The 92,097-nt window shown below is 70.9% G+C and carries 87 protein-coding genes and 2 pseudogenes (1 of these 89 running past the window's edge); 46 read left to right on the forward strand and 43 right to left on the reverse strand.

Translation table 11 applies throughout. From position 1 onward, the window contains the following. From JK364_RS33205 to JK364_RS33220, 4 genes are all read right to left on the reverse strand, one after another. Positions 1–928: the 5' portion of an ABC transporter ATP-binding protein gene (locus tag JK364_RS33205; protein ID WP_201855059.1), read on the reverse strand. Its footprint begins 167 nt before the window's first position; 928 of the gene's 1,095 nt are visible here — the first part of the coding sequence; it begins with the start codon at positions 926–928; the stop codon falls past the left edge of the window. Then, a complete protein-coding gene (locus tag JK364_RS33210) occupies positions 925–1,755 on the reverse strand; it encodes an ABC transporter permease (RefSeq protein ID WP_201855142.1) in 831 nt (276 codons plus the stop codon). The genes JK364_RS33205 and JK364_RS33210 overlap by 4 nt, the downstream gene beginning before the upstream one ends. Positions 1,756–1,864: 109 nt before the next feature. Beyond that, on the reverse strand, positions 1,865–2,815 hold the full coding sequence (locus JK364_RS33215) for an ABC transporter permease (protein ID WP_201855060.1): 951 nt from the start codon (positions 2,813–2,815) through the stop codon (positions 1,865–1,867). Continuing rightward, positions 2,815–4,482, reverse strand: a complete 1,668-nt coding sequence (locus JK364_RS33220) for an ABC transporter substrate-binding protein (RefSeq protein WP_201855061.1) — start codon at positions 4,480–4,482, stop codon at positions 2,815–2,817. Before JK364_RS33220 ends, JK364_RS33215 begins: the two co-directional genes overlap by 1 nt. 333 nt (positions 4,483–4,815) lie before the next feature. Between JK364_RS33220 and JK364_RS33225 the strand changes: the two genes are divergently transcribed. The 3 genes from JK364_RS33225 to JK364_RS33235 all read left to right on the forward strand — a co-directional run bounded on the left by JK364_RS33225 (position 4,816) and on the right by JK364_RS33235 (position 7,262). Beyond that, positions 4,816–5,598, forward strand: a complete 783-nt coding sequence (locus JK364_RS33225; RefSeq protein ID WP_230992858.1) for a FadR/GntR family transcriptional regulator — start codon at positions 4,816–4,818, stop codon at positions 5,596–5,598. 63 nt (positions 5,599–5,661) lie between these two features. After that, positions 5,662–6,081, forward strand: coding sequence for a YciI family protein (locus tag JK364_RS33230; RefSeq protein ID WP_201855062.1), 420 nt, complete (start codon positions 5,662–5,664; stop codon positions 6,079–6,081). 5 nt (positions 6,082–6,086) lie between these two features. Continuing rightward, positions 6,087–7,262: an RNA polymerase sigma factor gene (locus JK364_RS33235; RefSeq protein ID WP_201855143.1), complete on the forward strand. Its 1,176-nt coding sequence runs from the start codon at positions 6,087–6,089 to the stop codon at positions 7,260–7,262. A gap of 37 nt (positions 7,263–7,299) precedes the next feature. Here JK364_RS33235 and JK364_RS33240 read toward each other — a convergent pair whose 3' ends face one another. Continuing rightward, positions 7,300–7,890: a hypothetical protein gene (locus tag JK364_RS33240; RefSeq protein ID WP_201855063.1), complete on the reverse strand. Its 591-nt coding sequence runs from the start codon at positions 7,888–7,890 to the stop codon at positions 7,300–7,302. 640 nt (positions 7,891–8,530) lie between these two features. Between JK364_RS33240 and JK364_RS33245 the strand changes: the two genes are divergently transcribed. Next, the gene (locus JK364_RS33245; protein WP_307841450.1) at positions 8,531–9,304 is read left to right on the forward strand and encodes a calcium-binding protein; all 774 of its coding nucleotides are present in this window, start codon (positions 8,531–8,533) and stop codon (positions 9,302–9,304) included. A gap of 309 nt (positions 9,305–9,613) precedes the next feature. On the opposite strand, the gene JK364_RS33250 is transcribed toward JK364_RS33245, so the two are convergent. Continuing rightward, complete coding sequence (locus JK364_RS33250) at positions 9,614–10,753, reverse strand: substrate-binding domain-containing protein (RefSeq protein ID WP_201855065.1); 1,140 nt, start codon at positions 10,751–10,753, stop codon at positions 9,614–9,616. Positions 10,754–11,272: 519 nt separating this feature from the next. On the opposite strand from JK364_RS33250, the gene JK364_RS33255 reads away from it, so the two are divergent. From JK364_RS33255 to JK364_RS33270, 4 genes are read left to right on the forward strand one after another with little or no spacing between them, the layout of a single operon-like run. After that, entirely contained in the window at positions 11,273–13,951 is a 2,679-nt protein-coding gene (locus JK364_RS33255; protein ID WP_307841451.1) for an ATP-binding protein, read from the forward strand. Then, positions 13,932–14,402 (forward strand): roadblock/LC7 domain-containing protein, encoded by a 471-nt coding sequence (locus tag JK364_RS33260; protein WP_020868862.1) that lies wholly within the window; start codon positions 13,932–13,934, stop codon positions 14,400–14,402. The genes JK364_RS33255 and JK364_RS33260 overlap by 20 nt, the downstream gene beginning before the upstream one ends. A 34-nt stretch (positions 14,403–14,436) precedes the next feature. Then, the gene (locus JK364_RS33265; protein WP_201855066.1) at positions 14,437–14,934 is read left to right on the forward strand and encodes a DUF742 domain-containing protein; all 498 of its coding nucleotides are present in this window, start codon (positions 14,437–14,439) and stop codon (positions 14,932–14,934) included. Continuing rightward, positions 14,882–15,499, forward strand: a complete 618-nt coding sequence (locus JK364_RS33270) for a GTP-binding protein (protein WP_201855067.1) — start codon at positions 14,882–14,884, stop codon at positions 15,497–15,499. Before JK364_RS33265 ends, JK364_RS33270 begins: the two co-directional genes overlap by 53 nt. Before the next feature lie 37 nt (positions 15,500–15,536). Here JK364_RS33270 and JK364_RS33275 read toward each other — a convergent pair whose 3' ends face one another. Next, positions 15,537–16,121, reverse strand: coding sequence for a helix-turn-helix domain-containing protein (locus JK364_RS33275; RefSeq protein ID WP_201855068.1), 585 nt, complete (start codon positions 16,119–16,121; stop codon positions 15,537–15,539). Between the two features lie 47 nt (positions 16,122–16,168). On the opposite strand from JK364_RS33275, the gene JK364_RS33280 reads away from it, so the two are divergent. Next, positions 16,169–17,053, forward strand: coding sequence for a class I SAM-dependent methyltransferase (locus tag JK364_RS33280; protein WP_201855069.1), 885 nt, complete (start codon positions 16,169–16,171; stop codon positions 17,051–17,053). Positions 17,054–17,057: 4 nt separating this feature from the next. Here JK364_RS33280 and JK364_RS33285 read toward each other — a convergent pair whose 3' ends face one another. After that, positions 17,058–17,777, reverse strand: coding sequence for a TetR/AcrR family transcriptional regulator (locus tag JK364_RS33285; protein ID WP_201855070.1), 720 nt, complete (start codon positions 17,775–17,777; stop codon positions 17,058–17,060). A 154-nt stretch (positions 17,778–17,931) separates the two neighbouring features. Here JK364_RS33285 and JK364_RS33290 point away from each other — a divergent pair, with 154 nt between their 5' ends. Together JK364_RS33290 and JK364_RS33295 are read left to right on the forward strand one after the other, a co-directional pair. Continuing rightward, positions 17,932–18,381, forward strand: coding sequence for a nitroreductase family deazaflavin-dependent oxidoreductase (locus JK364_RS33290; RefSeq protein ID WP_201855071.1), 450 nt, complete (start codon positions 17,932–17,934; stop codon positions 18,379–18,381). Positions 18,382–18,455: 74 nt separating this feature from the next. Beyond that, entirely contained in the window at positions 18,456–19,703 is a 1,248-nt protein-coding gene (locus JK364_RS33295; protein ID WP_201855072.1) for a cytochrome P450, read from the forward strand. On the opposite strand, the gene JK364_RS58505 is transcribed toward JK364_RS33295, so the two are convergent. Then, the gene (locus JK364_RS58505; protein WP_443732267.1) at positions 19,666–19,992 is read right to left on the reverse strand and encodes a CBU_0592 family membrane protein; all 327 of its coding nucleotides are present in this window, start codon (positions 19,990–19,992) and stop codon (positions 19,666–19,668) included. The genes JK364_RS33295 and JK364_RS58505 overlap by 38 nt on opposite strands. 71 nt (positions 19,993–20,063) lie before the next feature. On the opposite strand from JK364_RS58505, the gene JK364_RS33300 reads away from it, so the two are divergent. Continuing rightward, positions 20,064–20,969, forward strand: coding sequence for a LysR family transcriptional regulator (locus JK364_RS33300; RefSeq protein ID WP_201855073.1), 906 nt, complete (start codon positions 20,064–20,066; stop codon positions 20,967–20,969). On the opposite strand, the gene JK364_RS33305 is transcribed toward JK364_RS33300, so the two are convergent. The 3 genes from JK364_RS33305 to JK364_RS33315 all read right to left on the reverse strand — a co-directional run bounded on the left by JK364_RS33305 (position 20,970) and on the right by JK364_RS33315 (position 23,560). After that, positions 20,970–21,269, reverse strand: coding sequence for a hypothetical protein (locus tag JK364_RS33305; protein WP_201855074.1), 300 nt, complete (start codon positions 21,267–21,269; stop codon positions 20,970–20,972). 178 nt (positions 21,270–21,447) lie between these two features. Then, positions 21,448–22,770: a membrane-associated oxidoreductase gene (locus tag JK364_RS33310; RefSeq protein WP_201855075.1), complete on the reverse strand. Its 1,323-nt coding sequence runs from the start codon at positions 22,768–22,770 to the stop codon at positions 21,448–21,450. Between the two features lie 196 nt (positions 22,771–22,966). Then, positions 22,967–23,560 carry a TetR/AcrR family transcriptional regulator gene (locus JK364_RS33315; protein WP_201855076.1) on the reverse strand — a complete coding sequence of 198 codons (594 nt, stop codon included), beginning with the start codon at positions 23,558–23,560 and terminating at the stop codon, positions 22,967–22,969. A 66-nt stretch (positions 23,561–23,626) separates the two neighbouring features. On the opposite strand from JK364_RS33315, the gene JK364_RS33320 reads away from it, so the two are divergent. After that, a complete protein-coding gene (locus JK364_RS33320) occupies positions 23,627–24,160 on the forward strand; it encodes a class I SAM-dependent methyltransferase (protein ID WP_372462027.1) in 534 nt (177 codons plus the stop codon). 11 nt (positions 24,161–24,171) lie between these two features. On the opposite strand, the gene JK364_RS33325 is transcribed toward JK364_RS33320, so the two are convergent. The 3 genes from JK364_RS33325 to JK364_RS33335 form a co-directional block, all read right to left on the reverse strand. Beyond that, on the reverse strand, positions 24,172–24,765 hold the full coding sequence (locus tag JK364_RS33325) for a DUF4291 domain-containing protein (protein WP_201855077.1): 594 nt from the start codon (positions 24,763–24,765) through the stop codon (positions 24,172–24,174). 87 nt (positions 24,766–24,852) lie between these two features. Continuing rightward, a complete protein-coding gene (locus tag JK364_RS33330) occupies positions 24,853–25,695 on the reverse strand; it encodes an SGNH/GDSL hydrolase family protein (RefSeq protein ID WP_201855078.1) in 843 nt (280 codons plus the stop codon). After that, the gene (locus JK364_RS33335) at positions 25,682–26,254 is read right to left on the reverse strand and encodes a PadR family transcriptional regulator (RefSeq protein WP_201855079.1); all 573 of its coding nucleotides are present in this window, start codon (positions 26,252–26,254) and stop codon (positions 25,682–25,684) included. Before JK364_RS33335 ends, JK364_RS33330 begins: the two co-directional genes overlap by 14 nt. Before the next feature lie 153 nt (positions 26,255–26,407). Here JK364_RS33335 and JK364_RS33340 point away from each other — a divergent pair, with 153 nt between their 5' ends. Beyond that, on the forward strand, positions 26,408–26,845 hold the full coding sequence (locus tag JK364_RS33340; RefSeq protein WP_201855080.1) for a nuclear transport factor 2 family protein: 438 nt from the start codon (positions 26,408–26,410) through the stop codon (positions 26,843–26,845). Positions 26,846–26,897: 52 nt separating this feature from the next. Here JK364_RS33340 and JK364_RS33345 read toward each other — a convergent pair whose 3' ends face one another. Further along, complete coding sequence (locus tag JK364_RS33345) at positions 26,898–27,236, reverse strand: nuclear transport factor 2 family protein (protein ID WP_201855081.1); 339 nt, start codon at positions 27,234–27,236, stop codon at positions 26,898–26,900. 18 nt (positions 27,237–27,254) lie between these two features. Beyond that, the gene (locus JK364_RS33350; RefSeq protein WP_201855082.1) at positions 27,255–28,028 is read right to left on the reverse strand and encodes a vWA domain-containing protein; all 774 of its coding nucleotides are present in this window, start codon (positions 28,026–28,028) and stop codon (positions 27,255–27,257) included. Positions 28,029–28,237: 209 nt separating this feature from the next. On the opposite strand from JK364_RS33350, the gene JK364_RS57135 reads away from it, so the two are divergent. Next, complete coding sequence (locus JK364_RS57135) at positions 28,238–28,366, forward strand: hypothetical protein (RefSeq protein WP_269146330.1); 129 nt, start codon at positions 28,238–28,240, stop codon at positions 28,364–28,366. 148 nt (positions 28,367–28,514) lie between these two features. Here JK364_RS57135 and JK364_RS33355 read toward each other — a convergent pair whose 3' ends face one another. From JK364_RS33355 to JK364_RS33365, 3 genes are all read right to left on the reverse strand, one after another. Then, on the reverse strand, positions 28,515–29,609 hold the full coding sequence (locus JK364_RS33355) for a cobalamin B12-binding domain-containing protein (RefSeq protein WP_201855083.1): 1,095 nt from the start codon (positions 29,607–29,609) through the stop codon (positions 28,515–28,517). Then, on the reverse strand, positions 29,606–31,054 hold the full coding sequence (locus JK364_RS33360; protein ID WP_230992860.1) for a PP2C family protein-serine/threonine phosphatase: 1,449 nt from the start codon (positions 31,052–31,054) through the stop codon (positions 29,606–29,608). The genes JK364_RS33355 and JK364_RS33360 overlap by 4 nt, the downstream gene beginning before the upstream one ends. 234 nt (positions 31,055–31,288) lie before the next feature. Beyond that, complete coding sequence (locus JK364_RS33365; protein ID WP_201855084.1) at positions 31,289–31,858, reverse strand: dihydrofolate reductase family protein; 570 nt, start codon at positions 31,856–31,858, stop codon at positions 31,289–31,291. A 98-nt stretch (positions 31,859–31,956) separates the two neighbouring features. On the opposite strand from JK364_RS33365, the gene JK364_RS33370 reads away from it, so the two are divergent. Continuing rightward, positions 31,957–32,370 carry a RidA family protein gene (locus JK364_RS33370; RefSeq protein ID WP_201855085.1) on the forward strand — a complete coding sequence of 138 codons (414 nt, stop codon included), beginning with the start codon at positions 31,957–31,959 and terminating at the stop codon, positions 32,368–32,370. A gap of 79 nt (positions 32,371–32,449) precedes the next feature. Here JK364_RS33370 and msrA read toward each other — a convergent pair whose 3' ends face one another. Continuing rightward, positions 32,450–33,109 (reverse strand): peptide-methionine (S)-S-oxide reductase MsrA, encoded by a 660-nt coding sequence (gene msrA / locus JK364_RS33375; RefSeq protein WP_201855086.1) that lies wholly within the window; start codon positions 33,107–33,109, stop codon positions 32,450–32,452. A 177-nt stretch (positions 33,110–33,286) separates the two neighbouring features. Next, complete coding sequence (locus tag JK364_RS33380) at positions 33,287–34,384, reverse strand: hypothetical protein (protein WP_201855087.1); 1,098 nt, start codon at positions 34,382–34,384, stop codon at positions 33,287–33,289. A gap of 142 nt (positions 34,385–34,526) precedes the next feature. Between JK364_RS33380 and JK364_RS33385 the strand changes: the two genes are divergently transcribed. After that, positions 34,527–35,690, forward strand: a complete 1,164-nt coding sequence (locus JK364_RS33385) for a cystathionine gamma-synthase (protein ID WP_201855088.1) — start codon at positions 34,527–34,529, stop codon at positions 35,688–35,690. A gap of 85 nt (positions 35,691–35,775) precedes the next feature. On the opposite strand, the gene JK364_RS33390 is transcribed toward JK364_RS33385, so the two are convergent. The 3 genes and pseudogenes from JK364_RS33390 to JK364_RS33400 all read right to left on the reverse strand — a co-directional run bounded on the left by JK364_RS33390 (position 35,776) and on the right by JK364_RS33400 (position 37,262). Further along, positions 35,776–36,030: a hypothetical protein gene (locus JK364_RS33390; protein WP_086886529.1), complete on the reverse strand. Its 255-nt coding sequence runs from the start codon at positions 36,028–36,030 to the stop codon at positions 35,776–35,778. A gap of 209 nt (positions 36,031–36,239) precedes the next feature. Next, positions 36,240–36,689, reverse strand: a pseudogene (locus JK364_RS55725) (sigma factor-like helix-turn-helix DNA-binding protein); the annotation flags it as partial. A 72-nt stretch (positions 36,690–36,761) separates the two neighbouring features. Continuing rightward, the gene (locus JK364_RS33400) at positions 36,762–37,262 is read right to left on the reverse strand and encodes a MarR family winged helix-turn-helix transcriptional regulator (RefSeq protein ID WP_201855089.1); all 501 of its coding nucleotides are present in this window, start codon (positions 37,260–37,262) and stop codon (positions 36,762–36,764) included. Positions 37,263–37,502: 240 nt separating this feature from the next. Here JK364_RS33400 and ilvA point away from each other — a divergent pair, with 240 nt between their 5' ends. The 3 genes from ilvA (at position 37,503) to JK364_RS33415 (ending at position 40,908) form a co-directional block, all read left to right on the forward strand. After that, entirely contained in the window at positions 37,503–38,900 is a 1,398-nt protein-coding gene (ilvA, locus tag JK364_RS33405; RefSeq protein WP_201855090.1) for a threonine ammonia-lyase, read from the forward strand. A gap of 248 nt (positions 38,901–39,148) precedes the next feature. After that, entirely contained in the window at positions 39,149–40,105 is a 957-nt protein-coding gene (locus JK364_RS33410; RefSeq protein ID WP_201855091.1) for an ATP-binding cassette domain-containing protein, read from the forward strand. Then, positions 40,102–40,908: an ABC transporter permease gene (locus JK364_RS33415; RefSeq protein ID WP_201855092.1), complete on the forward strand. Its 807-nt coding sequence runs from the start codon at positions 40,102–40,104 to the stop codon at positions 40,906–40,908. Before JK364_RS33410 ends, JK364_RS33415 begins: the two co-directional genes overlap by 4 nt. 139 nt (positions 40,909–41,047) lie before the next feature. Here JK364_RS33415 and greA read toward each other — a convergent pair whose 3' ends face one another. Continuing rightward, positions 41,048–41,545: a transcription elongation factor GreA gene (greA, locus tag JK364_RS33420; RefSeq protein ID WP_201855093.1), complete on the reverse strand. Its 498-nt coding sequence runs from the start codon at positions 41,543–41,545 to the stop codon at positions 41,048–41,050. Between the two features lie 188 nt (positions 41,546–41,733). Then, on the reverse strand, positions 41,734–42,138 hold the full coding sequence (locus tag JK364_RS33425) for a DUF4307 domain-containing protein (RefSeq protein ID WP_201855094.1): 405 nt from the start codon (positions 42,136–42,138) through the stop codon (positions 41,734–41,736). 97 nt (positions 42,139–42,235) lie between these two features. Between JK364_RS33425 and mca the strand changes: the two genes are divergently transcribed. Together mca and JK364_RS33435 are read left to right on the forward strand one after the other, a co-directional pair. Then, positions 42,236–43,108, forward strand: coding sequence for a mycothiol conjugate amidase Mca (gene mca / locus JK364_RS33430; protein ID WP_201855095.1), 873 nt, complete (start codon positions 42,236–42,238; stop codon positions 43,106–43,108). A 7-nt stretch (positions 43,109–43,115) separates the two neighbouring features. Further along, on the forward strand, positions 43,116–43,385 hold the full coding sequence (locus JK364_RS33435; RefSeq protein WP_201855146.1) for a hypothetical protein: 270 nt from the start codon (positions 43,116–43,118) through the stop codon (positions 43,383–43,385). Positions 43,386–43,470: 85 nt separating this feature from the next. Here JK364_RS33435 and JK364_RS57140 read toward each other — a convergent pair whose 3' ends face one another. From JK364_RS57140 to JK364_RS33450, 3 genes are all read right to left on the reverse strand, one after another. Continuing rightward, a complete protein-coding gene (locus JK364_RS57140) occupies positions 43,471–46,749 on the reverse strand; it encodes a tetratricopeptide repeat protein (RefSeq protein ID WP_201855096.1) in 3,279 nt (1,092 codons plus the stop codon). A gap of 213 nt (positions 46,750–46,962) precedes the next feature. Next, positions 46,963–48,036 (reverse strand): hypothetical protein, encoded by a 1,074-nt coding sequence (locus JK364_RS33445; protein WP_201855097.1) that lies wholly within the window; start codon positions 48,034–48,036, stop codon positions 46,963–46,965. A 339-nt stretch (positions 48,037–48,375) separates the two neighbouring features. Next, positions 48,376–49,338, reverse strand: coding sequence for a helix-turn-helix domain-containing protein (locus JK364_RS33450; RefSeq protein ID WP_201855098.1), 963 nt, complete (start codon positions 49,336–49,338; stop codon positions 48,376–48,378). 229 nt (positions 49,339–49,567) lie between these two features. Here JK364_RS33450 and JK364_RS33455 point away from each other — a divergent pair, with 229 nt between their 5' ends. Continuing rightward, positions 49,568–51,601 carry a thioredoxin domain-containing protein gene (locus JK364_RS33455; RefSeq protein ID WP_201855099.1) on the forward strand — a complete coding sequence of 678 codons (2,034 nt, stop codon included), beginning with the start codon at positions 49,568–49,570 and terminating at the stop codon, positions 51,599–51,601. Between the two features lie 188 nt (positions 51,602–51,789). On the opposite strand, the gene JK364_RS33460 is transcribed toward JK364_RS33455, so the two are convergent. From JK364_RS33460 to trhA, 3 genes are all read right to left on the reverse strand, one after another. Then, on the reverse strand, positions 51,790–52,419 hold the full coding sequence (locus JK364_RS33460; protein WP_372462028.1) for a TetR/AcrR family transcriptional regulator: 630 nt from the start codon (positions 52,417–52,419) through the stop codon (positions 51,790–51,792). Positions 52,420–52,424: 5 nt separating this feature from the next. Further along, complete coding sequence (locus JK364_RS33465) at positions 52,425–53,984, reverse strand: MFS transporter (protein ID WP_372462031.1); 1,560 nt, start codon at positions 53,982–53,984, stop codon at positions 52,425–52,427. A gap of 121 nt (positions 53,985–54,105) precedes the next feature. Further along, a complete protein-coding gene (trhA, locus tag JK364_RS33470; protein WP_201855102.1) occupies positions 54,106–54,816 on the reverse strand; it encodes a PAQR family membrane homeostasis protein TrhA in 711 nt (236 codons plus the stop codon). 245 nt (positions 54,817–55,061) lie between these two features. Between trhA and JK364_RS33475 the strand changes: the two genes are divergently transcribed. Beyond that, complete coding sequence (locus tag JK364_RS33475) at positions 55,062–56,897, forward strand: phosphoenolpyruvate carboxykinase (GTP) (protein WP_201855103.1); 1,836 nt, start codon at positions 55,062–55,064, stop codon at positions 56,895–56,897. Positions 56,898–57,037: 140 nt separating this feature from the next. Here JK364_RS33475 and JK364_RS33480 read toward each other — a convergent pair whose 3' ends face one another. Next, positions 57,038–57,448, reverse strand: coding sequence for an SCO4983 family protein (locus JK364_RS33480; RefSeq protein WP_201855104.1), 411 nt, complete (start codon positions 57,446–57,448; stop codon positions 57,038–57,040). 71 nt (positions 57,449–57,519) lie between these two features. Then, positions 57,520–58,731 (reverse strand): pyridoxal phosphate-dependent aminotransferase, encoded by a 1,212-nt coding sequence (locus JK364_RS33485; protein WP_201855147.1) that lies wholly within the window; start codon positions 58,729–58,731, stop codon positions 57,520–57,522. 288 nt (positions 58,732–59,019) lie between these two features. Here JK364_RS33485 and JK364_RS33490 point away from each other — a divergent pair, with 288 nt between their 5' ends. From JK364_RS33490 to JK364_RS33520, 6 genes are all read left to right on the forward strand, one after another. Continuing rightward, positions 59,020–60,648, forward strand: coding sequence for an ABC transporter substrate-binding protein (locus JK364_RS33490; protein WP_201855105.1), 1,629 nt, complete (start codon positions 59,020–59,022; stop codon positions 60,646–60,648). After that, a complete protein-coding gene (locus JK364_RS33495; protein ID WP_201855106.1) occupies positions 60,648–61,607 on the forward strand; it encodes an ABC transporter permease in 960 nt (319 codons plus the stop codon). Before JK364_RS33490 ends, JK364_RS33495 begins: the two co-directional genes overlap by 1 nt. After that, entirely contained in the window at positions 61,604–62,584 is a 981-nt protein-coding gene (locus JK364_RS33500) for an ABC transporter permease (RefSeq protein ID WP_201855107.1), read from the forward strand. The genes JK364_RS33495 and JK364_RS33500 overlap by 4 nt, the downstream gene beginning before the upstream one ends. Further along, positions 62,584–64,758, forward strand: a complete 2,175-nt coding sequence (locus JK364_RS55745) for a dipeptide ABC transporter ATP-binding protein (protein WP_230992862.1) — start codon at positions 62,584–62,586, stop codon at positions 64,756–64,758. The genes JK364_RS33500 and JK364_RS55745 overlap by 1 nt, the downstream gene beginning before the upstream one ends. Positions 64,759–65,163: 405 nt before the next feature. Continuing rightward, entirely contained in the window at positions 65,164–67,176 is a 2,013-nt protein-coding gene (locus JK364_RS33515) for a CocE/NonD family hydrolase (protein ID WP_201855108.1), read from the forward strand. Further along, positions 67,173–67,811: a TetR/AcrR family transcriptional regulator gene (locus JK364_RS33520; RefSeq protein WP_307841453.1), complete on the forward strand. Its 639-nt coding sequence runs from the start codon at positions 67,173–67,175 to the stop codon at positions 67,809–67,811. The genes JK364_RS33515 and JK364_RS33520 overlap by 4 nt, the downstream gene beginning before the upstream one ends. 28 nt (positions 67,812–67,839) lie before the next feature. Here the strand turns inward: JK364_RS33520 and JK364_RS33525 are convergent, their stop codons facing one another. Beyond that, on the reverse strand, positions 67,840–68,523 hold the full coding sequence (locus tag JK364_RS33525) for a TetR/AcrR family transcriptional regulator (RefSeq protein ID WP_201855110.1): 684 nt from the start codon (positions 68,521–68,523) through the stop codon (positions 67,840–67,842). An 84-nt stretch (positions 68,524–68,607) separates the two neighbouring features. Between JK364_RS33525 and JK364_RS33530 the strand changes: the two genes are divergently transcribed. Then, complete coding sequence (locus JK364_RS33530) at positions 68,608–69,483, forward strand: SDR family NAD(P)-dependent oxidoreductase (RefSeq protein WP_372462032.1); 876 nt, start codon at positions 68,608–68,610, stop codon at positions 69,481–69,483. Positions 69,484–69,632: 149 nt separating this feature from the next. Here JK364_RS33530 and JK364_RS33535 read toward each other — a convergent pair whose 3' ends face one another. Both JK364_RS33535 and JK364_RS33540 read right to left on the reverse strand, forming a co-directional pair. Beyond that, positions 69,633–71,240, reverse strand: a complete 1,608-nt coding sequence (locus JK364_RS33535) for an N-acyl-D-amino-acid deacylase family protein (RefSeq protein ID WP_201855112.1) — start codon at positions 71,238–71,240, stop codon at positions 69,633–69,635. A gap of 85 nt (positions 71,241–71,325) precedes the next feature. Then, complete coding sequence (locus JK364_RS33540; RefSeq protein ID WP_201855113.1) at positions 71,326–72,615, reverse strand: amino acid deaminase; 1,290 nt, start codon at positions 72,613–72,615, stop codon at positions 71,326–71,328. Between the two features lie 145 nt (positions 72,616–72,760). Between JK364_RS33540 and JK364_RS33545 the strand changes: the two genes are divergently transcribed. The 3 genes from JK364_RS33545 to JK364_RS33555 are packed head-to-tail and all read left to right on the forward strand — an operon-like array spanning position 72,761 to position 75,206. Continuing rightward, entirely contained in the window at positions 72,761–73,966 is a 1,206-nt protein-coding gene (locus JK364_RS33545; RefSeq protein ID WP_201855114.1) for a sugar kinase, read from the forward strand. After that, positions 73,963–74,796 (forward strand): IclR family transcriptional regulator, encoded by an 834-nt coding sequence (locus tag JK364_RS33550; protein WP_201855115.1) that lies wholly within the window; start codon positions 73,963–73,965, stop codon positions 74,794–74,796. The genes JK364_RS33545 and JK364_RS33550 overlap by 4 nt, the downstream gene beginning before the upstream one ends. Beyond that, complete coding sequence (locus JK364_RS33555) at positions 74,793–75,206, forward strand: RidA family protein (protein ID WP_037950698.1); 414 nt, start codon at positions 74,793–74,795, stop codon at positions 75,204–75,206. The genes JK364_RS33550 and JK364_RS33555 overlap by 4 nt, the downstream gene beginning before the upstream one ends. Before the next feature lie 82 nt (positions 75,207–75,288). Here JK364_RS33555 and JK364_RS33560 read toward each other — a convergent pair whose 3' ends face one another. Then, on the reverse strand, positions 75,289–76,965 hold the full coding sequence (locus tag JK364_RS33560; protein ID WP_201855116.1) for a hypothetical protein: 1,677 nt from the start codon (positions 76,963–76,965) through the stop codon (positions 75,289–75,291). 198 nt (positions 76,966–77,163) lie between these two features. Here JK364_RS33560 and JK364_RS33565 point away from each other — a divergent pair, with 198 nt between their 5' ends. From JK364_RS33565 to JK364_RS33580, 4 genes are all read left to right on the forward strand, one after another. Then, positions 77,164–78,636 carry a GntP family permease gene (locus tag JK364_RS33565; protein WP_201855117.1) on the forward strand — a complete coding sequence of 491 codons (1,473 nt, stop codon included), beginning with the start codon at positions 77,164–77,166 and terminating at the stop codon, positions 78,634–78,636. Between the two features lie 316 nt (positions 78,637–78,952). Then, entirely contained in the window at positions 78,953–79,894 is a 942-nt protein-coding gene (locus JK364_RS33570; RefSeq protein ID WP_201855118.1) for an ABC transporter ATP-binding protein, read from the forward strand. Further along, the gene (locus tag JK364_RS33575; protein ID WP_201855119.1) at positions 79,891–81,267 is read left to right on the forward strand and encodes an ABC transporter permease; all 1,377 of its coding nucleotides are present in this window, start codon (positions 79,891–79,893) and stop codon (positions 81,265–81,267) included. Before JK364_RS33570 ends, JK364_RS33575 begins: the two co-directional genes overlap by 4 nt. Before the next feature lie 6 nt (positions 81,268–81,273). Beyond that, on the forward strand, positions 81,274–84,024 hold the full coding sequence (locus JK364_RS33580) for a bifunctional YncE/alkaline phosphatase family protein (protein WP_201855120.1): 2,751 nt from the start codon (positions 81,274–81,276) through the stop codon (positions 84,022–84,024). A gap of 115 nt (positions 84,025–84,139) precedes the next feature. Here the strand turns inward: JK364_RS33580 and JK364_RS33585 are convergent. After that, positions 84,140–84,292: pseudogene (locus JK364_RS33585) on the reverse strand (ATP-binding protein); the annotation flags it as partial. An 815-nt stretch (positions 84,293–85,107) separates the two neighbouring features. On the opposite strand from JK364_RS33585, the gene JK364_RS33590 reads away from it, so the two are divergent. The 5 genes from JK364_RS33590 to JK364_RS33610 all read left to right on the forward strand — a co-directional run bounded on the left by JK364_RS33590 (position 85,108) and on the right by JK364_RS33610 (position 88,821). Beyond that, a complete protein-coding gene (locus tag JK364_RS33590) occupies positions 85,108–85,446 on the forward strand; it encodes a MerR family transcriptional regulator (RefSeq protein WP_100806344.1) in 339 nt (112 codons plus the stop codon). Between the two features lie 542 nt (positions 85,447–85,988). Further along, positions 85,989–86,192: a cold-shock protein gene (locus JK364_RS33595; RefSeq protein ID WP_020868774.1), complete on the forward strand. Its 204-nt coding sequence runs from the start codon at positions 85,989–85,991 to the stop codon at positions 86,190–86,192. 326 nt (positions 86,193–86,518) lie between these two features. Continuing rightward, complete coding sequence (locus tag JK364_RS33600; protein ID WP_201855121.1) at positions 86,519–88,015, forward strand: DEAD/DEAH box helicase; 1,497 nt, start codon at positions 86,519–86,521, stop codon at positions 88,013–88,015. Between the two features lie 46 nt (positions 88,016–88,061). Further along, positions 88,062–88,460, forward strand: coding sequence for a CBS domain-containing protein (locus JK364_RS33605; RefSeq protein WP_201855122.1), 399 nt, complete (start codon positions 88,062–88,064; stop codon positions 88,458–88,460). Positions 88,461–88,509: 49 nt separating this feature from the next. Next, positions 88,510–88,821: an SCO5918 family protein gene (locus JK364_RS33610; protein ID WP_201855123.1), complete on the forward strand. Its 312-nt coding sequence runs from the start codon at positions 88,510–88,512 to the stop codon at positions 88,819–88,821. Between the two features lie 112 nt (positions 88,822–88,933). Here the strand turns inward: JK364_RS33610 and JK364_RS33615 are convergent, their stop codons facing one another. The 3 genes from JK364_RS33615 to JK364_RS33625 form a co-directional block, all read right to left on the reverse strand. After that, a complete protein-coding gene (locus JK364_RS33615) occupies positions 88,934–89,206 on the reverse strand; it encodes a hypothetical protein (protein ID WP_230992901.1) in 273 nt (90 codons plus the stop codon). Positions 89,207–89,455: 249 nt separating this feature from the next. After that, entirely contained in the window at positions 89,456–89,683 is a 228-nt protein-coding gene (locus tag JK364_RS33620; protein ID WP_201855124.1) for a DUF397 domain-containing protein, read from the reverse strand. Continuing rightward, positions 89,670–90,494 (reverse strand): helix-turn-helix domain-containing protein, encoded by an 825-nt coding sequence (locus JK364_RS33625; RefSeq protein ID WP_201855125.1) that lies wholly within the window; start codon positions 90,492–90,494, stop codon positions 89,670–89,672. The genes JK364_RS33620 and JK364_RS33625 overlap by 14 nt, the downstream gene beginning before the upstream one ends. Positions 90,495–90,785: 291 nt before the next feature. Here JK364_RS33625 and JK364_RS33630 point away from each other — a divergent pair, with 291 nt between their 5' ends. From JK364_RS33630 to JK364_RS33640, 3 genes are all read left to right on the forward strand, one after another. Beyond that, positions 90,786–91,115, forward strand: coding sequence for a hypothetical protein (locus JK364_RS33630; protein WP_201855126.1), 330 nt, complete (start codon positions 90,786–90,788; stop codon positions 91,113–91,115). Continuing rightward, a complete protein-coding gene (locus tag JK364_RS33635; RefSeq protein ID WP_201855127.1) occupies positions 91,108–91,359 on the forward strand; it encodes a hypothetical protein in 252 nt (83 codons plus the stop codon). The genes JK364_RS33630 and JK364_RS33635 overlap by 8 nt, the downstream gene beginning before the upstream one ends. A 172-nt stretch (positions 91,360–91,531) precedes the next feature. Next, the gene (locus JK364_RS33640; RefSeq protein ID WP_201855128.1) at positions 91,532–91,894 is read left to right on the forward strand and encodes a cupin domain-containing protein; all 363 of its coding nucleotides are present in this window, start codon (positions 91,532–91,534) and stop codon (positions 91,892–91,894) included. The last annotated feature ends 203 nt before the right edge of the window (positions 91,895–92,097 follow it).

The raw sequence follows: 92,097 nt of genomic DNA on the forward strand, positions 1-92,097 counted from the left end.
GCTCCCCGCACCGCTCGTCGGCGTAGGAGCAGCGGGGCTGGAAGGTGCAGCGGTCGGGCTGTTCGGTGAGGCTCGGCACCAGTCCGGGGATCTCCTGGAGCCGCCGCCGCCCGCCCGCCGCCCGCCCCCGGCCGGGCACCGGCACCGCGCCGAGCAGCCCGCGGGTGTACGGGTGGCGGGGCGCGCCGAACAGCTCGTCCACCGGGGCCTGTTCGACGCCCCGGCCCGCGTACATCACCAGCACCCGGTCGGCGGTGTCGGCGACCACGCCCAGATCGTGGGTGATCAGCACGATGGCGGTGCCGAGCCGTTCCCGCAGGGACCGCAGCACCTCCAGGATGCCCGCCTGCACGGTGACGTCCAGCGCGGTGGTGGGCTCGTCGGCGATGAGTACGGCGGGGTCGCAGGCGATCGCGATGGCGATCATCACGCGCTGCCGCATTCCGCCGCTGAGCTGGTGCGGATAGTCGCGGGCCCGCTGGGCGGGGGCGGGGATGCCGACGAGGTCGAGCAGGTCCACGGCCCGCTCGCGCGCCTCACGGCGGCCGATCCCCTGATGGCGCCGGAGGACCTCGCCGACCTGGCGGCCGATGGTGAGGACGGGGTTCAGCGAGGTCATCGGCTCCTGGAAGATCATCGCGAGCTCCCGGCCGCGGACGTCCCGCAGTTCGCTCTCGTCCGCCCCCACCAACTCCCGTCCGCCCAGCCGGATGGAGCCGCCGACGCTCGCGGTGGGCGGCAGCAGCCCCAGCACGGCGGTGGAGGTCACGGACTTGCCGCAGCCGGACTCGCCGACCACGGCCAGTACTTCACCGGCGGCGATGTCGAACGACAGCCCGTCCACCGCGTGGACCACGCGGGTCGGGGTGCGGAAGACCACGGACAGGTCCCGCACGCTCAGGGCGGGGGGCGCGGTGGACGTGGTCATCGGCTGTCTCCCTGGGGGTCGAGGATGTCGCGCAGCCCGTCCCCGAGCAGATTGAACGCGAGCGTCGCGGCGATGATCGCCAGGCCCGGGAAGACCGCCATCCAGGGCGCGGCGGCGATGTACGCCTGGGCGCTGGAGAGCATCACCCCGAGCGAGGGGGACGGCGGCTGGACGCCGAGGCCGAGGAAGCTCAGCAGCGCCTCGCCGATGATCGCGGTGGGGATGCCCACGGTGGCCTGGACGGTCAGCGCGGACAGGGCGCCGGGGAGGATATGGCGGAAGAGCACGGTGCCGTCCCCGCCGCCGTTGGCCACCGCCGCCGCCACATAGTCGAGGTGTTTCAGCCGCAGCGTCTCCGCCCGGGTGATCCGGATGACGGCCGGGATCTGCGAGACGCCGACCGCGATCGTGGCGTTCAGCAGGGACGGCCCGAGGATGGTGGCCAGGCCCACCGCCAGCACCAGGAAGGGGAAGGCGAGCAGGGTGTCGGTGAGCCGGGAGACCACCGAGTCGGCGAACCGCCCGTAGTAGCCCGCGATCAGCCCGAGCGGCACTCCGGCCGCGAAGGCCAGCGCCACCGCGAGCAGCCCGATCTGCAGCGAGGCCCGCACCCCGTACACGACCCGGGAAAGCTGATCGCGGCCCAGGTCGTCGGTGCCCAGCCAGTGGGCCCAGCCCGGCTCCCGGAGGGCGGCGGTGAAGTCGGGGCGGGCCGGGTCGTACGGCGCGATGAGCGGTGCGAACACCGCGATCAGCACCAGGATCGCGGCGGCCACGGCCCCGGTGAGGGCCAGCTTGTTACGGGTCAGCAGCCGCAGCCGGGACAGCGGGGCGAGCGGTGCCCCCCGCTCCTCGGCGGCGGGAAGGGCGGTGGCGGCCGCGCTCACTGGGCACCTCCGAGGCCGATGCTCAACTCGGCATCTCCGAGCCGGATTCTCACTGGGCACCTCCGAGCCGGATACGGGGGTCGATCACCGAATAGGCCAGGTCCACCAGGAGGTTGACGAGGATGTAGGCGGTCGAGGTGAACAGCACCACGCCCTGCACCATCGCGTAGTCGCGGGAGAAGACCGCGTCGATGGTGAGCTTGCCGAAGCCCGGCAGCACGAAGATCTGCTCGGTGACCACCGCGCCCGAGATGAGGTGCCCGAGCTGGAGTCCGAGCACGGTCACCACGGTGACCAGGCTGTTGCGCAGGGCATGGCCCATGATCACCTGACGCCGGGAGAGCCCCTTGGCGCGCGCCGTGCGCACGTAGTCGGCGGAGAGCGAGCCCAGCATGGCCGCGCGCGTCTGCCGCATCACGACCGCCGCGAGACCGGAGCCGAGGACGATCACCGGGAGCACCATATGGCGCAGGTTCTCCATCGGGTCCACGCCGAACGGCACGAAACCGGAGGCGGCGAAGACCGGGACGGCGATGGCGAAGGCGAGGACGAGCACGATGCCGAGCCAGAAGGCGGGCACCGAAAGCCCCAGCAGCGCCACCGCGTTGACCAGCCACTCCTCGGGCCGGCCGCGCCGGACCGCCGCCACCACCCCGGCGCCCACGCCGACCACGACCGCGAGCAGCAGGGCCAGGGCGGACAGTTCGAGGGTGACGGGCAGGGCCTCCAGCACCGAGTCCAGGACCGGCAGCCCGGTGCGGGAGGAGACGCCGAGGTCGCCGGTGGCGGCGTGCCGCACATAGCGCAGGTACTGCACCACGATGTTGTCGTCGAGCCCGTAGCTCTCGCGGATCTGGGCGATCGCCTCGGGCGTGGGCTCCTCCCCGGCCAGCGCGGTGGCGGTGTCGCCGGGCAGCGCCCGTACGCCGGTGAAGACCACGACACTGACCAGGAAGAGCGTGATCAGCGATTCGCCGAGACGGCGGATCGGATACGACATCAGCTCCCTCCCCTCATATATCCGGCGTCCTTCACCCGGATCAGCCCGTCGCCGAAGACCTTCAGCCCGGCGACCTTCTTGGTCACGGAGACGTAGTTCGTGGGCTGGATCAGATAGAGCACGGTGTGCGCGGCGCGGACGCGCTCCACCAGCCGGGCGTAGATCTTCTTACGGGCGGGCCCGCCCGCGGTGGCGCCGCCCTCGGCGATCAGCCGGTCGATGGCCGGGTCGGAGAGCCCGCCGTAGTTCTGGGCGCCTCCGGTACCGGCGAACACGTCGATGTTGCCCGCCGGGTCGAGCCGCCCCGACCAGTTGGTGGTCGCCGCCTGGAAGTCGCCCGCGCGGGAGTGCTCCAGGCCGGTGGCGAACTCGGTGGGCGTCAGGCGCACCGCGAAGCCCGCCTCCTTGGCCATGGCCTGGATGACCTGGCCCAGCCGGTTGTCCTCCGGGGTGGTGCTGATCTGGAGCCGGACCCGGACCGGGGTGGTCACCTTGGCGGCCTTGAGCAGCCGCTTGGCCCTGGCCAGGTCGCGGGCCGGGCAGTGGGATCCGGTGGCGTACGGGGTGCCGGAGGGGAGCGGACCGCAGGTGGGGCGGTAGCGGCCCTGGAAGACGATGGTGTTGATCAGGTCGCGGTCCAGGGAGAGGTCGAACGCCTCGCGCACCCGCACGTCCCGCGCGATCGGGGTGTCGATCCGGCCCGGCGGCGCCCCCACGCCCTTCGTATTGCCGATGTTGAGGGTCAGTCCGTAGTAGCCCAGCGAGGGGGAGTGGAACAGCTGCAGCCCGGGTTCGGTGAGTGCCCTGCCCACCTGGACCGGGTCCATCTGGTCGCCCACCTGGATGTCGCCGGACTGGAGGTTCGCCAGCCGGACGTTGCCGTCGGTGATGGTGCGGTAGATCACCCGCCGCAGATGGACGGCGTCGGCGTCGTAGTAGTTCGGGTCCTTGTCCAGCACGATGCGGTCGCCCACCACCCGCTCGGCGTAGCGGAACGGGCCGACGCAGGTGGGGTGGCTCGCGAACCCTTTGCCGTAGCGCTTCAGCGCGGTGGGGGACATCACCATGCCCGCGCGGTCGGCGAGCAGCGCGAGCAGCGGGACGTACGGCTTGGTCAGCCGCAGCCGTACGGTGTCGTCGCCGACCGCCTGGACCGAGGTGAGGGGCTTCAGCTCGCTCGCGCGCACGGAACCGGTCAGCGTCCGGTGGCGGTCGAGGGAGGTCTTGACCGCCTTGGCGTCCATGCGGGTGCCGTCGGCGAACCGGACGCCGGGCCGCAGCCTGATGGTGACGGTGCGGCCCCCGTCGCCGGTCGTGGGCGGGGCGGCGGCGAGCTGCGGCACGATCCGGTTCTCGGCGTCGACGTCGTAGAGCTTCTCGCACATCGCGGTGAACACGGTCCGGCCCACGGCGGTGCTGGCCAGGGTGGGGTCCAGCTTGTCCGGGTCCGATTTGAGGGCGATGGTGAGCGTTCCGCCGTCGCGGGCGGGCCGGGGGTCGGTCATCCGGTCGGCGCCCACTTCGGCCGTGGGGGAGGCCAGGGAGGCGCAGCCGGCGGTGGCGCCGGCGACCAGCACACACAGCACCCGGGCGGCGAGGGCGGCGGCGCGCGGTCGGTGGCGGGTGGGTGGGGGCCGGTCGCTCGGTCCGCTCGTACTTTGGCGCATGGCGGGATGCCTCACTGCTGGGGACGTTGGGGCGCGCGCTGCGGTGCGGCCAGGATGGCGCAGGGACAGCAGTTGGTCTATTGGTAGGACCAAATTGATGTCGGCAGACGCTAGCGTGCGGACCCGGCGGCTCCGGTTGCCCGCCCGTCACCACCTGGTTAAATCCGCTCGCGGCGGCGGCCGGGACGCTCGCGGCGGCGGCCTGGAGGAGGCCTGGAGGACGCCGGGGTGGCGCCCACCGGGTGTGAGACTCTGGACCACCGGCCGGACCGGAAAGCCGAAGAAAGCTGAAGAAGCCGAAGAAGGCTGAAGAAGGCGGAGGAAAGCCAGGAGATGGACTGGCGGCAACTGCGGCACTCCACCCTGTCGAGGCCGGACGCCCTGGCCGTCGGCCTGGAGCGGCTGATCCTGAGCGGAGAGCTGGCGCCCGGTTCCCGCGTCCCCCCGGAGCGGGAGCTCGCGGAGAGCCTCGGCGTCTCCCGGGGCTCGGTCCGCGAGGCGCTGCGCGCCCTCGCCTCGCGCGGACTGGTCGCCCGGCGCCCCGGCTCCGGCACCGTCGTGCTCGACCCGGGGGCCACTCCGCGCGGCGACGCCCTGGCCTCGGGGCTCGCTGCCACGGCGGAGCTGCTGCAGGTCATGGAGGTGCGCGCGTGCATCGAGCCCTCGGTGACCGCGCGGGCCGCCCGCCGCGCCACCCCCTCCGACATCGTCCAGCTGCACGCCCTGCTGGACGCGATGCGACGGGAGCCCACGCGGCAGGAGTTCACCGACCTGGACCGCACCTTCCACCGCGCCATCGCCCAGTACACCCGCAACCCCCTGCTGCTGCGGCTGCTGGACCGGGTCTACGAGATCGGCGAGCCGGGGCGGCGCAAGACCTCGCTGTCCGCCGCCCGCCGGCGCGCCACCATCGAGGAGCACCAGGCCATCCTGCGGGCGATCGAGGACCGCGATCCGGAGGCGGCCCGAGCGGCCTCCGAGGCGCATCTGGACTCGGTGCTGCACCGGATCGAGGAACAGCGGCGGCGCACGGAGGCGCGGGCGGATTCGGCGGTGGCCGAGGCCGGTCTACAAGATCCCAAAAAAATCTCGGACGGGGATGTCGAGAACGCGTGACCGGCTCCGTCCCTGGGGTGAACGCGACCACAATGGGTCGCATCCGCATCGAGGAGAACCACGATGGCCAAGTACCTGCTGCTGAAGCACTACCGCGGCGCTCCGGCTCCGGTGAACAACGTGCCGATGGACCAGTGGACGCCGGAGGAGATCTCGGCGCACGTGCAGTTCATGAACGACTTCGCGGCCCGGCTGGAGAAGACCGGCGAGTTCGTCGACGGTCAGGCGCTCGCCCCGGAGGGGTCGTGGGTGCGGTACGACGGTGAGGGGCGTCCGCCGGTCACCGACGGTCCGTTCGCCGAGACCAAGGACCTCATCGCGGGCTGGATGGTGATCGACGTCGACAGCCACGAGCGCGCCGTCGAGCTGGCCGGTGAGCTGTCGGCCGCTCCGGGGAAGGACGGGAAGCCGATCCACGAGTGGCTGGAGGTGCGTCCGTTCCTGACCGCCAAGCCCAGCACCACGGAGTGCACCTTCAAGTGACACAGATGAACGAGGCCCTGATCAGGAGCCTCACGCCGGGCGTGCTCGGCATCCTCGTCCGCCGCGGAGCCGATTTCGCGGCGGCCGAGGACGCCGTGCAGGACGCGCTCATCGAGGCGGTCCGCGGGTGGCCGGCCGACCCCCCGAGGGACGCCAAGGGCTGGCTGGTCACCGTGGCCTGGCGCAAGTTCCTCGACGCGACCCGGGCGGACACCGCCCGCCGCCGGCGTGAGGACCTCGTCGAGGAGGAACCGGCACCCGGGCCCACGGCCTCGGTGGACGACACGCTCCAGCTGTACTTCCTGTGCGCCCATCCGTCGCTGACGCCGTCGTCCGCCGTCGCGCTCACGCTGCGCGCGGTCGGCGGCCTCACCACCCGCCAGATCGCCCAGGCGTATCTGGTGCCCGAGGCGACCATGGCGCAGCGCATCAGCCGGGCCAAGCGCACCGTCTCCGGCGTACGGTTCGACCAGCTCGGCGACGTCGCCACCGTGCTGCGCGTGCTGTACCTGGTCTTCAACGAGGGCTACTCGGGCGACGTCGACCTCGCCGCCGAGGCCATCCGGCTCACCCGGCAGCTCGCGGCCGCGATCGACCACCCCGAGGTGGCGGGGCTGCTCGCCCTGATGCTGCTCCACCACGCCCGGCGCGCCACCCGGACCGCGCCCGACGGCAGCCTGGTGCCGCTCGCCGAGCAGGACCGCTCCCGGTGGGACACCAAGGCGATCGCCGAGGGGGTGGAGATCCTTCAGGCGGCGCTGGCCCGCGACCGGCTGGGCGAGTTCCAGGCCCAGGCCGCCATCGCGGCCCTCCACGCGGACGCGCCCACCGCCGAGGAGACCGACTGGGTGCAGATCGTGGAGTGGTACGACGAGCTCGCGGGTCTGACCGACAGCCCGGTCGTCCGGCTCAACCGGGCGGTGGCGGTCGGCGAGGCCGACGGCCCGCGCGCCGGGCTGGCCGCGCTCGCGGAACTGGACGATTCTTCCGCCAGCTCTTCGAGCGGGGGATACTCCCTGCCCCGCCACGCGGCGGTCGCGGCGTACCTCCACGAGCGCGACGGCGACCTGGCGACGGCGGCCCGGCTGTACGCGGAGGCGGCCCACAAGGCGGCCAACCTCGCCGAACGCGACTACCTGACCCGCCAGGCCGCCCGGCTCAACACCGGCCGAGCTCACTGACGGGCCGCACCACGGGGCGCGTCAACGAACAGTCGGCTCACGGGCGGACGTAGCGGTCGGGGTTGCCCTGCGGCCAGCTGACGGTGAGGCTCTGGCCGTCCCCGCTGACCACGGCATGGCCACCGGAAATGGTCTCGCCCTGACAGGTCATGGTCACGGCCATGCTCGCGCTGATCGTCCCGGGGCAGGACTTGCCCTGGTACCCCACGGAGAGGGAACCGCCGCTCACGGTCATCACGAGCGGCTTACCGTTCGGATCGCGCACCGTGGAGTACCACGTGCCCTGCACGCTCGCCGGGGCGCCCGCACGGGTCGGCGCGGGGGCCTGCGTCTTCGGAGTCGTGCGGCGCGGGGCCGGAGTGGTGCCGTCGGCGGTGCGGGTGGCCCGGGGACTGCTCGGGCTCGCGCTGGGGCTCTTGGCGGGCTTCGTACGGCTCGGGCTGGGGCTCGCGCTGGTGGGAGCGGCGGACGCGGTGCCGCGTTCCGCGTCGTCCGCCTTCTGCGCGGACGCCGTCCTGTCGGAGGCGTCGGACGACTGGGCGCCCTTGTCGTCGTCCTTGCCGCAGCCGGTCAGCGCCAGAGCCAGTACCGCGACGGCCACGGTGGCGGCCGCATTCATTTTCCGCACGAGAATCCCTGATATTCCTGAGTGAACGGGGAAGGCATGAGGGAAGATCTTGACAGGCGGATACGCCGAAGCTCCACAGATTCCGGAGATGTTCTCCAGGAAATGTTTACTGGAATTCGGATCAGTTTCCTGTGGTGCTTTCTCCTGGCGACTTTCTCACGGCGGCCCTCTCGCGGAGGCTTTCTGGCGCGGGCGCTGGACGGGCGCTGGACGGGCGCCGGACGGGCGCCGGGCCGGTGGGCCATCGTCTACGGTCGTGCCCGCCCTGTCTGGCCCTGTCTCCTCCGGCGCGATGACCCCTGCGCCGACCCAGTCGAACGGACGTGGCCGTCCACCGCGACCGGCTGGGTGAACAAGGGGTTAAGCGGTCCGGAAAGGCCGGTTACGGCGATGTCGTTATTCCTTGTGCAACGTCCTTCGAATAACTCGATGACCTGCGACTGCGGGAATCCTGCGGGAATCCTGCGGGGAACTAGGTAATTTCCGGGGCAACCGCTTGCCGTCCATCACGGTCTACCGGGGCGATCGGAAACACCAAATAGCCGATCGCCGGCGCCCGGTGACTGAACCGCACTTTCTCGCCGGCCCGATCGGCACTGATTGCACGAAGGGCCCTTTCCCTATGCGCAGGTACCGGATCATGGCCGCTACGGCCACCCTCGCTCTCGCCCTGGGGGGAGCCGCGCTCGCGGCGCCCGCCGCCCAGGCGGCCCCGACGACCTCGGGCTCTCTCGTCCACGAGGACGGCGAGCTCTGGTACAAGGCCGCCGCGGGGCAGAAGAACAAGCTGACGGTCTCCGAGCAGATCGTCAGCCGTGGGGAATTCGAGGAGTATTACGTCCTCACCTTCCGCGACCAGGGTGACATCACCATCGATGCGCAAGCGGCGGAATGGGACGAGTGCACCTACCCGACCGCGAGCGATCACACCGTCGCCCAGTGTGCGGTGGAAATCCCGCAGAACTCCGACGACTCCGATAACTTCGACGTCGATCTCGGTGACGGCAACGACACCGCGAAGATCGACCCCAATGGCTCGGCCTACGCCGGAATTCACGGCGGCGCCGGTAACGACGTCCTCCAGGGCAGCGCCGCGCCCACGTTCTACGGCGAGGGCGGCAACGACAAGATCGACGGTGGTGGCGGCGTCATGGGCTTCGGCGCCTACGGCGGCGACGGCGACGACACCATCACCAACTGCGCGCAGGAATGCCACGGTGACGCCGGGAACGACAGCATCACCGGCGGCTCCGAGGACAACATCCTGCGCGGGGGCACCGGCAACGACATCCTCCGTGGCGGCAAGGGCGACGACACCCTCTACGGCAACAGCGGCGACGACGTGCTGTGGGGCGGCGAGGGCAATGACACCCTCTCCGGCGGCACGGGCAACAACGAGGTCCACCAGGACTGAGTCCGGGCAGGACTGGGGGTGTCCGGCGGATCTTGGCGCTTGCGGCCGGCTGCTCCCCTCCCCGCCCCTTCCCGACACCTGACGATATGCGGCTCCGCCGCGTGGGGGGCTCCGCCCCAGACCCCGGGGTCCAGGGGCGAAGCCCTTGCCACGCGGCGGAGCCGCATATCGATGCCGCGGGAAGGGGCGGGGAGGGGGCAGCATCGACATGCGGCTCCGCCGCGTGGTCCGCCGGACACCCCGTAGGTCCCTTGGGGCCGGGGCTCCCCTCAGGAGTCCCGGCCCTCCCCTTCGCCCACGTCCCTCGGCCTACTTCCCCCAGATCTCGCGATACGCCTGCCGATAGCCCTCGGAGTCCCAGGACGGCGCGCCACCGCTGTTCGCGGCGGTGGTGATGTGCACCGAGGGGACGTATCCGCTGGCGGGCTTGTCCGCGAAGGCGCGGTTGAACTCATCGACGATCTGCCAGCCCTGTTCGGTGAGGGGCTCGGGCACCGTGGCCGCCTGGAACCGCTGGCCGTTGACGCGCTGGAAGGCCGACGGGTCGCCGTCCCCCGCGCCGATGTTGAACGGGGCGCCCGCCCCGTCCTTGCCCGCGGCGCGCAGGGCGGCGGCGGTATGCCGGAAGTACAGGTCGTTGATGGCGGCCGAGTACGTCCACTTGTCGCCGAAGCGGGAGAGCAGGGACCGGACTTCCCCGATGGCGCGCTTGTTGACCTCGGGTATCGGCATGTTCTGGTAGCTCAGCAGCTTGACGTCGGAGCAGGTGGCGAGCTCCTTCTTGATCAGGTCCGACTTGTGCTTCGCGAACGGGACCGTGTCGTCGGCGAACAGCACCACGCCCGCGCGGCCGCCCGAGCGGGCGATGATCCAGTCGGCGCTGATCTTCGCGACGTCCTCGACCCGGGTGGTGACGCTGGTGAAGAGATCCGGGCTCCCGTCCGGGCCCGGGGTCGGGGCGGCGTGCCAGCCGATCACCGGAATGCCCGCCGCCTTGGCCTTCTTGATCTCGTCGGCGACGCTGCCGGGGTCGAAACCGGCGATGGCGATGCCGTCCGGCTTGAGGGCGAGCGCCTCCTTGAAGGCGGACCGGTAACCCTCCGGCGTGCCCTGGCCGTTGATGGTGCGGGCGTTCCACCGCAACAGCGTCGCGGCTTCCTGGACGCCCTGGGCGACTCCGGCCGGACCGGGGTTGGAGAGGTCATGGGCGATGAAGACGACGCTCTTGCCGTGACCGGCCGCCTCGGGCCCGGTGGTGGGGCCCTTCCAGGGGGCGTCGACGGCCTCCGCCTTCTTGACGGCTTGTTTGGCTCTGGAGAGGACGGTCGGGCAGCCGGGCTTCGCGGAGGTCCGGTGGGTCGTGGTGGAGGCGGCGCCGGGCTCGCAGCCGGCGGTGGCCACGGCCAGCAGCGCGATGGCCGTCAGGGCCGCCTTGCGGGTGGGGTGCACGGGTCTCCTCGCAGGGCACGGAGTGGTACGGAGAGTTCGGACCGGTGGGTGGACCGGGGGTGGGCCGGGGATGGACCGATGGATGGACCGATGGTGGGCCAGGGGCTGGGAGCAGACAGGTTACGGGTGGCGGTGGCGCGCCGGGCAGCCCCCTTCGGCACCCGCTGCCCCATTGAGCACAGTCGTGAACAAGCCAGCCCACGCGTCACCCTCGGCCTCCACCCCATGACCACCGGGCGGCCACCTCCCGGCCACCGGTTGGGCGGCTGACGGGGCGCCGGGGGATACGTAGATGACCTAAACCCAGCAAACCGTGGAAATTCCGTGGTCGTTGGGAGGCCATCCCTTGCGCGTGTGCGCGCAGGCGGTAGTGTTCACGCCCGGTCAGGCATGTGGCGCGATTCCATCGCTCGCGTTCCGGCCGGAATCGCCTTCGCCGACGTCCCGTTTCCCGGTGTCGGCGATCGGCGGCAACAACACCTCGGTCACCGCTCAGGAGCACATCGAAGGAGGACCTGGGTGTCTGTGGACACGGCGGACCCGCCAGCCGACCAGGAGCCGTCCGGACAGGCGTCACCGCCGAGTCCGGGGTCCCGGCGCACGACGGGTGGCAGGGCGGGTCGTACGACGGACCGCACGACGGGTCGTAGGACGGAAGCCCTCGGCGCGCTCCTCGACCGCTGGCCGTTCCGGCGGAAGCTCAACGTCCTGGTGATCGTGCCGCTGACGGTCGTCGGCGCGCTCCTCGGCCTCGCCGTGAACGGCGAGGTGCGGCAGGCCCTGGACGCCGACCGGATCGCCGAGCGGGTGCGCGACAGCGGCCAGGTGGCTCGGCTGATCAACGACGTACAGGCCGAGCACCGGGAGGCGCTCCTGCTCTCCGTCGAGCAGGAGTCGGTCCGCCCCGGGGCCACCTTCCCGTCCACCGCCGACTACCGCCGGGCGCAGCGGGTCACCGATGGGCGGGCCGCCGATGTGCGTTCGGCGTTCGGCTCCGCCCTGCCGAAGGACGAGGCCCGCGCCCTCGACTACGTCCAGCGCCTGAGCGTGCTGCGGGACAAGGTCGAACGGGGCTCGGTGCCCGCCGCCGGTATCGACCCCGCGTACGCCGCCGCCGTCGGCTATCTCATCGACGGCATCGGGCTCGATCACTTCTCCGACAACCCCTCGTCCTCCGCGATCGAGCTGGTCGACGCCGTGATGCGCGCCGACGCCGCCCACGCGGCCTTCGAGGGCGGGGTGTTCTCCGCCCAGACCCGGGACGCCAACGGCCTCACCGAGTACACCCGCGCGGTCGGCGCCCACCGGGTCTACGAGGAGCAGTCGGAACGTTTCGCCAGGATCGCCGACCCCGGCCAGGTCCTGCGCCTCGACGGCATCGAGCGGAACGCCGAGGCGAACGGCATCGAGGACCGGTTCGCCGAGCTCCAGATCGACCCCAGCTCCCTCCAGGGCCAGTCGCCGAGGGAGCTCCGCTCGGCGATGGCCCAGGGCAACCGGCAGGCCGAGGCCCGACTCGAGATCGCCCGCTCGCTGATCGGCGAGATCGCCGACCGGGCCGAAGGCGTCTCCCGCGACGCCCTGTACAAGGCGCTGGCCCTGCTCGCCCTCGCCGTCCTCGGCTTCGCCGCCTGGCTGACCTTCTCCTTCCTGGTCCGGCGCTCCGTCGTACGCCCCCTGGCGGCCCTCACCGGCGCCGCCCACCAGGTGGTCGAGGTGGCGGACGAGGAACTCGCCAAGGTCGAGGACGACGACACGACCGACTCCACCCCGCTGCGGCCCCGGCCGATCCCCGTCCCGGTGCGCGACGAGATCGGCGATCTGGCCGAGGCGTTCAACAAGGTGCAGGTCACCGCCGCGGCGCTGCTGGAGCGGCAGGTGCTCAGCCGCCGCAACGTCGGCGAGATGTTCGGCAACGTCGGGCGCCGGGTCAGCAATCTCACCACCCGCCAGCTCACCCTGATCGACGCCGTCGAACGCCAGGAGACCGCCCCCGACATCCTGGAGCGGCTCTACCGCATCGACCACATCGCCGTACGCCTCCAGCGCAACGCCGACAGCCTGATGCTGCTCGCCGGAATCCGGGAGACCGAGCTGGACGCCCGGCCGACGACGCTGGCCGATGTCATCCGCGCGGCGCTCGGCCAGATCGAGGGGTTCCAGCGGGTGTCCCTGCGGTCCGAGACCGAGGTCACCGTCGCACCCGACATCACCGGCGACCTCACGCTGATGCTGGCGGAGTTGCTGGAGAACGCGGTCTCGTTCTCCCCGTCCGACACCCCCGTCGAGGTCGTCGTCCGGCCCGGCACCGATGTCACGGCGGACGGCGGCGCGCTGATCGAGGTCATCGACCACGGCCTCGGCCTGGCCGCGGAACGCCTCGAGGAGGAGAACGCCCGCCTGGTGCGCCGCGAGCGGCTCGACCTCGTACCGACCAAGGTGCTCGGCCTCTTCGTGGTCGGCAGCCTCGCCCGGCGCTGGGGCATCCGGGTCACGCTGAGCCGTACGCCGGGCGGCGGGGTCACGGGCAGTGTGTGGGTGCCGTCGGCGCTGCTGGTGGCGCGGGGGGCGGGGGAGGAGCCGGCGATTACGGGGCCGGGGTCGGCCTCGGGGTCGGTTACGGCTTCGGGATCGGTTACGGCCTCGGGGCCGGGGTCGGCTTCGGCTTCGGGTAAGGGCGCGGTGGGGTCCGGGCGGGAGCCGCGGGAGTCCGAACCCGCGCCCGCCGCCACGCCTCCGCCCGTACGGACCTCCGCCACCGCGCCCGAGCGTCGCCCGGCGGCGCCGGTGACGGAGTCGGGTCTGCCGCGGCGGGTCCCGGCGACGTCGTCCCGTACGAACGCGGAGTCGGCCGACGCCGCGCAGGAGACGCGGACAGCGAACGAGCCGAACGCCGGGAAGGAGCGGTCCGCCACGAACGAGCCGAACGCCGCCACCCCGGCCGCCGCCCCCGGCTCCCGCCCCCTCCGCCGCCGCGTCAGGGGCGCGACGCTCGACAAGACCACCTCACCGGCCGACCGGGCGATCCCCGCAACGCGCCGGCCCGCCGACGCCGAGGCGGTCCGCTCCGAACTCGACGAGTTCGAGGCGGCCGTACGCAGGGCGGAGCGGGACAGCGCCGCCGCCCCGGCCGAAGCCATGCCATCGACACATCAGCGACCCCGGAAGGAGTCGGGCAGTGACCACGCCGACAGATAAGAGCGGTACCGCTGAGCGGGAAGCCACGGATCTGCGGGCCGCCGCGGCCGACTTCACCTGGCTGCTGGACCGATTCGCCACCCAGACCGCCGGTGTCGTCGACGCCATCGCGGTGTCCTCCGACGGTCTGCTGATCGCCGTCTCCCAACTGCGGGAACAGGCAGACTCCGAGCGGCTCGCCGCGATCGTCTCCGGTGTCACCAGCCTCGCCGCCGGTGCCTCCGGCAACTACGGCCTCGGCGACCTGAACAAGGTCATCATCGATCTCGAGGGCGGCCATGTGCTGGTGTCGTCCATCGGCTGCGGTGCCGTGCTCGGCGTGGTGACCACGAAGGAGGCGAAGCTGGGCAACATCGCGTACGAGATGACCCTCTTCGCCAACCGGGCCGGGACCGCGCTGACCCCGCAGCTTGTCATGGAGCTGAAGAAGAGCGCCGGGTCCGTCGGCTGACGGGCCGCGCGGAGCATGGAGGAGGGGGGTCGAGATGGTCGCCGGTGAACCAGTACCGCACGATGCGGCAGCGCATGAGGCGGCGGCGCATGAAGCGGCGGGGCATGAGGCGGAGGACGACGCCCGGGCCGCCCCGGAGCCACCCGAGCCCGCCGTCCGCGCCTCCGCCGTCCGCCCGTTCCTGCTGACCGCGGGCCGGGTGTCCGGGAGCGGCGCCGCGCCACCGCTCCCGGTCGAGACCCAGATCGTGGCGACGCCGGACGGGCTGTCCGCCCTGCGGTCGCTCACCTTCGAACGCCGCGACATCGTCGCCGCCTGCCGACGCCCCCAGTCGGTGGCGGAGCTGGCCGCCCGGCTGCATCTGCACCTCAACGTGGTCCGGGTCCTCGCGGAGGACCTGTGCGCCGCCGGATATCTGGCGGTCCACGTCCCGAACGCCGGGACCGTTCACGACATCTCCGTACTGCGAAGGGTTATCGATGGTCTCCGTGCCGTCCCCGACTCACGGGGCTCACTCCGCGACAGCGGTTGAAGAACCGCCACTGCCGGTCAAGCTGGTCATCGCCGGTGGCTTCGGGGTCGGCAAGACCACGGCGGTGGGCGCGATCTCCGAGATCCGGCCGCTGACCACGGAGGCGTTGATCACGGAGGTCGCGGCGGGCGTGGACGACCTCACGCACACGCCCGGCAAGACCACCACCACGGTCGCCATGGACTTCGGCGTCATCACGATCGACCCGAAGCTGAAGCTCTATCTGTTCGGCACGCCGGGCCAGGACCGCTTCGGCTTCATGTGGGACGACGTGGTCGAGGGCGCCCTCGGCGGTCTGGTGATCGTGGACACCCGCCGTCTGGACGACTGCTACGCGGCGGTGGACTACTTCGAGCACAAGGACATCCCCTTCGCCGTCGCCATCAACGCCTTCGACGGCGAGGTCCAGCACGATCTGGACGAGGTCCGCTGGGCGCTGGACATCTCCGAACACGTCCCGCTGATCGTCTTCGACGCCCGCGAGACGGGCTCGGTCCGCGACGCGCTCCTGGTCGTCCTCGACGTGGCCCTCTCCCGCGCCCAGTCCGCCGCCGCCCCGGCCTGACAGGACGTAACGGGCTGGCCGCCGCCGCGGACCGAGATCAGGGGCCGCCTTCCTCCGGCAGGGACCGCAGCTGGGTCCGGCGCCCGTCCTGGTCCAGGATGCCCAGGGCCTCGGCAGGCCCGCCGTGCGCTCCGAAGGTGTGGGGGATCATCGTGGAGAACTCCGCCGCCTGCCCGGCCTCGACGACGATCCTCCGATCCCCCAACACGAGCGTGACGGCCCCGGACAGGACCGTGAACCAGTCTCTGCCCGGATGGACCTTCAGCGCCTCGGCGCTGGTCGGGGCCGGTTTGGTGAGGCGTAGCTTGGCCACGATGACCCCGGGCTGTCGGTTCAGCATCCAGGCGGTCCGCCCGCGCGCCGCGTCATGCCGCGGCCGGATGATCACGTCATCGGCGGCGGTCGAATCCACCAGCTGATCCAGAGTGGTCCCCAGGGCCCGCGCTATCGCGCTCAACTGATCAAGACTGATCCGTCGATGTCCCGTCTCGATCCGGCTCAGCGTGGATGGACTCAGATAGCAGCGGGCGGCCAGATCGTCCAGCGACCAGCCCTTGGCCGAACGCAGTTCCCTGATCCGCCGGCGAACCAGGGCGTCGAGAGCGCTGTCCTCTTGCGTCATACGCAAGATGGTATGTCGCTGAAGCAAGGTCCACTTACGCTCGAAACATGACGGACCACCACCACGAGCACCATCACCAGCACCACCACCACAGCGACGCCGGGGCGGGCCGGCCGGACGACTCGGGCTGGGCCGAACTCCTGGACCTCGACGCCGAAGTCCTGCACAGCTACCTCTCCGAAGTGACGTCCCAGCTGGCCCAGTTGACGCGGGACGACCCGCCCCGCCGCATCCTCGACCTGGGCAGCGGCACCGGCACCGGCACCCTCGCCCTGCTCCGGCGTTTCGAGGACGCCGAGGCGATCGCCGTCGACCGGTCCCCCGACCTCCTGGAGCATCTGCGGGGCAAGGCCCGCGCACGCGGAGTGGAGGACCGCGTCCGAACCGTCCAGGCGGATCTGGACGACACATGGCCGGACTTCGGCCCCGTGGACCTGGTGTGGGCGTCGGCCTCCGTCCACCACCTCGCCGACCCCGACCGAGGCCTGCGTGAGATCTTCGAACGGCTGCGCCCCGGCGGTCTCCTGGCCGTGATCGAGATGGCCGGCTTCCCGCGCTTCCTCCCCGACGACGTGGGCCGGGGGCGGCCCGGCTTGGAGGCCCGCTGTCACGCCGTACAGGCCCAGGAGCACGCCGAGCGGATGCCGGAGCTGGGCTCCGACTGGGGCCCGCGCCTCTCCCGCGCCGGATTCCGCATCGCGGTGGAACGCCCCTTCACCATCGATCTGCGCCCCCCGCTCCCCGAGCCCACCGGCCGCTACGCCCAGGCGTTCCTCCGCCGCGTCCGTTCCCATGTGGCGGAGCGCCTGAGCCCCGACGACCTGGCCACCCTCGACCACCTCATCGACAGCGACGGCCCGGACGGCGTGCTGCGGCGCGACGACCTCAACGTCCGCGCCGAGCGCACCCTGTGGGCGGCCCGCCGCCCATGACCCGTCAACGGGCCGGCGGAAGCCCGAGGAAGTCGGCGAACTGTTCAATCGTGTGGTCGAAGAACTCGTCGGTGGGGTCGACGCTGCCGACGAACTGACCGAACAGCTCGAAGCTCAGCATCCCGAACAGCTGCGTCCACACCACGAGGCCGCGGTTGAGCGTCTCCGGCGGCAGATCCGGCGCGATCCGCTCGCCATCCGGCAAGACCAGCTCGCCCAGTGCCCGCAACTGACCGGCCAGACCCTCGGTCAGGGGCGGGCCTTCGAACGCGGGCGAAGGGTTCGTCTCCCGCAGGATCCTGAACAGGACCATCGGTACGCGCGCCGCCGAGGCGACCGTGTCCTGCGGGGCGGCGTACCCCGGGATCGGTGAACCGTAGATCAGGGCGTACTCATGCGGGTTGGCCCGCGCCCAGCCCCGGACCGCGTGACACGCCTTGCGCCAGCGCTCCCGCGGCGTGCCCCCCTCCGCAGCCATCTCCGCGGCCTTCTCCGCCTGCTCGCCCACCGCGTCGTAGGCGTCGATGATCAAGGCGGTGAGCAGCTCGTCCCTGCTGGCGAAGTAGCGGTAGAGGGCCGATGACACCATGCCCAGCTCCCGGGCGACCGAGCGCAACGAGAGTTTCTGGGCGCCATCCACCGCGAGCTGACGCCGGGCCTCGTTCTTGATCTCCTGCGTGAGCTCCGCCCGGGCCCGGTCCCTGGCTGTCCGACTGGCGTTCATGCCGACCAGTGTGCCATGAGAGAGAGCGGCGCACGATTCCGAGAGCACTGCTCTTGACTTGTGGATGGGCTTCGGTGTTCAGTGATCTCAACAGAGAGCGCTGCTCTCGTCGCTCGAATACCGCTCTCGCATCGAGAGTCGAAGAGGGGATGACATGACCGAGCTCCGCAACCTCAAGCCCAGCAAGTTCGACAGGATCTTCAACGGCCTCGCCAAGCGCCTGACGAAGATCGGCATCAGTCTGGCCGGGAGCCAGATCCTGGCCGTCCGCGGCCGCAAGAGCGGCGAGTGGCGCACCACCCCGGTCAACCCGCTCACCCTGCGCGGCGAGCGCTACCTCGTCGCCCCGCGCGGCCACACCCAGTGGGTGCGCAACATGCGGGCGGCGGGCGGCGGCGAACTGCGGCTGGGCCGCCGGGTGGAGCCGTTCACCGCCGTCGAGGTCGAGGACGGCGTGAAGCCGGAGATCCTGCGGCTGTACTTGAAGAAGTGGGCGTGGGAGGTCGGCCGCTTCTTCGACGACGTCGACGCGCGTTCGAGCGACGTGAGGCTGCTGGAGATCGCGCCCGGCTTCCCGGTGTTCAGGATCAGCGCGCAGGGATGACCGAGTCTCTTTGACTTCACCGATGAGTGGTGAGTAACTGTTCGCCGCACGTCGTACGGCTCTGGAGGCGCTCCGTGGGTGAAGCAGAAGTGGCGGACGAGACGAAGCCGGAAGGCGCGGAAGCGGAAGGCGCGGAAAGCGCGAAGCCGGAAGGCGCGGAAGCGCGCTGCCCCCTCGGCGACTTCCCGTTCGCCACGGAGCACCCCCTCGAACCCCCGAAGGAGTGGGCCGCGCTACGGGCCGAGGGATGCCCGATCCCGGAGCTGGCGCTGCGCTCCACCGGCGCCCCGGTGCGGGTGCTGACCCGGTACGAGGATGTGCACGCGATGCTGTCCGATCCCCGCTTCCCACGGGATGTGAGCGAGGCGGGGCCGGACGGGACCGGCACGGGCGAACGGCATCAGCGCTGGCGGCGCCTGGTGGGCCAGGCGCTCACCGCCAAGCGGGTCGCCGCGCTCCGCCCCCGGATCGTCGCCATCGGCCACGCCCTGGTGGACGCCATGGAGGCCGGGCCGATCCCCGCCGACCTCTGGACGGGGTTCGCGTATCCGTTCCCGGCACGGGTCGTCGGCGCCCTGCTGGGCGTACCGGAGGCGGACTGGGACCGCTTCGCGTACTGGTCGGGCGCCCTGTTCAGCGGGGACCGCTACGGCGAGCGGGAGACCCGCACCGCCCGCGAGGAGCTCCTGGCGTATCTGGGCGAGCAGGTGGCCCGGACACGGAGCGCACCGGGTGACGACCTGCTCAGCAAGCTGATCGAGATCACCGACGCCGCCGACCCCCGCCCGCCCGGGGCGGTTCTGGTCCAGATCGCGCAGGGCCTGATGCACGCCGGCCACGAGACCACCTCCAGCGTGATCGGGAAGCTGGTCCCGGTCCTGCTCGACGACCGTTCCCGCTGGCAGCGCCTGCTGGACGACCGCTCCCTGATCCGCCCGGCCGTCGAGGAGTTGCTCCGCTTCGACGTCAACCGTGGTCCGGGTATGCCCCGCTATCTGACGGAGGACGCCCAACTGGGCGGCGAGGTGATCCCGAAGGGCAGCACCACCGTTTCGGTCGTCGCCTCCGCCAACCGCGACGAGCGGATGTTCCCCCACGCCGACCACCTGGACCTGACCCGCACCCCCAACCGCCACCTCGCCTTCGGCGCCGGCGCCCACTCCTGCATAGGCCAGGCCCTGGCCCGTACCGAACTGCACGTCGCCCTGGAAATCCTCCTGGACCGCCTGCCCGATCTCGACCTGGCCGTCCCGTCCGCCGAGCTGGCGCGCCGCACCGGAGTGCTCACGGACAGCTTCGAGCGGGTGCCGGTGGTGTGGTGACCGTTGTCGCGGGCGCTAGCGGCCGTCGGTCACGCCGAAGGCCGCGGCGTACGCCCACGAGGGTCTGCATCCCGATGATGACCCACACGAAGTTCGAAGTGACCGATGGCCAGGCGCCATTGGCGGCCGCCGATACGGCCAGCAGCGCACCACCGAGCATGTTGACCGACTGGGATGTGCGCGAATCCGGTTCGATCCGCCGACGTGAGACCAGGGCATAGGCCGTGGCGGTGCACAGGGCACCTATCCACCCGGCCGCCGTGGCGACCGGGGGCAGCAACTCCTCCATACCGCCATGGTGGCGGCCGCGAGGATACACATCAATCGAAGTTATCTTCTCCCTGCATTAAGCTGAACTGAATGGATATCGACGCACGCAAACTGGCCGTGCTGCTGGCCGTCCACCGGGCCGGAGGGGTGTTGGCGGCGGCGGATGTCCTGCATCTCACACCGTCCGCCGTGTCCCAGCAGATCGCCCGCCTGGAGGACGCGGTCGGCGTCACCGTTCTGGATCGTCAGCCCCGTGGAGCCGTCCTCACACAGGCGGGCCGGGTTCTCGCCGAAGCCGCGGAACGCGTCGAGTCCGAGCTGACCGACGCCCGCAAGGCACTGGCCGCGCTGCAGGGGGAGGTGACGGGCACGGTCGTCATCAGCGCCTTCAAGACGGTGATCCGCATGCTGCTCGTACCGCTGGTGCACCGGATGCGCGAGCAGTTCCCCGGTCTGGAACTGCTGATCCGCGAGATGGACGGCGAGAAGGCCCAGCAGGAGCTGCGGTCGGGAGCGGTCGACCTGATCGTTCTGGAGGCCGAGAGCCCCATCGGACACCGGGCCGTGCGCGGCACCCGCGATGTGCCGGTGCTCGAGGAACCATGGGTGGTGATCATGCCCGCGGCGACGCCGGTCCCGGTCAGTACGGCGGATCTGGAGCACCTCACCTGGCTCGGGGTCGACCCGGACGCGGCCTCCCACAGCGCCACCGAACAGGCCAGGGGCGGGCTGAAGGCCACGCCCCCGGTCCACAGCTACTACGACTACGACGTCGCGCTCTCGCTGGTGTCGGGGGGTCTGGGCATCGCGATCGTGCCCGCCTTGGCCGTGCTGGGTGTGCTGCCCGACGGCGTAAAGGCGGTGTCCCTGCCCGGCCTGGGGACCCGCCGTCTGATCGCCCGGCACCGCACCACCCGCTCCGAGCCCCGCAAGGAAGTCCTCACCGTCCTTGACGCCATCATCGCGTCCGCCGCCGAGCTCGACACCAACGTGTAGTCAGCCGCCCAAGGACCAGAGAAGGGCGGTGGTGCCGAAGAATCCGACGGCACCGAGGGCGGCTCCGGCAATGGCGGTCCACAGGCGCCCGGCCCCGCGGCGGGCGTGGTGCACACCCATGGCCCCGAGAACGATGGCGAGCGCCCCGGCGATGATCGTCCACGGAAGGGCGATGAGCACGAGCGTGGACCCGAATACGCCCAACGCGCCCACGGCGGAGGACACGCCGAGAACGAGCGCGGTGGGGCCCAGCGCGACGGCGGGTGAGTCACTTCGGCCGGACACGGTCGACTCGGACATGACCTGCTCCCCTGTGGGATGGGTTCCCCGTTCCGTACTGATCGTACCGACGGGGGTACGGCTGACCGATGGGGGCCGGTGTCCGGCGGGGGCTGGTGTCCGGTGGGGGCCGGTGTCCGGCGGGGCGTCGGCCCGGAGTTGAGCGTGATCGGGGCGTCTCCGCATGGTCGACTTCCGCCTATTGGCGTGACAGGACCCGGGTGATGCCCGCGGCGAGGGCGGTCGCCAGCAGCCAGCCCGCGCCGATCAGGAGCCAAGCGATCCACTGGGTCGGCCCCGCCGGCTGGAACACCCGCTCCTGGCCGAAGTCGATCACAGGAAGGAGCAGGTCCAGGCTGTACATCACCGGACTGAACACCGGGTGGGGCGTACCGCTCGGCGGGGTGGGCCGGTGCAGGGCGAAGACGGTGGCACCCGTGGCGAGCAGGGCCAGCAGCCACACCGCGGCACGTTCCGGCACATAGCCGTACCCGACGGTGGCATCCTGCGCATGGCCCCAAGCGCGGGCGTACCAGGGCAGGGTCGCGCGGCGGTGCCGCTGGCGGGTCAGGAGCACGGTCCGGGCGTCGCGGTCCTGACCGATGGACTGGTACACGGTGGCGAGCTGTTGGTACGGCTGGGGCCGGTACCCGTCGGGATCACGGCTCAGCAGCTCGAGGCGCTGGTCGGCCGGCAGGTGTGGTTCCAGCGACCGGTAGACCAGGCCGTCGAGTTGGAGGGGCGGCTGTTCGCGAGGGTCGTCATGGAGCCGGAGTACGCCAACGGCGGCGTGACGCAGGTCCATCCCTCCCGTGGCCCGCGCGGGCCGGAGGAGCAGCTCTCCGGTCTGGAGGTGCCGGCAGGAGAGGGCCATCCCGTGGGCGGGGGCGAGGGACGCCGTGTCGAAGCTGACCGATCCGCTGATGGTGGCGCTGGTCAGCGTGATGGCTCCGGCGGCGCGGAATCCGTCGGTCCCGACGACGCCCTTCGCCTCGAGGCGCGCGCCGTCCAGGGCCACACCCCCGGTATGCGAGAGGTGCGCGCCTTGGAGGAGCAGACTTCCGCTGATCTGGGCGTCATGCACGGTGACCCCGCCCTGAACGCGGCAGTTCATCAGGTCGAGGTTCCCGTCAACCGTCGTGGCGCTCATCCCGAGCCCCGGTAAGTACGAGCCGCCGAAGCTGGTCACTCGCAGCTTGGCCCCGTACAGCTGCGGCGCCTCCTCGAACCAGCACTCCTCCAGCCACAGTACGCAGCACGCCTCGGCGAAGATCAGGCGCAGCTTCCCCGATACCCGAGCGCCCGTCAGGTGGACCATCGGAGTTTCCCCACCGGTGGCATCGGCACCGCCCAGCAGCAACGAGCGGATCACCGAGGCCCGCACCCGGCGCTCCGGCCCCCAACTGCCGCCGTCCAGCACCGCCCCGCCGTCCGCGTCGCGCGGTCGCAGGTCGACCTCGTCCCCCGCGGCGAAGGCCGCCCAGAGCCGACGTTCCGGGCCGATGAGGTCGTCAGGGCGCATCGGGGCGTCCTCCGGTGGGTCTGGAACGGGATCCGTCCATATCCCGATCGGTCGTGGACCCCGATCGGTCGTGGACCCCGATCGGTCGTGGACCCCGATTGGTCGTGGATCCCGATCTTCCGCGACGAGCGGCCACGCTGTCCATGGGCAGGCGCACGGGCCGGACCGCCGACTCGCGGACATCGTCGTGTCGGGGCTACGGCTCCCGTACGACGTCGGCGATGACGGTGGTCACCACCTTGCGGACGGCCCCGGTGTCCGGCGGCGCGGCTTCGCGGTCCGCGAAGAGCAGATGCCCGGCCCCGATCACCGTGGGTGCGAGCGCGTCGATGTCGGCGTCGGCCGCGATGCGTCCCCGGTCCCGCTCGGCGGTGAGGTAGGAGGCGATCATGGCGGTGGCCTCCATCAGGAGCGGCACACCGGTCGGCGTGGTCTCGCGGAGCCGGGCGCGCAGCTCGTCCCGCGAGGTGACGAGGCTGACGATGGCCACGGCGACCGACTCGAACAGGGTCGTCAGCGCGTCGGCGAGGTGGCCGGTGACGGAGCCGGTCCCGGCGGAGTCGCGCAGGGCGGCGGACTGGTGGCCGAGCCGGGCGATGCGATCCCGTACGAGCTCGGCGAGGAAGGCGTCGAAGTCGGCGAAGTGCCGGTGCAGGACGCCCTTCGCGCAGCCCGCCTCCGTGGTGACCGCCCGACTGGTCAGCGCGCTGGGCCCGTCCCGGAGCAGGACTCGCTCGGCGGCCTGGAACAACTGCTCGCGTACGTCACGCATGGCCACCCCTGTCGGCACCGTGCGTCCCTCCTCACCTTGTTCGCGGGCCCGCCCGATTGACGAGTGGGCAAGTGCCCACTCATAGTGGGCGCGTTCGAGGCCTGGGACCCGGCCGGTCGGGAATTCGATGCCGTGATCGCGGGCCAGGCGTGGCATTGGATCGACCCGGTCGCGGGGGCGGCCAAAGCCGCGCAGGTACTGCGGCCGGGCGCCCGGCTGGCCGCGTTCTGGAACGTCTTCCGGCTCCCACCCGATCTGGCGGAGGCCTTGGCCACGGTCTGCCGACGGGTGATGCCCGACGCGCCGTTCGACTTCCGGGCCATGACGCGGGGCGGCCTGGACACGCATCAGCCGATCCTCACCAAGGCCGCCGACGGGATACGGGCGGCGGGCGCGTTCGGCGAACCGGAACAGTGGCGGTTCGACTGGGAGTGGACCTACACCCGGGACGCCTGGCTCGAGCAGATCCCCACCCAGGGCGCCTTCACCCGGCTCCCTCCGGCCGGGCTGGCGGAGGTGCTGGAGGGCGTTGGCGCGGCCATCGACGCGATGGGCGGCAGCTTCACGATGCCGTACGCCACGGTGGTGATCACCGCGAACCGAACTGCCCCAGCCTGACCGCCGAACGCTTACGAGCGCAGATGGGCCGTCAGCTCGTCGGCGACCGGGTACTCCCGCTCCTGGGGCAGCCGCTGGGCCGCGGATTCCACGTCGCCGCTGCTGACGAGCGCGTGGATCTCGTGGGCGAGCGGGGTCACGTCGCTGATGGAGACCGTCCACTCGTCGGCGTAACGGCGTACGGCCTCACCCGAGAGCCCGAGCTGCAGTGAGCGGTAGGGCAGGGCCTGGAGGCGCAGATCGCGCTCGGGGTCCCACTGGACGCGGGCCGGTGCACGCCTCACCTGGCGTTGCCAGGTGGTGAGGTCGGGGTGCAGCCCACGTACGTAACTCGACAGGCACGCGTTGCGCAGCGCCCACTCGAAGCCCGCGCGAGTGATCTCGACGGCAAGTACGGTCTCCTGCCCCGGCTTTGTGCCCCAGCCGCAGCGGTACATCATCCAGAGGAACGACGGCTTGATCCACGTCATTCGGTCCCGCTTCCACGCGGCGGGGAACTGGCCCTGACGAACCGCGGGCACGCCGATCTCGGGCGGGTACGCCTGGTAAACAGTGATCGTGGATGCCGTGTGGAGCGCACGGATCCCGCGTTGTGCTTCGGTCATGGCGTACAGCGTGAAGCCGTCCGATTCCATTGGCCATTGATTTTCGCCCCGGCTGCAGGGCGCCGGCGTGAGCGCTTCAAGTGAGCGTCACCCGGGGTGAGTTCCCTGAACATCCCCACCATCGCTCACGGACTTCGTCCGATCTGCTCGCACCGGCCCCAGCCGCGGGCGCTTGGCGGTGCGGCCGTCGCCGGAGGAGCGGCCGCGGAGGCGGCGGGTGAGCCAGGGGCCGAGGAAGGTGGCGGTCCAGCGGAGTTCGTCGGTCGCGGCGCGCCATCCGGTGGGTGCGGGTGTCGCCGGCGCGGGCAGGGGGTGGCTCCAGGTGTCGTCGGCGCCGGGGAGGCCGAGGGTGTGGGCGAGGGCGGCGGCGATGCGCTGGTGGCCGAGGGAACTGGCGTGGAGGCGGTCGGGGCTCCACATGCGGGGGTCGTTGACGACGGGGTAGTGGCCGGTTTCGGCGACGGTGACGCCGTGGCGCCGGGCGGCTTCGCGGATGCGCTCGTTCACGGCGATGACGCGTGGGGTGAGGGGACGTGCCAGGGGGCTGATGCGGGCGGGGTCGGGGAAGGTGAGCGTGGCGACCCGGGCGCCCTGCGCGGTGAGCGCGGCGAACATCGCCTCCAGGTGATGGGCGACGTGGTCGGCGTCGAAGCGGGGGCGCAGGAGGTCGTTGACCCCGGCGACGACGGTGGCCAGATCGGGGCGGAGGGCCAGGGCGGGCGCGAGCTGCTCCGCGTGGACCTGCGCGGCGAGACGGCCCCGTACGGCGAGATTGGCGTACGAGAGGCCGGGGTTGGCGTGGGCGAGGTGTTCGGCCAGGCGGTCGGCGAACCCGCGCAGACCCGCGACGTCGTCGCCGTCGCCCAGGCCCTCGGTCTGGCTGTCGCCCAGCGCGACGTAGCGGCTGTACGCCGCGTCAGTGTCGGGCATGGTTGTGCTGCTGCCTCTCTCGCAGGACGGTGATCGTGCGCTCGCACCAGTCGCGGTTGCCCTGTTCGAGGGCCAGGCCGCGCAGGCAGGTCAGATACGGGCCGATGCGGTGGCCGTGGCGCAGGAACTCCTCCTCCGTACGGTCACCGCGCATCTTGCGCAGCAGCTTGCCGAAGAGCTGGATCTTGGCCTCGGCGAAGGTGGCGCGCTCGGCGAGCTGGGCGATCAGGGTCTCCTTGTCGACATGGTCCGCGGCCTGGACCTTGACGAGCAGGTCGTCGCGGATGAAGGACGGCTTGGCGAACGCCGCCGTGAACTCCTCCAGCTCCGCCAGCCCGGCATCGGTCACCTGGAACAACCGCTTGGTGGGGCGGGTCTCCTGGACCACGGCCCGGCCCGCGATGAGCCCGTCCTTCTCCAGGCGGGTCAGCTCGGCGTAGAGCTGCTGTGGCTGGGCGTGCCAGAAGTTGGCCACGCCGATGTCGAACGCCTTGGTCAGCTGGTATCCGCTGAGCTCCCCCTCGAGCAGTGCCGCCAGCACGGCGTGCCGCAGGGCCATCGGATCGCCTCCTCCATGCCTCCGTGTCTCCGCATGCCTCTGCGCATGCCTCTGTGCGTGCCTCTTTGCATGCCCCTGTCGCCGGACACGCGACCATGATAGTCATGAAAATGACTACTCACATCCATGATTATGAAGGAAGGCGGGTGTGCAATGACCACTGCCGACCGTTTCCGTACCGCCATCGACAACCGGGACCTCGCGGCCCTGGACGACCTGTTCACCGAGGACATCCGCTTCTGCAGCCCCGTCAAGTTCACCCCCTTCGAGGGCAAGCCGATGGTGCTGGGCCTCTTCGCGGTCCTGCTGCGCACCTTCCAGGACTTCCGCTACCTCGGCGACCACACCGGCACCGCGCAGACCAGCACCGACGGCACGTCCGCCCCGTCGGCGGTGCTGCTCTTCCGCGCCAGGGTGGGCGACAAGGAGATCCACGGCATCGACCTGCTGCACTTCGCCGACGACGGCCGCATCAAGGAGTTCACCGTCATGGTCCGCCCCCAGTCCGCCGTCCACGCCCTCGGTGAAGCGGTCCTCGCCGGCCTGGTCGAAGACGGCCTCGCACCGGCACCGACGCCCTCCGGCCAGTAGCGAGGCCGAGTAGCCGGCCGAAGCGGCGGAGGCTCCTGGGCCGCCGGACGGCTCACACCTTGCCGCCGAAGAAGACCTGCACCTCCCGGATGAGTCCGTCCCGCACGGTGATCGCCTCGACATTGCGGTGCCGGTCGCCCGTCGTCAGCTCGTACTCGTAGCAGACGAAGACGAGTTCCTGGTCCGCGGGCGTGACGTACAGCAACCGCTGCTCCCTGAGTCGGTCGGCGGTGGGAAAGCACTTCTCGAAGAACGTTGCCTTGTCGATATGGTCGTCCTGGGGGCTGGTGAACGTGAAGTCGTCGGCGTAAAGGGGGAGGGCCGCCTCGCGGTCCTGTGACCGGTAATAACGGAACGCCGCCTCAACGACGCTTGCCGGGTTCTCGTTCATTCGATCTCCAAGGTTTTCTCAGTCTTTCAAGATGCCGGCTGAGCGGGCGGAGTCGAGCCACAGCGGGAATTCATGGAGTAGCTGATCGTAGAGTGCGGCGTCGGAGAGGGTCTTCGGTGTCGGTCCGGCGGCGAAGAATCCGGCGTTGTCGACGACGCGCCGGTTCGGCACCGGCAGGTCGTCGAGTCTGTGCAGAAAGCGGAATTCGTCGTCGCCGAACCCGATGAACTGCCAGAAGATGGGCAGCTTCGAGGCCGTGCACAGCACGTGCTCCGCCGCCGCCTTGGACGTGGGGGAGCCGTCGGTCTGGAAGACGACGAATGCCGGATCGTCGGCCCCGGACGCCTGATAGTGGTCGATAACGGCCTGCATGGCGACGTGGTAATTGGTGCGGCCCATATGGCCCATCGAGTCGTGCAGGGGGTTGATCCGGTCCTGGTAGGCGTCGAGGCCGATCTCGGCGGTTCCGTCGATGTCCGTGGAGAAGAAGACGACCGGCACGACCCCGTCGTCATCGAGGTTCGCCGCGAGGGCGAGAGTCTGCTCCGCCAAGTGCTGTACGGAGCCGTTCCGGTAGTACCGGCGCATGCTTCCGGAGCGGTCCAGCACCAGGTACACCGCGGCCCGTTGCCCACCGGCATCGTGCTTGGCCAAGGAGACCGCGGCGGTCTTGTAGAGACTGACCAGCCCTGGAGCCTGGGCGGCGACCTTTTCCAGACTGATCGCGGGAGCCGACGCCGTAGGGCGCTTGCGGTAGTCGATTTTCGGACGCTTGCGGTAATCGATGGCCATAGCCGGTGATTGTCCTCCAGCTGATGCCATCTGTCCGGTCCTCGGCGGACGCCTCTCAAGGCGGCGCGTCGACACCCAACGCAGGCGCGGCGAGTCATGGCCGTTCGGGAACGGCGCACGTGCACGGCGCACGTGCACGGCGAAGCCCGGGGCGCGCGGGATGTCCGTGCGCCCCAGGCTGTGGCAACCGCGGCCCCGATTCTCACGGCATGGCCGTCGCGGTGGTCGACACCGAGCCGGGGACCCGCACTTTTACTCGCGACCATGACCGGCGCGACCGGCTCGGCGGCATCGACGGCGAGCGATGCCCCGTGATCATGCTCACCGGCGACCGCTGAACGGCGGGATGCCGCCACCCCACTGGTCAGCGAATTCGTCTCCGCCGCCCAGAACGTGCGCCGCTGCCACAACAGTGTGTCGACACGGCTTCCGGTCCGGTGACGCCGGGAGCCCGGTCCGCGGTCGGCCGTTCGGTGGACCGGCTGGTCATTCGGGACGGCGGGAGTCCGCCTCCCGCGTGACGAGGTATCGGCGCCCCGCCGAGAGTGTGCCGAGGGTCCGGGGCGACCCGCGCAGGCGGTCGGCCAGGGCGTCCGTCATCGCGAGGAGGCAGCGGGGACGCACCGAGCGGGCGGAGAAGTATGCCGCGGCGAAGGCGAGCTGCCCGGTGAATACGCGCTCGTCGCCGACGAACACGGCCGCCGCCAGGGAATCCAGCAACCGGCCCAGAAACTCGGTGCCCTCCTCGTGTTCCCTGCCCGAGCTGCCCGAGCTATACGGGATATTCGGGATATCCGGGCGTTCCCGCAGGCCGGGGAACACGTCACGCAGCACATGGGCCAAGTGCGCCAGCAGATCGGGTCGTCGTCTGACGAGTGCCGCGTACTCCTCCACGGCACCGTCCTGGACCGAGGACTCCCCGCGCAGCACCGGTGGCCAGTGGCGAAGCAGCGCTTCCGCCGCGTCGCGGGCGTCTGCCGCGTACAGGTCCGCGCCCAGCGCGTATGCCCATATGCCCTCGGGGCCGAACCCCGGGCCGCCCGTCATGACGGGGACACCGGCGCATCTGCAGGTTTCGATCTGCCGGTGTGCGAGCGGAAGGTTGAACGTCAGCGTGCACGAGAGAGCGACGACGTCAGGGCCGTTCTGATGGACGTCCGAGAGGAGCTCGTGCGGGGAGACCGAGCCGCCGAGTGAGCGCACCTGGAAGCCGCGCAGACGCAGCACCTCGGCGAGGATGTGGGAGGGCAGTACATGCCATTCGCCGTCGCCGCACGCCACCAGCACATGGCGCGGTGATCCGCCGCCCACAGGGGCGCGGGCGGCGGAGGCGACCGCGTCCACCGTCAGCCTGCTGACATGGGTGGCCGCGTGCTCCTGCGCCACCGTCCACTCGCCGGACTCCCACCTCTCACCGACCCGCACCTGGGCGGGTGCCACCAACCCGAGCAGTACGTCCTCCGCGCTCACGCCGCTCGTCACCAGGCCGACGGCCAGCTCCAGCGCTCCGCCCTCGTCCGCGTCGGCCAGGCAAACGTCGAAGTCCGCCCGGACGGCGTCGGTGATCCCGGTGGCATTCATGAGGTCCCGGACTCCTTGGTGCTCGCGGACTCCCCGGTGCGCGCCGACCCGCCGGTGCTCGCCGACCCGCCGGGGCCCCCGGGCCGACGGCGCGGTGGTGAGCCACGGCGGGGAGGCGCCTGAAGCGTCAGGATGGAGATGTCGTCGTGCGGGCGGCCCGCGAGCCATTCGGTCGTGAGGAGCTCCAGCCGCTCGGCGACCGACGGCGCCTGCATGCCGACGCAGCCGGCCAGCGCGTCGACGAGGCGTTCGTCGCCGTATATGTCCCGTCCGCTCATCCCACCTCGGGCCTCGGTGAGCCCGTCGCTGTAGAGGAGCATCAGCTCACCCGGTTCGAGGCGGAGCTCCGTACGGCCGAAACTGGGATCGGGCACCGCCCCGACGAGCATGCCCTCGCAGACGATCTCCTCGACCCTTCCGTCGCCACGAAGCGCGAGCGGGGGGAGGTGGCCGCCGCTGGCGATCTCCACCTTCACCGAGCCGTCGTCGCAGGGCCGGGCGGAGCCCGTGACCAGGGTCGTGAAGCGGTGGCCGGCGCTGATGACGAGGTCGTTGAGCAACTGGAGGTCGCCCAGGAGATCGGGCCCCCGCTTGACCATGGCCAGGGTGCGCATGCTCTGCCGTACGCGCCCTGCCAGCACCGCGGCCTCCGCACCCTTGCCGGACACATCGCCGAAGAAGAACGTGACCCCGCCCGCGGGGCAAGGGGCCACGTGGTAGTAGTCGCCGCTGATGCGCAGAGCCTCCGCGGCCGGCCGGTAGGCGGCGCCGAGCCTGAGCCCGTCGGCCACCGGCAGCGGCTCCGGAGCCATGCTGGCCTGGAGGACGGCGATGGTATGGGCCTGCTGCGAGTAGAGCGCCGCCGTTGCCAGCGCGAGTCCGGCCCTAAGGGCGAACTGATGCGCCAGTTCGATGTCCGCGTCCTCGAAGCGGGGGCGCTCCGGGCCGCGCAGCATGATCAGCGCACCGGCCGGTACGCCTCCCGCGGCGAGCTGGACCACCAGTGCCTCCTCGCCGTGAACGAGCTCACCGGGCAGGACGTCGTCGAGCGCGGCCATCTCCTGGGGGCGTATGACGGCGGGGCGCGGTTGGAGTCCGTACAGCGCGTCCGCGACCTTGGGTATCCGCTCGAGTGTTGCGACCGCCACCTCCCCGGCGGACCGGGCATCGCCCGGACCCGCCCGGCGCCAGTGGGTACGGCGTCCGCTCGCGGGCAGGACGACCACGGACGCGTCCGCCAGTTTCGGGATCACCATCTCCACGAGCGCACGGACGGTACGGCCGTGATGGAGCGACGCGCCCAGGCGCCGGGTGGTCTCCTCCAGGAAGGCGGACCTGTCGCGCTCGTCGAGGAGCGCGGCCTCAACGAGCCCCAGCAGCCCGCTGAGCTGCGCCGGGGCACGGCCCCATGCGCCCCTGCCCCCGCCGTCGCCGTCGTCCGTCATCGGCCACCGCCTCTTGCGCGCTCCGCCGCCGGGCTCATCGTGCCCGGGTCGTTCCCCCTTCCATTCTGTCCGTCCGGCGTGGTTGGCGGTGGCTACGGACTGTTGGTCACGGCGGGCCGGCGCGGCGACTCGCCGCGGTTCCGCGCGGTACTCGAAGCCATACGCCTGCCCTGCGACGGGCCCGGCCGCCCACGCACCCGACCGGATCGGGAGCGAGGTGACAAGGCCGGGTCATTACACCTGGCGCGTCACGCGGTAGCGGAGGTGGACGACCCCTGAGCCGAAGGTGCGGGTCTCGACGAGCTCGAGATCCACCCGGCGCTCGTGCTGGGGGAAGAACGGAATGCCACCGCCGACCAGCACCGGGTAGACCCTGACCCGGTACTCGTCGATCAGACCCAACGCGGCCACCTCGGCGGCGAGCGTCGCGCCGCCGATCGCGATGTCGCCCTCCCCGGGCTCGGCTCGCAACCGCTCGATCTCCTCCGCCAGGCCGCCGGAGGCCAGGCGGGCATTGCCCCGCACCGCCGACAGCGTGGTGGAGAACACCACCTTGGGGAGCGGCTTCCAGAGCGCGGCAAACTCGAGCCTTGAATCGTCGAGCGATGGATCCTGGTCGGCGGTCTCCCAGTACAGCATCGTCTCGTACAGCCGTCGCCCCAACAGGTGGACGCCGACCTCCCGGATCTCGTCGATCCAGGAGCGAAAGACCTCCTCATCGGGCGGCGTCCAGTCGAGGCCGCCGTCCGGCCCGACGATATAGCCGTCGAGCGAGACGTTCATCGAATAGGTCACGCTGCGCATCAGAAGTCCTCCTCGGTAAGACGCTCGACAGTAGGACCGCCGGACGCCCCAGGACTCATCGCGGCTCGCGGGATCCCCTCAGATAGGAGAATGCCGCCATGATCGAAGGCATCCACACCGAGAACGCCCCGTTCGTACGCTTCCCCGACGGCACCGAGCCCCCGCTGTCCCAGGCCATCAGGACCGGTGACCTGATCTTCACCTCCGGGCAGGGGCCGCTCGACCCCGTTACGCACGAGATACCGACCGACTTCGACGCCCAGGCGCGGCAGGTTCTGCGTAACCTCGTGGCGGTCTTCGTCGCGGCTGGTGGCGGCAAGGACCTGATCGTCAAGTGCACCTGCTACCTCAGCGACCGCAGCCACTTCGCCGCCTTCAACCGCGTATACGGGGAGTTCTTCGCGGATTGCTCTCCGCTGCCCGCCCGGACCACGGTGGTCACGCAACTCGTCCGCGATGGCGTGCTCATCGAAATCGACGGCGTCGCCGCGGTCGCCCCGGCAGGGCGGTAAACGGTCGAGCGCGGGACATACAACTCCCGGATTCCGCACCCCGTTGGTCTTGGCCGGTCGCGCCGGCGACCAGCGACCTCTAGCCGTCCGCCGGGGCCACGCCGATTGGGCAGGAGACGCCCGTGCCGCCGATGCCGCAGTAGCCGGCCGGGTTTTTGTCCAAGTACTGCTGGTGGTAGGGCTCGGCCGGGTAGAAGGGGCCCGCGGGGAGGATTTCGGTGGTGATCTCGCCGTAGCCGGAGCTCGTCAGGACGGACTGGTAGGCGGTGCGGGAGGACTCGGCCTCGGACTGCTGCTCGGGGGAGTGGGAGTAGATCGCCGAGCGGTACTGGGTGCCGACGTCGTTGCCCTGGCGGAAGCCCTGGGTGGGGTCGTGGGACTCCCAGAAGACCTTCAGGAGGGCGGCGTAGGAGGTGATCTTCGGGTCGAAGACGACGCGGACGGCCTCGGTGTGGCCGGTGAGGCCGCTGCAGACCTCCTCGTAGCTGGGGTTCTCGGTGTGGCCGCCCTGGTAGCCGACGAGCGTGGTCCACACGCCCGGGGCCTCCCAGAACTTCCGCTCCGCGCCCCAGAAGCAGCCCAGGCCGAAGTCGGCGACGACCAGGCCCTCCGGGTAGGGGCCGGTCAGGGGGTTGCCGAGGACCGTGTGGCGGTCGGGCACGCTGAAGCCCGGTTCGGGGCGGCCCTTCAGCGCCTCCTCGGCGGTGGGGAGGTGGTTCCTGTGGCGGCTGAACAGCATCTTCGGGCTCCTCGCGGGACGGGTACGGGGGCTGCCACGTCCTTCGTCGTAGTCCTTCGTCGTACGTCGTCGTACGTCGTCGTACGTTCTTTGCGGTCTTCGTCTTATACGAGTGCGCGGCGCATTTCCTTCAACGGGTACGGGGCTACCGGAATTCCGGGCCGTTCGCGGCCCCCCTCACCGCGGCAGCGTCGCCGGGGTGCCGCCGCCGCCCTCCCAGCCCGCCACCGCCAGCGCCCGGTAGACCGTGTACTCGGCCGCCGGGTCCACTCCGTACGACCACGGGACCGCACCCACATGGCCGTCCACATGGCGCAGCTGCTCCAGGGCCTCCGCGTACCGCTCCGCGCGGACCAGGAAGAAGACCAGCAGGTGGCGGACGTGCGGCAGTACCGGGTGATCGGCCGGGGCCTGGCGGACGGCGTAGAGGGCGCCCTCCATCGCCTTGGTGATCACCTCGCTGCGGTAGAGGGTGCGCACGAGGTTGGCCTCCGGCAGGTGCTCGAAGACGCCGAAGAGGGGGAGGGCGGGCAGCAGGCTCTTCGCGGGGGCGGAGGCGGCGGCCGCGTGGGTGAAGGCGTCGGCGCGGTCCTGGGAGCCATGCCACTTCTCGCACCAGTAGTGGAGGGCGGCCAGGTGGGCGCCCATGTGGTGCGGGGCGAGCTTGGTGACCTTGGTCCACAGCTCCTCGAAGTCGGCCTGCCGGTAGGCCAGCCCGCGGGCCACGCCGAGTTCGACGATGTGCGGAACCGGGTCCTCCGGGGCCAGCCGGGCCGCCTCGTGGCAGACGTCCCGGGCCTCCTCCAGGATCATCCGGAAGTCCTGCGAGGACGGGTCGAGCAGCGCCTGGCGGACCAGGAACTCCGCGTGCACCGCCGCCGCGCCCGGGTCCTCGGGGGCCGCCACCCGCCAGGTGCGCAGCCACATGCCGCCCTGGCCGGGGGCCTGGGCGAGCTCGAAGGCCGCCGCCCCGGCCAGTGTCTGCACCCGCTGCCAGCGCAGCTCCGAGGTGGCGTCGGTGAGCGCGAGCAGACGGGCGGCCGGCTGCCAGTCCTGCCGGGCCTGGACCTCTTCCAGCGCGTCGATCAGCTGCCGGTCCGGGCCGGGCAGCCGTACGTCCAGCCGTTCGCGCGGGACGAAGCCGTACTCCTGCGGGTCCGAGGCGCGCATCGCGCCCTGCATGGCCCCGCGGCCCCCGCGCATCCGCCGCAATGCCGGTACGACGATCAGCCCGCCGATCATGACGATGGCGATGAGGAAGATCAGAAGCTCCATGAGGTGTCCCCGTGTGAAGGCCCGTAACGGCTTGTGGTGCGGAACGGCTTGTGGTCCAGCCTATGCGCCCCGGTCCTCGTTCCTCTGCGCCCCGGTAGTCGTTGAATCCAGCACGGGCGCGTCGGGCGTTACGCTCGGGCCCATGAGCCACCAGCACCCCCAGGGGCATCCTCAGAGTTTCGAGACGCTCGCCATCCACGCGGGCCAGGAGGCGGACTCCCTCACCGGCGCCGTCGTCCCCCCGATCTACCAGGTCTCCACCTACAAGCAGGACGGCGTGGGGGGTCTGCGGGGCGGCTATGAGTACAGCCGTTCCGCCAACCCCACCCGCACCGCGCTCGAGGAGAACCTGGCGGCGCTGGAGGGCGGCAGCCGTGGCCTGGCCTTCGCCTCGGGTCTCGCCGCCGAGGACTGCCTGCTGCGCACGCTCCTGGCGCCGGGCGACCACGTCGTGATCCCGAACGACGCGTACGGCGGTACGTTCCGCCTGTTCGCGAAGGTCGTGGAGCGCTGGGGCGTGGAGTGGTCGGTCGCCGACAGCTCCGACCCGGCGGCGGTACGGGCCGCGCTCCGCCCCCGTACGAAGGTGATCTGGGTCGAGACCCCCAGCAACCCGCTGCTCGGCATCACCGACATCGCCGCCGTCGCCGATGTCGCCCGCACCGCGGGGGCCCGGCTGGTGGTGGACAACACCTTCGCCAGCCCCTACCTCCAGCAGCCGCTCGCGCTCGGCGCGGACGTCGTGGTGCACTCCACCACCAAGTACATGGGTGGGCACTCGGACGTCGTCGGCGGTGCGCTGATCGTCTCCGACACCGGCCTCGGCGATGAACTCGCCTTCCACCAGAACGCGATGGGCGCCATCGCCGGGCCCTTCGACTCCTGGCTGGTGATGCGCGGCATCAAGACCCTCGCCGTCCGGATGGACCGGCACAGCGCCAACGCCACGCGGATCGCCGAGATGCTCACCGCGCACCCCAAGGTGACCCAGGTCTACTACCCGGGGCTGCCGGAGCACGTGGGGCACGAGATCGCGGCCAAGCAGATGCGGGCCTTCGGCGGCATGGTGTCGTTCCGGGTCGCGGGCGGCGAGGAGGCGGCGGTCGAGGTGTGCGACCGGGCGCGGCTGTTCACGCTGGGGGAGTCCCTCGGTGGTGTCGAGTCGCTGATCGAGCACCCGGGGCGGATGACGCACGCCTCGGCGGCGGGCTCGGCGCTCGAGGTGCCGGCCGATCTCGTACGGCTGTCGGTCGGCATCGAGTCGGTCGACGATCTGCTGATGGATCTGGGCCAGGCTCTGGGCTGAGGTCTGAGGTCTGAGGTCTGAGGTCTGGACTTACGGACTTATGAGGGTGGTCACCTCCCTTGAGCGGTGACCGCCCCTCGAGTGGTCACCACCCCTCGAGGGGCGGGGTGGTGTCGGTGGGCGGTGGCGCGGCCCACGGTTCGACGATCGCCGCCCAGACGCCGAACGCGACGACCGCGGCGAGCAGTAGCAGCCAGCCGATGGTGCGCACCACCTGGTGGCGGTGGAGCATTCGCCGTCCTCGTTCGGCCGCCCGGCCCGCCAGATCCGGCGGCAGCGCCGGATGCGGGCCCTCCAGCATTCGGCGGACCTCGGTCTCCTTGCGGTCCGGGAAGCTCATGGGGCGGCCCCGGCTCCTGCCTCGGCTCCGGCTCCGCCGTCGGCTCCTGCCTTGACCCCGGCTCCGGCGTCGGCCTCGGCTCCGGGGCCCGTCGCCCCGGGGGTCGCCCGGCTGTCGGTGGTGTCGGTGGTGCCGGTGGACGGTGGCGTTCCGGTGGAGGATGACGTTCCGGCGGACGGACGCGTTCCGGCGGACAGTGGCGTTCCAGTCGTGTCGCGCCGGGCCGCCGCGCTGCGCATCGCCGTGACCGCGCGGGTGCAGATCGCCCGAACACGCTCGACCGGGAGGCCGAGCGCCGCCGCCGTCTGCTCCTCCGCGACCCCCTCGTACAGCCGCAGCACCAGCACCAGCCGCTCCTGCGGGGTGAGCCGGGCCAGGGTGCCGCCGCGCGGGCGGCGGTAGCGGTGGCCCCGGTGGGCGAAGAGGGCGGCCAGCGTCCGGCGGGTGTGGTCGTACGGATCCTCGCCGCGCAGCCGGTCCCAGCGGGCGTACGTGCGCGCGAGCGCGGCGGTCAGCAGGCGCTCGGCGGCTTCGGTGTCCCCCGTCGGCTCCCCCGTGAGCAGCGTGGCCGCATGCAGCAGTCGGCCACCCGCGCCCGCGACGAATGCCTCGAACTCCCGGGCCCGGCGGCCATCCCGTGCTGCCCGCCGTTCTCGCACCACGCCCTCCGCCTCCCGTTCCTTTTAGGACACGGCAGGCACAGGCACCTGGTCAAGATGTCTGCGCCGGGGTCAGGTGGCGGGCGTCGCCTGGGGCACCGTGGTGTGCGCGGCGGAGAGGGCGACGTTGAAGCGGGTCAGGAGGTCGCAGAAGAGATCGCGCTCCTCCGTCGTCCAGTCCCCGGTCACGCGGGACATCAGATCGCGCCGTGACGAACGCACCTCCTCCAGGCGGGCCTTGCCCCTCGGGGAGAGCTGCAGCACGACCGCGCGGCCGTCCTCGGGGTGCGAGGTGCGCTTGACCATGCCGGAGTCGACCAGCGGGGCGACCTGGCGGGTCACGGTGGACGAGTCGATGCCCATGCTCCCCGCAAGCGCCTTGACCCCCATGGGGCCTTCCTGGTCGAGCCGGTTGAGCAGCAGATACGCGGCTCGGTCCATGGAATTGCGGGCCTGGCCGACGCCGCCGAGCCGGGTCTGTTCCGCACGGCGGGCGAAGACGGCGACCTGATGCTGGAGCGCGTCCAGTACGCCGGTGTCGAGTTGAGTCGTCATGTCCGATTGGGTGGGCATGGCCTAGGGCTCACTTCATGCGGTGGTCTGTGGGATGTGGCACAGAGTACGCGGCTGGGAGCCCGCCCGTACGGGAGCTGCAGAAACCTGACGGCCATCGAGCCACAACCTGCCGTTCTGAGCCGTTCCCCGGCGCCGTGGACCGTCGGCGGGCCCTGGTACGGCACCGGCATGACGCCAACCCGGGCACCGGCTCGGCCCGCGGGGGCCCGTCAGGGGTGAGCTGCCAGACTGGGGACCATGGCTGCACGACACGGCGACGAGGACGGGCCCGGCTCCGGGTCCGGCCCGGCCTCGCACCTCACCTCTCCCGTCCCTGCGTCCGCCCCCGCGTCCGGGTCCGCGGGTACCGCGTCCGCGGGTTCCGTATCCGCGGGTTCCGTATCCGGAGGTTCCGTATCCCGGGGGTCCGAGGCGACCTCCGGGGGATCCGAGACGACGGTCACCCTCGACGACGTCCGCAGCGCGCAGAAGACGCTCTCGGGGGTCTCCCGGCTCACCGCGCTGGAGGGCAGCCGCTATCTGTCCGGCCTGGTCGGCGCGCCGGTCCACTTCAAGTGCGAGAACCTGCAGCGCACCGGGTCGTTCAAGCTGCGCGGCGGCTATGTGCGGATCGCGGGGCTCAGCCCCGAGGAGCGGGCGGCCGGGGTGGTCGCGGCGAGCGCCGGGAACCATGCGCAGGGCGTCGCCCTCGCGGCCTCGCTGCTGGGGGTGCGTTCGACGGTCTTCATGCCCGAGGGCGCACCGCTGCCGAAGATCGCGGCCACCCGGGACTACGGCGCCGAGGTGCAGCTGTGCGGCCAGATCGTGGACGAGACGATGCGGGCGGCGCAGGAGTACGCCGAGCGCACGGGCGCGGTCTTCATCCACCCCTTCGACCACCCGGACGTCATCGCCGGGCAGGGCACGGTGGGACTGGAGATCCTGGAGCAGTGCCCCGAGGTGCGCACTGTGGTGGTGGGTATCGGCGGGGGCGGGCTGGCCGCCGGGATCGCGGTGGCGGTGAAGGCGCTGCGGCCGGATGTGCGGGTGGTGGGGGTGCAGGCGGAGGGTGCCGCGGCGTATCCGCCGTCGCTGGCGGCCGGGCGGCCGGTGACGATCGACGCGCCCGTGACGATGGCGGACGGCATCAAGGTGGGGCGGCCGGGCGATGTGCCGTTCCAGATCATCGAGAACCTCGTCGACGAGGTCCGTACGGTCACCGAGGACGAGCTGTCCAGTGCGCTGCTGCTCTGCCTGGAGCGGGCGAAGCTGGTGGTGGAGCCCGCGGGTGCGAGCCCGGTGGCCGCGCTGCTGTCGGCGCCGGAGTCCTTCGAGGGGCCGGTGGTCGCGGTGCTCTCGGGCGGCAACGTCGATCCGCTGCTGATGCAGCGCATCCTGCGGCATGGCATGGCCGCGGCGGGGCGCTATCTGTCGCTGCGGCTGCGGCTCACCGACCGGCCGGGGGCGCTGGCCACGCTGCTGGCGGTGCTGTCGACGCTGGACGCCAATGTGCTCGACGTCAGCCATGTACGCACCAATCCGCGGCTCGGGCTGAGCGAGGCCGAGGTGGAGCTGCACCTGGAGACGAAGGGGCCGGACCACTGCGAGGACGTCCGAGAGGCGCTGCGCGGCGCCGGGTACACGGTGATGGCCTGACGCCGGGGACGGGTCTGAGCCCGAGCCCGGGGACGGGTCTGACTCCGAGCCCGGGGGCGGGGCTTCTCTCGCGGGTCTCACGCACGTAGAGGCCCCGCGGCTCGCTTTCTTCATTTTGTTCGCCTCGCGTATGTCGCGATGTATCGCGTCTCGGTTACGATTGCCGTCCAGTTGCTGCCGAGCGCTGCCCATATGGGCGGACTTATGCCTTGATTGAGTGGAACTGACCCAACCCCGGGAGTGCCAACATGCCAGGCGCTATTCACGCCGAGGGTCTGGTGAAGACCTTCGGTGACGTAAAGGCTCTGGACGGCGTCGATCTCGACGTACCGGAAGGAACCGTGCTCGGACTGCTCGGCCCCAATGGCGCCGGCAAGACCACCGCGGTGCGCGTGCTCACCACGCTGCTGCGCCCGGACAGCGGGACGGCGGTGGTCGCGGGGGTGGACGTGCTCAAGAACCCCAACGAAGTCCGTCGCTCCATCGGACTGTCCGGCCAGTTCGCCGCCGTGGACGAATATCTGACCGGCCGTGAGAACCTCCGAATGGTCGGCCAGCTCTACCAGTTGGGAGCGCGGGAGGCCAAAGCCCGCGCGAGTGAGCTGCTGGAGCGGTTCGGCCTCGCGGATGCGGCCGACCGCACCGCCAAGACGTACTCCGGCGGGATGCGCAGGAGGCTGGACCTCGCCGCGGCCCTGGTGGTCAGCCCGCCCGTGATGTTCATGGACGAGCCCACCACCGGTCTGGACCCGCGGAACAGACAGGCGCTGTGGGAGGTCATCCAGGAGCTGGTGGCCGGCGGTACGACGCTGCTGCTGACCACGCAGTATCTGGAGGAGGCGGACCATCTGGCGCACGACATCTGCGTGATCGACCGCGGCCGGGTCATCGCCCGCGGCACCTCCGACCAGCTCAAGGCCCGTACGGGCGGCGAGCGCGTGGAGGTCGTGGTGCATGAGCGCGAGGACATCACGGCCACCGAGGAGGTCCTGCGGGTCCTGGGCAAGGGCGAGACGACGGTGCAGGAGCACACCCGTAAGGTCACCGTCCCGGTCGTGGGCGGCGCCAAGCTGCTCGCCGAGGTCATCCGCGAACTGGACACCCGTGGTGTCGAGATCGACGACATCGGGCTGCGCCGCCCGACCCTGGACGATGTATTCATCTCGCTCACCGGCCATGGCGCCGGGAAGGGGGAGGCGAAATGAGCACGATGAGCGATTCCCTGGTCATCGCCCGACGGAATCTGATCCGGATGACCAGAATTCCCGAAATGGTCCTATTTGGGATAGTTCAGCCGGTGATGTTCGTGGTTCTCTTCACGTATGTCTTCGGCGGTTCGATGAAGATCGGCAACAGTACCGACCCGGACGTCTACAAGAACTTCCTGATGGCCGGGATCTTCGCGCAGACCGTGACCTTCGCCACCGCGGGCGCGGGCGCGGGGATCGCGGAGGACATGCACAAGGGGTTGATCGACCGGTTCCGCTCGCTGCCGATGGCCCGGGGCGCGGTGCTCACCGGCCGGACCTTCGCCGACCTGGTGCAGACGACGCTCACCCTGGTGGTGCTGGCCGTCGTCGCGCTGATCGTGGGCTGGCGCCCCGGCTTCGCGGACTCGACCAACATCGGGAAGATCCTGGGCGGCTTCGGCCTGCTGCTTCTTCTGGGATATGCCTTCACCTGGATCGGGGCGCTGATCGGGCTGTCCGTCCGCACCCCGGAGGCGGCGACCTCCGGCGGTCTGATCTGGCTGTTCCCGGTCACGTTCATCTCGAACGCCTTCGTGGACTCCAGCCAGATGACCCCCTGGCTGCGGCACATCGCCGAATGGAACCCGTTCAGCGCCACCGTGCAGGCGTGCCGTCAGCTCTTCGGCGACCCCGGCCTGTCCCGGTCCGGCGCCTGGCCGATGCAGCATCCGGTCTGGGCGTCGCTGATCTACTCGGCCCTGATCGTCGTGGTCTTCCGGACGCTGGCGGTGCGCAAGTACCGCTCGGCGACCGCCTGAGCCGGTTCTTCCGGGAGCGCGCCGCTTGAGCGTTCTTCGGGGGGCGCCGCTTGAGCGGCCCTTCCGGGGGTGTGGGGCGGCGGGAGTGCGGGGGTGAGGGGGAGCCCCGGCCGTTCGGCCGGGGCTTCACACCGGGCGTTCAGCCCTGGTAGGGCTTGGCCTCCAGGATTCGCACCGAGGCGGTGCGGCCGTTGGGGAGCTCGTACTCCGCGTCCTGGCCGACCTTCTTGCCGTTCACACCCGAACCCAGCGGGGACTGCGGCGAGTAGGTCTCGATGTCCGCGCTCGCGTACTCACGGGAGGCGAGCAGGAAGGTCACGGTGTCGTCGGGGTCGCCGTCGAAGGCGATGGTGACCACCATGCCGGGGGCGACCACGCCGGTGTCCGCGGGTGCCTCGCCGACCTTCGCCTGCTGCAGGAGCTGCGTCAGCTGACGCACTCGGAGCTCCTGCTTGCCCTGCTCCTCCTTGGCGGCGTGGTAACCCCCGTTCTCCCGGAGGTCACCCTCCTCCCGGGCAGCCTCGATCTTCTTCGCGATCTCGACACGTGCGGGACCCGACAGGTACTCCAGCTCTGCCTTGAGCTGGTCGTACGCCTCCTGGGTCAGCCAGGTGACGTTCTCGCTGGTCTGGGTCACAGGTGCTCCTCGTCGGTACTGGGAATACAAATGAACGCCCTACTCAGAAGGGTGCGCCTTCGTAGCCGGGCGAAACCACGAGCCTAACAATTCCGGCAAGAAACGGGGAGGAGGGAACCGGGCGCAATGCGTAGGAAACGCGTCAGCGCTGGTCAGATCGGGGCAGGCGCCCGACACGTCCAGTTCGATTATCGAACAGGCTCGCAGCCGATCAACTCGGCGCTGGTCGCCCGGGCCGTCGTCCGCACGGTCACGACCTTGACCATGTCCTCCTGGCGCTGGCCGAAGGTGAAGTCCTTCCGGCCCACCTCGTCGTGGTACTCGTCCAGGGTACGCACCGTGCAGACACCGGTCGCGTCCTTATCCTTGGTGATCTCCAGCCGGACGTCCACGGCGTCGTCGGCGACCACCTTGAAACCGGTCAACCGGCCGCTGACGTCCTGACCGGCGATGTAGTCGTACCCGAACCACCCGATCAGGGCCAGCAGCCCGGCACCGAGCACGGCACCGACGATCTTCAGCGTCCGGTCGGCACGCGCGTCCGCGGACCGGCCGTAACGCCCGTCGGGCAGCCCCTCGCGCACCGCGGTCATGGGCGTTCCTCCTGCTGGGGGAGAGATCGGAATTATTCGTCCCCGGTTTAGGTCACTATAGAAGCCGTCTTCCACGACGAATCACTGAGGATCGAACTTGACTGAGCAGCTGCGTTTGATGGCCGTGCACGCGCACCCGGATGACGAGTCGAGCAAGGGCGCGGCCACCATGGCCAAGTACGTGTCCGAGGGGGTGGATGTGCTGGTCGCCACCTGCACAGGCGGGGAGCGCGGCTCCATCCTCAACCCCAAGCTCCAGGGTGACCCCTACATCGAGGAGCACATTCACGAGGTCCGCGCCAAGGAGATGGACGAGGCGCGCCAGATCCTCGGCGTCAGGCAGGAGTGGCTGGGCTTCGTGGACTCCGGACTGCCCGAGGGCGATCCGCTGCCGCCACTGCCCGAGGGCTGCTTCGCACTGCAGGACGTGGAGGCCGCGGCGGAGCCCCTGGTGAAGCTGATCCGTACGTTCAAGCCGCAGGTGATCACCACCTATGACGAGAATGGCGGCTATCCGCACCCCGACCACATCATGACCCACAAGATCTCGATGGTGGCCTTCGAGGCGGCCGGTGACCCCGAGAAGTACCCGGAGGCGGGGGAGCCCTGGCAGCCGCAGAAGCTCTACTACAACCAGGGCTTCAACCGGGCGCGCACCGTGGCGCTGCACGAGGCGCTGCTGGCCCGCGGGCTGGACTCGCCTTACGAGGAGTGGCTGGAGCGCTGGAAGACGTTCGGGCGGCCCGAGCGCACCCTGACCACCTATGTGCCCTGCGCCGACTTCTTCGAGATCCGCGACAAGGCGCTGGCCGCGCACCGTACGCAGATCGACCCCGACGGCGGCTGGTTCCGGGTGCCCATGGACATCCAGAAGGAGGTCTGGCCCACCGAGGAGTACGAGCTCGCGAAGTCGCGCGTGGACACTTCCCTCCCCGAGGACGACCTCTTCGCGGGCGTCCGCAACAATTGACCCCATGATGAGCGCCACCAGCACCCTCGCCATGACGCATCTCGTCCCGCTCGCCAAGGACCTGGACGAGAACAAGGTGACCCCGGGCGTCCTCGGTTTCATCGTCTTCGCCGTGATCGGCGCGGCGGTGTGGCTGCTGATGAAGTCCATGAACAAGCACATGAAGCGGGTGAACTTCGAGGAGGCACCGGAGGAGCCCGGCAAGGCTCCGGCGGCCGCCTCCGCCGAAGGCGCCAAGGGTGCCAAGGGCACCAAGGGCGAGGAGCGCACGGCCTGAACCCCGGCCGGGCCCGACCGCGTGTCCCGCGCACGATCGACGGCATCACAGCGCACTTCCGGCAGGGGCACTTCCAGCGGAGCGCTCAGGCGCGAGGTCGGTCCGGCAGCACGGCCATGACCTCGCGCGAGTGGCGGCTCGGCACCATGCCGAGCTGCCATGCCTGCCATCCCGTCTCCGGCTCGACGCCGCGCTCCAGCACCAGCGCGAACGCCTCCGCGCACCCCGCCAGCCGGGAATCGCCCGCCGTGCCCTCCTCGCGCATCTCCCGCATCAGCTCCGCCAGCTCCTCCTGGGCCACCGCCGTGCCGATGACCGAGCCCCCGGCGGAGGCGAACGGCAGCAGCGTGCAGCGCAGGAACCGGGCCCAGGAGCGGCCGCGCCGGTCCCCGTACCCCGCGAACAGCACGGCCGCCTCGTCCACCAGCTCCAGCGCCTGCGCCGCCTTGCCGTTTCCCGCGTCGATCACCGCCAGCTCGACACAGGACCATGCCTCGCCATGGGCCACGCCCACCCGGCGGAAGTCCTGCCGCGCGTCCTGGAGCAGCTGCCGGGCGAAGCCGCTGTTGCGCAGCGAGCCCGTCTGCGCCGCCCGCAGATCACGGGTGACCCGTGCCGAGTGATGCCGGGCACACGCCAGCCCGTACACATCCCGCATCCGGCTGAACATCGTGCGGGCCCGCTCCAGCTCGCGCACCGCCGAGTCGTGGTCGCCGCGCTCCTCCAGCGCCTGGCCCAGGTAGTACAGCGTCCACGCCTCGCCGCGCGCGTCCTCGTTCTCCCGGTGGCGGGTGAGGGCCTGGCGCAGCTGGTCGACGGCCACCGACGACTCCCCGGCCACCAGCCGGGCCCTGGCGAGCTGGGTGAGCGCCCATGCCTCACCGCGCTGGTCATGGGTGCGGCTGTAGGCGTCCAGCGCGTCCCCCAGCTCGGACTCGGCGCGCGGCACATCTCCCATCCGCAGACAGGCCTGGCCGAGCTGGAAGTGCGCCCACGCCTGGCCGTGCAGGCTCTCGCTCTCCTCATGCAGCTCCAGCGCCTCGCCCAGCAGCTCCAGGGCCTCGGTCAGCCCGCCGCGGTCGCGCTCCACCGCCGCCAGGGCGTGCATCGTCCAGGCCCGGTCGCCGCGCAGCTCCTCGGCCCGCTGGAGCTCCAGCGCCTCGCGCAGCTTCGCCGCGGCCTGCACGAGATTGCCCTGGTGGTGCAGGGTGATACCGAGACTGCACAGGGCGCGGGCCGCGCCCGCCTGGTGCTGGGCCTCGAAATACAGGTCCACCACCGAGGACAGCGTGGTGCGCGCCTGGTCCAGCTCGCCGAGCTGGCGGGCCGCGATACCGGTGCGCCACTGCACGGACCGCATCAGCAGCCCCTGGTCGACGGCCTGGGTGAGCTCGCTGATCTCGCCCAGCCGGTAGAGATCGCCGCGCAGCAGGCAGTAGTCGCACAGCGCGCCCAGGAGGTGCAGCACCGCGGACTGGTCCACGCCCTCGGCATGGCGCAGCGCGGCGGTGATGAAGCTCGACTCGTCGTCCAGCCAGCGCAGCGCCGCGTCCAGCGAGGCGAAGCCATGGGCCGCGCCCTTGCCGAAGATGTCGGCACGGGTGGAGGTCTTGCCGTCGACCAGCCGGATCACCGAATCCGCCAGCTCGGCATAGCTGCGGATCAGCCGCTCCTGCGCGGCGGTGCGCTGCTCCGGCTCCTCCTCGTCCAGCAGCCGGGCGTGGGCGAAGGAACGCACCAGGTCATGGAGGCGGTAGCGGCTGCCGCGGACATGCTGGATCAGCCCGGCCCGGCCGAGCGCCTCCAGATGGCGGCCGGCCTCCTGCTCATCGGCGTCCAGCAGTGCCGCGGCCGCGGCGCCGCCCAGGCTGGCCCGCCCGGCCAGCGCCAGCCGACGCAGCAGCCGCCGGGCGCCCTCCTGCTGGTCGGTGTAGCGCAGCCACAGGGTGCGCTCGATCGCGCCCACCGGGCCGTACGCCTCCAGGTCGGTGACCAGGGCGGCGGGGGAGCGGGGGCCGAGCGAGGAGCCCGCGATCCGCAGCGCCAGCGGCAGCCGCCCGCACAGCTCGGCGATCCGCTCCACGGACTGCCCGTCGTAGGGGCCCGCGCCGGTGGGCTCCTCGGCGGAGGCCCGCAGCAGCTCCTCGGCGCCCGGCTCGTCCAGCGGGCCCACCTCGATCCGGTGCACCCAGGCGGCGAGGTCGTCCGGCAGGTCGAGCGGGGTGCGCGAGGTGATCAGGACCAGGCCGTCGGACCGCTCGGGGATCAGCGTGCGCACCTGCTCGGCGTCGCGGGCGTCATCGAGCACGATGGTGACCGGCAGCCCGGTCAGATACTGGTGATACAGCTCGGTGAGCCGTCTGATGTGCTGGTCCTGCGAGGAGCGCTCGCGGAAGAGCAGCTGGTCGCGGGGTGCGCCGAGCCGGTTCAGCAGATGCAGCAGCGCGTCGCGGGTGGGCAGCGGGGCCTGCTCGGGGCTGTCGCCGCGCAGATCGACCAGGCACGCGCCACGGAACTCATCGCGCAGATGGTGGGCCGCCCGCACGGCCAGCATGGTCCGGCCGGAGCCCGGCGGGCCCTCCAGCAGCACCACCGTGGGCTTGGTCTCCGTGGACGCGCGGGCCTGCCGCACCCACTGCGCGATCTGTGTGATCTGTGCATGGCGCCCGGCGAACGGGCCGTCCGCCTCGGGCAGCTGGGCGAAGGACTGCTCCAGCACGGTGCGCCTGCGGGCCGCCTGGCTGCGGTCCGCGCCACGCAGCCTCGGCTGACCGGTGACGGAGGCGGAGCGCTTCGCCGAACCGCCGCCCTGGCGGGTGGCGGCCGTGGTCATCCGGTGCTGGTCGATGAACGGCCGGATGCCCCGCACCTCGACCGCCGTGAGCCACTGCAGCCGCAACTGCTCGGCCCCACCGGGCTGGTTCCGCAGCGCGGCCTGGCGGTGGGCGGCCGGCCAGTGGCTCGCGGTGAGCTTGACGACGGCGGCGGCCGACCCGGCCACGGCGGCCGTGACCCCCGCGCCCAGCGCCGTGCCCGCCGAGGTGCCGTACCCGAGATCCGCGCCGAAGGCCGCCACCGCGGCGACCGCCGCGGCCAGCGCCGGGGTGCCCAGCTGCCCGCGCGAGAGCCGGGCGGAGAGCGGTCTGCTGCCCGCGTCCGACTCATCCAGCGCGCGCACATACGCCCCGTACTCCTCCGCGGCGGCGGCGGTCATCTCGTCGAGCGCGCCGCGCGCCCGGCTGAGCAGCACCCCGCCGTCGGTGCGCCCGCCCGAGCGGCGCACCTCCTCCTCCACGGCCCGAGACAGCAGCCGCTCGACTTCCGTCCGGTGGCTGTCCCGCAGCACCGCCAGTGACGCCGGCATGGTGATCCCCCTCCTGCAGCAGTGCACTCAGTCTTCCGTTTCTGGCTCCTATCCGGCAGTCCTGTGGATAACTCCCCTGTGGATAACTTCGCCTGTCTCGCCGGGTGGGGGAGGATGGGCCCGAGTGCGCCTCGCCGTCCGCCGGGAGCGGCTACCGGCTCAACCGGTCTCGCTCAACCGCTTGCTCAACCGGTCTTGTTCAACCGGTCTTGCTCAACCGGTCTTGACGGGGGTCAGGGTGAACCCGTCGTTGGGCTTGCCCGCGAGGAACTGGGCCAGCCCACCGCTGAGCGTGTACGTCGTCCCGCCCGGTCCCACGGTGACGTCGCTGGTGATGGGGTCCTTGACGGTGTCGGTGACGCTCACCGTGGCTTCCTTCCAGCCGTCGCGGGGCTTCACCAGCTGGACCTTGGCGGGCTTGCCGGTCAGGAGACCGCTGCTGACCGCCGTGATCGAGCCGTCCTTCAGGAGCTCCATGCCGGCCGGCGGGGACGACAGCGGCTTGTCGAGCTTCACCTTCCGCGCCCCTCCGGGGTTGTCGACGGGCACTCGTACCAAGGAGCCGTCGGCCATGGAGATGATCAGCTGGTTTCCCTCCACCCACTCGACCGCTGTCATGCCGACATCGTTGAGGAAGTCGGGGATGTCGAGCTTGCCCTGGAGCAGGTCGCTCCGCAGGAAGACCTTGGCGCGGCCCTGCTTGTCGATGCGGAACACCGTCGGGCTCAGCTCGTCGACGGCGTAGGTGGTGCCGTCGGGCGCCACCGCCACGTCGGAGATCAGGTGCTTCTTGCCGTCGTTGGTGATCGCGGTCAGATCGACGCACCAATCCTGCTTCCCGGTCTTCAGGTCGTAGCTGCCGACACCGGCGACCTTGAAGGGGTTGTCCTTGTCGGAACGGTCGGCGATGCCGTAGTCCGCATTGCTGACCATGATGCGGTTCCGCTCGCGGTCGACCTTGACGGCCTGCGGCGACACCAGTGCCGGGTCGTTGATGTGGGTGCGCACCTTTCCATCCGGACCGAAGGCAGTGACTTTGCCTTGCTTCAGCGAGGCGGCGAAGAACGTCTTCGACCGCGGGTCGTAGTCCAAGGAGTGCGGGAACACGTTCGGGCCGTCGGCCTTGATGACGCTGGGTATCGCCTGCTTGCTCTGCTCGGCCCGGGTCTGGGTCCGCTCGGCGCCGGATCCGGCGGAGGAACCGCTCGTGGCCATCGCCGTCCCGGTGGCCGCGGCAGCGACGAGTGCCGCACCTGCGATGGCGATCTTCAGCTTCGTCTTCTTCATTGTCCTTGCTCCTCTTGAGTGTTGGGGTCGGCGTGGGGGTTTGAATCGGGGTGAAAGCGGAGGAAAAGAGGGGGGCGGCGTCAGTGGCGGCGGGAAGGCGCGCGTGACGGGGCCCGTGGCGCTCCCCGCCGGTCTCTGGCGCCTCGGGCGCCTAGGGCCGGGGGCTGCCGAGTGATGTTCATCGGGCGGGGGCTGCCGGGTGATGTTCATCGGCCGGGGACTGCCGAGTGATGTTCATCGGGCGGGGGCCGCCGGGTGATGTTCAGGGGCGACGCGCTGAGCGGACTGTGGGACTCCGGCGGCCGGACAGCCGGACGGCCGGACGGCCGGACAGCCGGATCAGGAGTGCGCGGGAGGAACGACGCGTGCGGGGGTGTCGGCGGCGGGGCGGGCGGTCGCCGACGTGTCCGCGGCGGGGCGGGCGATTGCCGACATGTCCGCGGCGGGCTGGAGGGTCTGGTTGAGCAACTGCAGTGCCGCCTGGGCGGCGGAGCCCGGCGCCGCCGTCGTCACCACCACCCGGATCCCCGGCTCCCGGGGCACCGGGAGCGAGTGCTGCAGCACATCCAGCTCCCCGACCATCGGATGGCGCATCCGGTACTCGGCCATGCCCCAGGCGCGCACCCGGTGCTCGGCCCACAGCGTGGCGAACTGCGGGCTGCGCATGGTCAACTCGCCGATGAGGGAGGCCAGATGCGGGTCGTCCGGATATTCGCCGACCGCCTGTCGCAGCTTGCCCACCACGTCCCGTGCCTTCCTGGGCCAGTCCACGTACAGGTCCCGCGTGTGGGCGTCCAGGAATACCAGCCGGGCGGTGTTGGGCCGGGTGGCCGCTTGATCCGGGCTGTCCGGGGCCAAGTGCCCGGCGAACAACGCATGCCCGGCGCGGTTCCACGTCAGGACGTCCGAGCGCCGGCCGACGACGACCACGGGTGAGTCCCCGAAGGCGTCAACCAGTTGGCGCACCGCCGCGGTGACCCGCTCGGCGGGGAGCCGGCGGCGGCGCTGCCGGGAATCACCGGACAAGGTGTGCAGGTGGCGCCGCTCCGCGTCATCCAGCCGCAGAGCCGTGGCCAGGGCGTCCAGGACCTGCGGCGAGGCGTTGAGCGACAGCCCCTGTTCCAGCCGGATGTAGTAGGCCACGCTGACACCGGCCAGCTGGGCCAGTTCCTCACGCCGCAGCCCCGGCACCCGCCGCCGGTCGCCGTAGTCCGGCAACCCCACGTCTGCCGGTTTCAACCGCGCCCGACGCGTGGACAGGAACTCGCCGAGGAGGGACTTGCCATGCGTTGCGTCGTCCATGCGGTCGAGTATGGCCAGGCTCGCGACATCCAGCCTGCTCCTGGGAGTAGCAGGCACGCGGGCATGAAGGAGGCGAGCGGGCACGCGGGCATGAAGGAGGCGAGCGGGCACGCGGGCATGAAGGAGGCGAGCGGGCACGCGGGCACGAAGGAGGCGGCATCGTCCGGGAGTCCCGACTCTCGACCTGGTGTGCTGGGCCGGGCGGTCCGGGGCGTGCGACGATGCCGGTATGAATCGCCTGGCCGGCTCCCAGTCGCCGTACCTGCTGCAGCACGCCGCCAACCCAGTGGATTGGTGGCCGTGGGGGGAAGAGGCGTTCGCGGAGGCGGAGCGGCGCGGTGTGCCCGTTCTGCTGTCGGTCGGTTACTCCGCGTGTCATTGGTGTCATGTCATGGCGCACGAGTCGTTCGAGGACAAGGCGACCGCGGACTATCTCAACGCCCACTTCGTCTCCGTGAAGGTCGACCGCGAGGAGCGGCCGGACGTCGACGCGGTGTACATGGAGGCGGTGCAGGCAGCCACCGGCCAGGGCGGCTGGCCCATGACGGTGTTCCTGACCCCCGAGGCCCGGCCGTTCTACTTCGGCACGTACTTCCCGCCCCGGCCCCGGCCCGGGATGCCGTCCTTCCGGCAGGTGCTGGAGGGGGTGAGCGCCGCCTGGTCGGACCGCCGCGACGAGGTACGGGACGTCGCCGGCCGGATCGTGGAAGACCTGTCCCAGCGTGGCGGTATCGCCCTGGGCTCGGACGCGCCGCGGCCGCCAGGCGAGGAGGATCTCCACAGCGCGCTCATGGCCCTGACCCGCGAATTCGACGCCACCCGCGGCGGGTTCGGCGGTGCGCCGAAGTTCCCGCCGTCCATGGCGCTGGAGTTCCTGCTGCGCCATCACGCCCGCACCGGCTCCGAGGGTGCGCTCCAGATGGTGTCCGCCACCTGCGAGGCGATGGCCCGCGGGGGCATCTACGACCAGCTCGGCGGCGGCTTCGCCCGCTATTCCGTCGATGCCACCTGGACCGTGCCGCACTTCGAGAAGATGCTGTACGACAACGCGCTGCTGTGCCGCGTCTACGCCCATCTGTGGCGGGCCACCGGCTCGGACCTCGCGCGCCGTGTCGCCCTGGAGACGGCGGACTTCATGGTCCGCGAGCTGCGCACCCAGCAGGGCGGCTTCGCCTCCGCGCTGGACGCCGACAGCGACGACGGCACCGGCAGGCATGTCGAGGGCGCGTACTACGCGTGGACCCCCGAGCGGCTGAGCGAGGTGCTGGGGGAGGCCGACGCGGAGTTCGCCGCCGGGTATTTCGGCGTCACCCGGGAGGGCACCTTCGAGCACGGGGCCTCCGTGCTCCAGCTGCCCGACGGGGAGCGGCTGACGGACGCCGCCCGCGTCTTCTCCGTACGGGAGCGGCTGCTGGCCGCCAGGGAGCTGCGGGCCCGCCCCGGCCGCGACGACAAGATCGTCGCGGCGTGGAACGGGCTGGCCATCGCGGCACTCGCCGAGACCGGTGCCTATTTCGACCGCCCCGACCTGGTGAACGCCGCGACCGAGGCCGCCGAGCTGCTGGTGCGCATCCACATGGACCAGCGCGGGCGGCTGGCCCGCACCTCGCTCGACGGCACCGCGGGCGGCCACGCGGGCGTGCTCGAGGACTACGGGGATGTGGCCGAGGGCTTCCTCGCGCTGTCCGCCGTCACCGGCGACGGCGCGTGGGTGGAGTTCGCCGGGCTGCTCCTGGACACCGTGCTGAGCCGGTTCACCGACGAGGACGGCACGCTGTTCGACACCGCCGATGACGCCGAGACGCTCATCCGCCGCCCCCAGGACCCGACGGACAACGCGGCGCCGTCCGGCTGGACGGCCGCCGCCGGAGCCCTGCTGTCCTACGCCGCCATCACCGGCGGAGCGCGCCACCGGGAGGGTGCCGAGCGCGCCCTCGCCGTGGTGCGGGCCCTCGGCTCCCGGGTGCCCCGCTTCATCGGCTGGGGCCTGGCGGTGGCCGAGGCCCGGCTCGACGGGCCGCGCGAGGTGGCCGTGGTCGGCCCCGACGACGACCCGGCGACCCGCGCCCTGCACCGCGCCGCGCTGCTCGCCACGGCTCCCGGGGCGGTCGTCGCGGTCGGCGAGCCCGGCTCCGGCGAGATCCCGCTCCTCCAGGACCGCCCCCTCCTGGAGGGCCGCCCGGCGGCCTACGTCTGCCGAGGCTTCACCTGCGACGCGCCCACGGCCGATGTCGAGGCCCTGACGGCCAAGCTGGGGGGCTGAGCCGGGGCGGGACCGGACCCGCCGACGTACGGTGCGCGGGCCCGGGGCCGGTCCGGGGGCTACGACGGTGCCGGGGTCCGGGGCCGCGGTGGTGCCGGTCCGGAGCCGTGAGGGCTGGTCCGGGGCCGCGATGGGGCCGGTCCGGGGCCTGCCCCGGGGCCGCGGCGGGGGCGGGCGTCGGGGCGTCGCTACAGGGGGAGGCCTTGGGACAGCATGTTCAAGGCGCGGTCGATGCTCTCCTCCATGGCCGCCATCGCCGAGTCCTCCGCCGCGTCCTGGTCGGCGCAGTGGAAGAGCGCTTCCTGGAGGACGCCGAGGACGGCTCCGACCACGACCCGCACCTCGAAGTCCTCCGGCGACCGGTCGCTGCGTTCGGCCAGGACCTCGGCGAGCAGGGCGCCGGTCCGGGACATGCTCTCGCTCATGCGGGCGCGCAGCCCCGGGACCTGGCGGATCAGGGTGAGGCGGACCAGCATCTCCCGCCGTTCGTCACCGGCGAACTGCCGGAACAGGTCGAGCAGGACGCGCCGCAGCGAGGCGACCGGCGGTTCGTCCAGCGGCCGGTCCCGGAGCGCGGCGAGCAGGACATCGTCGTACTCGTCGGAGAGGACGATGTCCTCCTTGGTGGGGAAGTAGCGGAAGACGGTGCTGGGGGAGACGTCGGCGGCCTCCGCGATGCGGTCCACCGGGGTCGCGTCGTACCCCTGCTCGGTGAACAGCCGGTAGGCGGCGCGCCGGATCGCCTGCCGGGTCTGGATCTTCTTGCGTTCGCGCAGCCCGAGCTTGGGCCGCGTGGACGTCGTACGTGCGGAAGCCATGAATCTCATTGTCGGGCATCGGCGGTCTCCTGGACCATGGCGCCTTGATCGGCGGGAACCGTACGGGGCAGCAGGATCGCGACCAGCGCCGCCGCCGCGAGGGAGGTGAACGCGGTCACCAGGAGGGCCACGTCCATGCCGTGGACGAACGCGGCGTCCGCCGACGCGGCGAGGTGCGGATCGCCGAGCCGCCCGGCCACCGCGTGGGCCGCGACCACCGAGCCCTCCGCCGCGTCCGCCGCGGCGGGTGGCAGCCCGGTGGTGTCGAGCCGGGTGCTGTACGCGTCGGCGAGCAGGCTGCCGAGCAGGGCGACGCCGATGGTGCCTCCCACTTGGCGCAGCGTCATGAGCAGCCCGGAGCCGGTGCCCTCGCGGTCCCGGGACAGGGCGCCGAGCGCCGCGTCCATGGCCGGGACGACGCCGAGGCCGAAGCCGAGTCCGGTGATCGTGAGCCAGGGCGCGGTCATGCCGTAGCCGTCACCCACCTCGGTGCGGGAACCGAGGAACGCGGCGGCGGCGCTCACCAGCAGCCCGCCGCTGATGACGGGCCGGGGGCCGAAGCGGGCGGCGAGCGGGGTGGCGGCGCGGGCCGCCAGCAGGAGTCCGGCCATCATCGGCAGCAGCCGCAACCCGGTGCCGAAGGCGTCGTTGCCGAGGACGGCCTGGAGGTACTGCGGCAGGACGAACAGCAGGCCCAGCAGCGAGAAGCCCACCAGCGTGATGGCGACGGCGTTCCACAGGAACGCGGGCCGGAACAGCAGCCCCAGGTCCAGCATCGGCCGCACCGACTGCCGCTCGCGCAGGGTGAGCCCGGTGAGCAGTGCGACGGACGCGGCGAAAGCGGTGAGGATCAGCGGATGGGTCCAGCCCCGGGCCGGGGCCTCGATGAGGCCCCAGACGAGCGCGATGAGCCCGCCGACGCTCAGCGCGGTGCTGACGAGGTCGATCCTGGGGGCCGCCGGGTCGCGGGTTTCGGGGAGCAGGAAGAGGCAGGCCAGGATGGCGATCGCGACGAGGGGAAGGTTGATCAGGAAGATCGATCCCCACCAGAAGTGGTCGAGGAGCCAGCCGCCGACGAGGGGGCCGAGCGGCATGCCGAGCCCCATCGCGGCGCTCAGGGCCGCGATCGCCCTGGACCGTTCGCCGGGGCCGAAGAAGGTGGGCAGGACGGCCATGGACAGCGGCATGACCAGTGCGGCGCCCAGCCCCATGACCAGGCGCGCGACGATGACCGGGGCGGGGGTGGAGACCAGCGCTCCGATGAGCGCCCCGGCCAGGAAGATCAGCAGACCGGTGATGAGCATGCGGCGGCGGCCGAACCGGTCGCCGAGGAGGCCCGCCGGAAGCATCGCGGCGGCGAACACGACCGTGTAGGAGTCGACGATCCACTGCTGTTCGCCGATATCGGCGTGGAGGGCCGAGGCCATGGTCGGCAGGGCGATGTTGAGGATCGTGGTGTCGAATCCGATCACCAGGGTGCTGGCGACGAGGGCCGCGAGGGTCCACCAGCGACGTGGATCCGGATGTGAGTCCGGATCCGGATGTGGGTCCGGATGTGGATCCAGATGTGGGTCCCGACGTGGGTCCCGACGTGGGTTCGGGGCAGCGGACATGGCACACCTCCGAGAGTTACCGTCAAATGACAGTAACTCTCAAAAGGTGTGAGCTATCAATCAGGAGCGCCTGTCAGGCGTGCTGATAGGCCACCAGGGAGATGCCGACGTAGTGCACGACGAAGGCGGCCAGCGTGAAGCTGTGGAACACCTCGTGGAAGCCGAACCAGCGGGGTGAGGGGTTGGGGCGCTTGGTGCCGTAGATCACCGCGCCCACGCTGTAGAGCAGCCCGCCGACGACGATCAGCGTCATCACGGCGATGCCGCCGGTGCGCAGAAAGTCGGGCAGGAAGAAGATGGCCGCCCAGCCCAGCGCGATGTAGCACGGGGTGTAGAGCCAGCGCGGGGCGCCGACCCAGAAGACCCGGAAGGCGATTCCGGCGAGCGCCCCGGCCCACACCAGCCACAGCAGCAGCTGCTGTTTGCCATGCGGCAGGAGCAGCAGCGTGAAGGGCGTATAGGTGCCCGCGATGATCAGGAAGATATTGGCGTGGTCCAGCCGCCGCAGCACCGCGGCGGTGCGCGGACCCCAATTGCCGCGGTGGTAAAGGGCGCTGGTGCCGAACAGCGCACAGGCGGTGAGCGTGAAGATGGCGCAGGCCAGCCGCCCGCGCGGACTGTCGGCGAGGGCCGTCAGCACCACCCCGGAGACCAGGACCGCGGGAAACATGCCGGCGTGCAGCCAGCCGCGCAGCATCGGCTTCAGGGGGAGCGGCGGGGCCGCTTCGGGCCCTGGGGGATTCTCGGCGGCGGCATCGGGCGCGGCGGCAGTCATGGCGCTCATGCTACCTACGCCACCGTAAGTTACCGGTCCATGTCGAGTGGTGATGGTCACCAAGGCGCCCACTGGACAGATGGCCCGTACAGTCGGATGATCAAATGAGCGCGGTCGGCACCGGATGAGCTGAGCATCCGGGTCGCAGCCCCCAAGGGGTAGCTGTCTCCATAAACGGATATGAGTGCACATATCCGTCCAAACCCTCAATCAAGACGCCGGAGCGAGTGCGGTTCCGGCGGGATGGAGCGATCGTGGCGCCCAGCAATGTGGCTTCCTCCCTCACGACCACCCCGAGTCCCACGAGCCACCAGGAGCTCGTCTCCTGGGTCGGCGAGATCGCCGCCCTCACCCAGCCGGATCGTGTGGTGTGGTGCGACGGCTCGGAGGTGGAGTACGACCGCCTGTGCGCGGAGCTCGTCGAGAAGGGCACCTTCAAGCGCCTTGACCCGATCAAGCGCCCCAACTCGTACTACGCCGCCTCCGATCCGAGCGATGTGGCGCGCGTCGAGGACCGTACGTTCATATGCTCCGAGAAGGAGGCGGACGCGGGCCCGACGAACCACTGGAAACACCCCGACGAGATGCGGGAGATCTTCTCCGGGGAGCAGGGCGTCTTCCGGGGTTCGATGCGCGGCCGGACCATGTACGTCGTGCCCTTCTGCATGGGCCCGCTCGGCTCGCCGCTCTCCGCGATCGGCGTAGAGATCACCGACTCCGCCTATGTGGCGGTCTCCATGCGCACCATGACCCGCATGGGGCAGGAGGTCCTCGACGTCCTCGGGGACGAGGGCTTCTTCGTCAGGGCCGTCCACACCCTCGGCGCCCCGCTGGAGCCGGGCCAGGCGGATGTGCCCTGGCCGTGCAACCCGACCAAGTACATCTCGCACTTCCCGGAGACGCGCGAGATCTGGTCGTACGGCTCCGGCTACGGCGGCAACGCCCTGCTCGGCAAGAAGTGCTACGCCCTGCGCATCGCCTCCGTGATGGCGCGGGACGAGGGCTGGCTCGCCGAGCACATGCTGATCCTCAAGCTCACCCCGCCGCGCGGGGAGGCCAAGTACGTGGCGGCCGCGTTCCCGAGCGCGTGCGGCAAGACCAACCTCGCGATGCTGGAGCCGACCATCCGGGGCTGGACGGTCGAGACGATCGGCGACGACATCGCCTGGATGCGGTTCGGCGAGGACGGCAGGCTGTACGCGATCAACCCCGAGGCGGGCTTCTTCGGTGTCGCGCCCGGCACCGGTGAGCACACCAACGCCAACGCGATGAAGACCCTGTGGGGGAACTCGGTCTTCACCAACGTGGCGCTCACCGACGACGGCGATGTGTGGTGGGAGGGCATGACAGAGGAGCCGCCCGCTCATCTGACCGACTGGAAGGGCAACGACTGGACCCCGGCGAGCGAGACGCCCGCGGCCCACCCCAACGCCCGCTTCACCGTACCGGCCGGTCAGTGCCCGATCATCGCGCCCGAGTGGGAGGACCCCAAGGGCGTGCCGATCTCGGCGATCCTCTTCGGCGGCCGCCGGGCCAGCGCCGTTCCGCTGGTGACGGAGTCCTTCCACTGGCAGCACGGCGTCTTCCTCGGCGCCAACGTGGCGAGCGAGAAGACCGCCGCGGCCGAGGGCAAGGTCGGCGAGCTGCGCCGCGACCCGTTCGCCATGCTGCCGTTCTGCGGCTACAACATGGGCGACTACATGGCCCATTGGGTGGCGGTCGGCAAGAACGCCGACGCCGCCAAGCTGCCGAAGATCTACTACGTCAACTGGTTCCGCAAGGACGCCGCCGGGCGCTTCGTCTGGCCGGGCTTCGGCGAGAACAGCCGGGTGCTGAAGTGGATCGTCGACCGCCTGGACGGCAAGGCCGAGGGCGTGGAGTCCCCGATCGGGGTACTGCCGGCGCCCGGGGCGCTGGACACCGACGGCCTGGACCTCGACGACGCCTCGCTCGAGCTGCTGCTCACGGTCGACAAGGAGGTCTGGCGTGATGAGGCCGGGCTGGTGCCCGACCACCTCAACACCTTCGGCGAGCACACGCCCAAGGAGATGTGGGACGAGTACCACGCGCTGGTGAAGCGCCTGGGCTGAGCCGCTCCGCTTCGGTGGGCCGGGGTCCGTGCTTCAGGCGCGGGCCCCGGCCGTGTGCCCCTCGTCAGCCGTCAGCTGTCAGCCCTCAGACGTAAGCTCACTTCGGCCTCGGCCTAGGTCCCGGTCTCGGCCGAGTCTGCTCAGGCCGCGAGGCCCAGGGCGGTCGCGTGGGAGCGCATGCGCTCGGCCGCGAGCGTCGTGGCCGCCGTGTCGTCGCGGGACGTGGCCACGACCAGGGCCCATCCGGCCAGGGTGTGGGCGCGCTGGTGGAGGGCGGCGATATGTGCCGGGTCCGTGGCCGAAGCCGTGGGTGCCGCGCGCAGCGGGGCGTGGCCGTCGCGCAGGCGGGTGGCCTGCTCGGCGAGGCGCTGGGCGGCGTCGTCGAGGGTGGGGTCCGGGGTGAGGGTGCGCAGCTCGTCCGTCACGGTGAGCAGGGCGGTCAGATGTCCGGCCAGCCGGATGTCCAGCTCTTCCTCGCGGGATCGGTGCGGGAAGTCGGGCGTGGGCTCGGCCATGCTGTGGACCGACTTGGTGCGGATCGGTTCGTACATGGATGGCCTCCAAGGGGTGAGGAGGCCATCCTAACTTAGACTCTGTCTAAAGTTGAGCAGTAACTAAAAGATCAGGGTTGGCCGTATCCGTCCAGGAAGTTCCCGATCCGGGTCACCGCGTCGGCCAGATCCTCCTTGGCGGGCAGCGTCACGATGCGGAAGTGATCCGGCTCCGGCCAGTTGAACCCCGTGCCGTGCACGATCATGATCTTCTCGGCCCGCAGCAGGTCCAGGACCATCTGCCGGTCGTCCTTGATCTTGTAGACCTTGGGGTCCAGCTTGGGGAACGCGTACAGCGCGCCCTTGGGCTTCACACAGGTGACGCCCGGGATCTGGGTCAGCAGCTCGTACGCCGTGTCCCGCTGCTCCACCAGCCGGCCGCCGGGGAGCACCAGGTCGTTGATCGACTGACGGCCGCCGAGCGCTGTGGCCACCGCGTGCTGCGCCGGCATATTGGCGCACAGCCGCATATTGGCCAGGATGGTCAGCCCCTCCAGATAGCTGCCGGCGTGGGACTTCGGGCCGCAGACCGCGAGCCAGCCGCTGCGGTAGCCCGCCACCCGGTACGCCTTGGAGAGCCCGTTGAAGGTGAGGGTCAGCAGGTCCGGGGCGACGGCGGTGGTCGGGGTGTGGGTGGCGCCGTCGTAGAGGATCTTGTCGTAGATCTCGTCGGAGCAGACGATCAGCTGGTGGCGGCGGGCGATGTCGGTGAGGCCGCGCAGCGTCTCCTCGCCGTAGACGGCGCCCGTGGGGTTGTTCGGGTTGATGATGACGAGCGCCTTGGTGCGGTCGGTGACCTTGCGCTCGATGTCGGCGAGGTCCGGCAGCCAGTCCGACTGCTCATCGCAGCGGTAGTGGACGGCGGTGCCCCCGGCGAGCGAGACCGAGGCGGTCCACAGCGGATAGTCGGGGGCCGGGACGAGGACCTCGTCGCCGTCGTCCAGCAGTCCCTGCATCGACATCTGGATCAGCTCGGAGACGCCGTTGCCGAGGAAGATGTCCTCGACATCGAGGTCGATGCCCTGGGTCTGGTAGTGCTGCATCACCGCGCGCCGCGCCGACAGCAGGCCCTTCGCGTCGCCGTAGCCGTGGGCGTCGCCGAGGTTCCGGAGCATGTCCTCGAGGATCTCCGGGGGGCATTCGAAGCCGAAGGTCGCCGGATTTCCGGTGTTGAGCTTGAGGATGCGGTGTCCTGCCGCCTCCAGCCGCATCGCCTCCTCGAGCACCGGGCCACGGATTTCGTAGCAGACGTTGGAGAGCTTCGTGGACTGGATCACCTGCATGTCGGCCACCTTACGGCGGTGTATCCGGGGCCGCTCGGTGTTTTTCGCCACGTGGACGGTGTACAGGGGCGCCGGGCGGCGGGGCCGCGACTCCGTGCGCCGCCCGGGAGCGGCACGTCGCGCCGGGCCTCGCGGCACCCTCGGCGCCCCCTCCGTGCCGGATAACGACTCTGTTTCTGGTGTTAATTTCCGCGAAAGAAGGGTTGGCCCGAACGGGCGGCGTCGTTATCGTTCACGAACTTCACCCAATCGTTCCGCTGAACGAGTAAGGGAAGGGTGCCCCCGTTCATGTCCCCGTTCACGTCCGAGATCCCCCACCGCACAGCCCCCGCCGCGGCCGGGATACCGCGGCGGTCGGTGCTCACCACCGCCGCGGCGGCCGTCGCCGCGCTCGGCGGCTCCGCCGCGCTGACCGGCTGCTCGGGAGCCGCCTCCGCCTCCCCGACGAGGGCCGTGCCCACCCGGGGCCCGGCCGGGCGGCCCGACCGCGGCGGCACCCTGCGCATCGCCCGGCCGCCCGCCTCCGACGCCGAGACCCTCGACCCGGCGAGCGCGCTGTCCGCGTACGAATACCTCGGCGCGCTCTACAACCGCCTGGTGCGGATCGCGCCCGACGGCACCGTGGCCCCCGACCTCGCCGAGTCCTGGGAGCCCGACGCCAAGGCGACCACCTGGACCTTCCGGCTGCGCCGCGGCGTGACCTTCCACGACGGCCGCGCCTTCACCTCCGCCGACGCCGCCTACACCCTGCGCCACATCCTCGACAAGGCGACCGCGTCCCCGCAGGCCCCCGTGCTGTCCCCGCTGGTCGACCCGGGGCGGCTGCGCACCCCCGACGCCCACACCCTGGTCGTCCCCCTGAAGAGCCCGCACGCCGAGTTCCCCAGCCTGCTCACCCACTACAACTGCTACGTCGTGCCCGAGGGCAGCGCCGGCTCCATCGGCCGCACCGGCATCGGCACCGGCCCCTTCCGGCTCGCCTCCTTCACCGCCGCCGGGCCCGGCCGGGTCACCGCCCACGCCGACCACTGGGCCGGGCGCCCGGTCCTGGACGCGATCGACTTCTACACCGTGGCCGATATGCAGGCCCGCTCCAACGCCCTGCTCGCCGGGCAGGTCGATCTGCTTTCCCAGACCAATCTCGACTTCGCCACCGCCCGGGTCGTCGCCGCCTCCGACCGCGCCACCATCGCCCGCGCCGAGAACGCCCAGTGGTACGTGCTGCCGATGCTCACCACCGAGAAGCCCTTCACCGATCCGCGGGTGCGGCAGGCGATGAAGCTCGCCTACGACCCCGCGCACATCCTGAAGGCCGCGCTGCAGGGCGCGGGCACGGCCGGCTGGGACAACCCCGTCCCGCCGAACGACCCCTCCCACATCGCCGCCCACCCCACCCACGACCCCGAGAAGGCCCGCCATCTGCTGAAGCGGGCCGGGCACGAGCGGCTGGCGGTGGACCTCTACACGTCCTCGTACGACCCGATCTTCACGCCCATGGCCCTCGCCTACCAGGAGTCGGCCCGGCGCGCGGGCATCCGGATCCGGGTCAAGACCGCGGCCGCGGACTCGTACTACACCCAGATCTGGATGAAGAAGCCGCTCATGGCCACCTACTGGTACACCGGGCGCCCCGTCGACCAGCTGCTCAACCAGGTCTTCCGCGGCGGCTCCTCGTACAACGAGACCGCCTGGTCCGACAAGGAGTTCGACGCGCTGCTCGACCGGGCCCGCCGGGAGACCGACGAGGGGCGTCGGCGCGAGCTGTACGGACAGGCGCAGACGCTCGTCGTCGAGCGGGGCGGGGCGATCACCCCGATGTTCGCCGACCGGCTCGTCGGGATCTCCCGGAAGGTGCGCGGCTACGCCGAGCACGGCTTCGAGTTCGACTATCTGCACATCGGGCTGAAGGGGGCGTGATGTTCTCTTTCCTCCTCCGTCGTGTGGTCGCCGCGCTCGGCACCCTGCTGCTCTCCTCGGTCATGGTCTTCCTGGCTGTCCAGGCGCTGCCCGGCGATGTCGCCACCCAGGTGCTCGGCAGGGACGCCACCCCCGACGCGGTCGCCGCGCTGCGCAAGCAGATGGGCCTCGACCAGCCCGCCTGGGAGCGGTACGCCGACTGGATCAAGGGCGCGCTGCACGGCGACTTCGGCACCTCGCTGGTCACCACCAAGCCGGTGGGCGGCGAGGTCGCCCAGTACCTCGGCAACTCCGCCCTGATCGCCGTCGTCACCGTCCTCTTCGCGGTCACCGGCTCCGTCGTGCTCGGCGTCGTGGCCGGGCTCTACCGCGACCGCTGGCCGGACCATCTGATCTCCACGGTCAGCCTGGTCGGGATGAGCGTCCCCGAATTCGTCGTGGCCACGGTGCTGGTGCTCGCCTTCTCCGTCACCGTGCCGGTGCTGCCCGCCGTGGTGCTGTACGGGCCGGGGGCCGGGATCGGGCAGCTGCTCCCGGCGGTGTGGCTGCCCGCCGCCTCGCTCGCGATCGTCATGGCCGCGTACATCGTGCGGATGGCCCGTACCTCGGTGATCGACGTCATGGCGAGCGAATACGTCACCACGGCCCGGCTCAAGGGGCTGACCACCTGGCGCGTGGTCACCCGGCACGCGCTGCCCAGCGCCCTGCTGCCCACGCTGCACGTCATCGCGCTCAATGTGGCCTGGCTGGTGGGCGGCGTCGCCGTGGTCGAGAACGTCTTCAACTACCCCGGCATCGGAAAGCTGATGCTCACCTCCGTGCAGAACCGCGATCTGCCGGTCATCCAGGCCATCGCCCTCATCAGCGCGGTCGTCTACGTCGTCTGCAACCTCGCCGCCGACCTCGGGTCCATGGCCCTCAATCCCAAGCTCCGCACCCGAGGAGGGAGGATCCGATGAGCTCCGTCGAGGATCCGAAGAGCTCAGTGAAGGAGCCTGTGGGCGCGGGCGCGGCCCCGTCGTCCGCCGCGGGCCCGGCCCCGTCGTCCGCCGCGGGCGCGAGCACGCCGCCGCCCGCGCCCGTACGGCCCGGCTTCGCCGCCCGCACCTGGCGTACGGTGCGCTCCTCCCGCCCGGCCGTCATCGGGCTCGCGATCGTCGCCGTACACGTGGTGGTCGCGCTGCTCGCCCCGCTGCTCACCCCGTACCACCCCACCACCGGCGACGCCTCGCACGCCCTGCTCGGGCCGAGCGCCGACCACTGGGCGGGCACCGACCAGTACGGGCGCGATGTGCTGACCCGGGTGCTCTACGGCGGGCGGTACGCGCTCGGCGTCTCCGTCACCGCGACCCTCATCACCATCGCCCTCGGCACCGTCCTCGGCTGTGCGGCCGCGCTGCGCGGCGGCTGGCTGGACGATGTGGTCATGCGCGTCCTGGACGCGGTGCTGTCCATCCCCGCGATCCTCGTCCTGCTGGTGATCGTCACCGCGCTGGGCACCGGATCCTCGGTCATCGTGCTGGCCATCGCCGTCGTCTGCGTCCCCCAGGTGGTGCGGGTGGTGCGGGGCGCCGCGCTCGGCGTCGTGCCGCAGGACTACGTCACCGCGGCGCGGGCCCGGGGCGAGAGCACCTGGGCGATTCTGCGGCGCGAGGTGCTGCCCAACATCAGCGATGTGGTGTGCGTCGAGTTCGCGATGCGGGCGTCGTGGGTGGTGCTGCTGATCTCCTCGCTGTCGTTCCTCGGCTTCGGCGCGGACCCGCCCACTCCCGACTGGGGGCTGATGGTCTCGGAGAACCGCACCGCCATCACCGTGGTGCCGATGGCCAGCCTCGCGCCGATCATCGGCCTGGCCACGATGGTGGTCGGGCTCAACCTCGCGGCCGACGGCCTGTCGAAGGCGTGGGGCGTCGACCGGATCAGGGAGGGCGTCTGATGACCACGTCTCCAAAGGCCCCCATCGTGTCGGTGGACAAGCTGTCCGTGGCGTACCGCTCGGGCGGGCGCGAAGTGCCCGTCGTCCAGGAGGTGTCGCTGGAGGTGCGCCCCGGCCGGACGCTGGCCCTGGTCGGCGAGTCCGGCAGCGGCAAGTCGACGGTCGCCGCGACCCTTCTGGGACATCTGCGGCATGGCTCCCGGATCACGGGCGGGCGCGTCGCGGTGGCCGGCGAGGACGTCTTCGCGCTGTCCGCGCGGGAGTTGCGGCGGCTGCGCGGCGGTACGGTCGCGATGGTCGCGCAGAACGCGGGCCACGCCCTGACGCCGTCCATGCGGATCGGACGGCAGATCGCGGAGGCGGGCGGCGAAGTGCCCGTGACGGAGCTGCTGGAACAGGTGCGGCTGGAGCGCCCGCGTGAACTCGCCCGCCGCTATCCGCACGAACTCTCCGGCGGGCAGCAGCAGCGCGTCGCCATCGCCATGGCGATCGCGGCCCGGCCCAAGGTGCTCGTGCTGGACGAGCCCACGACCGGCCTCGATGTGATCACCCAGCGCGGAGTGCTGGACCTGGTCGGCGCCCTCCGCGAGGAACTCGGCCTCGCCGCCGTCCTGGTCAGCCATGACCTGGGCGTGGTCGCGCGGATGGCCGACGAGGTGTGCGTGCTGAACGCCGGACGGGTCGTCGAGGCCGCACCCACCCGACGCCTCTTCGCCGCCCCCGCCGACCCGTACACCCGCCGCCTGCTGGCCAGCGTCCCCCGCATCGCGGACGCGGGGCTCGCGGTGGTGGGGGATGACGGTACGCGGGAGATCCGGCCCAGGGCGGGCGTGGCCGGGGACGCGGCGGAGGCGGTGAACGTACGGGACGTCGTGATCGACTACGGGGCCAGCCGCGCCGTGGACGGGGTCTCCTTCAGCGTGCGGCGCGGTGAGGTGCTGGCGCTGGTGGGCGAGTCGGGGAGCGGCAAGTCGACGATCGCGTGGTCGCTGGCGGGGTTGCGGGAGCCGTCGGGCGGAACGATGAGGGCTGCGTCCGGGGGCGGGCCGGGTGGCGCGTCCGGGGGTTCGCCCGGGGGTTCGTTCGGTGGTTCGTCAGGTGACGGGTCCGGTGGCCCGTCTGGTGGCCGATCCGGCGGCTCGCCCGGCGGCCCGCTCGGTGGCTCGTCAGGTGACGGGTCCGGTGGCCGATCTGGCGGCTCGCCCGGTGGCTCGTCCGGCGCTTTGTCAGGTGACGGGTCTGGTGGCCTGTCAGGTGGCCGATCCGGCGGCCCGCTCGGTGGATCGTCCGGCGGTTCGTCAGGTGACGGGTCCGGTGGCCTGTCAGGTGGCCGATCCGGCGGCCCGTTCGGTGGCTCGTCAGGTGACGGGTCCGGTGGCCGATCTGGCGGCTCGCCCGGCGGCCCGCTCGGTGGATCGTCCGGCGGTTCGTCAGGTGACGGGTCTGGTGGCCTGTCCGGTGGCCGATCCGGCGGCCCGTCCGGCGGTGACGGGGACCTGAGTGCTCCCGCGCGGCGGCGCCCGCTCGCCCTGCGCCGCACCGTCCAGCTCGTCTTCCAGAACGCCGACACCTCGCTCAACCCGCGGCGCTCGGTGGGCGATGCGGTACGGCGGCCGCTGCGCTTCTTCGGTACGGCCGGGTCGCGGGGCGAGGCGGCGTCGCGCGCCCGTCAGCTGATCGCCGACGTCCGCCTCGACCCCGACTTCGCCGACCGGCTCCCCGCCCAGCTGTCCGGCGGCCAGCGCCAGCGCATCGGCATCGCGCGGGCGCTGGCCGGTGAGCCCGATCTGCTGATCGCGGACGAGATCACGACGGCGCTGGACGTGTCCGTACAGGCCGATGTGCTGCGCCTGCTGGACGACCTGCGCCGGGAGCGCGAACTGGCCTGCCTGTTCATCAGCCACGACCTGGCGGTGGTGCGGGGGATCGCGGACCGGGTGGTGGTGCTGCGGCACGGCGTGGTGGTGGAGGAGGGCCCGACGGACGCGGTCTTCGCGGCTCCGGGTCACCCGTACACGAGGGCGCTGATGGCGGCGGCGCTGGAGCCGGATCCGGAGGCGCAAGGCGCGGTGGTCTCGGCCGAGGAGTGGGCGGACGCGGCGGAGCCGGGCGAGCTCTGGGACGACTTGGGCGAGGGCCACCGAGTGCGACGCTGGCGGCCGGTGGATGGTTAGCCCCCACCCCGCCCCTTCCCGTACCCGGGGCCGGCCCCGGTCCCCATGTCCGGGGGCTCCGCCCCAAGAGCTGCCCCCCGAGGTATCGCCGCCGCCTGCACGCCGGTGGCCGGGTTGCGCCCACCCGTCCCTCCCCCAGCTACCGCTGGGAGGTGCCCCCTCCGCGGAACGATTGCCCACAACCAGGTGTCACGCGCCCCACCGCAGTCGCTTCGCATCTCAAGCCCCTCCGGCGTTTGAGGAGCGGGGGTGCGGGGGCGGAGCCCCCGGATACGGGGTCCGGGGTCGGCCCCGGTTTCGGGAAGGGGCGGGGTGGGGGACGGCCCGCCGCAGGCGCACCGCACCCGCACTCGCACCCGCACCCGCACCCGCACCCGCACCACAACACCCAGGTAGAGGAGATACGTGAAGTACCGCGAGACGTTCGACCACGAGGTGCTGGTCGAGGACGCGTGGATCCCGACCCGGGACGGGCAGACGCGGCTGCACGCACGCATCTGGCGCCCGGTGGACGCCGAGACCACCCCCGTCCCCGCCCTGCTCGAATACCTTCCGTACCGCAAGAGCGACTGGACCGCCCCGCGCGACGCGCAGCGTCACCCCTGGTACGCCGGGCACGGCTACGCCTCCGTACGGGTCGATCTGCGCGGCAGCGGGGACTCGGAGGGCGTGATGCTCGACGAGTACACGGCGACCGAGCTCGCCGACGGCGTCGACGTCGTCAACTGGCTGGCGCGCCGGCCCTGGTGCACCGGCAAGGTGGGGATGTTCGGGATCTCCTGGGGCGGCTTCAACTCGCTCCAGATCGCCGCCCTGCGCCCCGCCCCGCTGAAGGCGATCGTCACCGTCTGCTCGACCGACGACCGTTACGACAACGACGTCCACTACACCGGCGGCGCCGTCCTCGGCATCGACATGCTCGCCTGGGCCGGGACCATGCTCGCGTTCACGGCCCGCCCCCCGCACCCCACCTCCGTCGGCGAGGACCGCTGGCTGCCGATGTGGCGGGAGCGGCTCGACGCGCTGGAGCCGTATCTGCACACCTGGCTCGCCCACCAGGAGCGGGACGGCTACTGGCGGCACGGCAGCGTCTGCGAGGACTACGGCGCGATCGAGGCCGCCGTGCTCGCGGTCGGCGGCTGGGCCGATCCGTACCGGGATACGGTGCCGCGTCTGCTGGAGCACCTCGACGCGCCCGTACGGGGGCTGATCGGCCCGTGGTCGCACCAGTACCCCGACCGGGGGCTGCCGCCGGGCCCGGCGATCGGCTTCCTCCAGGAGACCCTGCGCTGGTGGGACCACTGGCTCAAGGACGAGCCGACCGGTGTGCTGGACGAGCCACGGCTCCGCGCCTGGATCAACGACCCCGTACCGCCCGCCACCTCCTACGAGACGATGCCGGGCCGCTGGGTCGGCGAGGACGCCTGGCCGTCGCCGTCCGTCAGTTGGGATGAACGCCCTCTCGGCGGCCCGGCCGACGAGCCGGTGATCGTGCGCTCGCCGCTGCACACGGGGCTGGACGCCGGCCGTTTCTTCCCCTTCGGCAACGCCACCGATCTGCCGCCCGACCAGCGTGCGGAGGACGGCCGTTCGGTCTGCTTCGACTCGGCGCCGCTGACCGCGAGGGTCGAGATCCTGGGCCGCCCCCGCGTACGGCTGCGGCTGGACAGCGCCACCCCGCGCGCCCATGTGATCGCCCGGGTCTGCGATGTGGCACCCGACGGCTCCTCCACCCTGGTCACCCGCGGAGTGCTCAACCTGCTGTCCCGAAAGGGGCGGGAGCGGGCGGTGGAGTGGGAGCCGGGGACGTACGAGGACGTGGAGTTCGAGCTGAACGCCACGGGGTACGCCTTTCCGCCCGGCCACCGCGTCAGGGTCGCCGTCTCCGACGCGTACTGGCCGTGGGTCTGGCCGCACGGCGAGCGGGGCCGGCTGACGGTCGTGCCGGGGGACAGCGCGCTGCTGCTGCCCGTACGGGATCCGGGCGCCGACGCGGGCCGCCCGCCCATCGTCTTCGAGGAGCCCGAGCAGGCCCCGCCGCTTCCCGTGACCGTCGACCCGTCCGCCGGGCCACGGCCCGAACGGACCGTCACCCACGACGTGGCCACCGGGGAGTGGGTGCTGGAGGTGGACCCCAACTACGGCGGCTCCCGCACCTATCCCGACGGACTGCGCTACGAGGAGAGCGCCCGCGAGACCTACCGCATCCGCTCCGGCGATCCGCTGTCGGCCGTGGCAAGCTCTCGGTGGACGATCCGGCTGCGCCGCGGGGACTGGGAGGCGGAGGTCGTCACCGCCATGGAACTGCGGGCCACGGCGGAGGAATTCATCATGGACAGCAGCATCGAGGCACGGGCGAACGGAGAGACAGTGGCCACGCGCGCATGGCACCGCACCACGCCGAGGACGTCCGCGTGACGTCCCGTTCCGAACGCCGCCCACCGCGCCGCGCCGTCGCCGCGTCCGCCCGCACCCGGCAGCCCACCGAGGTGCGCCGCCGGCTCATCGTGGAGGCCGCGGTGCCGCTCATCGCGGAGCGCGGCACCAAGGCGGTGGGGGTGCGGGAGGTGGCGGCCGCGGCGGGGGTGTCGGTCGGCACGGTCACGTACCACTTCGAGAGCGTGCAGGAAATCCTCTCCGAGGCGATGGTGCTGCACATCGAGCGCTACTACGCCGCGCTGAGCGACGCCGCCGGGCACGCCACCAGCGGGGCGGAGGGGCTGCGGCTGCTCATCGACGCGCTCTTCACGGAGGACACGGACCGGCACTGGCGGATGTGGTTCGACTACTGGAACGCGGGCGAACGGGACCAGACCTTCGCCCGTGGCCAGGCCGAACGGTACGAGAACTGGCACGGCGAGATCCGGGCCCTGGTGGAACGGGGCCGGACCGAGGGCGAGTTCCACTGCGACGACCCGGCCGACTTCGCCCTCCGCTTCTCCGCCCTGGCCGACGGCCTCGCCCTGCGCCGCCTCCGCCAGGTCCCGGCCCTGAGCGTGGCCGACGCCCGCCGCCACCTGCGGCGCTTCGTGGACGCGGAGCTGCGGGGCTGAGGCGTGCGCGCCTTTGGGGCAGGCGGCGCTAGGTGTCGCTTGAGGCCGTCGTCTCGGACGACCCCGTGTCGAGGCCGGTGAGGAAGGCGGTGAGGACGCGGCGCAGGCGGGGTTCCACCTCGACGATCGCGTGGGCGAGGCGGGGGTCGGACTCGTAGAGCTCCCGCAGGCGCGGGCCGGGGGTGGCGATCTGCCAGAGCGCCCCGGCCAGGCTGGTCGCCGTGGCGACGAGGTCGACGGTCTGGAGCTCGGTCAGCCCGAGCAGCCGTCGCAGCTCGTCGTCGATCAGCTCGATCTCCTCGAGCGTCACCAGTTTGAAGTCGCGCACCGAGTCGATCGACACATTGCGTTCGAGGTTCATGGGCGCCTGGCTCAGCAGGTCGCAGAACATCGGCCGGGCCGCCAGCGTGGCGGCGACGACCTCGGCGACCTCGGGGGCCGTGGCGTGCGTCCGGCGTGCCAGCTCGCCGCGCAGCTCGGCGGACCACTGCCGCCAGCCCTCCGCGGTGAGCCTGAGGAAGATCTGCTCGCGGGTCTCGAAGTAGCGCAGCAGGGCCGACTTGTGCATCCCCACGGCCCCGGCGATGTCGGTGAGGGTGACGTCCCGGACCCCGCGCTCGCGGGCGAGGGCACGGGCCGCGTCCAGGATGGCCTCTTCCCGTGCCTGCTTGGCCTGGGCACTGCGCGCACGTTGGAAGGCAGGCGTCGTCATGACGGACATCATAGGAGCCCTTAAGGGAACGGTGTTGCGTAAATAAGAGAACGGTGTTGTACTAACGGTATGAGTGCACAGGTTATGGGTTCACAGGTCTGGTTCATCACCGGTTCGTCGCGCGGTCTCGGCCGCGCCCTGGTCGCCGCCGCCCTCGAGGCCGGTGACCGCGTCGTGGCCACCGCCCGGCGCCCCGAGGCGCTCGCGGAGGCGTTCAAGGAGTACGGCGACCGCATCCACCCCCTCGCGCTGGACGTCACCCGCCCCGAGGCGGCGCGCGAGGCCGTCGAGGCGGCGCGCGCCCGCTTCGGGCGCATCGACGTGCTCGTGAACAACGCGGGATACGCGAATGTGGCGCCCATCGAGACCTCGGACGACGAGGACTTCCGCGCCCAGTTCGAGACGAACTTCTGGGGCGTCTACCACGTCACGAAGGCCGCGCTCCCCGTCCTGCGGCAGCAGGGAGCCGGCACCGTCGTGCAGATCTCCTCGATCGGCGGGCGGGTCGGCGGATCGCCGGGCATCGCCTCCTACCAGGCGGCCAAGTTCGCGGTGGACGGCTTCAGCCGGGTCCTCGCCGCGGAGACCGCGCCGCTCGGCGTGCGCGTCATGGTCGTCGAGCCGAGCGGTTTCGCCACCGACTGGGCCGGTTCCTCCATGACGGTCCACCCGATCCCCGACGCCTACGACGCGACCGTCGGGGAGATGAACCGGCGGGTGCGGCAGAGCACGGACGGGGCGGCCGGGGATCCTCGGCGCGCCGCCGAGATCATCGTGCGGACCGTCCACCGCGGCGAGGTCCCGGGCCATCTCCCGCTGGGGGTGAACGCGGCGACCATGGCGCGGGACTACTCCCGGAGCCAGCTCGCCGAGGCGACCGCCTGGGAGAAGGTCAGCCGCTCGGCCGACTTCGACGAGCCGTACCCGGCGGAGCTACCGGCCGAGGGTGCGGCCGCCTAGGCCCTGTCAGTCGGGCTGCTCCCCGCCCCAGCCCCGCATTCCAGCCCCTCCGGCAATTGAGGAGCGGGGTCTGGGGCGGAGCCCCAGTTGAGGGAAGGGGCGGGGAGGGGAGCAGCCCGCCGCAGGCGCCAAGACCCGTCGGACACCGCCTAGGCGCGGCGGATCGCGCGCCCCGCGAGCACGTCCGTCCGCCGCCCGTCCTCGATGACGAAACGGCCGTCGATGAGGACGTGGGGGATGCCGGTCGGCAGGGTGCGCGGGGCCTCGAACGTCGAGCCCGCCGCGACCGTCTCCGGGTCGAAGAGGACGAGGTCCGCGCGGTGGCCCTCGCGGATCCGGCCGCGGTCGGGGAGTCGGAGGCGGGCCGCGGGGCGGGCGGTGAGGTGGGCCACGCACTCCTCCAGGGTGAGAACGCCCAGCTCACGGACGTAGCGGCCCAGGTACTGGGGGAAGGTGCCGTAGGCGCGGGGGTGCGGCTTGGCGCCGTTCAGGATGCCGTCGCTGCCGCCGGTGTGGGCGGGGTGCTGCATGATCGCCTGCACGTTCTCCTCGTGCCCGACGTGCTGAAGGATCGTGGGGCCGAGGTGGTCGTCCAGGAGGAGGCGGCGCGCGGTGACCCAGGGGGCCTCGGCCCGCTCGCGGGCGTTCGCGGCGACCGTCTTGCCGACGTATCCGGTGAGGGCCGGGTCGTTCACACCGGAGATCTCGATGGTGTCCCAGTCGATCGGCACCCCGTGGCAGCCGTCCGCTCCCTCTTCCTCCATGATGTGCCGGATGCGCTCGGCCTCGGCGTCGTCGCGGAGGCGTGCGAGGGCCGCGTCGGGGCCGCCCTCGGCCGCCCAGCTCGGCAGCATCGCGGCGAGCGTGGTGCAGCCGGGGAGGTAGGGATAGGTGTCGAGGGTGATGTCGGCGCCGTCGGCGATCGCGGCGTCGAGGAGGGCGAGCAGCTCGGGGGCGCGGCCCTTGTTGAGGTCGAAGTTCATGGTGGCGTGGGCGAGGTGCAGCGCACAGCCCGCCTCCCGGCTGAGGGCCACCATCTCCTCGTAGGCGCGCAGGGCACCGGCGCCGTACGAGCGGTGGTGCGGGCAGTAGTAGCCGTCGTACGCGGCCACGACCCGGCACAGCTCGGTGAGTTCGGCGTCGGAGGCGTACATCCCGGGGGTGTAGGTGAGCCCGGAGGAGAGGCCGACCGCCCCCTGCTCCAGCCCCTCCGCCACCAGCGCCTTCATCCGCTCGACCTCGGCGGGCGTCGCGTCCCGGTCCTCCCAGCCGAGGGCGAGCATGCGGACGGTGCCCTGGGGGATGAGATACGCGGCGTTGACCGCGATGCCCCGGCCGTCGAAGCCGTGGTCGAGGCGGTCCAGGAACTCGCCGACGGTGCGCCAGGTGAAGTCGATGTCGGAGCCGTCGCCGTTCCAGCCGGTGATGGCGGTACGGATCTGGGCGAGCGTGCGGTCGTCCACGGGCGCGTACGAGAGCCCGTCCTGGCCGATGACCTCCAGGGTCACGCCCTGGGCGGCCTTCGCGGAGTGGTCGGGGTCGCGGAGCAGGGCGAGGTCGCTGTGGGCGTGCATATCGATGAAGCCGGGGGCGAGGGCGAGGCCGTCGGCCTCCACCGTGCGGGGGGCGGTGGGGCGCGCCCCACTCCCCTCGGGCACGATGGCGGCGATCCGGCCGCCGTCGACGGCCACGTCTGCCCGATACCGGGCTTGCCCGGTGCCGTCGATGACGTCCGCACCGCGAATGACCAGCTCCATGGGGCGCGTCTCCCTGCGCGTGAGGCGTGTGGGCCGGGGCGGGGGCTTCGCCCCGGCGGGGTGTGGGGCGGAAGCCCCACGACGGTCAGAAGAAGGTGCGGATGTAGTCCGTGACCGTGCCGTCCGACTCCGCCACCGGGATCAGTTGCCACTTGTCGAAGCTGGTGCAGGGGTGGGACAGGCCCAGGGCCACCCAGTCGCCGACCTCCAGGGCCGTGTCGTCCGCGACCGAGACCCAGGCGTGCTGGTCGGAGAGGGCCGTGATGGTGAGGCCCGTGGCGGGGCGGGTGGTGGCGTCGCGGGCGGAGCGGATGAGCTGGGGTTCGGGCAGGTCCAGGTCGTAGGCCGCGTCCCGCTTGCCCGCGTTGAGGAAGGCCTGGCCGGGTTCGGGGCGCGAGACGACCTGGGCCCACAGGCGGAAGGCCGGGTGCAGCTCACCCTCCTCCGGGACGCGGTTGAAGGGGGTGATGTGCCGGTAGTGGCCGTCGTCGTGGGAGACGTACGCCCCCGAGCGCAGCAGCTTCAGCACCGGCCGCGACAGCGTGGGCAGCTCCGCGAAGACGTCCGCCACCGCGTCGAACCAGGCGCTGCCGCCCGCGCTGACGATCACCTCGTCCACGTCCTCGAAGCGGCCCGCCGCGTCGAAGTCCGCCGCCAGTGCCGTGAGGCGGCGCAGCCACGCCCGTACCCGCTCGCCGTCCGGCTTCGGCACCTCGCCCTCGTAACCGGCCACCCCGACCAGCCGCAGGGTCCCGGCGGCCGCGACCGCGTCGGCGACCGCCGCGCACTCCGCCTCCGTACGGACCCCGGTGCGCGCTCCCTCGCCGCCGCCCAGCTCGACCACCACATCGACCGGCCGCCGCGCGCCCGCCTCCCGCAGGGCCGCGTCCATCAGCTCCACGCCGCGCACCGAGTCGACGTAGGCGATGAAGCGGAATTCGGGGTCGGCGTCGAGTTCGGCCGCGAGCCAGTGCAGGGCGGCGGCATCGACGACCTCGTTGGCGAGGAAGATCCGCTGGATGCCGAAGGCCCGGTAGATCCGCACGTGGGTGGGGACGGCCGCGGTGATGCCCCAGGCCCCGTGCGCGAGCTGGCGCTCGAAGAGCCGCGGGGCCATGGAGGTCTTGCCGTGCGGGGCGAAGGCGAGCCCATGGGCGGCTGAGTAGCGCTCCATCGCCACCAGGTTGTGCTCCAGTGCCTCGGCCGACAGCGCCAGTACGGGCGTGGTGAAGCCACCGGTGAACAGGGAGCGCCGCTCGGCGGCGAGCTCGCCGACCGTAAGCCCCTCGGCGTTCGGCGGCAGCCCCTTGAAGCGGTGGTCGACGCGCTCCCGCGCGAGGGCGGCGACGGCCTGGTCGCGGTGGTCGGTGGCCATTGGAGCGCCTCCATAACGATTCCGGTTGCAATCTCTGCAACGTTCATTGCGCATAACGCTTAGCGCTGTCTAACATCCCGCCCAGCACCGGGTCAACGGTGTGCGGCTGCCCCCCTCCGTCCATCCATGAGGAGCGAGACCAACCGTGTCCCCTCTCTCCAGCGCCGAGACCGCCGACGGCGTCGCTGTCGCCGTCGACGTCGTATGTCTCGGCGAGTCGATGGTGACCTTCGTGCCGTCCCGTCCGGGCCGGCTGGCGGATGTCCCCTCGTTCGCCCGGGGCATCGGCGGCGCCGAGTCCAATGTCGCCTGCGGCCTGGCCCGCGCCGGGCACAGCGCGCGCTGGATCAGCCGGGTGGGCACGGACGGCTTCGGTGAGCACCTCGTACGGGAGATCGCGGCCACCGGTGTGGACACGGCGTACGTCCAGCGCGATCCGCGCCGCCCCACCGGGATCTACTTCCGTACGGCGGGGGAGCGTGCCGTCGGCTCCGAGCCGGTCGTCGACGGGGACGGCGGTGACGGCGGGGACGGCGGTGATGGTGGTGACGGCGGTGATGGTGGTGACGCCGCCTCGGAACCGCTCGCCGAGGTGGTCTACTACCGGGCCGGATCCGCCGCCGCGGCCATGTCCCCCGCGCTCATCCCCAGGGAGCCGGCCTGGTCCGGCCGGGTGCTCCATCTGACCGGGATCACCCCGGCCCTCTCCGGCGACTGCCGGGCGCTGATGCGCGAGCTGACCGCCCGTGCCCCCGGCCGTCCCCTCGTCTCCTTCGACCTCAACTACCGGGTCTCGCTCTGGCAGAAGGGAGAGGGAGCCGACGGCGAGAGCGGGCCCGCCGTCCTGCTCGACCTCGCCCGCCGCTGCGACCTCGTCTTCGTCGGCGAGGACGAGGCCGAGGCGGTCTGGGGGGTGCGCGGCCCGGAGGCCATCCGGGCGGCGCTGCCCGAGCCGGAGGTGCTGGTCGTCAAGCAGGGCGGCGCCGGGGCCACCGCCTACGCCCGCCGCCCGGGGGCGGACGCCGACGACGTCACCTTCGAACCCGCCCCGCACGTCGACGTCGTCGCCCCCGTCGGCGCGGGCGACGCCTTCGCCGCCGGTTTCCTCTCCGGCGCCCTGCGCGGACTGCCCATCGCCGAACGGCTGCGCCACGGCCACCTCATGGCCGCCGCCGCCCTCACTGTCCCCGGCGACCTCGGCACCCCGCCCTCCCGTGAGCACGCCGACCGCCTGGTGGCACTCGATGCCACGCGGTGGGGCACACTGCGATTCGGCCCCGGTTGGACAGATCTGCCGAGTCCCGCCGAAAAGTGGGCCGAGACCGCAGCGGTGGAGGTACCCGACTCATGAGCCAGACCGTCGACCGAGCGCTGAGCATCCTGCCGCTGCTGGCGGAGGGGCCGGCCAATCTGGAGCAGGTCGCCACCCGGCTGGGTGTGCACAAGTCGACCGCGCTGCGGCTGCTGCGCACCCTCCATGAGCACGGCATGGTCTACCGCCAGCAGGACCAGCGCTACCGCCTCGGCGCCCGTCTCTTCGCGCTCGCGCAGGAGGCGGTCGAGAACCTCGACGTCCGCGAGATCGCCCACCCCCATCTGATGGCGCTCAACGAACGCTGCGGGCACACCGTCCACCTCGCGGTGTACGAGGAGAACGAGGTGCTCTACATCGACAAGGTGGAGAGCCGCTACCCGGTGCGGATGTACTCGCGGATCGGCAAGCCCGTGGCCATCACCGTGGCCGCCGTGGCCAAGCTGCTGCTGGCCGATCTGCCCGAGCCCGAGCGGCGGACGCTGGCCGAGCGGCTCACCTACCCCGCGTACACGCCCCGTTCGACGCCCAACGCCGCCGCGTTCCTCAAGGAGCTGGCGACCGTGCGCGAACAGGGCTGGGCCACCGACTTCGGCGGCCACGAGGAGTCGATCAACTGCGTCGGGGCACCGATCCGGGGAGCGGACGGCCGGGTCGTCGCCGCCTGCTCGGTGTCGGCGCCGAACGTCGTCGTCAGCGCCGATGAACTCCTCTCCCTGCTGCCGCTGGTGCGCCGCACGGCGGAGGAGATCAGCCGGGAATACTCGGGCGGCGCCCCGGTGTCCGCATCGGTGTCCCACGCCTCGCAGAACCCCTCCCAAGTAACAGCCGAAACACCCGAGAAGAGAGCCGAGAAGACCTCCTCATGACCGAGAAGCTCCAGAAGACCGCGATCACCCCGGCCACCCACACCACCCCGCCCGCCAAGTTCTCCCACGGCGTGAAGAAGGGGAACATCCTCCAGGTCGCCGGTCAGGTCGGCTTCGGCCCCGCCGTCCCCGGCCAGGCCCCCACCCCCGTCGGGCCCACCCTGCGCGAGCAGACCCTGCAGACCCTGCGCAATGTGCAGTCCGTGCTGGAGGAGGGCGGCGCGAGCTGGGAGGACGCCATGATGGTGCGCGTCTACCTCACCGACACCGGCCACTTCGCCGAATTCAACGAGATCTACAACGAGTTCTTCGCCGGCCTCAAGGAGGCCCCGGCCGCCCGTACGACGGTCTACGTCGGCCTCCCGGCCGGTCTGCTCGTCGAGATCGACGCCCTCGCCGTTCTGGGCTGACGCTCCGTCGACCGTACTCCTCCCGGTGGCGGGTGGGGTGGCCCTCCTGCCACCGAGCGTGCGGCGATACCCCCTACCGTTCCTAGCGTTGTTGGCCGGTGTTGGCCGGATCAACGCATTCCGGTCCAGGCGGGAGGTGCCTGGTGCCGGGTGCACCCCGAACGGTCCTGGGTGCGGGGAACAGCACGAGCTGGTCACTTCGGCTCCGACAGGTCTTGCCGCCCTCGTGGGGCGTGCCTGTGGTCCTGGGTGGGCTCGTGGTCCCACGCGGTCTGGGCGCGTATACGGTCTGGCCGGTAGCTCTCCGCTGTCCGATCCTCCGGTCGGAAGCGGTCACACCTGGCCGACGCCGGATCCGTTGTCCCAGGCCGCGTCTGCCGATCGCCACCGCGGCCGCGTGATGCCGGGTGATCTTGGTTTTCCGCTGATCATCGAGAGGTGCTTGCCAATGCTGGGCGCCCCAGCGGGAGGTATAGGCCGGGTCCACGGCGACCACGATCAGTCCCTGGTGGAAGGCCATGCCGCGCAGCCGCTCCCGGAACCGGGCGGTGGGCATACCGGCCACTACACGGCGGAAAGCCTTGCCGCGCCGACCGCGTCCCATCGTCTCCCGGCCCATGTGCCGGGCGTCGGTGAAGCCCAGGTTCTCGATCACGATCCCCGTACATCCGTGTGTCCTGGCGATCTCGATCAGCGTGGTGACAGCGGCCCGCAGTCTGCCGTCCCGCCGGGACGCGTCACCTGTCAACTCCAGGGGCACTGTGAGGGGTTCGCCGACCGGGTTGCCGTGCGGGTCGAGCACATACGCGGCAAGGTGGCCGGCGTTCAGGTCGACCCCGAGCATGCGCTGTGCGGATGCCCGGATCTCCTGCGGCGACGGCAGCAGGGGCTTTGCCGCCGACCACGAGGCGTCGAGGTACCAGCGGCCGCGCCTGGGGTCGCGCACGATGTCGTAGCGGACGGCCTGGTTCGCGGTGACGCGATCCAGCCACTCTGGCCTGCGGTGGTGGAAGGTGACGGTGCAGGCCAGCCGGTAGCGGCCAAGCGGCGCGTTCGCGAGATGCCTGAGCGGTCCGGGCAGCACGATCGTCACACTGCCGTCGGCCGGATCCACCGTGATGGTGTAATTCCCGTGCGGGGCCCCGGACTCGCCGTCCGCGGTGAGGAACAGCCGGGCCGCATCCCACCGTTCGCGCCACTCCCCGGCTGTGAGACGGGCCTGGGTCAGGTTGTGCCGGGTCTTCGCCAGGCGGTGGCCGCCCACGACGACCGACGGCCGCCCGTTGGCGATGTGCTGCTCGACTACGACAAGGCGGGCTTTGAGTGCTTGGAGGCGGCGCTGCTTCTGGAAGCGTTCGCCCCGGTCCTGGTAGCCGCGTACCAGGCCCTTTCGCTGCCCGCACGGCGCCGCGAGGCGACCGGCGATCTTCCCGATCGCGCGGCGCAGCCCGGCACGCTCGTCGTACAGGCAGCGCATGCTGAGCTGGTACTGGTCCTCGTTGGCACGGGTCATCGCTCCTGCCCAGCGCGACGACGACACCCTGGTGAGCTTCTTCTTCCGCGCGGCCCGCCGGGACTCCTTTGCTGGCACCAGGCCGATCGCAACGCGCTCAGCGAGATCCTCCCGCTGATGACGGCCGAGGTGCTGCCCGACCAAGGTGAGGAGCTGCTCGTCCGCGACACCGACCCGCAGCCGGTCCCGAATCCGGGCACCCGAGGGTGCGGCCACGGTGAATGGGGCCGCGATCGTACGTAACACAGGCTTCCTCCCGCCCTGACGTGCCACTGACTCCCCCTCTCCCCGTCACACCATGAACTCAGTTGCCACTACCGATCATGCGTTCCCGGCGCACACAGAATCTCGGTAACCGGCACCGTTCACCCAGATGAGGGATACACCGGGCAGCCATGGCTAACAACCGAACCAGGAATTACCAACCCACACCCGGAGTACCCCATGCTGCTCGCGGCCGCTCCCGCTGCCGAGACCCCACCCCACACCGGTGGTCTGCTCGCCCTCATCCACGGCACCGCCGGTCTGCTGACCGTCGCCGCCCTCGGCATCGCCCTTCTGCTCTACCTGATCATCAAGGTCCGGCTGCAGCCCTTCGTGGCGCTGCTCGGCGTCTCCATCGCGGTCGGTCTGGCCGCCGGTCTCTCGGTCACCGAACTCTTCGGCACGGTCCAGAAGTCCGACGCCGTCTCGCTCATCGAATCCGGTATGGGCGGCATCCTCGGCCACATAGCCATCATCATCGGCCTGGGCACCATGCTCGGCGCGATCCTCGAGGTCTCCGGCGGCGCGGAGGCGCTCAGCGCCCGGCTGCTCGGCCTCTTCGGGGAGCGGCGGGCACCGCTCGCGATGGGGCTCACCGGTCTGATCTTCGGCATACCCGTCTTCTTCGACGTCGGCATCTTCGTCCTCGCGCCGATCGTCTACGCGGCCGCCAAGCGCAGCGGCAAGTCGATCCTGCTGTACGCGATGCCGCTGCTCGCGGGGTTGTCCATGACCCACGCCTTCCTGCCGCCGCACCCCGGCCCGGTGGCCGCGGCCGGACTGCTCCATGTCGACCTGGGCTGGGTCATCCTGATGGGCATCGTCGTGGGTATCCCGTCGGTGCTGGCCGCGTGGGGCTACGCCGCCTGGATCGGCAAGCGCATCTTCGTGCCCGTACCGCAGGACATGGTGGAGGCGGCCGAGGAGTCCCGGGAGGCGGTCGCGGCCGAGCAGCGCGCCTCCGGCGCCACCCCGGCCGAGCAGCCGGTGTCGGTGGCCACGGTGCTCGCGATCATCGGCACCCCGCTCGTCCTGATCCTCTGCGCGACGTTCTCCTCCGTGGCGCTGGACCCGAGCACCGGCCGCTCGGTCATCGAGTTCTTCGGCCACCCCTTCGTGGCGCTGACGATCGCCCTGCTCCTCGCCTACTACCTGCTGGGCATCCGGCGCGGCTGGTCCCGAAAGTCCCTGGAGGCCGTCTCCACCGCCTCCCTCAAGCCCGTGGGCAACATCCTCCTGGTGGTCGGCGCGGGCGGGGTCTTCGGCGCGGTGCTCAAGGGCAGCGGTGTCGCCCAGGCCCTGGCCGACGCCTTCGACAGCGCGGGCCTGCCGGTCATCGTGCTGGCCTGGCTGATCTCGGTGGTGCTCCGGGTGGCCCAGGGTTCGGCGACGGTCGCGATCGTCACGACGGCGGGCATCGTCACCCCGATGCTCTCCGGCGGCGACTACTCGCAGGCCCATCTCGCGCTGGTCATCATGTCCATCTCGGCGGGCTCGATCTTCGCCTCGCACGTCAACGACGGCGGCTTCTGGATGGTGGCGAAGTACTTCGGCATCACCGAGAGCGACACGCTGAAGTCCTGGACGGTCCTGGAGACGGTGCTCTCCGTGGCCGGTTTCGTGGTGGCGGCCCTGCTGAGCCTCGTCATCTAGCGGACGGCGCCCGCATGGCGACGGCCCCCGAATCCCGGCGGTTTCCGCCGGGATTCGGGGGCCGTCGCTTCTGGCCCAATTCCGCTCCGTGCCCAGTTGGCATTCACCGCGACATTCACCATCGCAACTCATTCATGGGAGCATCCAAGTTTGATCAAATAATGGCAAAGAATGCTGATCGAAATGGAGGAATCCCGCTCGGCGACGACGTCGCGAATGCCAAGTCGTTTCATGTTCTACGTAGATTCAACTCTCCATCCTCCTGAGCAGCATGATCAATCCATAGGGTCCTTGAGGTATGTGAAGGAAGGGACCCATGGAAGAACTCCGCGCGATCCGGGCTCGCGGTATCAAGAAGAGCTTCGGTGATGTCGTCGCCCTGGACGGCATTGATCTCGAGGTAACGCAGGGTCAGATTCACGGCCTGGTCGGACCGAACGGCGCCGGGAAGACGACGTTGCTCGGCCTTCTGCTGGGGCTCGCGGTGGCCGACGGCGGACGCCTGGAGGTCCTGGGTACACCGGTCGAGCGGGCACTCGACGCTCCCGACGGTGTCGCCGGCTTCGTGGACGGCCCCGCCCTCTACCCCTCGCTCACGCCACGGCGGAACCTCGCCGCGCTGGCCGCGCTCCGCGGCCACGACGCGCACACGGCGGGGATCGACGACGTACTCGCCGAGGTCGGTCTCACCGACGTCGCCGACGACCGCACCCGCGGCTTCTCCCTCGGCATGCGCCAGCGGCTCGGGCTCGCCGCCGCCCTGCTGACCAAGCCCCGGCTGCTGGTGCTCGACGAACCGTCCAACGGCCTGGACCCGGCGGGCAAGAAGCATGTGCACGGTGTTCTCAACCGGCTCGCGGCCGACGGAACCGCCGTCGTGCTCTCCAGCCACAACATGGACGACCTCGAGGCGCTGTGCTCCGAGGTGACCATCCTCGCCGCCGGACGCGTCGTCTTCTCCGGCCCGCTGTCCAAGCTGGCCACCGAGAACCGCGAACTCGACTACCGGCTGCTCACCTCCGACCCGCGGGCCGCGCGCCGGCTGGCGGACGACGCGCCGGGGATCCAGGTCGTCGACGACGCCGGGGTACGGCAGGACGCCGAACCGCTCGTCGTACGCGCCTTGGTGCCCGCCCTCGACCAACTCGTGGTGCGGCTCGTGCGGGAGGGCGTCGCGCCGCGCGAGCTCACCCCCGTGGTGTCGCCGCTCGAAGCCGCGTTCCTCGCCCTCACCGAGCAGCAGGAGGCGGCCGGATGACCGCGACCCTCACCCAGAGCCGGGACCAGGAACACGAGCCGGTGACCGGCGGCCGTCGCGTCCCCGTCGCCCGCGCCTGTCGCTTCGAGCTCGTCAAGCTCGTCTCCCAGTGGCGGATCCGCCTGCTGGTCCTCGCCTGCTGGATCGCTCCCGCCCTCTTCGTCGCCGGGGCGAGCCAGCAGAGCACGCTTCCCGTCGACACCCTCTTCGGGCGCTGGATGCTCGCCTCCGGGTGGGCCGGGCCGCTGGTGCTGCTCGGTTTCGCGGGGACCTGGGCGCTCCCGCTGCTGACCTCGGTCGTGGCCGGTGATGTGTTCGCCTCCGAGGACCGGCTCGGCACCTGGCGCCATCTGCTCGTCGCGGTCCGCTCGCCTCGGCGGATCTTCGTGGCGAAGGCGGTGGCCAGTCTCGCCGTCCTGCTGCTGCTCGTGGCCGGGCTCGCGGTCTCCAGCACCGTCGGCGGCCTCCTCGCGGTCGGCGACCAGCCGCTGGTCGGTCTCGACGGCCATCTCCTGGCACCGTCGGACGCCGCCGTCTCGGTCCTGCTCTCCTGGGTCTGCGCGCTCGCCCCGACCCTGGCGCTCGCCGCACTCGGTCTCCTCGGATCGGTCACGCTGGGGCGGTCCCCGATGGGGCTGCTGGTGCCCGTGCTCGTCTCGCTCGCGATGGCGGTCGCCCAGATGCTGCCGCTTCCGGTGGCCGTGCGCGTCGCCCTGCCGAGCTACGCCTTCATCTCCTGGAACGGTCTGTTCACCAGCCCCCGGCAACTCGGCCCGCTGCTGATCGGCATCGTTGTCAGCCTCGTGTGGGCCGCGGTCGCGACGGCGCTGGCGTATGCGCTCTTCGTACGGCGCGACTTCACCAACCTGGCCCACGACGGTTCGGGCCGCCGCGCGATCACCGTCGGAGTCCTGCCGCTCGTCGGGGTGGCCGCCGCGTCGTTCGCGGTCGTCGCCGCGACGACCTCGGCGACGGGCTCCGGGATCGAGCAGGACAAGGTGCAGCGCTCGCTCGCCACCGCGTTCGCGCACCTGTACCGCATGCAGACCGACCAGCTCCACCGGCCCGCCGTCACCGAGGCCCAGCTGAAGGCCACGGCGGCGTGCAACAAGGGAAGCACCAGGGTCGCTGCGGAAGGACCGGGCAACGACTGGCGCTGCGTCGTGACCTGGCATCTTCCCGGCGCCGAGGCCACCGGACAGGCCATCTACCAACTCGACGTCACTCCGGACGGGCGGTTCATGGCCGATGGCGATGGACCGAAGGAAGTGAACGGCTACTTCCTGGTGCGCACCCCCGACGGGGACGCGCCGAACCCGCTGTGGCAGTTCGACGGCAACGTCGAACTGCTCGACACCACCCCGAAGGGATAACCCTCAATGCAGGTGACTCGCCGCCGCAAGCTAGCCGAGGAAGCTCGGATCAGCCTCATCAGCAGACGCATCGGCCGCCGGATACCGCTGTTGACAGCGGGCACCACCGCCGTCGCCCTCGTGGCCGCCGGCACGGCGCTCGCGCAGACCCACCAGTTCGGCACGGAGCAGGTCGGCCAGGTCACCGAGAATGGCCAGGTCGTCTCCAGCAACCAGTACATCGCCCCGTACGGCGACCGTCTTGTCATCAACCAGGGCAAGATCATGTCGTCCTCGGTCAGCCCGGACGGCACGCACATGGCCGCCTCGGTCACCGACGGTGGCGCGGCCCTGGCCATCGTGGACCTGAAGAACTGGAAGACGCAGCAGCTCGTCAGCAACGCCGCGTCGTCGAACCCCCGCATCAGCAGCAACAACGTGGGCCAGGAAGGCCCGACGTACTCGCCCGACGGCAAGCAGCTGTGGCTGGGCCAGCCGGACGGCTACACCGTGTTCACCGTGAACGAGGACGGCGGCGTCTCCAGTCCGCGGACCGTCGGCATCCCGGCGCAGGGGTCCAAGCACGCCCTGGTGGGCGCGGCCGCGTTCGCGGCCGACGGCAAGACCGTGTACTCCGCGGTCAACGGCCAGAACCGGGTCGTCGCCATCGACGCCGCGACCGGGACCATCAAGCAGAGCTGGAACGTGGGCAACGCCCCGCGCGGCATGGTCGTCGTCGGCGACAAGCTGTATGTGAGCAACGAGGGCGGCCGCCCGGCCAAGCCCGGCGAGCCCACGATCAACTCGTACGGCACGCAGGTACTCGCCGACCAGAAGACCGCCGCCACCACCAGCGGCACGGTCAGCGTCATCGACCTGGCGAACCAGGACGCCGCGGTCTCCAGCATCGACGTCGGCCTGCACCCGACCGCCGTGTACGCCAAGAACGGCGCCGTGTTCGTCACCAACACCGCCGACAACAGTGTGTCGGTCATCGACACGGCGAAGGACAAGGTCGTCCAGACCATCTCCACCCAGCCGTGGGCCAAGGCCCGGGTGGGCTACGAGCCCGACGCGGTGACCCTGACCGACGACGGCCATCTGCTGGTGACCCTCGGCCGCGCCAACGCCGTCGCCGTCTACAAGTACACCTCCGCGCAGGAGCCGGTCTCTTACGTCGGTCTGCTCCCCACGGACTACTTCCCCTCGGAGATCACCACCTCCGGCAATCAGGTGTACGTCTCCAACACCCGTGGCATCGACGCCCGCCGTAAGGACACCGGCGGTCACGGCACCCACGACACGACGTCGAGCCTGCAGAAGTTCACGCTGCCCGACGACAGCGTGATCAGGTCCTACACCGGCAAGGTCTTCAAGCAGAACGGCTGGAACGGCGAGTCCCTCAAGAAGACCGACGGCGCCCCGGCCAAGCCGGTGCCGGTCCCGGTCAAGCTCGGCGACCCCTCGACGATCAAGCACGTCTTCCTGCTCGTCAAGGAGAACCGGACCTACGACCAGGTCTTCGGCGATGTGCCGGAGGGCAACGGCGACCCGTCGCTGACCCAGTTCGGCGAGAACGTCACGCCGAACCAGCACGCCCTGGCCAAGCAGTTCGGCCTGTACGACAACACGTACGACATCGGCACCAACTCCGCCGAGGGCCACAACTGGCTGATGCAGGCCGACGACCCGGAGTACACCGAGTCCTCGGCCGGTGAGTACGCCCGCAGCTACGACACCGAGGACGACGCCCTCGGCCACCAGAAGACCGGCTTCATCTGGACCGGTGCTCAGGCGGCCCGCAAGTCCGTCCGGAACTTCGGTGAGTTCCAGCAGTTCCTGACCAAGCCGTCGGGCGCCAGCTGGCAGAACCTGTACTGCGACACCAAGAACATGGCGGCGACCGGTCAGGACACCGCCTACCCGCTGAACTCGACCTCGCCGATCCCGTCGCTCAACGATGTGTCGGTGCACGGCTTCCCGAAGTTCGACACCAGCGTCCCGGACGTCTACCGGGCACAGATCTGGAAGAAGGACTTCAAGAAGAACGGTCCGGCGAACCTGAACATGTTCTGGCTCTCCAGCGACCACACCGGTGGCCCGGTGAGCCCCGCCTCCCAGGTCGCGGACAACGACCTCGCCGTGGGCCAGATCGTCGACGAGATCTCGCACAGCAAGTACTGGAAGGACTCGGCGATCTTCGTCGTCGAGGACGACTCCCAGGCGGGTCTCGACCACGTCGACGGCCACCGTGCCCCGGTCCAGATCATCAGCCCCTGGGCCAAGCACGGCAAGGTGGACAGCCACTACTACTCGCAGATCAACATGATCCGGACCATCGAGCAGATCCTCGGGGTCCAGCCGATGAACCAGAAGGACACCGCGGCCACCCCGATGGCCTCGGCGTTCACCCAGAGCCCGGACTTCACGCCGTTCAAGACGCTGCCCAACCGGACCTCGCTGACCGACGGAGTGAAGACCCCGCCGTCCTGTGGTCTGGACACCCCCGCGGCGCAGAGCTTGAAGGCGGCGGCCGTGCCGTCGGCCTCGGTGCCGGCGGACATGAAGAACGTCGCCGCCGAATGGGACCAGTGGAAGTCGAAGCAGCGGCTGACCGGTCCCAACGCCGTTCCGGACTACGCTCCCCCCGCCCAGATGAACCACCTCACGTGGTACGAGACCCACAACTGGGCGAAGCCGTACCCGGGTGAGAAGAAGATCTACGCTCCCAAGGACGTGCCGGGCGCCTACATCCCGTCGGCGGAGAACGACGGCTGACGCCAGGTCATGTGACAGGTGGCCCCTGGCCGGCGTCATCGCCGGTCAGGGGCCACCTACGTGATGGCCCGCACCCTCTGCGACGAGGTCGGCGCCTGGGCACACCACGCAACCCTCACCGCCCGAGATGGTTGACCATGGGCCAGCCGAAACCTCCGGTGCCACCGTGCAGGTCGGCGCCGCCCATGCGCGGCGCCTGCGGGCTGCGGTCATGCACGGCCACCTCCATGCTGTCCGGGTGCGCGGTGAGGTTCAGGCTGCAGATGCCGTCGGTCACCATGGTCTCTGGATCGTCACGCGGGTCCTCTGGCGTGAGGTTCCCCCGAGATGCGGGGGAACCTCACCTGTGCCGACTATCTCCCCACCTGGGTCACGAAAATCTATCCTGGCGGGAGTAGACATTGGGCGGTGACGTGGTTATGGTTTCTCTCGTAGCCAGAGAGACAGCAGGGCCCGGCAGACACGAACTGCCGGGCAGCGTTAACCGCAGTTGCAGTACGCAGGACGGTGCGGCGGTGGAGTTTCGAAGCCAGGGTTGTTGCAGGACGGCGACGGGACTGGCGGCCGGACCAGGTGGCCCGCAGTGATCAGGGGCCGCCGCGAGCAGTACCGCAGTTCACGCAGTAGCAGTACTCAGCAGTGAAGTTAAGTGAGCAGCACCTCGGTGAAGGCGTCGGCTGCGGACGCGCGCACCGGGAGGTTCGGCAGTGGGGTTCTAAGCCAGAGCAAACGCAGGACGGGCAACGGGGCTGGCTGCCGAAGAGTGGTGCTATGACAGGCCACCGAGCAATGCGCAGGACAGTAGTAGGTAAGTGATTGATCCCAGAGGGAAGAACGGAGGAGCCAGGCGCCATCAGGATCGCCCGGGCGGAGTCTTGAGCCCGGGTACCGCAGGACATCGATAGTGAGGTGGTCTCCGGTCAAGCAACCGCGATCCCCGCAGCCCCGACAACTTCCAGGTCGGGTCAGCGGACACAGAAGGCCGGCGCAGTACCAGGGCCGGCAGATGGTGTAGCAGTTCCTTCGGGGCCCGGGTGCCATACGGCACCCGGGCCCCTCCACCCGTTCCACAGAGAGGTGCAAATGACAGCAGGCGAATCGTTCGACCGTCTCGACGACGACGACTATCCCGCCTACACGATGGGCCGGGCCGCCGAGATGCTCGGCACCACGCAGGGCTTTCTCCGCGCCGTCGGCGAAGCCCGCCTCATCACCCCGCTGCGTTCCGAGGGCGGCCACCGCCGTTACTCCCGCTACCAGCTGCGCATCGCCGCCCGCGCCCGGGAACTCGTCGACCAGGGCACCCCCATCGAGGCCGCCTGCCGCATCGTCATCCTCGAAGACCAACTCGAAGAAGCCCAGCGCATCAACGCCGAGTACCGCCGCGCCGCCGCCTCGGAGAACCCGACGACCGCAGGCTGAGGTGGTCCGGTCCCGCCTGCGCGCGGAGCATACTGCGGGCCGGGCCCCGGGCGGGCTGCCCTCCCGACTGGTACGCCACGAACGATGGCCAACGGCCGTCAGACGATGGTGGCGGGGTCCAGGGCATGCGCGAGCGGCCATGAACGCGTCGGGACGCGCTCATGGGCCGCCGTCGGGCGGACGAGCGTACCGCCGCAGTAGTCGCGCTCGCCGAGCCGTATGTGACGACCGCTCTTGCTGGAACACTGTGTCGCATGCGGGGCAATATCTATTGCCGCGAGACGAGGGTTAAATATGTCGCGCGGGCAGTGTGTTTATCGCAGCGAACGAATTCGCTCCATCGGCCGTACGCGGGCCACTACCGCATGCTACTGTCGATCTCAGTTGCAGTTGTGGTTCCCAAAAACTTCAACGCTCGTGCCAGCATTTAGCTGCGGGAAGCGTTTTGTATTTCCGGTTGTTCTCCGGGCGGGGCATCATCACGGCGACCCGGTGTCCGTGGATTGCGGGCGCCGGCGTACTGCCCCACAAGGAGATATGACATGGCGTCTGGCACTGTGAAATGGTTCAACGCGGCCAAGGGCTTCGGCTTCATCGAGCAGGACGGTGGAGGTCCTGACGTGTTCGCCCACTTCTCGAACATCGCCGCCCAGGGCTTCCGCGAGTTGCTCGAAGGTCAGAAGGTCACCTTCGACATCGCCCCGGGCCAGAAGGGCCCGACGGCCGAGAACATCGTTCCCGCCTGACGCTGACGCGCACTTCGTAGCTGGGGCCCGTATCCCTCGGGGCGCGGGCCCCAGCTACGGGCATTTCCCTCAGTGATGCCTCCTGTGGGACAGAACCGCTCCCAGCTCTTCTCCAGGAGTGCGCGCCTCTCCCGGGCCGCACCCATCGACGTCCGGCATCTCACGCCGATATTACGTCACCCATTTCATCACCTGCGTCCCACAGCGGATTCACTGCATGGCGTCTTCGCTTTCGCATTCCATTTCGGCCCGTTCTCGTGATTCCCCGCGCTGCACTTCCGCTGCGGGAATTCCTTGATACGTGCCGTATCAAGGAAGGTTCTCAAATGAACCCCACACGTACGAACGACCGCACCTCCCGGACCCGCCGCACCAGCGGCCCCGCTTTCAACTCCGGCACTGGTTCGGGCCGGGGCAGTCGCTTCGGCTCGCCCGTCCCGAGCCGTTCGGGTGGCCACGGTCGGCGGTCCGCCGCGGCCTCGGGCGAGTTCGCCCTGCCGAAGACGATCACTCCCGCACTGCCCGCGGTCGAGGCGTTCGCCGACCTCGACATGCCCGCCCAGCTGCTGGCCGCGCTGACCGCGCAGGGCATGAGCGTCCCGTTCCCGATCCAGGGTGCGACCCTGCCCAACACTCTCGCGGGCCGCGACGCCCTGGGACGCGGGCGTACCGGATCCGGCAAGACCCTCGCCTTCGGCCTGGCTCTGCTGGCCCGCACCGCCGGACAGCGCGCCGAGCCCCGCCAGCCGCTGGCCCTGGTCCTCGTCCCGACGCGTGAGCTGGCCCAGCAGGTGACCGACGCACTCACCCCCTACGCCCGCTCGGTGAAGCTGCGCCTGGCCACCGTCGTCGGCGGAATGTCGATCGGCAGGCAGGCAGGCGCGTTGCGGGGCGGCGCCGAAGTCGTCGTCGCCACGCCGGGCCGGCTCAAGGACCTCATCGACCGCGGTGACTGCCGGCTGAACCAGGTCGCGATCACCGTCCTGGACGAGGCCGACCAGATGGCCGACATGGGCTTCATGCCCCAGGTCACCGCACTCCTGGACCAAGTGCGCCCCGAGGGCCAGCGGATGCTGTTCTCCGCCACCCTCGACCGCAACGTCGACCGCCTGGTCCGCCGCTACCTCACCGACCCCGTCGTCCACTCCGTCGACCCGTCGGCGGCCGCCGTCACCACGATGGAGCACCACGTGCTCCACGTGCAGGGCGCGGACAAGCACCGCACGACCACCGAGATCGCGGCCCGCGACGGTCGGGTGATCATGTTCCTGGACACCAAGCACGGCGTCGACCGGCTCACGCAGGACCTGCTGAACAGCGGAGTGCGGGCCGCCGCACTGCACGGCGGCAAGTCGCAGCCCCAGCGCACCCGGACCCTGGCCCAGTTCAAGGCCGGGCACGTCACCGTGCTCGTGGCCACGAACGTCGCCGCCCGCGGCATCCACGTCGACGACCTCGACCTCGTCGTCAATATCGACCCGCCGACCGACCACAAGGACTACCTCCACCGCGGCGGCCGCACCGCGCGGGCCGGCGAGTCGGGCAGCGTCGTCACCCTGGTCACCCCCAACCAGCGCCGCGACATGAGCCGTCTCATGAGCGCCGCCGGGATCGTGCCCCAGACCACCCAGATCCGCGTCGGCGAAGAGGCCCTGAGCCAGATCACCGGCGCCCAGGCACCCTCCGGCATCCCCGTCACGATCACCGCGCCGGTGGCCGAGCGGCGTAAGCGCAGCGCATCCTCACGCGGCCGACGCAGCCCCGCCTCGGCTGCCCGACGCAGGACCGTACGGCAGACCTCCTTCGACGCGGCGGCGGCCTAGAAACTCCGTGATCAGGAAACTGACCCACCACTGCAGGAGGCACCTTTTGACGCTGGTTCAGATGCAGCCCCCCTCGACGAACGTCACCCCCGCACACCAGACTGCGGCGGACGCCATGGACACAGGCGCACTTCAAGTCTGCGACGACATGACCATCGAAGTCGCCCTTTCCGTCATGGCCGGCGCCCGCACCGGGCACCTGTTCGTCTGCGACAACGACGGCCTGTGCACCCAACTGGTCACCCAGGCCCAGCTCACCGCAGTCCGTGACGGCCTCGCGTACACGGACCGGGTCCAACTGCGCGACATCCTCGACGGCGGTGGGCCGTTCACCTCACCCGTGACCACGACCGCCGAAGCCGAGCACGCAGCCCTGGACCGCCGACTCGCCGCACTGCCGGTCGTCGAAGACCAGGACGGCGCTCGGGGCGTCCTCGCCCACTGAACCGCCTCACCGCGGTAGAACTACCCCCTTCTTCTCCCTGTGAGGCATCATGCGCTGTGTCATCGCCCGCTTCCCGTTCGACCTCACCAAGAGCGGTGTCCTGGAATCCATGAAGGGCATCAAGCCCGAACAGGTCATCGGCGAGTCCGTGATCATCGGCCGCCGCACCTACCCGGTCAAGCAGGTCGGGCAGGCCATCACGCGCCAGGACCGCCGCGATTTCAGCGCCGGTGAAGTTCTCCGGGCCATGACTCAGCTCGGCTTCACCTGCCCCGGCCTCCGCCAGACAGCCGCGCCCACGCGTGTCCCCAGCCCATTCCAGCAGGCTTCCGCGATGCTCGCCGCCCCTGCCACCGTCTGACCGACGAGGGGGTGCGAGCCGCCACCAGAACAACAGTGAGGGTCCGACCGACATGTGCCGGTCGGACCCTCGCCGCGTTGCCGCGCGGTCCGTTAACTCGCAGCGTCGTATCTCACTGGTCGGAGTAGCTGAAGTCGCCCACGGTCCGAGCGCTGACGTCATCGATCGCCACGCGGTACATCCTGCCTGTCTCCGGGATCCCCACCGTGCCCTGCAGAATCCGCGACACATGGAAATGCAGATGCGTGGGCGCCTTCTCCTCACACGTCGTAGCGGTGAAGACAGCAGAGAATCTATTGAGACTGGCCGAGTCAGCCAGGACTATCGTCAGAGTCATCTGGTTGCTGTGCCCGGACTCCACCAAGGCCGCGACATCAACAAGCAGTTCGTCAGGCTTCTACATGAGAAGCAATTGTAATCACCGCCGCTCGGTCCGCCTGAGTGGTGGCGCTGGTGCGACATGCGAGATCGAACTGCGCAGACGAGGACGGCGCGAACCACACTGTTCCTTCGTCGCCCTGCTAACTGGCGCACGCACATGCAACGTTGAGGAAGAAACGACAAGAGATGCCGTTCGGCGGTGGGAACCAGCGGGTCAGCCGTTAACGGCTGACCCGCTGGGGAGTTGGGTGGTTCAGGTGGTGGGGAACTCCCCGCGCTTGACGGCGGAGACGAACGCCGACCACGCGGACGGCTCGAATACGAGCGCCGGGCCGTGGGGGTCTTTGCTGTCGCGGACGGGCACGTCGGCGTGGCCCAGCGCTACTTCGAGGCAGTCGCCGTTGCTGGGCCCGCTGTAGCTGGACTTGAACCATCCGGTGAGGGTAGAGGCGTCGGAGACGGTGTGATCAGTGCTGGCCATGTTCGTGTTCCTCCGCTATAGCCCTGATCAGGGCCAGGGATTCGTCATGCGACACCGCATCGCCCATGGCGAGATCGTAGGCCGACTGGCACGAGCTCACCAGAGTCGGATCGTCCATCAAGTTGCCCGTACGGAGGCCCTCGACGTATGCGACGGGTGCGGCATCGGTGAAGCGCATGAGGGTGACCATGCTCTCGATGAGAGCGTGGGCCCCGATACCGAACGGCAACACATGCAGCCGCAATCGTCCAACCTCGGCCATGTCCGCGATCTTGCGCAGTTGTTCCGCCATGACATGCGGCCCACCGACCCGGCGCCGGAGCACTGCCTCATCCAACAGGGTCCACATGACGGGGCTCAACAGATTATCGAGGATCCGGGCACGCTCTACGCGGTTGACCACGCGCCGGTCAAGATCCTCGGTGCGGTAGTTGGGGCTGGCCGTGCGCAGCACCGCACGTGCGTAGGCGTCGGTCTGGAGCAGCCCAGGAACGAGAGAGAGTCCGTACAGCCGAAGCTCTGACGCCTGCCGCTCCAATTCCGCCGCGACCGCGAAGTGGTCGGCGAACTTCGACTCCAGATCCTCCAGCCACCGCGCGAAGAACCCGTCCGTCCCCAGCGCCTGGTCGATCCGCGTCGCGTCGTCCGGCCTCGGCAACCGGCGTCCCGCCTCGAAGTGACTGATCAGCGTGGGCGAACACACCACGCGTTCGCTCAGCGCCTCCTGTGTCATCTCGGCCGCTGTGCGGCGGAGCCGCAGCTCCTCCCCGTACTTCTCCCTCGGGGTGCGTGGCCTCCGATCCATCTTCATGGCTGACTCCCTGAGTTGAAAGCTGTGCTGTCAGGCCCGCCCTCCTACCAGCGTAGCCAGAACGCCCTCACTCTGTGAGTGAATCGCCACACAGCGTGAAGAAACGCAAGACCCTCGCGACCGGGGTGCACCGGCCCGAGGGCGTGGCCCACCAGCTAAATAGGAGCTGATGAACGTGAACAACCCTAGGGAGCGGTGCCTCGCATGCGTGAGTGCACTTCTCGCCTTATCGCCGTCCGGCTGTCAGCGGGCCGGGGCTCGGGCGGTGATCCGCGGTGCGGAGGTGTCCGGATGGGTGCGATGACCGGGCTGCGCCTGCTGCCGTGGTCGGATCCCGACGGCAAGCCGTGTTACCTGGCGTCGGACGACGCGCACAGTCCGCTGAGCCGACGTGCTGACGCGATCGAGGCCGTACAGATGTCCATGGGGGTGGAACTCCTCCGGCACGCTCGGGCGCTGCTGGCCGCCCCCAAGGCCGACGCGCGAGAACTCCGCTACCTCGCGGACCGGTTGTGTGAGGCGCTGCGCGATGTGTTGCGGGTCGCCGAGAGCAGGGGCGCCCGCCTGCCCCCGTGCGACGAAGGCGAAGATCCGGCGCCCGGAGGGGGCGGCCGTGACTGACTGGCAGATCGGTCCCGTTCCGGGCCGGGGCCTGCGCCGGGTGAACGGTGGGGAACTCGCGTTGCCGCTCCAGATCCTCCAAGGCGGGCGGCATTGCGCCATCGCCCGACTTGAGTTGACTCTGGCCGAGGCGGAGCAGTTGCACGCGGCTCTGTGCTACGCGCTCGGTGAGCAGCCCCCGCCCCCCGATGCGCCCGAGTGCCGTCGGCCGGTCCGCTACCCGGGCGGCCGACAGCGGTACTGAAGGCGACCGCCCTCGCGGCCTTCGCGAGGCGCCGTCCCGGGGTGCTCCACGCCGGGAGGATCGTTTCCGGCGTGGAGCACCCCGGCCTGCCACGTGCCCGGTCCCGCGACGCGCGTCTCGACAGGCGGGCTGAGTCCGGGCGGCTGGGACGGCGCGAATACTGTGGGCCGCTATGACAGGTATTGATCATTCCGTTGCCCCCTTCGCCGTTCACATTCCCGATGTGGAGCTCGAAGCCGAGCCACTCGCCGCCGAGCAGATCGTCTCCGGGGACCCGGTCGTCACCGGGAAGGTCCTGTGGGAGTCACCCGACGGCAAGCAGCTTCGCGGCATCTGGCAGATCACCCCGGGCGTGGTGACCGACACCGAGGCCAACGAGCTGTTCGTCGTGGTCAGCGGGCGGGCCACGATCGAGTTCGAAGGCGGGACGGTCATCGAGGTCGGGCCGGGGGACGCCTGTGTGCTGCGCGAGGGGGACCGTACGACGTGGACCGTGCACGAGACGCTGCGGAAGGCGTACCACATCAGCCTCTGACCACCGGCGTTACCGGCGGGTGTGACCTGGCTCCTCAGTTCCCCTTGGCGTCTTTTCCCTGGTCACAGCCGTGTTAGCCGGATGTTAGCGGGACGGCGGTGGTGCGGTAGTGGCCCCGGCCAGAGTTGTTGTCGTACCGAGCAGAACACGACACCCACTACTCCGGGGGACCCGAAATGCGCTCCAACACCACTGCCCGCATC

It is taken from the genome of Streptomyces endocoffeicus (genome assembly GCF_016741935.1).
GTDB classification, from domain to species: Bacteria; Actinomycetota; Actinomycetes; order Streptomycetales; family Streptomycetaceae; genus Streptomyces; species Streptomyces endocoffeicus.

What these genes read in the sequence shown, in the direction of transcription:
- JK364_RS33575 (WP_201855119.1), top strand. Translation starts at nt 79,891, where the DNA reads ATGACCGCGACCCTCACCCAGAGCCGGGACCAGGAACACGAGCCGGTG.
- JK364_RS33580 (WP_201855120.1), top strand. Translation starts at nt 81,274, where the DNA reads ATGCAGGTGACTCGCCGCCGCAAGCTAGCCGAGGAAGCTCGGATCAGC.
- JK364_RS33460 (WP_372462028.1), bottom strand. Translation starts at nt 52,419, where the DNA reads ATGGCTTCCGCACGTACGACGTCCACGCGGCCCAAGCTCGGGCTGCGC.
- JK364_RS33590 (WP_100806344.1), top strand. Translation starts at nt 85,108, where the DNA reads ATGACAGCAGGCGAATCGTTCGACCGTCTCGACGACGACGACTATCCC.
- JK364_RS33625 (WP_201855125.1), bottom strand. Translation starts at nt 90,494, where the DNA reads ATGAAGATGGATCGGAGGCCACGCACCCCGAGGGAGAAGTACGGGGAG.
- JK364_RS33370 (WP_201855085.1), top strand. Translation starts at nt 31,957, where the DNA reads ATGATCGAAGGCATCCACACCGAGAACGCCCCGTTCGTACGCTTCCCC.
- JK364_RS57140 (WP_201855096.1), bottom strand. Translation starts at nt 46,749, where the DNA reads ATGCCGGCGTCACTGGCGGTGCTGCGGGACAGCCACCGGACGGAAGTC.
- JK364_RS33555 (WP_037950698.1), top strand. Translation starts at nt 74,793, where the DNA reads ATGACCGAGAAGCTCCAGAAGACCGCGATCACCCCGGCCACCCACACC.
- JK364_RS33565 (WP_201855117.1), top strand. Translation starts at nt 77,164, where the DNA reads ATGCTGCTCGCGGCCGCTCCCGCTGCCGAGACCCCACCCCACACCGGT.
- JK364_RS33340 (WP_201855080.1), top strand. Translation starts at nt 26,408, where the DNA reads ATGACCACTGCCGACCGTTTCCGTACCGCCATCGACAACCGGGACCTC.
- JK364_RS33335 (WP_201855079.1), bottom strand. Translation starts at nt 26,254, where the DNA reads ATGGCCCTGCGGCACGCCGTGCTGGCGGCACTGCTCGAGGGGGAGCTC.
- JK364_RS33390 (WP_086886529.1), bottom strand. Translation starts at nt 36,030, where the DNA reads ATGAGCTTCCCGGACCGCAAGGAGACCGAGGTCCGCCGAATGCTGGAG.
- JK364_RS33350 (WP_201855082.1), bottom strand. Translation starts at nt 28,028, where the DNA reads ATGGCCATCGATTACCGCAAGCGTCCGAAAATCGACTACCGCAAGCGC.
- JK364_RS33365 (WP_201855084.1), bottom strand. Translation starts at nt 31,858, where the DNA reads ATGCGCAGCGTGACCTATTCGATGAACGTCTCGCTCGACGGCTATATC.
- JK364_RS33225 (WP_230992858.1), top strand. Translation starts at nt 4,816, where the DNA reads ATGGACTGGCGGCAACTGCGGCACTCCACCCTGTCGAGGCCGGACGCC.
- JK364_RS33380 (WP_201855087.1), bottom strand. Translation starts at nt 34,384, where the DNA reads ATGGAGCTTCTGATCTTCCTCATCGCCATCGTCATGATCGGCGGGCTG.
- JK364_RS58505 (WP_443732267.1), bottom strand. Translation starts at nt 19,992, where the DNA reads ATGGAGGAGTTGCTGCCCCCGGTCGCCACGGCGGCCGGGTGGATAGGT.
- JK364_RS33325 (WP_201855077.1), bottom strand. Translation starts at nt 24,765, where the DNA reads ATGACCGAAGCACAACGCGGGATCCGTGCGCTCCACACGGCATCCACG.
- JK364_RS33285 (WP_201855070.1), bottom strand. Translation starts at nt 17,777, where the DNA reads ATGAACGCCAGTCGGACAGCCAGGGACCGGGCCCGGGCGGAGCTCACG.
- JK364_RS33450 (WP_201855098.1), bottom strand. Translation starts at nt 49,338, where the DNA reads ATGGACGACGCAACGCATGGCAAGTCCCTCCTCGGCGAGTTCCTGTCC.
- JK364_RS33385 (WP_201855088.1), top strand. Translation starts at nt 34,527, where the DNA reads ATGAGCCACCAGCACCCCCAGGGGCATCCTCAGAGTTTCGAGACGCTC.
- JK364_RS33215 (WP_201855060.1), bottom strand. Translation starts at nt 2,815, where the DNA reads ATGTCGTATCCGATCCGCCGTCTCGGCGAATCGCTGATCACGCTCTTC.
- JK364_RS33400 (WP_201855089.1), bottom strand. Translation starts at nt 37,262, where the DNA reads ATGCCCACCCAATCGGACATGACGACTCAACTCGACACCGGCGTACTG.
- JK364_RS33570 (WP_201855118.1), top strand. Translation starts at nt 78,953, where the DNA reads ATGGAAGAACTCCGCGCGATCCGGGCTCGCGGTATCAAGAAGAGCTTC.
- JK364_RS33535 (WP_201855112.1), bottom strand. Translation starts at nt 71,240, where the DNA reads ATGGAGCTGGTCATTCGCGGTGCGGACGTCATCGACGGCACCGGGCAA.
- JK364_RS33480 (WP_201855104.1), bottom strand. Translation starts at nt 57,448, where the DNA reads ATGTACGAACCGATCCGCACCAAGTCGGTCCACAGCATGGCCGAGCCC.
- JK364_RS33280 (WP_201855069.1), top strand. Translation starts at nt 16,169, where the DNA reads ATGACGGACCACCACCACGAGCACCATCACCAGCACCACCACCACAGC.
- JK364_RS33455 (WP_201855099.1), top strand. Translation starts at nt 49,568, where the DNA reads ATGAATCGCCTGGCCGGCTCCCAGTCGCCGTACCTGCTGCAGCACGCC.
- trhA (WP_201855102.1), bottom strand. Translation starts at nt 54,816, where the DNA reads ATGAGCGCCATGACTGCCGCCGCGCCCGATGCCGCCGCCGAGAATCCC.
- JK364_RS57135 (WP_269146330.1), top strand. Translation starts at nt 28,238, where the DNA reads ATGGCCGTCGCGGTGGTCGACACCGAGCCGGGGACCCGCACTTTTACT.
- JK364_RS33610 (WP_201855123.1), top strand. Translation starts at nt 88,510, where the DNA reads ATGCGCTGTGTCATCGCCCGCTTCCCGTTCGACCTCACCAAGAGCGGT.
- JK364_RS33275 (WP_201855068.1), bottom strand. Translation starts at nt 16,121, where the DNA reads ATGACGCAAGAGGACAGCGCTCTCGACGCCCTGGTTCGCCGGCGGATC.
- JK364_RS33290 (WP_201855071.1), top strand. Translation starts at nt 17,932, where the DNA reads ATGACCGAGCTCCGCAACCTCAAGCCCAGCAAGTTCGACAGGATCTTC.
- JK364_RS33230 (WP_201855062.1), top strand. Translation starts at nt 5,662, where the DNA reads ATGGCCAAGTACCTGCTGCTGAAGCACTACCGCGGCGCTCCGGCTCCG.
- JK364_RS33415 (WP_201855092.1), top strand. Translation starts at nt 40,102, where the DNA reads ATGAGCACGATGAGCGATTCCCTGGTCATCGCCCGACGGAATCTGATC.
- JK364_RS33410 (WP_201855091.1), top strand. Translation starts at nt 39,149, where the DNA reads ATGCCAGGCGCTATTCACGCCGAGGGTCTGGTGAAGACCTTCGGTGAC.
- JK364_RS33220 (WP_201855061.1), bottom strand. Translation starts at nt 4,482, where the DNA reads ATGCGCCAAAGTACGAGCGGACCGAGCGACCGGCCCCCACCCACCCGC.
- JK364_RS33345 (WP_201855081.1), bottom strand. Translation starts at nt 27,236, where the DNA reads ATGAACGAGAACCCGGCAAGCGTCGTTGAGGCGGCGTTCCGTTATTAC.
- JK364_RS33245 (WP_307841450.1), top strand. Translation starts at nt 8,531, where the DNA reads ATGGCCGCTACGGCCACCCTCGCTCTCGCCCTGGGGGGAGCCGCGCTC.
- JK364_RS33265 (WP_201855066.1), top strand. Translation starts at nt 14,437, where the DNA reads ATGGTCGCCGGTGAACCAGTACCGCACGATGCGGCAGCGCATGAGGCG.
- JK364_RS33525 (WP_201855110.1), bottom strand. Translation starts at nt 68,523, where the DNA reads ATGACGACGCCTGCCTTCCAACGTGCGCGCAGTGCCCAGGCCAAGCAG.
- JK364_RS33445 (WP_201855097.1), bottom strand. Translation starts at nt 48,036, where the DNA reads ATGAAGAAGACGAAGCTGAAGATCGCCATCGCAGGTGCGGCACTCGTC.
- JK364_RS33600 (WP_201855121.1), top strand. Translation starts at nt 86,519, where the DNA reads ATGAACCCCACACGTACGAACGACCGCACCTCCCGGACCCGCCGCACC.
- msrA (WP_201855086.1), bottom strand. Translation starts at nt 33,109, where the DNA reads ATGCTGTTCAGCCGCCACAGGAACCACCTCCCCACCGCCGAGGAGGCG.
- JK364_RS33330 (WP_201855078.1), bottom strand. Translation starts at nt 25,695, where the DNA reads ATGCCCGACACTGACGCGGCGTACAGCCGCTACGTCGCGCTGGGCGAC.
- JK364_RS33540 (WP_201855113.1), bottom strand. Translation starts at nt 72,615, where the DNA reads ATGGCCACCGACCACCGCGACCAGGCCGTCGCCGCCCTCGCGCGGGAG.
- JK364_RS33425 (WP_201855094.1), bottom strand. Translation starts at nt 42,138, where the DNA reads ATGACCGCGGTGCGCGAGGGGCTGCCCGACGGGCGTTACGGCCGGTCC.
- JK364_RS33485 (WP_201855147.1), bottom strand. Translation starts at nt 58,731, where the DNA reads ATGCAGGTGATCCAGTCCACGAAGCTCTCCAACGTCTGCTACGAAATC.
- JK364_RS33495 (WP_201855106.1), top strand. Translation starts at nt 60,648, where the DNA reads ATGTTCTCTTTCCTCCTCCGTCGTGTGGTCGCCGCGCTCGGCACCCTG.
- JK364_RS55745 (WP_230992862.1), top strand. Translation starts at nt 62,584, where the DNA reads ATGACCACGTCTCCAAAGGCCCCCATCGTGTCGGTGGACAAGCTGTCC.
- JK364_RS33435 (WP_201855146.1), top strand. Translation starts at nt 43,116, where the DNA reads ATGAGCGCCACCAGCACCCTCGCCATGACGCATCTCGTCCCGCTCGCC.
- JK364_RS33500 (WP_201855107.1), top strand. Translation starts at nt 61,604, where the DNA reads ATGAGCTCCGTCGAGGATCCGAAGAGCTCAGTGAAGGAGCCTGTGGGC.
- JK364_RS33305 (WP_201855074.1), bottom strand. Translation starts at nt 21,269, where the DNA reads ATGTCCGAGTCGACCGTGTCCGGCCGAAGTGACTCACCCGCCGTCGCG.
- JK364_RS33630 (WP_201855126.1), top strand. Translation starts at nt 90,786, where the DNA reads ATGGGTGCGATGACCGGGCTGCGCCTGCTGCCGTGGTCGGATCCCGAC.
- JK364_RS33640 (WP_201855128.1), top strand. Translation starts at nt 91,532, where the DNA reads ATGACAGGTATTGATCATTCCGTTGCCCCCTTCGCCGTTCACATTCCC.
- JK364_RS33360 (WP_230992860.1), bottom strand. Translation starts at nt 31,054, where the DNA reads ATGACGGACGACGGCGACGGCGGGGGCAGGGGCGCATGGGGCCGTGCC.
- JK364_RS33620 (WP_201855124.1), bottom strand. Translation starts at nt 89,683, where the DNA reads ATGGCCAGCACTGATCACACCGTCTCCGACGCCTCTACCCTCACCGGA.
- JK364_RS33490 (WP_201855105.1), top strand. Translation starts at nt 59,020, where the DNA reads ATGTCCCCGTTCACGTCCGAGATCCCCCACCGCACAGCCCCCGCCGCG.
- JK364_RS33310 (WP_201855075.1), bottom strand. Translation starts at nt 22,770, where the DNA reads ATGCGCCCTGACGACCTCATCGGCCCGGAACGTCGGCTCTGGGCGGCC.
- ilvA (WP_201855090.1), top strand. Translation starts at nt 37,503, where the DNA reads ATGGCTGCACGACACGGCGACGAGGACGGGCCCGGCTCCGGGTCCGGC.
- JK364_RS33235 (WP_201855143.1), top strand. Translation starts at nt 6,087, where the DNA reads ATGAACGAGGCCCTGATCAGGAGCCTCACGCCGGGCGTGCTCGGCATC.
- JK364_RS33550 (WP_201855115.1), top strand. Translation starts at nt 73,963, where the DNA reads ATGAGCCAGACCGTCGACCGAGCGCTGAGCATCCTGCCGCTGCTGGCG.
- JK364_RS33300 (WP_201855073.1), top strand. Translation starts at nt 20,064, where the DNA reads ATGGATATCGACGCACGCAAACTGGCCGTGCTGCTGGCCGTCCACCGG.
- JK364_RS33270 (WP_201855067.1), top strand. Translation starts at nt 14,882, where the DNA reads ATGGTCTCCGTGCCGTCCCCGACTCACGGGGCTCACTCCGCGACAGCG.
- JK364_RS33595 (WP_020868774.1), top strand. Translation starts at nt 85,989, where the DNA reads ATGGCGTCTGGCACTGTGAAATGGTTCAACGCGGCCAAGGGCTTCGGC.
- JK364_RS33355 (WP_201855083.1), bottom strand. Translation starts at nt 29,609, where the DNA reads ATGAATGCCACCGGGATCACCGACGCCGTCCGGGCGGACTTCGACGTT.
- JK364_RS33530 (WP_372462032.1), top strand. Translation starts at nt 68,608, where the DNA reads ATGGGTTCACAGGTCTGGTTCATCACCGGTTCGTCGCGCGGTCTCGGC.